This is a genomic window from Alterinioella sp. B-7 (assembly GCF_056857775.1).
The window spans coordinates 581,327-690,119 of sequence record NZ_JBSXNT010000039.1 but is presented as its reverse complement, the minus strand read 5'-3'; the positions used below and the strand labels follow the sequence as shown (position 1 = coordinate 690,119).

The window sequence follows — 108,793 nt, the reverse complement described above, 5'->3', positions numbered from 1 at the left end:
GGACCTGCCGATTGGGGATGGGTGGCTATCGGCGAGGGCATGCCGCCTTGCGACAGCTACGCCGGGTAAGGTGGTTCAATGCGCCGCAGAGGTGACGTTATCCAGAAGCGTGCGGCCACCATCGACGGTGATCAGCTCGCCGGTGACGAACGCCGCCCCGTCCGAGCACAGGAACTGCACCGCACTGGCCACCTCGCGCGCCGATCCGATGCGGCCAAGCGGGGTACATTCCTTGATCTCGGCGCGCAACTCGCGGTTGCCCTTCAGCGTCTCCTTCAGGCTGTGCGACATCAATGATCCGAACGCCACCCCGTTCACCCGGATACGTTTGGGTGCCAGCGCCACGGCCAGGCTGCGCGTCACCTGGTCCAGCGCCGCCGCGCTGACCGAATAGGCCAGAAGATCGGGATGGGTGCGCCGCGCCGCGATCGAGGACAGGTTGACGATCGCCCCGACCGTGCCATCCTCGTTCCCGTCTTCCTCGGCCTGTTCGATCATCCGCTTGGCGACCGACTGGCTGAGCCTGAGCGCGGTATACATGTTCTGCTCCATCAGCACCTTGACGGTGTCGTCCGAAGCATCCAGCGGATCGCTTTCCTTGACCTGCCGGGCGGCGTTGATCAGGATATCGACCCGGTCGAAAGCGTCGATGGTGGCCGAGACCAGGTTGGCCACGGTCAGTTTCTCGCGCAGGTCGCCCGCGAAGAACCGGGCCTGGCCGCGCTCATCCTCGACATTGCCGACCTCATCAGCCAGCCGCGCCTCGTCGCGGTCGGCCAGCATCACATTGGCCCCGCGTTCGATGAAATGGCGCGCGATGGCAAGGCCGACGCCATTGGCGGCACCGGTGATGATCGCGGTCTTGCCTTCGATGGATAGGGACATCTGCGGTCTCTCCCGTTGATCAGGTCCGGCGCGCCGTTTTCGGCTTGCCTGCCTGATAGAGTTTGTAGCCGCCGATCTCGGCCAGCATCTTGCCGGTCCCGAAATGCGCCTTGAGCGTCGCCTCATAAGGCAGGTGGCGGTTGGCCACCATGAAGAACTGGCCCGAGGGTTTCAGCATCCGCGCGGCAGCGGCGATGAAGGCCTGCCCGAGGCCCGGGTCGGCGGCGCGGTCGGTGTGGAAGGGCGGGTTGGACAGGATCGCGTCATAGCGCCGGTTGGGGGTATGGGTGGTCGCATCGTCCCAGATGAGCCTCGCGCGCGGATCGGTGACGTTCCGGCGCACGGCCTCCAGCGCCGACCACTCGGCCTCGATCAGGTCGAGCCTGTCGATGCCCTCCTGCTCCTCCAATACCGAGGCGGCCAGGTAACCCCAGCCGGCCCCCAGATCGGCCACATCCCCCTTGAGTTGCGGCACGAGGGCGGCCAGCAATTCGGACCCTGCATCCGGGCCACCGGGGGAAAACATGCCCGGCGCGGTGATCCAGCGATCCTCGACCAATGCGGGGGCGGCGGCCCATTCGGCGATCTCCTGCGGCACGGTGTCGGGACGGGTCAGCCAGAAGAGCTTGCCATGCGATTTCGACAGCACGCCATCGACCGGCAGCAGTTTGCGCACGGCTTTCAGCACCGATTCGATGCCCTCGGTCTTCTGCCCGTCCACCGCGACGACTCCGCCGGGGGTGACACGGGCCATCGCCTCGGCCACCAGCGACAGGGTCTCGGGTTTCGATTTCACGATCTGGACCAGCGCCGCGCCGTATTGGCCCTCCGCCGCCACGACCGCATCAATGCCGCGTGCCGTCAGCCGCGCATGATCGGGGTAGAAGCCCTGCACCGCCTGCACCGCGCCCAAGCCGCTGAAATCGGCCTCGCCGCGTGCGCGCAAGACAAGGCTGCGCGCCCCATCAGGCCACGCCAGGTCACCGCTATCCAGCGCAAGGGTCCAACGATTTGGGGTCATGAGCGGCCCGAGGAAAAGCGTGCTATTCCTCTTTCTCCATGGTGCATTGCAGGGGATGCTGGTTGCGGCGGGCGAAATCCATCACCTGCGCCACCTTGGTTTCGGCAATCTCGTAGGAAAACACACCGACAACGGCCACGCCCTTCTTGTGGACGGTCAACATGATCTCGACCGCCTGCGAATGGGTGATGCCGAAAAAGCGTTCCAGAACATGCACGACGAACTCCATCGGGGTGTAGTCGTCATTCAGCAGCAGCACCTTGTAAAGCGGCGGACGCTGCGTCTTCGGCTTGGTCTGGGTCAGCACATCGGCACTGTCCCCGGTCTTGGGGGCCTTGGTCATCGCTGTCAGCGGGTGCAGAATCATTACGCCTTCCGGGTGGGATCGCATTGGGGTCGTGGTGATCCCAGTATATAGGCTGCATGCGCTATGGGAAAAGGGGGCGATTTCAGGCCCTGCCCCGGCGGAAAGGATCAAATGCACAGGAAAATCGAAACAATCGGCTTCGATGCGGACGATACGCTGTGGCAGAACGAAACCTTCTTTCACCTGACCCATGATCGCTTCGCGGAGCTTCTGGCCGATTACACCGAACGCGATCACCTGTTGGAGCGCCTGCTGGAGGCCGAGCGCCGCAACCTTGGCCATTACGGGTTCGGCATCAAGGGCTTCATGCTGTCGATGATCGAAACCGCCATCGAGGTGACGGAACAGAAGGTGCCCGCGCGGGTGATTTCGGATATTCTCGACGCAGGGCACGAGATGCTGCGCCACCCCGTCCACCTGCTGCCCCATGCGCAGGAAACGGTCGAGGCACTGGCGGGCACGCATCGGATCGTGCTCATCACCAAGGGCGACCTCCTGGATCAGGAGCGCAAGCTGGCCGCGTCCGGCCTGGGCGAGTTTTTCGACGGGGTCGAGATCGTCAGCCACAAGACGCCCGAGATCTACGCCCGCGCCTTTGCGGATAGCGGCGCGGCGCGCGCCATGATGATCGGCAATTCGATGAAATCCGACGTGGTTCCCGCGCTGGAGGCCGGGGCCTGGGGTATCTACGTGCCGCATGGCCTGACCTGGGCGCTGGAACATGCCGAGACGCCCGAGGATCACCCGAGGTTCCGCGAGATCGCTGATCTGGGCGCGCTGCCCGCGTTGCTGGACGAGATCGAGGGCTGATCGGGGTTGCCGCGACCGCCCCTCAGCTCCTAGGGTTGCGTCAGGGGGGACAACTCATGGCGTTTTCGTTCGACACGCTGGTATCCGACATCCGCCAAGCGGCCAAAGCGCCGGATGCGGAGGCGGCAATCCGCGAGGTGCTGACCGCGGCCGTTGCCGATCCCGCCCCCCTGATCGCCGCGACGCCCGAGGATGGTGAGGACGAGATCCTCTATTTCGAGGATGAAACCCTTTCGATCTGGCGCTGCCGCTTTCACCCGCACGAGGCGATTCCGGCGCATGAGCACAAGCTGAAAGTGCTGATAGCGGGCTATGCGGGCGGCGAGACCTCCGCGCTCTACCGGCGCGGACCGGGCGGGTTGGAGCATATCGAGACCGTCACCGCGCGGGCCGGTGATGTCATCACGCTCGACAGGGACGCGATCCACACCGTCACCACCGAGGGCGGCGCGCCGTCGCTGGCGATCCATGTCTATCTCGGGCCCCTGACCGCGTTGCAGCGCGACCTCTTCGACCCCGAGACAGGCGCAGCGGTGGCCTTCACGATGGAGAGTTTCGAGGCGATGAAGCGGCCCGTCTGAAGGCCCCGATGTCCGTTCCGGCCTCTGACCGGTCGCCTTGCGGGTTGACGTCACGAACCATCGGCGCACCCTGCCCGCAAACTGGCAAGGGAAGGTTGCTGAGATGGACGACGACACCCCCGGATCGGACCCCTGTTTCGCGCATCACCTCGTGGACGGCCATGTGATCGACCCGGAAACCGCGCGCGACGTGGCCACCTTCCGCAAGGCCGAGCGGACCCGGCTCTATGCCCTGCGCAAGGCGATGCCGGTCGAGGATCAGCGCGCGATGGCAGGACAGATCGCGGCACGGCTCGATGCCCTGCTGCCCGATCCGGCGGGCACAACCATCGCCGCCTATTGGCCTATCCGGGGCGAGATCGACCTGCGCGACTGGCTCGCCTCGGCCCATCGGCGCGGCGCGCGGCTGTCGCTGCCGGTGATCGTGCAGAAACATGCGCCGGTCGCGTTCCACCGCTGGCAACCGGGCGCGGCCATGACGCGCGGCGTCTGGAACATCCCCGTCCCGGTCGAGGCGCAACCCGTCACCCCCGATACCGTCATCGTGCCGCTTCTGGGCGTGGACGAGGCGGGCTATCGGCTCGGCAATGGCGGCGGCTATTACGACCGGACCCTGGCGCGCGCACCCGCAGGCACGGTGATCATCGGCGTCGGGCAGCCCTTCGCGGCGATGCGCACGATCTATCCGATGCCCTGGGACATCCCGATGCAGCGGGTGATCCTGGGTGACGGCACGGTGCGCGCATACCCGTAAGACCCCTTCTTTGTTCTTCAAATATCCAGATCGCCCGCGTCAGCGGGCGCGGATCGGCGCAGCCCACAGGCTGCGGCGACACGTCCTCAATTGACTCTGCCATTAATTAACGCATATGTTATATACATGTCTTCGCGCCCCGACCCCTCGCTTGCGACTCAATTCGCCGCCCTTGGCGACCCGACGCGGCTGGCCATCGTCGACCGCCTGATCGCGGACGGCCCGCTGCCTGCAGGCGCGTTGCAGGACGTGGCCGACATCTCCGCCCCTGCCATTTCCCGCCACCTCAAGGTGCTGCGCCAGGCGGGGCTGGTGCAGCAGCGCGTCGATGCGCAACGCCGCATCTACGCGGTGGACCCGGAGGCGATCCGCGCCATCGGCACCTGGACCATCACCCGCAAGGAGTTCTGGCAGGGCAGCCTCGACAGGCTCGCCGTCCTGCTGGACCCGGATAAGGATTGACCGCCATGCCCGATCTCGACCTGACCCGCCATTACGCCGCCCCGCCCGAGGATGTGTTCCGCGCCGTGACCGACCCCGATATGCTGGCGCAATGGTGGGGGCCGGAAGGCGTGCGCGTCGAAAGCGGTGATCTGGATTTCACCCGCACCGGCGCCTGGGGCTCGGTCATGATCAATGGTGAAGGCGGGCGCTACAAGGTGACGGGCCAGGTCACCCATGTCGATCCGCCCCGGTCGGTCGGCTTCACCTGGGCCTGGCATGACGATGAGGACAGGCGCGGCGCGGAAAGCCATGTGACCTTCACGGTCGAGGCGGATGGCGCGGGAGGCACGACCTTCCGGCTGCAACATATGGATCTGCCCGGCGCGGAGGCCGCCGAGAACCACAACCGGGGATGGACCTCATCCCTCAACAAGCTGGACGCGACCCTCGCGCCCTGACCAACCAGGAGGACTACCCCAATGTCGCATTATCTCTTTGTCTATCACGGCGGCTCCATGCCCGAAACCGAGGAAGAAGGCGCGAGGGTCATGGCCGCCTGGGGGGCCTGGATGGAGGGCCTGGGTGCGGCGATCGTCGATGGCGGCGCGCCTGTCGGCATGTCGAAAACCGTCAGCGCAGGCGGCGTGACGGATGACGGCGGATCGAACCCATGTTCGGGCTATACCATTGTCGAGGCCCCGGATCAGGACGCCGCCTGCAAGATGGCCGCGGGCTGCCCGATCAATGACGCGGGCGGGTCGGTCGAGGTGGCGGAAATCCTGCCGATGAGCACCGCTGGCACGCCTGTGACGTGAACGTGTCTTGCGCGTGTGGGCATCGGCCCGCAGGGTCAGCGGAACCTTTCGTTACCCGGACCCGCCCATGCTCGACGCCCGCCTGCTGCCGCTGCAACGCCGCCTGACCCACCCACCGGCGGAATTGCTGCATGGTTTGGGCGTGCGCCCGGACCACATCACGCTGGCGGGTTTCGCTATCGGGATACTGGCCCTGCCCGCGATCTGGGCCGGGTTCTACGGGATCGGCCTTGTGCTGATCCTGATCAACCGCGTGGCGGACGGGCTGGACGGGGCCGTCGCGCGGATGGGCACTCCCACCGATCGCGGGGCCTTCCTCGACATCGCGCTGGATTTCGTCTTCTACGCGGCGGTTCCGCTTGGCTTTGCGCTGGCCGACCCGTCGCGCAACGCGCTGCCCGCCGCCGTTCTGATCTTCAGCTTCGTGGGCACCGGATCGTCCTTCCTTGCTTTTTCGGTCCTGGCCGAGAAACAGCGGCTGACGGCCGAGGACTTCCCCACCAAGGGGCTCTACTATCTCGGCGGGTTGACAGAAGGGTTCGAGACCATCCTCTTTTTCGTCGCCTTCTGCCTGTGGCCGGGGGCGTTCATCTGGCTGGCCTATCTCTTCGCCGCCATGGCGCTGATCACCACCGTCGCGCGCTGGATGATGGGCTGGCAGGTTTTCGCGCCTGAGCCTTAGGCAAGTCCGCGCGAATCTGGCACAGTCGGCGGATGCAAGCGAAACATGTGGAACTGGTGACGGCGATTGCCGAGGCGGGCAGCCTCGGCGCGGCGGCGCTGCGTCTGAACAAATCACAACCGGCGCTGTCCAAGGCGCTGCAGGCCGCCGAGCGCGACCTCGGCTGCCAGATCTTCCATCGCGGCCCGCATGGCGTCGTGCCCACCGTCGAGGGGGAGCGCGTCGTTGACCGCTGCCGCCTGATCGCGCGCGACCTGGCGCTGCTGGACGAGGACATCGCGCAGATGCAGGGCGGGGTTCACGGCACCCTCAATGTCGTTGTCTCGCCCTTCGCCGCCGTCAAGATCCTGCCGCCCGTGCTGACCCGTTTCGCGCGGCGGTTTCCCTCCGTGCAGGTGCAGGTCGTCGGCGGCCATTCCAGCCGCGCCTACCAGATGCTGCGCGCAAGACGGGCCGATTTCGTCATCGGACCGGCCCCCGAGCCCGAGACCACCGTTGGCCTGCGCGCGCGCCACCTGGTCAGCACGTCCATCACCATCGTCACCGGCGAAGGCTCGCGCTACCTGACCCAGACCTCGCCGGAGGCGCTGCAACAGGCGCAATGGCTGCTGATCGGCCCGCGTGAGAGGCGCGCGACCTTCGCCGCCTATTTCGAGGCGCGCGGAATGCAGGCCCCGACGCCGATCCTGTGCTCCGATTCCATCCTGACCATCCTGTCGATGCTGGAAGGGACGGACCTGCTCTGCTCCTTCCCCACGCTGCTGGTGCGCGATGTCGCCCGCAGATGGCAGATCGCCACGCTGGACCTCGACTTCGACTTTCCCGAGATCTCGATCTCGCTGACCTCGGAACTGGCCCGCGTGCCGACCATGGCCGGACTCGCCTTCGAGGATCTGGTGATCGAGGAGGCGGCGCGGCTGGCCGCCCCATAACCAAAGCTCATGTCAGTGAGGATGAACGATTTGTCTGTTATGGTTTCCCTGCGTAACCTGCGCGAAGCGAATTGGGACCGGAAAATCTGTGGGGAGGACGCTCGTTGAACATCCTGTTCATCATGTATGACCAATTGCGGTTCGATTACCTGAGCTGCGCCGGGCATCCGCATCTGCACACGCCCAATTTCGACCGCGTCGCGGCGAAGGGCGTCCGCTTCACCAATGCCTATACCCAATCGCCGGTCTGCGGCCCAAGCCGGATGAGCTTTTACACCGGGCGCTATGCCTCCAGCCACGGCGCGCAGTGGAACGGCTACCCCCTGCGGGTGGGCGAAATGACGCTCGGCGACCACCTGCGCGCGGCGGGGGTGGATACGTGGCTGCTCGGCAAGACCCATATGAAGCCCGACACCGCCGGGATGGCGCGCCTGGGGATTGACCCCGACAGCACTATCGGCAGGCGGCAGGCCGAATGCGGCTTTGACGTCTGGGTGCGCGATGACGGGCTCTGGGGCGAGGGGCCGGACGGGTTCTATGACCCCAAGCCCTCGCCCTATAACGCCTATCTCAAGTCGAAAGGTTATGACGGCAGCAATCCCTGGGCCGATTATGCCAATGCCGGGATTGAAGGCGGGCAGAAGGCCTCGGGCTGGATGTTCATGAATGCCGACAAGCCCGCCAATATCCGCGAGGAGGATAGCGAGACGCCCTGGCTGACCTCGGAAACGCTGGATTTCATGGACAGGACCGACGGCCCCTGGTGCGCGCATGTCAGCTATATCAAGCCGCATTGGCCCTATATCGTGCCCGCGCCCTATCACGACATGTATGGCGCGAACCACGTGCCCGCCGCGTCCCGAGACGCGCGCGAAAGGGATGACCCGCACCCCGTCTACGCCGCCTTCATGTCCAACAAGATTGCCAAGGCGTTCCAGCAAGACGAGGTCCGGCAAAAGGTCATCCCCGCCTATATGGGCCTGATCAAGCAATGCGACGACCAGTTGGGCCGCATCCTCGACCGGCTGGAGAAGACCGGGCAAATGGCCGACACCATGATCGTGCTGACCTCGGATCACGGCGATTACCTGGGCGATCACTGGTTGGGCGAAAAGGACATGTTCCACGATGCCTCGGCCAAGATCCCGATGATCATCTACGACCCGCGGGCCGAGGCCGACACCACCCGCGGCACCACCTGCGACGCGCTGGTCGAGGCGATTGACCTTGTGCCCACCTTCGTCGATGCAGCGGGCGGTGAAGTGGCGGGGCATATCCTCGAGGGGCGCAGCCTGGTCCCGTGGCTGCACGGGCAAGCGCCCGAGAATTGGCGCGAAGTGGTGATCAGCGAATATGACTACTGCCTGACCCAGATGCGCGACGCGGTCGGTGTGTCGAACGCGGATGCACGCCTCTTCATGGTCCATGACGGGCGCTTCAAGCTGATCCATGCCGAAGGCGGCTTTCGCCCGATGCTGTTCGATCTTGAAACCGACCCGGAGGAGTTCCACGATCTCGGCACCTCGCCCGATCACGCTGGAGAGGTTGCCCGCCTCTATCGCCACCTGACCCAATGGGGCCTGCGACTGTCGCAGCGGGTGACGCGCTCGGACGCCGATCTTGACGCCATGCGCGGGGCCTCGGCGCGGCGCGGCGTCCTGCCCTTCCTCAAGGACGGGACCGAAGTGCCCGAGGAACTGACCCGGAAATATCGCGGTCCGGTTGAACAGAATCACCTGAAGGAACCAACCCAATGAGTTTCGGTGCCACCGCCCCGAACGCGCCCGAACGGCGCATCGCGGATATCCTCGCCGTGTTCTTTGCGCTGGTCATCCTGCTCTATGCCGCCGGCGGGCCAATCAGCGATTTCGTGCGCTGGTTCATCGAGGCCACGACCGCCGATTTCGAGGAGCTTTCGCGCCGCGACCAGCGCGTCCTCCTGCGCGAGCACTGGCTCGGCGCTGCCTGGCGCTCGGTCGAGCGCGGGTTCCTGCAACCTACCGGCCTGATCCTGGGTCTGCCGATCCTCTTCGGCCTCGTGATCTCCTCGCTCACCCTGCATGACCGGCCAGGGCTGCGCTGGCTGAACTGGCTGCTCGCCATCGTCTCCATCGTCACGCTGACGCAATGGATCGTTGGCGTTTTCGCCACCGATGCGGGGCTGCTGCCCTCGGCCGATCCGATTGATTTCGTGATCTTCCCGCTAGCCTCCGCTGTCACGCTTTACCTGACCTGGCGCATGTTCGGCGGCTTCATCGCGGCCTTTTGCCTGTTCTGGGTGATCTATCTTTTCGTACGCGGCGACCTGCCCGCATGGATGGGCATCTTGCAAGGCTCGGACGCGCCCTTTGACCAGAACCTGCGCGCGATGGTGCAGAATTTCTGGTCGCAGACCGGCGGCATGTTCGGCCAGCCGATCCAGGTCGTGTCCGGCAACGTGCTGATCTTCATCGTCTTCGGCGCGGTGCTGATGGCGTCGGGCGCGGGCGACCTGCTGATGAAGATCGCCAACCGGCTGACGGGCGGGTTCATCGGCGGGGCGGCCCATGCCTCGGTCGCCTCCTCGGCCCTCTTCGGCACCCTGTCCGGCGCGGCGATTTCCAACGTTGTCTCGACCGGCGTGATGACCATTCCGGTGATCAAGCGCGCGGGCTTCCGGCCCGCCTTTGCCGGCGCGGTCGAGGCTGCGGCCTCGACCGGGGGCCAGATCATGCCCCCCGTGATGGGCGTCGTCGCCTTCTTCGTCGCGGGACAGATCGGGCTGGAATACCGCTATATCGTGGTTGCGGCGATCCTGCCCGCCTTCATGTATTACCTCGGCACCTTCATGGCGGTCTATTTCGAGGCCCGCCGCGCAGGCGTCGGCGCCCTGCCCGCCGATCAGCGTCCGGGCCTGACGGGGCGCGAGTATCGCCAATGCCTGGTCTTCATCATCCCGCTTGGCGTCCTCTCCACCTTCCTCTTCATCCAGCCTTCGGTGCCCAAGGCGGGCTTCTACGGCTTCGTCGCGGCGCTGGTCACGTCGCTGGCGCTTTTCCCCGAGTTCCGCAACCGCTCCAGGCTCTGGCATGCCTTTGCTGATGCGGGGCGGATGTCGGCCTCCATCGTGGTGATCGTGGCGGCGATCGGGTTGATCGTGGGGCTGATCCAGTTGTCGGGCTTTGCCGGGCGGCTGTCGCTTCTTCTGGCGCAACTGGCCGATGGGCCGCTCTTCATCGTGCTGATCGTGGTGGCGCTCGGTTCCATCGTGCTCGGCATGGGGCTGCCGCCGGGGGCGACCTATTTCATCATCGTCATCGCCCTCTCCTCCGGCATCGAGGCCGTGGGCATACCAGAGCTGACCCTGCACCTCTTCGTCGTCTTCTTTGCAGTGATGTCGACGGTGACGCCGCCCGTGGCGCTGGCCGCTTTCGCCGCCGCGCCCATTGCCGGGGCCGATCCGATCAAGACCGGCTTTGCCGCCGCCAAGATCGGGCTGGCCGGGTTCCTGATCCCCTTCGTCTTCGCCTATCACCCGGCGGTCCTCTACAAGTTGCAGGTGCTCTTCGCCTGGTTCGGCTCCGAGGTCTCAAGCTCGGCCACCATGATGGATCCCTATGCGATCTCGTGGTTCGCCTTCTTCTGGATCGTCGCGGCCTTCATCCTGGCGATGTGGCTGCTATCCTCGGCGCTGGCGGGTCATGAGCGGGGGCCGCTCACCCCGCTGGAGCGCGCGCTGCGCGTCGCCGCCGGGCTGGTGATGCTGGCCCCGCAAATGATCTATGCCCTGCCCGCGGCGGGCCTGGGCATCGCGCTGATCCTTTTCCACCGCATCAAGGGGGCCGGGGACGGTTCCCCCCAACCACGCGGCAGCACCGCCGCCTGACATTCAAAACAGGGAGAGACTGACATGAAACATCTGATTACCGGCGCGGCCCTTGCCGCGATGCTTGCCACCGGGGCGGCGCAGGCGCAGGAAACGCTGCGCATGGCCACGATCGCGCCGAGCCTGGGCCAGGCCATCACCATGGCCACCTTCGCCAATATCGTGAATGACAACCTGGAGGGCGTCACCATCGAGGTCGCGGGCGGCGGCGCGGCGACCCTGCACCAGCTGGAGATCGGGCGCGGCAACCTTGAGATGTCGATGACCTCGCCCAACATCTACGACCTGATGGCCGCCGGGGCCGCGATGTATCAGAACGAGGCCGACGCGGCGGAAGCGGCGGAAAATGTCCAGCTTCTGATGTGGTTCCCCTATGGCCAGTATCATTATGCCGTGCGCGGCGACAGCGACATCCAGCTGCTCGATGACATCGAGGGCGCGACGGTCTTCATCGGCCCGCAGGGCGGCGGCGCCTACCATTCGGCGCGGCGCTGGATCGAGGCCTCGACCGGCCTTGTCGTGGGCGAGGATTACGAGGCGATCAGCGCCAACTGGCAAACCGGGTTCCAGGCCTTCCTGGATGGCAGCGTCGAGATGTATGTGAATGGCTGCCTCGATCCGTGCCAGCAATTCCTGCAATTCTCGGAGACCGAAAGCCTGCGCTTCATCCAGCCCGAGATGACCGAAGGCCCCGAGGTCGAGGCCTTCCTGGGCGAATACAGCTTCCTGGAGGAGATCCCGGCAGGTATCTACGAGAACCAGACCAATGACGGCCCGGTGATCTCTCACAACACCTCGGTCGGAATCGCGATCAGCGCCGATCTGGACGAAGAGCTTGTCTACCAGATCACCCGCGCCTTCTGGGAAAACCTAGACCAGGTGACCTCGCAGGCCCCCTGGGCGGCAGCGCTGGATGTAAACTTTGCCGCCGAACAGCGCGGCCAGATGCAACTGCATCCCGGTGCGCGGCGCTACTATGAGGAAGTCGGCGCGTTATAAACTGACAGGCGGCGGGGCACGTCCCCGCCGCTACGCCTGCAACCCCCGGTCGATGGCGCGCGACAGCTTGCCGACAAGTTCGTCGATCTGGGCATCCTCGATGATGAAGGGCGGGGCCAGCAGGATGTGATCGCCCGACTTGCCGTCGACGGTGCCGCCCGCCGGATAGCAGATCAGCCCTTCCTCCATCGCCGCCGATTTCACCTTGAGATGCAGCTTTCGGGCCGGATCGAAGGGCTGCTTGCTGGCCCGATCCTCGACCAGCTCGACACCGCGAAAGAGGCCACGCCCCCGCAGGTCACCGATATGGGGATGCTGACCGAACGCGGCATCCAGGGCTGCGGCAAGCGTTTCGCCCTGCACCTGCACCCGCTCGATCAAGCCCCGGTCTAGGATGGCCGAGACGACCGCATGGGCCGCCGCCGCCGACAGCGGATGCGCGTGATAGGTGTGACCGTGCTGGAAACTGCCCGACCCCTGCGCGATGGCCTCGTAGATCTTCCCCGAACACAACATCGCGCCAATCGGCGCATAGCCCGCGCCAAGCCCCTTGGCGATGGTCACGATATCGGGGCTGACGCCGTCCTGTTCGCAGGCAAAGAGGCTGCCGGTGCGCCCCATGCCGCACATGACCTCATCGAGGATCAGGAGGATCCCGTGCCGGTCGCAGATCTCGCGGATGCGGGGGAAATAGCCGGGAACCGAGGGCACCGCGCCCGCCGTCGCGCCGACCACGGGCTCGGCGATGAAGGCCATGACGGTTTCGGGGCCAAGCCGTTCGATCTCGGCCTCCAACTCATTCGCCGCGCGCTGGCCGTACTCCTCGAGGCTCTCGCCCTCACCGCGTTCGCGGTATTCGAAACAGGGCGCGATATGGCTGGTCTCGACCAGCAGCGGCGCGTATTTCTCGCGCCGCCAGGCATTGCCGCCCGCCGCCAATGCGCCGAGCGTGTTGCCGTGGTAGCTCTGCCTGCGCGCGATGACGCGGTGGCGCTTGCCCTCGCCGATCTCCAGGAAATACTGCCGCGCCAGTTTCAGCGCCGCCTCGATCGCCTCGGAACCGCCCGCCAGCAGGTAGACCTTGTCGATCCCCTCGGGCGCGTTGGCAATGAGCAGATCGGCCAGCGCCTCGGCGGGCTCGGAGGTGAAGAACCCGGTATGGGCGAAGGCCAACTGGTCCAGTTGCGCGTGCATCGCGGCGCGCACATCCGGATCGGAATGGCCCAGGCAGGACACCGCCGCGCCGCCCGATCCGTCCAGATAGGCGCGGCCCTGATCGTCATAGAGGTAACAGCCCTCGCCGCGCACGGCCTTGCGCAGGGGGGCCTTGCCGCGACCGAAAACATGGGTCATCGGACCTAATCCCCCCGAACCACGAAGACGGATTGCCTGGCGTGGCGCACCACCCGCGCGGCGTTGGGGCCAAGCAGGTAGTCGCTGAGCTCCGGCGCGTGCGAGCCCATGACGATGGCGTCCGCGTTCAGCCGGTTCGCCGCCTCGATGATCTGGTCATAGACCCGGCCATGCAGGACATGGGGATGCACCTCGACGCCGTCCGGGACATTGTCCTTGACCCAGGCCGTCAGGGCCTCGCCGACATCGTGCAGGGCGTTTTCCTCGAAGCTCGCATCGAAATAGCTGCCGACCACGGACAGGCCGAAATCGGGCACCACTGTGGTGACATGCAGCACACCGCCCCCCGCCTCGCACAGCATCAGCGCGGCGGGCAGCGCGCGCGACCAGCTTTGATCACTCGACAGGTCGATGGGCAGAAGAACGGTCTTGAACATGGGGCATCCTCCTCAGAAGGCCGGTTTGGTCTGGCGGCGGCGTTGCAGCAGGATCACGATCAAGAGCAGCAGCAGCGCCGGCAGGTAGAAGACCTGCTCCGGCAGCCGGTCGCGCGCCATCTGCACGGCGGAGAGTTGCACCGGATCGTCGGCGTAGAAGTCGAAATCGACCAGCGCCTCGGCGGCTTCGGTGCCGAACATCGGCTCATCCAGCCGCATCGCATCGCCATCGGGGATCAGCAGAAGGCCGGTATTCGACATCCGCGTCGCGGTATCGCCGCCCTCGGCGAAGATCACCAGCGTGGTTTCCGCCGTCTCGCCGGTGTTGAAATCCGGCCCCGCGATCTGCAGGCGGATACGCTCGCCCTCGGGCGCCGCGCCAAGCGCCTCCTCGAACTGGGCGGGCGGCACCTCGATGAACGGATCCTGCACCATGTTCAGCCAGACATTCGGCACGAAGAGGGTGAAGGCCACCAGAAGCAGCGCGGCGCTTTCATAGATCCGCGATCGGGCCAGGAAATAGCCCTGCGTGGCGGCGGCGAAGAGAAGCATCGCAAATGTCGCGACAACGAAGACGAACACCGCCTGCCCCATCCCGGCCCATGTCCCCAGGTCGACGCCATAGAGGATCAGCGTCGGGTTGTAGATGAACAGGAACGGCAGCGCGACGGTGCGCAGGCTATAGAAGAAGGCGGTGAAACCGGTCTTGATCGGATCGCCCCCCGACACGGCGGCGGCGGCGAAACTGGCCAGCCCCACGGGGGGCGTCACATCCGCCATGATGCCGAAATAGAACACGAAGAGGTGCGCGGCGATCAGCGGCACGATCAACCCCTCCTGCGCGCCCAGCGACACCACGACCGAGGCCATCAGCGACGAGACCACGATATAATTCGCCGTGGTCGGCAGGCCCATGCCCAGGATCAGCGAGAAGAGCCCCACCAGCACCAGCATCAGGAAGAGGATGCCAAAGGACAGCTGTTCGACCAGCCCGGCAAGCTCTGTCCCGATGGGCGTGCGGGTGACGGTGGCCACGATGATACCGGCGGCCGCCGTGGCGACGCCGATGCCGATCATGTTGCGCGCACCCGCGATCAGACCGTCGATGAGATCGTTGAAGCCGTTCTTGAACTCGGCCGCGATCTGGCCGCCCTCGCCCCGAAAGAGCGCCTTGAGCGGGCGCTGCGTCAAGATGATCCCGATCATCAGCGCGGTGGCGAAGAAGGCCGAGCGCGCGGGGCTTTGCCGTTCCACCATCAGGAACCAGATCAGCACCACGATAGGCAGGATATAATGCAGGCCGGTGGAATAGATGTCCTTGACCTGCGGCAGCTTGATCTCCTTGGAATTGGGGTCGTCCATCTCGAGGTCGGGCTTGCGCGAGGCGATGGCGACCAGCCAGAGATAGACCGCTAGCAGCACCACCATCATGATCGGCCCGGTCAGGTCCGGCAGCGTGTCGCGCAGCGCGCCGACGCCATAGATCAGCGCGGTGAAGCCGACGCCCGCGACGGCAAATCCGATGAACGCCTTGATGATCATGCCGAGGAAGCTCTTGGCCTCGCCCAGGGCGGGCATGTCCTTTTTCAGGGCCTCCAGATGCACGATATAGACCAGCGCGATATAGCTGATCACGGCGGGGATGAAGGCGTGCTTGATGACCTCGATGTAGGAGATGCCGATGAACTCCACCATCAGGAATGCCGCGGCCCCCATGACGGGCGGCATGATCTGACCATTGACCGAGGAGGCGACCTCGACCGAGCCCGCCTGCTCGGCGGTGAAGCCCACCCGCTTCATCAGCGGAATGGTGAAGGTGCCGGTGGTGACGACATTGGCGATGGAAGAGCCCGAGATCAGCCCGGTCATCGCGCTTCCCACGACGGCGGCCTTGGCCGGTCCGCCGCGCAGGTGGCCGAGGCCCGCGAAGGCCAGCTGGATGAAGTAATTGCCCGCCCCCGCCTTGTCCAGCAGCGAGCCGAAAAGGACGAAGAGGAACACGAAAGCGGTGGAGACCCCAAGCGGGATGCCGAAGACGCCGCCCGTATCCAGCCATTGCGCATTGATCAGCGCGGTGAAGGACAGGCCCTCATGCTCGATCAGGTCGGGCACCAGCCAGCCCTGCCCGAAATAGGCATAGGCCAGGAAGATAGCCCCGACGATGGTCAGCGCGGGGCCAAGCGCGCGGCGGCTGGCCTCCAGGAGGACGACAATACCGACCGCGCCGATGATCACCTGCGTCTGCGTCGGCAGGCCCGAGCGGGCCGTCAGCGCCAGAACGTCGGAGAACCAGAAGACGTAGAACGTGCAAAAGCCACCGATGGCGATCAGGATCCAGTCGGTGATGGGAATGTAGTGGCGCGGAGAGCGCTTGAGCGCCGGATAGGCCAGGAACGCGAGGACGATGGCGAAAAAGAGATGCAGGGGCCGCGTCTGCGTCGAGTTCATCGCCGGCAGGTATTGCGCGAACCAGAGCTGCGGCTGCGCGATCCAGAGCTGAAAGAGCGACCAGACCAGCGCCAGGCCCGAGATCAGCAGCGCGATATTGCGATTGGATGGATCGCGCGCGCCGCTATCGGTGCTGGCGACCAGATCCTGCAATTCCTCGTCGGTGAATTGGCGCCCCTCGCGCCCGTCTTGATCCGTCATCGCGCTGTTCCCCCGAGTGGTGCCAAGAAAGGCTGCCAGTTATTTTTGGCGGTCGGGCACCGTGGGTGGTGCCCGACCGGATCTTGTGCCGGCAGGAAGGCGCCGGGGCGTGAGCGTCACTCGATCAGGCCAGCCTCGCGGTAGTAGCGCTCGGCCCCGGCATGCAGCGGTGCCGACAGGCCGTCATTGGCCATTTCCGCCGGGTCCAGGTTGGCGAATGCGGGATGCAGGCCGCGGAACTGGTCGATATTCTCGAACACCGCGCTGACCACTTCATAGACGACCTCTTCGGGCACATCGGCCGAAGTCACGAAGGTCGCGCCGACGCCGAAGGTCGTCACGTCCTCGTCATTGCCGCGATACATGCCGCCGGGAATGGTGGCGACACGGTAGAAGGGATTTTCCTCGACCAGCGTATTCACCGCATCGCCGGTCACGTTCACCAGCACGGAATCGCAGGCGGTGGTGGCCTCCTGGATCGAGCCGGACGGGTGGCCGACGGTGTAGATCATCGCGTCGATATTGTTGTCGCACAGCGCCTGGCTCTGCTCGGCGGCCTGCAACTCGGCGGCGACGGCGAAGTCATCCATGGTCCAGCCCATCTCGGCCATCAGCACTTCCATCGTGCCGCGCTGACCGGAACCGGGATTGCCCACATTGACGCGCATCCCCCGCAGATCCTCGAAATTCTCGATGCCGGAATCGGCGCGCGCGACAACGGTGAAGGGCTCGGGATGGACCGAGAAGACGGCCCGCAGGTCTTCGAACGCGCCCTGCTCCTCGAACCGCGAGGTGCCGTTATAGGCGTGATACTGCCAGTCGGACTGCGCCACGCCGAACTCAAGCTCGCCGCCGCGAATGGCGTTGATGTTGAAGACCGATCCGCCGGTCGATTCCACACCGCAGCGGATGCCATGCTCGGCCCGGTTGCGGTTGACCATCCGGCAGATCGCGCCGCCGGTCGGGTAATAGACGCCGGTCACACCACCCGTGCCGATGGCGATGAAAGTGTCCTGCGCGGCGACAGCGCCAGCGCCGAAAACCGTCGTGGCCGCGACAAGCGCGCCAACAAAATGCTTGTTCATGATAGTCTCCCTGAGTTTTTCATCCTTGAGCATGGATGCCTCAAGGATGGGGCGAGGACCGGAAGATAGTCAAGTGTTGCGGGAGGAACGGTTCCCGCCGGATTGCGCCGGAAGGGATTTTCCAGCCATGGCTCAGGCGACGGATTTCGATTTGAAACTCATGCGCCAGCCCGTCACCGCCGCCGAAATCGTCTGACAGGATCACACCTGTTCGTCAGGTCTCGACACCCCACCAGCGCAGGGTGTTTGCCAGATGCGCGCGAATTGCGGCAGTCGTCGCCTCAAGGTCGCGCGCCTCGAGGGCCGCGATGATCACAAGATGCTCCTCCATGGCCGAAGTGATCCGATCCGGCAGAAACGGGCGACTGTTCTGGATCACGGCAATCCGGTCACGGTTTTCGTCATAGAGCCGTTCGGCAAGGTTGGAGCCAATCCCCGCCGAGAGCATATCGTGCAGCGAAAGGTCGGTCTCAATGGCGCGCGCCGACAGGCCGGTGACCGTCCGATCCCGTGCAAGGTCGCGCAACGCTTCATGGATCTGGCGCATTTCGTGCAGCGGCATGTCAAAGCCACCCTCGATCAGGTTGCGCGCGCCCTCGCAATCGAAGATCGCGCGCAGTTCCAGGCATTCGCGCGTGATCTGCGGCCCGGCATCCATCACCATCACGCCGCGCTTGGGGATCACATCGACCAACCCGGCCGCCTCGGCGCGCTTCACCGCTTCGCGGACTGCCGCAATCGGCATTTCCAGGCGCTCAACCAGCATCGGCATGGACAGGAAATTGCCGCTCGCCAACCGCCCGTCACGCAGTTGCGCAATCAGGGCCTTGTAGGCCTGGTCCATCATCAGATCCTTGGGCGGGCTTTTCGCGGTCATGTCGGTCTCACTGCTCATACTGTCCAGTATCGGAGAAGAATCAGGGCCTGATCTTCAAATATTTTATGAAAGATTTGTCTAAAAACCTTATGTATCATTTTTTCTAATATAAATGCTAAAATGTTAGATACAATGACAGGCCGCGATTTTCGTTGCGTCATCCACCGCAACACCCCGCGAGCACCATTCCTAGGGAGGGAGACACAATGACCACCACGCACATGGACCACGCTCCGGGCGACGGCGACACGCTGAACCCGGTCACGGCAGAAGAGAAGTCCTGGGGCTGGTTCGCCATCTTCAACGTCTGGGCCAATGACATCCAGTCGTTGTTTGGCTACTCGCTGGTGGCCTCGCTCTTCATCTCCTTCGGCGTCAGCGGCTGGACGGCTTTCACCGCCCTGATCACCGCCAGTCTTTTCGTGATGTTCATGGTCAACCTCTCGGGGGCCGCTGGCGAAAAATACGGGATCCCCTACCCGGTCTTTGCACGCGCCAGCATGGGCACCGCCGGGGCCAAACTGCCTTCGGTCCTCAGGGCCACGGTCGCAGTGTTCTGGTATGGGGTGCAGGTCTATTTCGCCTCCACCGCCGTTGCCCTCCTGATCCACTCGCTCACGGGCACCACCGGCGGGGCCGAATACCTGGGCCTCAGCGCTGTCGATTGGATCTCCTTCGTGATCGTCTGGGCCTTCCACATCTTGATCTTCTGGCGCGGTATGGACTGGGTCGAAACCTTCCTCAACATCGCCGGCCCCTTCGTCTATGCCGTCATGATCGGCCTCGTGATCGTGCTTTGGTTCAAATCCGACGGTCAACTGCTCAGCCAGGCGCGCACCATCTTTGTCAGCGCCGACGCCACCTGGACCACCGAGATCAACGGCTTCATCGCCATTGTCGGCACGATGGTCGCCTATTTCGCTGCCGTGATGATCAACTTCTCGGACTTCTCACGCTATGCCCGTGACAAGGGCACGATGGTCAAGGGCAATTTCGCCGGCCTGCCGCTGAACATGATCCTCTTCTCGGCGCTGGCACTGCTGACCACCGCGGGGGCCGCCGTCGTCTATGGCGAGGCGATCATCAACCCGACCGAGATCGTCGATCGCACCGACAGCGTCCTTCTCGGCGTTATTGCGGCCATCACCTTCTTCGCCGCGACCGTGGGTATCAACCTGGTGGCCAACTTCATCCCCGCCGTGAACGGCATCGCCAACCTGGCACCGTCGAAAATCAGCTTCCGCGCCGCTGGCCTGATCACCTCGGGCTTTGCCCTGGTCATCGGCGGGCTCTGGACGGCCTTCATCAGCAATTTCGGCATCAGCGGCTTCGTCAACACGCTCGGTGCCACGCTGGCCCCGCTCTATGGCATCCTGATCGTGGATTACTACCTGCTGCGCAAGCAGTCGTTGAACCGCGATGCGCTCTACAACATGGACGGTGGCGAATACCACTACCGCAACGGCTGGAACGACAACGCGCTGATCGCATTCGCCATCGCCGCGGTCTTCTCCATCGCAACCGTCTGGGTTCCGGCGCTTGCCCAACTCAGCGGCTATGCCTGGGTCATCGGTGCCGTCCTGGGTGGCGTGATCTACTACATGCGCGGTCGCGCGGCCTGAACACCATCGGTCCTGCACCCGGCTTGACCATGCAGCCATTTGGTCAGGTCGGGTGGCTTTTTCGGACACCCGGACACGAAACAAAAAGGCCCCGCGAAATCGCGGGGCCTTTTCAATCTCATGACGAAACCGCTTACTCAGCGTCTTCCTTGGCCAATTCCGCGCCGGTCTCCTGGTCGACCATCTTCATCGCCAGGCGCACCTTGCCGCGATCGTCGAAGCCGAGCAGCTTGACCCACACTTCCTGACCCTCTTTCAGAACGTCCGAGGGGTGGTTCAGGCGGCGGTTCTCGATCTGGCTGACATGCACCAGCCCGTCGCGCTTGCCGAAGAAGTTCACGAAGGCGCCGAAATCGACGATCTTCACGACCTTGCCCTTGTAGATCTTGCCTTCCTCGGGCTCGGCCACGATCGAATGGATCATGTCATAGGCTTTCTGGATGGCCTCGCCATTGGGCGATGCGATCTTGATGATGCCGTCATCGTTGATGTCGACCTTGGCACCCGACACTTCCACGATCTCGCGGATCACCTTGCCGCCCGAACCGATCACTTCACGGATCTTGTCGGTGGGGATCTGCATGGTCTCGATGCGCGGCGCATGGACCGAGAACGAACCCGCCTCGGTCAGGGCCTTGCCCATCTCGTTCAGGATGTGCAGACGTCCGGCCTTGGCCTGTTCCAGCGCCTTGGACATGATCTCGGGCGTGATGCCCGCAACCTTGATGTCCATCTGGAGCGACGTGATGCCCGCCTCGGTGCCCGCGACCTTGAAATCCATGTCGCCGAGGTGATCCTCGTCGCCCAGGATGTCGGTCAGAACGGCATAGTCACCGTCCTCTTCCAGGATCAGGCCCATCGCCACGCCGGCAACCGGCGATTTCAGCGGCACGCCCGCATCCATCATCGACAGCGACCCGCCGCAGACCGACGCCATCGAGGAGGAGCCGTTCGATTCGGTGATTTCCGACACCAGACGCACGGTATAGGGGAAATCCGTCGCCGCGGGCAGAACCGCCTGCAACGCGCGCCAGGCCAGTTTGCCGTGGCCGATCTCACGCCGACCCGGAGGGCCGACGCGACCCGCTTCGCCGACCGAATAGGGCGGGAAGTTGTAGTGCAGCAGGAAGTTGGATTTGAAGTTGCCATGCAGCGCGTCGATGAACTGCTCATCGTCGCCGGTGCCAAGCGTGGTCACGACCAGGCCCTGCGTCTCGCCACGGGTAAACAGCGCCGAGCCATGCGTGCGCGGCAGAAGGCCGGTTTCGCAGACGATGGGCCGGACCGTGTCCAGCGCGCGGCCGTCGATGCGCTTGCCGGTTTTCACGACGTCGCCGCGCAGGACGGAGGCTTCCAGCTTTTTCAGCGCGGACCCGAGGTTCGGGTCTTCCTGCTGCTCCGCGCTCAGGCTCTCGATGATCGCGGCTTTGGCGTCGGAAACGGCGGTGGTGCGTTCCTGCTTGTCGGTGATCGCGTAGGCGGCGCGGACCTTGTCCTCACCGGCGGCTTTCACGGCCTCGTAAAGCTCCGAGTAATCGGCGGGCTGGAAATCGAACGGCTCTTTCGCGGCGCTTTCGGCGAGGCTGATGATCAGGTCGATGACCGGCTGGATCTGCTCATGCGCGAAGGTCACGGCGCCAAGCATTTCCTCTTCGGTCAGCTCATAGGCCTCGGATTCGACCATCATCACGGCGTTCTTGGTGCCCGCGACGACCAGGTCGAGACGCTGATCGGGGTTGTTGCGCAGGTCGTGCATGTCGTCGACGGTCGGGTTCAGGACGTAATCGCCATCCTCATAGCCCACGCGGCAGCCCGCGATCGGACCCATGAAGGGCGCGCCGGAAATGGTCAGCGCGGCCGAGGCGGCGATCATCGCGACCATGTCGGGATCGTTGACCAGGTCATGGCTCAGCACCGTGCACATCACCAGCACTTCGTTCTTGAAGCCGGGGACGAAGAGCGGGCGGATCGGACGGTCGATCAGGCGCGCGGTCAGCGTCTCCTTCTCGGTCGGACGCGCCTCGCGCTTGAAGAAGCCGCCCGGCACCTTGCCGGCGGCATAGTATTTTTCCTGGTAATGCACCGTCAGCGGGAAAAAGTCCTGACCCGGTTTCGGCTGCTTGGCAAAGGTCACCGCGGCCATGACGCTGGTTTCGCCCAGGGTGGCGATGACGCAGCCATCGGCCTGACGGGCAATCTTGCCGGTTTCCAGTGTCAGCGTCTCTTCGCCCCACTGGATGGATTTCGTTGTCACGTTGAACATGTATCGTTTCCTATCAGGGGGCGCTCCCGGCCTTCCGGGTCCCCCGTGTCTATGGCGGCCCCATTGCCGCCGACCCCAATCCTATCGTGCGACGCCGGGGTCCATCGCGTCACGTCTCAGATTGGGGGGCCTTACACTGGTTTTGACGAATTTGAAAGCGATCTCTTCTTGTTTCACGCGCTCCGGGGTGATCTGACCCATCCCCATGACCTGCCGACCGGAGGAAGAGAGCCCATGACATCGCCCCGAACCCTACTGCTGCACACCGGCGGCACCATCGGCATGGCCCCCTCGCCCGAGGGGCTGCACCCCGCCACCGGTCTCGTTGAACGCGCGCTGGACCGGCTGGAGGCGGGCGGCGCGGTGGACCTCAAGCGGCTGGACCCGCTGATCGACAGCGCCAATGCCACGCCCGAGGACTGGAACCGGCAGAGCGCCGAGATCGCGGCGCACCATGCCGATTACGGCAGTTTCGTCATCACCCACGGCACCGACACGCTGGCCTTCACCGCCTCGGCGCTGGCCATGGCGCTGGAGGGGCTGGACAAGCCGGTGATCCTGACCGGCGCGATGGTGCCGCTGGAACAACCCGGCAGCGATGGCGAAAGGAACCTGGCCGATGCCCTGCGGATCGCGGGCGAAGCCGAACCGGGCGTCTGGATCCAGTTCGCGGGCCAGCTTTTGCGCGGGCCGCGGGCGCGCAAGGTTCACAGCGCGGCGCATGATGCGTTCTCGGGCTGGCCCTCGGAGCGCATGCCGCGCCGGGCGGGGCCAAGGCTGATCCGCCACGCCTTCGGGCGCGCCTCGATCGCCGTGCTGCCGGTCGCGCCGGGCTGCGCGATGCAGGTGATCGAGCATGCCATGAAGGTCTGCGACGGGATCGTGCTGCGCTGTTATGGCAGTGGCACGGTGCCGAACGATCCGGTGCTGGCCGGGGCGCTTGAGGCCGCCGCCGCGCGCGCCATCCCGGTCGTCGCGGTCAGCCAGACCCTGGAGGGGGGCACCACGCTCGGCACCTACGAGGCCGGGGCCATCCTGCTGCGCCACGGCGTCATCGACGGGCGCGACATGACGCTGGAGGCGGCCTACGCCAAGCTGGCGCTGGCCCTTGCGACCTGCCCCGACCTCGCCGCGCAACGCGCCTTTGTCGAGGCACCCCTCTGCGGCGAGTTCGGCCCGACGACCTGATCGCTCAGGCCCCGGTCTCGGTCGGCGGGCCGCGCCGGTTGCCTGGGATCTTCGGCAGCCCGTAAGCCTTGCGCGCCGTCACCAGCCGCAGATCCTCGGGGTCCATCCCCATGCTCAGGATCGTCTTGCGGTCATAGCGCGCCTTGGCGGTGTCGCGGTCATGGGCGGTGCCGAACAGCCGGTCGATCCAGCCCATGCCGATGCTGACGTGATAGGTCGCGTCGTGATCCTGGAAATGATGCGCCAGGTGGCTTTGCGTCACGCGGGTGCCGAACCAGCCCTTGGGCACGTTCAGATGCGCCAGCGTGTGGCAGTATTCATAGAAGGCGAAGGCGCTGACCGAGCCGAAGAAGATCGCCACCACCCCGAACACCAGCGCGCCGCCAAGACCGAGGGCCGGCCACAGGATAACCGTGTGGATCGCCAGCGACAGCAGGCCGAAGCGGACCGGATACCAGTGATCGTCGCCGGTGAAGAACTCCGCATCGCCGGGAAACTCGTGATGGCCGATATGGCTGCGGTAGAGCGCGTTGAACACGCCCTGCTCGGTCGGCGGCGCGCGGTGCAGCAGGAACCGGTGCATGGCATATTCGACGAAGAACTGCATCAGCACACCGTAGGCCACGGCCAGCAGCAACAGCGGGCTGAACCCCAGGATCAGCGTCACAAGACCGCCGATCCAGAACGGCAGCAGGCGTTGCAGACTGCCCATATGGATGAGAACGCGCAGGGTGGGGATCATGTCGGGCCTCCGGGTTACCGCGCGCAGGCTAGGGGCTTGGCGGGCCACCGGGCAAGGAAAACGCGACGTCACCGGAAACGGGAACGGGAGGCGACCGACAGGCCGCCTCCCGCAATTTCAGGTCTTGCGCAGGGTCAGTGCACGAACTTGCGGATCTCGCCCGAGGCCAGGCGTGCGCTGTAGGATTTCAGCTCGACCCGCACCAGCCGCATCAGGAAATAGAGCGCCGTGATGTTGACCACCGCCATCGCGAAGATCGCCGCATCCGAGAAGTCGATCACGGGGCCAAGGCTTGCTGCCGCGCCGATCACGATGAAGATGCAGAAGATCACCTTGAACACAAGCTCCGAGGTCTGGCCCTCGCCAAAGAGGTAGGTCCAGGCCTTCAGCCCGTAATAGGACCACGAGATCATGGTCGAGAAGGCGAAGAGAACCACCGCGATGGCCAGGACGTAAGGGAACCAGCTGATCGCCGAGCCGAACGCCGCCGAAGTCAGCGCCACGCCCGAGGTGTCGCCGATCGTGGCAATCGCCGTGCCGGCCTCGTTCAGGACATAGTTGCCAGTCTCCTGGTCGATGATCAACTGCTGCGAGATGATGATCACCAGCGCCGTCATGGTGCAGATCACGACCGTGTCGATCAGCGGCTCAAGCAGGGACACGAAGCCCTCGGTGATCGGCTCGTTCGTGCGCACCGCCGAGTGGGCGATCGCCGCCGAACCGACGCCCGCCTCGTTCGAGAAGGCCGCCCGCTTGAAACCCTGGATCAGCGCGCCGACAAAGCCGCCCGCGACCCCCAGGCCGGTGAAGGCGCCTGCGAAGATCTGGCCGAACGCCCATCCGATCAGGTTGTAGTTGACCGCCAGGATGACCAGTGACGCACCGACATAGAGGATGCCCATGAAGGGAACCACCTTTTCGGTGACAGTGGCGATGGACTTGATCCCGCCGACGATGACGGCAAAGACCACCGCCGCGAAGATCACGCCGGTAATCCAGCCGGGATAGTCGCCCACGATGCCCGAGATCTGCGCATGCGCCTGGTTGGCCTGGAACATGTTGCCGCCGCCAAGCGCGCCGAGGATGCAGAAGATCGAGAACAGCACCGCCAGCACCTTGCCGCCCGGCAGGCCCAACTCCTTGAAGCCCTTGGACATGTAATACATCGGACCGCCCGACACGGTGCCATCCTCGTATTCGTTGCGGTATTTCACGCCCAATGTGCATTCGGTGAACTTGGACGCCATGCCCAGAAGCCCCGCCAGGATCATCCAGAACGTGGCCCCCGGTCCGCCGATGCCGACGGCCACCGCCACACCGGCGATGTTGCCAAGGCCCACGGTTCCCGACAGCGCCGTTGCCAGCGCCTGGAAATGGCTGACCTCACCGGCATCGTTGGGGTCCGAGTAGTCGCCTTTGACCAACGCGATCGCATGGCTGAAAAAGCGCAGCTGCACAAAGGCGAAATAGAACGTGAAGATTGTCGCAGCGACCACCAGCCACATGACGATCCAGGGGAAATTCGTGCCCGGAAAGGGCGCGAAGATCAGGCTGACGAAGGGGCCGGTGAAGGTCGCGAAGGCCGCGTTGACGCGGTCATCGAGGCTCAGCGCCTCCTGCGCCATCGCGGGCGTGACGGTCGAGGCCAGTGCCGCGAGGGGCAGGCCGAGTTTCTGATAGGTTTTCATGAGTTTTCCCTCCCTCACGTGACGACCGTGACCGGCACGCTGGCTTCCATCACCAGGTTCGCCGTCGCGCTGCCGAAGATCCGTTTCGTGAACCCGCCCTCGGTCGAGCGTGCGACGACGATCTGCGTTGCCCCTTCCTCGACCGCGATCGCGTTCAATGTGTCGGCGACATTGCCGTGGCGCACCATGCCGCTGGCCGACAGGCCCGCCTCGGTCAGGCGTGTCACGGCAGGCGTGACGATCCGTTCCATCGCGGTCGCGATCTCCTCTTCGCGGCGCTTGTGGCGCAGGGCATTCTCCTCGGCCGTCTGGAAGGAATAGGGCGACCATTCGATGACATAGACGACCAGCAATTCACAGCCCCCCACCTGGCAGGCCATCTCCTCGCCATAGGCCAGCGCCCTTTCGCCGGAACTGTGGCCATCAAGGCCAATCAGTAATTTCGTGGACATAATATCAACTCTCCCGTAGCTCCCCCCGCTGTCACCTGTCGGTGCCGGGAAAGACCCCTTTACCCGCGGGCAGAGGCCGACACCGTGACATGGGGAATGGTAGTATTATTGTTCGCGTCTCCCGTTCTCAGTATCAGTCTTTTTCACTAGTAGTTGGGCCTTTATTTCCAGTTTTTTTGGGTTTATTCCCTTTTTGCAGGAAGAAATCAGGACAAATGACCAAATGGCCAGACGCTTGGACGCTATCGACCGCAAGATCCTGGACGAGCTTCAGGAGAACGGGCGCCTGTCCATCGTCGAGCTTGCCAAGCGCATCAACCTGTCGAAAACCCCCTGTTCGGAACGCGTCAGGCGGCTGGAGAAATCCGGCGTGATCAGCCGCTACCGCGCGGTTCTGAACCCCGCGCTGGTCGATATGAAACACGTGACAATCGTGCATATCAGCCTGAACCGGACCAGCGACAGCGCGCTGGACGATTTCAACGCCGCCGTGCGCAGCATCCCCGAAGTGCAGAGCTGCCTGATGATCGCCGGGCAGTTTGACTACATGCTGAAGGTGCGGACCCATGACATCGCCCATTTCCGCGAGGTTCTGGGCGAAAAGATCGGCAAGCTGCCGGGGGTGATGCAAACCCATTCCTTCGCGGTCATGGAAACCGTCAAGGAAAGCGACCTGATCCGCATGAGCCGGGAGGGCTGAGCCCCGGACAGCAAAAAGCCCCGCGACCGGGATCGGTGGCGGGGCGATATTCCTGCTGTCTGGCGGACCCGACCTAGCGGCGGATGCCCAGGCGCTGGATCAGGTCGCGATAGCGCGCCTCGTCCTTGGACTTGGTGTAATCCAGAAGCTTCCGGCGCTGCGCGACCATCTTCAGAAGGCCACGGCGGCCGTGGTTGTCCTTCTTGTGGGTCTTGAAGTGCTCGGTCAGGGTGGTGATGCGGCTGGTGAGGATGGCAACCTGAACCTCGGGCGATCCGGTGTCGCCTTCCTTGGTTGCGAATTCCTTCATCAGCCGGGTCTTTTCTTCGGCGGTAATCGACATCGGGGTCTCCTTATGGGTTGGTGTGAATGGCGCAGGCCGGGATGTCGTCCAGCAAGGCCCGTGGAGAGGTGCCGCCAAGGCAAAACCCCGGCAGACTGCGCGCGTATAGGGGATGTCAGGCGCAAAGGAAAGCCCGAACTTCGCGCGCGCCTGCCCGGTTCGTTAACCAATCGTTTACACAATCCTTGCCGTTTGAAACGAAAGCCGGAAAAATGACCGGGCCGAAACTGGATACCGTTCACCAGTCGGAAACGCCGCCACATTAATTCCTTGGGATGACCTTGCTTGTGTCGGCAAAAAACCCGGCACCGCGCGCAGGGTTTCCGCAACGGATGCGTATAGGCTCAACCCCCGGGGCCTGTCATCGAAACAAGGAAAAGCACATGTTGGCAGCGGGTGGCGTATTGGCTCTCATGCTCGTCGGGTTCATGCTCGAGGGGATTTTTTCGGATGACAGCAGCGAGGAGGCGGGGGCCGCGCCCACGGGTGGCACCACCTCCGGCGAAGGCGGTGAGCCCGAGATCACCGATCTGGGCGACTTCCTGTTCGGCGATGCGGATAGCGACATTGCCGACAGCGACGATACCGACAGCGACGACACCACCATCGGCGATCCCGAGGATGACACCCTCGATCCGTTGCCTGCGCCCGCGCCCATCGGCATGGTCTTTGAAGGCAGCGATGGCGACGACGCGACGGATGGCGGCGACGGCGATGACATCCTGACCGGCGAGGCGGGCGACGATTCCCTCTTCGGCGGGCAAGGCGATGACCTCCTGTCCGGCGGCGCGGATGACGACACGCTGGATGGCGGCGACGGGGCCGATACGCTGCAGGGCGGCGATGGCGATGACTGGCTGATCCTGGGCGCGGGCGACATGGCGACGGGCGGCGACGGGGCCGATACGTTCGAGACCGACCGCGATGGTGGCGACGTGCCCATCGTGACCGATTTCCTGCAAGGCACCGACACGATCCTGATCCGGCACGATGGCGACGTCTCGCCCGAGATCAGCTTCGAGGTCGATAACGACGCGCAGACCACCTCGATCCTGTCCGGCGGCACCCCGATCATGCAGTTGCAGGGCATCACCACCCTGACGATGGACGACATCCAGCTGCGATCCGTCAGCGATACCGACACCGATACCGACACCGATACGACCGGCGACGATACCCCGGCGGGCACGCCCGACGATGACACGCTGGACGGCACCTCGGATGACGACAGCCTCATCGGCACACCCGGCGATGACACCCTGACCGGCGGTCCGGGCGACGACACGCTCGACGGGCTCGACGGCGACGACCTGCTCAATGGCGGCACCGGCGACGACATCCTGCGCGGGCGCAGCGGCATGGATGAACTCTTCGGCCAGCAAGGCGCCGATGCGCTGACTGGCGGGGCGGGCAATGACCTCGTCTCGGGCGGCAGCCAGAATGACGCGGCCTATGGCAATGAGGGCGACGATACCGTCCTGGGCGGCGACGGCAATGATGAGCTTTACGGCGATGAGGGCGACGACACCCTTTCGGGCGGGCAGGGCTATGACCTGCTGCATGGCGGTGACGGCGACGATTCGATGTCCGGCGACAGCGGCAATGACCTGCTCTTCGGCAGCGATGGCGACGACACGGTCGAGGGCGGCGCGGGCAATGACTACCTGCTCGGCGGCTTCGGGGCCGACCAGATGGCGGGCGGCGACGGCGATGACACGCTGGACGGCACCTTTGCGGCGGGCGATACCGAATTCGGCCCCTTTGACGAGGATGTCGCCGACACGCTGGATGGCGGCGCGGGCGACGATCACATCCTGATCGGCGAGAACGACGTTGCCACGGGTGGCGAGGGCTCCGATACCTTCGAATCCGGAGTCTTCGTCGAATCCGATACCGAGGCCGGGCACGTCACCGATTTCGACCCGAGCCAGGACCAGATCCAGGTCACGGTCGATCTTGCGGCCACCCCCAACCCTGTCATCTCCGTGGTTGATTTCACTGATGGCACCGGGGCCGATATCGTGGTCGACGGCACGGTCGTGCTGCACGTGACCGGCGCGCAGGGGCTGGACCCCGCCTCGATCCTGCTGCGCGACCTCGATCTTGACGACGCGGCCGAAAGCGCCTGACACGGGCGCCATGGCAGGATCGGCGCGCTGACCTCGATCCCGGGCGAAATTCCTTACATCCAGCACTTTGTGTTTTTGTCTGATCCAGACCGCATCGAAAGCCGCGTTCGACCGCAGGGAGAGGCCGCGTCTTTCGATGCTAGTCAAACGCAAAGTGCTTTGGAATTTGCCCCCGCCCGGCCCGACCGTCAGCGCGCCTGAAAGAACGGCAGCACGGCCTCCAACACGGCGCCCGGCACCTCCTCCATTGCGAAATGGCCGGTGCAGTGCAATTCCTTTCCCGTCACCTCACCCGCGCACCAGCCCTGCCAGATCGCCAGCGGGTCACCGGTGCGGGCCGGGAACCCGGCGCTGGCCCAGAGGAACAACACAGGCGCGGCGATCTTGTTGCCCGCCAGCCTGTCGGCCTCGTCCAGGGCCCGGTCCATCGTCGCCCCGGCGCGGTAATCGGCGCACATCGCGCCCACCCGCACCGGATCCGCCCCCTGCGCACGATAGGCCGCCAACGCCGCCTCGGAAAACGGCTCCAGCCCACGGCACTGGGTCCAGCTGGCCAATGTCCAGTCGATGAATCCCGGCCCGTCGGCGCAGATCATCCGCTCCGGCAGCGGCGCGGGTTGTGCAAGAAAGCTCCAGTGATACGCCTTCAAGGCCAGGTCCGCGTCCCAGGCGCGCCAGAAATCGCCCGTCGGCACAACTTCGATAATGCCAAGCCGCTCCACCCTGTCAGGATGATCCAGCGCCAGCCGATAGGCCACCCGCGCGCCCCGGTCATGGCCCAGCACATGCGCCCGCTCCAGCCCCAGGAAATCCATCAACCGGGCGATATCGCCCGCCATCGCGCGCTTGGAATAGACGTGGTGATCGGCATCGTCGGCGGGCGCGTCGCTGTCGCCATAGCCGCGCAGGTCGGGGATGATGCAGTGGAAGTCCTTCGCCAGATCGGGGGCGAGTTTCTCCCAGGCCATGTGGTTTTGCGGAAAGCCGTGCAGCAGGATCAGGGGCGCGCCCTCACCGCCCTGATGCACCGACAGGCAGACATCGCCCACCTCGATCAGGCTTTGCGAAAAGCCGGGAATTGCGGACATGTCAGGCCCCTTTCTTGGCCGCAGCTTGCCGCCCCTCCCCCGCCTCGTCAATCGCCCAGACGACCGGCTGCGTCGCATAGGCGATGTAGAGCGGGTGGCGCGGATGGCCCGCCTTGCTCAGCCCCAGGCACCGCACTTCGCGCCCCGCCCCGCGCAGGAGCGCCGCCACCGCGGCCCCCCGGCCCAGATGCTCGCCATGCACGCCCCACCCGGCGATGACGGTATCGGCCCAGGCCACGCCCTCCAGCAGCAACGCGTCATTGCCCGCCCCCACCGGGTCGGCGGCGCGGCGCAGCTGCCTGGGGTCGGTCTCGCGCCAGGCGAAGATGTTCATCACCCGCATCGCGCCATAGCCCAGAACCCGCGCCCGCCGCTCGCAACGCTCGACCGTGGGGTCGTTCTGGCGCTCGGTCGCCCTGGAGGGGTTCAGCATGATGTAAAGCAGGCGCGGGCCAGCCGGGTCCCAGACCCGCGTCAGGGAATAGCGATAGGCCAGGCAGTCGGAATAGACCGCCTCGCTGGCCGCATCGCCTTTCTGGAACGCCTTCGTGATCATGCCCCGCTTGTCAGGCAGGGCAGGCCGAAGCGCAACCCGGCACTCTCGGAATAGCTCGTATCCCTGAACGCTGCCTGAAATCAGGGATTTCACCGCGTTCAGCGATTTGCAGTCTCAGATGAATTCCGAGACGTGCGTCACGCCACCGCGCGGCGGTAGAGGTGCCATGTCGCGTGGCCCAGAACCGGCATCACCAGGATCAGCCCCAGGAAGGCGGGGATCGAGCCAAGCACCAGCCCCACGGCCACGATCAGGCCCCAGGCGGCCACGGTCTTCGGGTTCTCCCGCGTGACCTGCCACGAGGTGGCGACCGCCCGCGGCAGACCCACATTGCGATCAAGAAGCAGCGGAAAGGACACGATGCTGATGGCCAGAACCACGGCGGCAAACGCGGCCCCCACCGGAATCCCGATCAGCATCATCATCCACCCCGCCCCGGTGCCGAAGACATCGCCGATGAAGGCGCTGGCCGAGGCGGGCATCTCCGGCCCCATCGTGGCCAGGTAGACCACAAAAGCGGCCCCCATCCAGCCCAGGAACAGCGTCAGCAGCACAAGCCCCAACAGCACCATGGCCCCGACCGATGGCGCGCTGAAGAGGTGCGCCGCATCGCCCCAGGACGCGGGCGCGCCCATCTCGCGGCGGCGGCTCAATTCATAGAGCCCGATCGCCGCCACCGGCCCGAGCAGGGCAAACCCCGCCATCAGCGGAAAGACGAAGGGCGCAAGGGCGGCGTTGAAGGCGGCCCAGACCAGGGCCAGGCCAATGACGGGATAGAACAGGCACAGGAACATCACATCCGAGCGGAACACCGCGAAATCGTCCATGCCGGCGCGCAGCGCATCGCGGATATCCTGCATCCCGATCTGCTGCACCTTGGGCGGCGTATCGGCCCGGTCGCTGCGCACATGCCCAACCATGTCGGCCAGGTGCGTGCCGGTCCGCCCGAGCGATTGCGCGCTCCATGACAGTGGATTTCCGATTGTTCTGGTCTTGGCCATACTACCCTCCTGTCGCATCCAGACTGATCCGGGAAGATGTGCGGGGGGCGCGGGCGCGGGGGGGCGTCAGGCGCACGCGCAGCATGACACCTTCCATCTGGATTGACCCTAGCACAGATAGAAGCGGCCCGCTGACACATCCGCGCGAGGGCGGTGTGAAGCGTCAGAGGTTGAACACCCGCGAGGGATGCACCTCGCCACCGCGATAGATGCCCACGGCCAGCGGCTGGCCGTCATGGCTGACCCAGACCTCCTCGCCATATTCCGCTGTGCCAAGCACCTGACCGGGATTGCCGTTCTTCAGCCGCGCGGCGCCTGCCGCTGTTGCCCGCATCTCCTCCAGGCCGGCCAGCCCGACCTCGACCGGCAATAGATGCGCGTCCAGCGCGGGGTCTTTCGCAAGCTCCTCGATCAGGGCGAGGCTTATCGCCTCTTCCACGTCGAACGGCCCCGACCAGACCCGGCGCAATTCGCGCACATGGCCAAGACAGCCCAGACCCTCGCCCAGGTCGCGCGCGATGGACCGCACATAGCCGCCCTTGCCGCAGACCATCTCCAGCACCGCGTGATCAGGGTCGGGCCGCTCCAGCAGGGTCAGGCTCTCGACATAGAGATCGCGCGCGGCCAGCTCGATTTCCTCGCCGTCACGGGCCAGCTTGTAGGCGCGTTCGCCGTCGATCTTCACGGCCGAGAACCTGGGCGGCACCTGTTGGATGTCGCCCACGAAACCGGGCAGCGCGGCCTCGATCTCGGCATCCGAGGGGCGCGCGTCACTTGTCTCCAGCACCTCGCCCTCGGCATCGTCGGTATTGGTGGCAGCCCCGAAGCGCACCGTGAACACATAAGCTTTCAAGGCATCGGTGATATAGGGCACCGTCTTGGTCGCCTCGCCCAGCGCCACCGCCAGCACGCCCGTCGCATCGGGGTCCAGCGTGCCGGCATGGCCCGCCTTCTTCGCGTCCAGCGCCCAGCGCACCTTGTTGACCACGGCAGTCGAGGTCGGCCCGGCGGGCTTGTCCACCACCAGCCAGCCGGAAATATCGCGTCCCTTGCGTTTGCGTGCCATCTCAACCCTCGCTCGCGGAAAGACCGCCTGCTAGCCGCCGCCGCCCCCGGCGTCAATGACGGTGCCCAGAATGGGGCCGAGCCAGAAGCCGAAATCGTTGCGCCCATAATCCGGCGCGTAAAGCCGCGACACCCGCCCATCGAGGTAGAGCGCGTTTGCCACCCCCAGATAATCCCGGAAAAACCGCCCGAACTGGTGGAAATTCACCATATCGTTCGAGATCGCGAAATAGGCGCGCGTGCCGGTCGCATCCACCCCAACCCCGTTGCGGATGTTGAGCGAGGTGCTATCGGCCAGGAACCGCGGATGCAGCGCGCCGTCGATAACCAGCATCGGCCCCGATTGCGTCGCATGGCGGCAGGCGGGGGGGTCGGCCGCATAGGCACGGCTCTCGATCACCTGCGCACGGCCCGCCTGAATGCAGAAGACGCCGTTGGGCAGCAACCCGAAATTCCCCGGCCCCGCCGAGGTGACGAGGCCATGCTCCTGCACCCCGTCCTCGATATAGAGGCCGACTGGGGCGCGATCCTCGTGATACATGCCGCCATTGATGGCAAAGCCCAGGCGTTCGCCGGGGCCAAGACTGCTGTCCACCGCGCCGAACTGGCCCAGGATCTCGCCCGCATCGTCGCGCAGAAAGAGGCGCAGATCCTCGCGCGTCAGGTCGACCTCGCACAGCGTGAACCCGGCCCCGTCGAACGTCACATCGGCGCAGGTGACCGCGCCCGCCATCCCCGGCATCAGCCAAACCAGTGCCGCCGCGATCAGCCCGCGCATCCTATTCGTCCAGGTCCTGGCGCACCTTGTCCTGTGCGAACATGGCCCGCGTCGCGTCCAGCTTGTCGAAGGTGTCGTCGATCAGGAACCGCAGGTCAGGCGCGTATTTCAGCGTCATCGCCTTGCCGATGGCGCGGCGCAGCTCATGCTTGTTGCGCTTCAGCGCCTGGATCGCCTCCTCGCGCTTGTCGCCGCCCAGGGGCAGCACATAGGCCGTGGCGATCTTGAGGTCGGGCGAAGTCCGCACCTCGCCCACCGTGATCGACATCGCGTTCAACTCGGGGTCATGGATCTGGCCCTGCATCAGCACGTCCGACAGGGTGCGGCGGATCAGCTCGCCAACGCGCAGTTGACGCTGCGACGGGCCGGGGCCGTCGTGAAACTTGTTCTTTGCCATGGCACGCGCTCCTTTTGCCCCTCCACCTAAGCGATCGCCCCGCCCCTCGCAAGAGAAGCGCTTTGCCACCGGCGGTCCTCTGCGCTATGCCGATTTCAACAGGATCAGGAGGGCCATGGCCATGCAGGGCAGCGTTGGAATTGCGGTAATGGGCGCGTCGGGGCGCATGGGCCGGATGCTGATCGAGGTGATCAACGACAGCGCGGCCGCGCATCTGGTCGCCGTCACCGAACGCCCCGGCCATGACTGGGCGGGCCGCGACCTGGGCGAGGCGATGGGCGGGGCCGCAACCGGCGTGCCGGTCCATGCCGATCCCATCGACGCCATCGTGAACGCGCAGGCGGTGATCGACTTCACCACGCCCGATGCCACGGTGGATCATGCGCTTCTGACCGCACAGGCGCGCTGCGTGCATGTCATCGGCACGACCGGGTTTGCGCAGGAGCATCTGGACAAGCTGGAACACGCCGCCCGCCATGCCACCATCATCCGGGCCGGCAACATGAGCCTTGGCGTCAACCTGCTGGTGCAGATCACCCGCCAGGTCGCCGCGGCCCTGGACGAGGATTTCGACATCGAGGTGATCGAGGCGCATCATCACCACAAGGTCGACGCGCCCTCGGGCACCGCGCTGATGCTGGGTCAGGCCGCCGCCGAAGGGCGCGGCATCGACCTCGACATCGCCTCGGACAGGGGCCGCGACGGCATCACCGGCCCCCGCCAGCGCGGCCATATCGGGTTCTCCAACATCCGCGGCGGCGACATTGTCGGCGAACATGACGTGCTCTTCGCGGGCCAGGGCGAGCGCATTACCCTCAGCCACAAGGCCACGGATCGCTCCGTCTTCGCGCGCGGCGCGCTCAAGGCCGCGCTCTGGGGTCAGGGCAAGGGGCCGGGTCAGTTCGACATGCTGGATGTGCTGGGCCTGTCGCCCACCGGCTGAGAGCGCACCGGAAACACCACGTCATAGGCCCAGTTGAAGACGAAGGCATAGACCAGGAAGAACCCCGCGAAGGCGACATCCATCACCACCGCCTGCCACAGGGTCACGCCCAGATACCAGGCGATGACCGGCGCCAGCACGAGCAATAGCCCAAGCTCGAACAGCACCGAATGCCCGACCCGCATCAGCGGCGTCTTGGCGGTATGGCCCAGCGCCCGCTGCATGGCGTGATCGAAGCCCAGGTTGAAGACATAGTTCCAGATCATCGCCAGCGTCGCCCCGATCACCGATAACACGCCGATATCGTGCAGCGGAAAGCCGAACACCCAGGCGCCCAGCGGCGCGACAAGGATCAGCGCGATGACCTCGAAGCTGATGGCGTGGCGGATGCGGTCTGCGGGGCGGCGCATGGGGATGTCCCTCTCTCATATCCTCGGGTCGTCCCGAAATATTGAGCCCCCCAAAACAGGGGCGGAGGTCGTCCTCGCTTGGCCCCTTTGATATACCGCCGAACGGCCCGCCTTCAACCCGCCAGCAAATCCGCCAGCGCCCCCCGCGCCCGCGTCACATCGGCCAGCGTGTAGCCATCCAGCGCCGCAAAGAACGCCTCGCGCGCCTCGGCGAAGGGTCCGCGCAATCCGCAGGCCGGTTGCAGGATGCAGGTCGAGGAGGTGCCGAAACACTCGACCACCGGATCGTCGCTTTTCAGCGCCCGCACCACCGCGCCGATATTGATCTGCTCGGGCGCGCGCGCCAGGGTCAGGCCACCCGTGCGCCCGCGTTCCGATGCGACGAAGCCCTGCCGGGTCAGCTCCGCCCCCACCTTGGCCAGGTGGTGCTCGGATAACCCGTAAAGCCGCGCGATGGCCGAAACCGGCAACCGCTCGGGCGCGCGCACGGCCAGCACCATCAGGATGCGCAGGGCGTAATCGGTGAACTTGTCCAACTGCATGGGCTAAATTTAGCATTTGCAATGCGTATTTGAAAGCGATAATATTCCGCAAGTGAAATACCGATTATATGGACGCCCGACATGACCCTCGCTGACCTCATCCTCTGGCCCGGCACGAAAATCTGCGAATGGCTGGGGGTAGAGCCGACCTCGGATAGCGGCCTCATCCGCTCGATGTTCAACACCTTCGTCTATCTCATCATCTTCCTGATCATCGCCTGGATTGCCGTGGCATGAGCGCGCTGGCCCGCTTTCCCGTCACGCCCGCGCAGATCGACCGCGTGGTGCAGGTCTTCTACGCCCGCATCCGCGCCCACCCCGATCTCGGCCCGATCTTCGCCGCGCATATCCACGACTGGCCCGCCCATGAGGAGAAGATCGCCCGCTTCTGGCGCAACGCGATCCTGCTGGAAGGGTCCTATGACGGCAACCCGATGCGCACCCACATGGCCGCGGGCAATGTCCGCTCGGATCATTTCCCGGCCTGGCTGGCGGAATTCGACGCCGTCCTGCGGGCGGAACTTTCCCCCGACCTCGCCGCCGCCTGGTCCGCCCTCGCCCATCGCATCGGACAGGGTCTCAGCTTCGGCCTCGATCACTACGGGCGCGGGGTGCCCAACCTGGCAAGCTGACGACCCCTCCGATTCGTGACCGGCCCGAACCTTGACAGACACGCGCCGGACCCTTCGATTATAAGGTGATCGGAGGCCCGAAATGACCCAATCGTCACCGCCCGAAAGCGGCTCACTGCTGCAGCGCATCGGTGCTGCCATCGCCGAAAAGCTGACCCGCCAGAGCCGCGGATACGAGCCCTATACGCCGTCGGATCAGGAGACGCTGCTGGCAACCCTCAAACCCGGCGACATCTTGCTGGTCGAAGGCAACGCGCGGATCTCGGGCGCGATCAAGTATCTCACGCAGTCCACCTGGTCGCACGCCGCAATCTATGTCGGCGACGCCCTGCCCGCGCCTCGGGACGGCGCCGACCGCCCCCGCCTGATCGAGGTCAACGTGGCCGATGGCTGCGTCGCGGTGCCGCTGTCGAAATACGCTTGCTTCAACACCCGCATCTGCCGCCCCGTGGGCCTGACCGAAAGCGAATGCCGCCAGGTGACCGACTTCATGATCGACAAGCTCGGCCTGCGCTACGACCTGCGCAACATCGTCGATCTCATGCGCTATTTCCTGCCCACCCCGCCGGTGCCCGTGCGCTGGCGGCGCCGCATGATCGCGCTTGGCTCGGGCGACCCGACGCGGGCGATCTGTTCCTCGCTCATCGCGCAGGCATTCCAGTCGATCACCTACCCGATCCTGCCCGACGTGGTGCGCCGCGAAGGGATCAGCGATTATGCCGAGCGGGAGATCTACCACATCCGCCACCACTCCCTCTTCGCGCCCCGCGATTTCGACCTGTCGCCCTATTTCCAGATCATCAAGCCGACCCTGACACAGGAATTCGACTTCCGCGCGTTCCCCTGGGGCGAGGCGGAAGATGAGGAGGTGGTGGCAGAGGCGTCTTGAGCCACGGGTGGCCCAATCGGCCCGCGCAGCCACCGAAAACCGCGCCTCTTTCAATTGCCACTGCCTGGAGGAACCCGCCCGCAGCAGGTCCACCCGCGCGACCAGCAAATCACGCCCCCGATCCGCGAGGCAGACGGTGAAAGAATAGCTGGCCCCGCTTGCCCTCATCCGGCGGTAGTTCGGCATGGGCCGATCCTGCCGGAACGCTGGCCAAGGATCGGTTGCCCCCTCACGCGCACAAACAACCGCGTGACCGGCCCTATCCCGGCCCCCCGCGACCGGCTATCCAGACCAGAACCGGAGTCCCGCCCATGCGCATCACGACCCTCCTGCCTGCCGCCCTCCTCCTGGCCCTCGTCTGGGCCACGGACCTCACCGCAATCCTCGGCGCGCATCCCTGGTGGTCGGGCAAGGTGGTGCTGATCGGCGCGGCTCTCGGTCTGGCGCTTGTCTGGCTCGCCAGCCTGCGCATCGCCGCCCTGCCGCTCACCCTCACCTTCCTGGTCGCCACGGGCCTCGCGGGCGCGGCGGCGGTCCTCGGCAAGCGGGCCTTCGTCGCCTCCTTCGGCGACAACGCGCTGGCCGGGCAATTCTGGTTCTTCGGCTGGATCGCCACGATGGCCGCCCTCGCGGCGCTTGTCACCGCCCTCACCCAGCTGATCCGGCAACGCTAGGCACACCCGCCGTATGCACAGGGGGTGCATGGGGGGGTGTACACATATGCACCCCCCTCAATCGGGAGATCTCGGCGTCAGTCTTCCAGCACGAAGGTGATCTTCAGCTTGACCCGGTATTCGCTGATCTTGCCGCCCTCGACGATGACGTTCTGGTCCTGGACCCAGGCCGATTTGATGTTCATGAGCGTGGCGGCGGCGCGCTCGATCCCGTTCTCGACGGCATCGTCGAAACTGCGGCCGGAGGAGGAAATGATCTCGGTAACGCGTGCGACGGACATGGCGGTTCTCCCTTGTTTCATGAGGCTTCAAGGCTAGAAGGACAGCCCCACACGCGCAACTCACCCCGCCTCACATGCGCGCCAAAGCGCTGAAACATGCCGGAAATCGGCGGCGCGCGGGCCTATCTGTTGATCAGACGCGACAGAAACTGAACCGCCCCGCCCGCCCACACGACCCATGATTGCCACGCCAACAAAAGGACCAGACCCATGCGCCCCGCCCCCAAAAGCCACCGCCCAGGCCCCGCCCCCCGCTGCGGCACCGCGGAGGCCCCGGTCCGCCAACCAAGACCCCCCGTCCGCTTTACCGACTGGGCGATGATCTGATCCGCCCGGCCGACCCCCTCACGATGACGGGAAGCGATTCCCCCCACGCATCCTGTTGTCGTTTCAACGGGTTAGTCAGGCAGCGGGCGCGGTTTCCCGTCCTCGTCGATGGCCACGAAAGTGAAGATCGCCTCGGTCACCTTCTCGCGCGCGCCGATGGTGCCGCGCCTGACCCAGGCCTCCACTTCGATCGCCATCGAGGTGCGCCCGACCCGGTTCAGCCGCGTATAGACGCAGAGCACATCGCCCACGGCGACGGGCCGGATGAACTTCATCGCATCAACCGCCACGGTCGTCGCCCGCCCGCGCGAGCGCTCGCGCGACAAGATCCCCGCCGCAATGTCCATCTGGCTCAGCACCCAGCCGCCGAACACGTCCCCATTGCCGTTCACATCCGACGGCATGGCGACCGTGCGCAGGGTCAAGTCGCCCTCGGGGCCGGTTTCCTCTGGCATCCTCGGTCCTTTCCTGTCCACGCCCCGCCGACACTCGCCCGCGCGGGTCGGGATTTCAAGACTGGTCAGCGGGGCGCACCGGCCCTAGCATTGCCCAGGATGACAGGTCGTTACGGAGAAACGTCATGCGCATGATCGCCGCCTTCTGCATGGGGCTTCTGCTTGGGTCGCCCGCCCTTGCCCAATCGGCCGAGGAGGCGGAGCTGGTCGTCGCCATGTTCCGGTCGATGAACCCGCAATCCATCACCCATGACCGCGAGGTCTGCGGCTATATCGTCGAAAGCCCCTCGGGCCGGATCGAGGTCGGCAAGGCCAGTTGGGGCGGCAACGCGTCATGCGGCACGATCCCGCCACCGGACGGGTTTCGGGTGCTGGCCTCGTGGCACACCCATGCCGCCTGGGCCGCGGGCTATGATAACGAAGTGCCGTCGCTGATCGACGTCGAGGGCGACATGTCGCTTGGCATCAACGGCTGGATCGCGACGCCGGGCGGCAGGCTTTGGTATGTCAACGGCCAGACCGGCGAGATGCACCAGTATTGCGGCGCGCAATGCCTGCCTTTCGATCCCGATGCGCAGATGGATACACGCGGCCCCGTCGACAAGCGCTATACGCTGCTGCAGTTGCGCGCACGGTTCGGACAGTAACGATAAAGGCCCCGGCGACGAACCGGGGCCTTTTGCGACTTATTCCGCCGCGTCCAGGTATTCCTCAAGCGGCGGGCAGGTGCAGACCAGGTGGCGGTCGCCATAGGCGTTGTCGACCCGGCCCACGGGCGGCCAGTATTTGTCGACCCGGAACGCACCCGGCGGAAAGCAGCCCTGTTCGCGGCTATAGGGCCGGTCCCAATCACCGATCAGCGCCGCCACAGTGTGGGGGGCATGTTTCAGCGGGTTGTTCTCGGCATCCATCTCGCCCTTCTCAATCGCCGCGATCTCCTCGCGGATCGACAGCATCGCGGCGATGAAACGGTCCAGTTCGGCCTTGGTCTCGGATTCCGTCGGCTCCACCATCAGCGTGCCGGCGACGGGCCAGCTCATCGTGGGCGCGTGGAAGCCGTTGTCGATCAGGCGCTTGGCGATGTCATCGACGGTGACATGGGCGCTGTCGTCGAAGGGGCGGGTATCCAGGATACACTCATGCGCGATACGCCCGTTGCGCCCCTTGAAGAGGACGCCGTAAGCCCCCTCCAGACGCTTGGCGATGTAGTTGGCGTTGAGGATCGCCACCTTGGTCGCCTGGGTCAGCCCCGCGCCGCCCATCAGCAGGATATAGGCCCAAGAAATCGGCAGGATCGAGGCCGAGCCGAGCGGCGCGCCATTGACCGGCCCTTCCTCGCCGCCGGTTTGCGGATGGCCGGGCAGGTGCTTTTCCAGATGCGCCTTGACGCCGATCGGCCCCATGCCGGGACCGCCGCCGCCATGCGGGATGCAGAAGGTCTTGTGCAGGTTCAGGTGGCTGACATCGCCGCCGATATCGCCGGGGCGCACAAGGCCCACCATGGCGTTCATGTTGGCGCCGTCGATATAGACCTGCCCGCCCTGGTCATGGGTGATCTGGCAGACCTCGCGCACGGTCTCCTCGAACACGCCATGGGTCGAGGGATAGGTGATCATGCAGGCGGCCAGGTTATCGCCCGCGGCCTCGGCCTTGGCGCGAAAATCCTCGACGTCGATATCGCCGTTTTCGGCCGATTTCACCACCACGACCTTGAGGCCGACCATCTGCGCCGAGGCCGGGTTGGTGCCATGTGCGGAGACCGGGATCAGGCAGATATTGCGGTGATCCTCGCCATTGGCCTTGTGATAGGCCTGGATCGTCAGAAGCCCCGCATATTCGCCCTGCGCGCCGGAATTGGGTTGCAGGCTCATCGCGTCATAGCCGGTGATCTGGCACAGCTTTTCCGACAGATCGACCGCCATGTCGGCATAGCCCTGCGCCTGTTCTGCGGGCGCGAAGGGGTGCATGTTGGAGAATTCGGGCCAGGTGATCGGCATCATCTCGGCGGCGGCATTGAGCTTCATGGTGCAGGAGCCAAGCGGGATCATCGCCCGGTCGAGCGCAAGGTCGCGGTCGGCCAGGCGGCGCATGTAGCGCATCATCTCGGTTTCCGCCCGGTTGAGGTGAAAGATCGGATGGGTCAGGTAGTCGCTCTGCCGGATCAGGTCATCGGGCACTTGCAGATCCACCCTGTCATCATCCTGGCCGTTCTCGATCCCGAAGGCGCGCAGCAGGCGGTCGAGCGTTGCCGCGCGGGTGGTCTCATCCAGGGACAGCCCGACCTTGGTGGTGCCGACCCTGCGCAGGTTGATCCGCTCCGCCTCGGCGGCCTTCATCACCACGCCCTGCAGCCCCCCGACATCGACGGTGAGCGTGTCGAAGAAATGCTCCGGCTCGACGGTAAAGCCCGCCTCCTGCAAGGCGCGGGCGACGCGGGCGGTCTTGAAATGGATGCGTTCGGCGATGGCGCGCAGGCCCTGCGGCCCGTGGAAGACGGCATAGAAGGACGCCATGTTGGCCAGCAAAGCCTGCGCGGTGCAGACGTTCGATGTGGCCTTTTCGCGCCGGATATGCTGCTCGCGCGTTTGCAGGGACAGGCGGTAGGCCTTGCCGCCCTGCGCATCGACCGAGACACCGACGATCCGCCCCGGCATGTTGCGTTTATAGGCGTCGCGGCAGGCCATATAGGCCGCCGCCGGGCCGCCGAACCCCATCGGCACGCCAAAGCGCTGCGTGGTGCCGACGGCGATATCGGCCCCCATCGCGGCGGGCTCCTTCAGCACGGTCAGGGCCAGCGGGTCGGCGATGACGATGCCGATGCCCTTGTTGTCATGCAGCTTGCCGATCAGATCGCTGAAATCGCGCACATGGCCATAGGTGCCGGGATACTGGAAGATCGCGCCAAAGACCGCCTCGGCGTCGAGGTCGTCGGGGTTGCCGACGATCACCTCGATGCCAAGCGGTGCGGCGCGGGTCTTCATCACGGCGATGTTCTGCGGGTGGCAGTTCTCATCGACGAAAAAGCCCGTGACTTTCGATTTGGAGACCCGCTGCGCCATCGTCATCGCCTCGGCGGCGGCGGTGGATTCGTCCAGCAGCGAGGCATTGGCGATATCGAGGCCGGTCAGGTCCGTCACCATGGTCTGGAAGTTCAGAAGCGCCTCAAGCCGACCCTGGCTGATCTCGGGCTGATAGGGCGTGTAGGCCGTATACCAGGCCGGATTTTCCAGGATGTTGCGCTGGATCGCGGGCGGGCAGACGGTGCCGTAATAGCCCTGCCCGATCATGGTGGTGAAGGGCTGGTTCTTCTTGGCGACCTGGCGCATGTACCACAAGAGTTCCCGCTCGCTCATCGGCTCGCCAGTATCCAGCGGCGTATCCTGACGCAGCGATTTCGGCACGGTCTGGTCAATGAGTTCATCCAGATCCTTCACCCCCAGAACCTCGCACATCTCGGCCATTTCAGCCTTGGAGGGGCCGATATGGCGCAGGTTGGCGAAGTCGTGCGGTTTGTAGTCGGACGGTGTGAAGGGCATGGAATGCTCCGGAATCAGGCAGGTTGAGGGGGCGGCGTGGCACCACGCGAAAGGTGCCACGCGATATAGCGTTGGACGATGGCGTCCGGGCCGGTCAGGAAACCCATGACCTGCCGCCGGAAGGACCAGGATTTCATCTCGGCGGGGAGGCGCGACAGCCAGTGACGATTATCAGCGGTGCCGGGTTCCTCGCGGCCCGTCAGGCGGTAGCCGCGCGGCATGTTGAGCTGACCGAAGACCCAGAGCAGGTATTTGAAATGGGCCCACCGGCTGAACTCGGCATCGAACCCGTCGACATGAACGCGCAGGCGGCACCGGGCGGCGTCTCCGGCCTCGGCCAAGGCTTCGGCCATCGCGCGGTCGGCCTCGGTCTCCCATCGGCCCTCGCCCTCCGGCAGGTTACTGAACATACCGTATGTCGCGCGCGAGGGCGGCAGGTCGTGCTTGCCGAAGCGCACACCGTCGATCCATGCCACCGCCCGCTTCACCGCATCAGCCGATCATCTGCTTGTACTCGGCCTCGTCCATGTACTCATCCATCTGGGACAGGTCGGAGGGCCGCATCTTGAAGAACCAGGCATCGCCCATGGCGTGTTCGTTGACCATGCCGGGATTGTCGGTCAGGGCTTCGTTCACCTCGACGATCTCGCCATCGAGCGGGGCCATGATGTCGGACGCCGCCTTGACCGACTCGATCACCACGATGTCGTCATCCTTGGCCACCTCGTCGCCAGCTTCGGGCAGCTCGACAAAGACCACGTCGCCCAGTTGCGTGGCGGCATGTTCGGTGATGCCGACGACGACCAGATCGTCCTCGACGCGCAGCCATTCATGTTCTTCGGTGAATTTCATGTGCAACTTCTCCCAGTTGGTTTTTCAGCGTTTGTAATCGGGTTTGTGGAACGGCAGGTCGGCCTGCGCAACCGGCAGCCGCTTGCCGCGCACCTCGCCATAAAGCGTGGCGTCGGCGGGGATGGTATTGTCGATAAGCCCCATGGCGATCGGCGCACCGACCGAGGGGCCGAACCCGCCAGACGTGACCATGCCGATCTCCGAGCCGCCCTCGGCCTCGGCATAGAGCGGCACACCGGCGCGCATCGGCGCGCGGCCTTCCGGGCGGAGCCCTACGCGGCGGCGGGGCGCGCCGGTCTCCATCTCGTCAAGGATACGCTCGGCGCCGGGAAACCCGCCCTCGCGGTCGCCGCCCTTGCGCCGGACCTTGTTGATCGCCCAGGACATGCTGGCCTCGATGGGCGAGATATCCTCGTCCAGGTCCTGCCCGTAAAGCGGCATTCCCGCCTCCAGCCGCAGGCTGTCGCGCGCACCCAATCCGATGGGGGAGACCTCCTCCATCTCCAGCAGTTCGCGCGCGAAGGTATCGGCGACATCGGCGGGCACCGAGATCTCGAACCCGTCCTCGCCGGTATAGCCCGAACGGCTGATCCACAGCTCGGACCCGGCCCAATCGGTCTGCACCACATCCATGAATTTCATCGAAGTCACACCGGGCACCAGCCGCGCCATGGCGGTTTCGGCCTGCGGACCCTGCAACGCCAGAAGGGCGCGGTCGGTCACCTCCTCGACCCCGTCGATATGCGCCTTGAGATGCGCGATGTCGTGCTCCTTGCGGGACGCGTTGACCACCAGGAACAGATCGTCCCGCCGCCGCGCGATCATCAGGTCATCCAGCACGCCGCCGTTCGGCGCGGTGAAGAGGCCGTAGCGCTGGCGGCAGCATTTCAGCCCCTGCACATCCACCGGCACCAACCCCTCAAGCGCCGCATCGGCGTCCAGCGGCAACAGCACCTGGCCCATATGGCTGACATCGAACAGCCCCGCCTTTTCGCGCGTATGCAGGTGTTCGGCCATCACGCCCGCGGGATACTGCACCGCCATTTCATAGCCCGCGAAGGGCACGAACTTGCCGCCAAGCTCGGCGTGCAACTCGTGTAGCGGCAGTCTCTTCAGGTCGCCCATGGCGGTCCCCCCGATCAAAATGTCACCGGGGAATCGCCCGGCATCGCAAACCCCCGCGCGTGCCTCGCGCGAAACCCGATGCCCCCTCTGTCCTTTCGCCTGAGATCGTTATCCCTTCGGCGGGTGCGATGCACCACTCTCCAGAGTTGTCCTCATGTCCGGCCAGGTCCTGCAGCCTGAGAGTTTACCGGGGCGGTTGCTCCTTCGGCACCGGCTGTTACCCCGGATTCTCCCTGATCGAACGTGGTGGAGAATACCAACCTTTGCCGGTTCGGCAAGAGGGTTGCTATGCAGGGCGCGCACAGGCATGGTCCGCGCATGTCCGATCCTTTTTTCTTTGGCTATGGCAGCCTCGTGAACCGCGCCACCCACACCTATCCGCAGGTCGAACGCGCCCGCGTCAGGGGGTGGGCCCGCCAGTGGAAGCGCACCCGGCTGCGGCCCGTCGCCTTCCTGACCGCCGTGGAAGCCGATGGCGAGGATATCGACGGCCTTATCGCCGCCGTGCCGGGGGCCGATTGGGCGGCGCTGGATGAACGCGAATGGGCCTATCGGCGCAATCCGGTGGCCGAGATCTTCCACGACCCCGCCGACCGACCGCCGCTGTCCGACATCCAGATCTACCGCACCGTGATCGAGGAAGACGACAGCCCCGATGCGCGCCATCCGGTCCTGCTGAGCTATATCGACGTGGTCGTGCAGGGCTATCTGCGCGAGTTCGGCCCCGCCGGGGCGGAGCGTTTCTTTGCCACCACGCATGGCTGGGACACGGTGGTGCTGGATGACCGCGCCGCGCCGATCTACCCGCGCCACCAGAGCCTGACCGAGGATGAGATGCGCGTGGTCGACCGCCACCTCTCGGGGCTGGCCGAGGTGATCTGCGACACTGCCCTGCGCGAGGAAATCCGCCAGCACCGCCCGCCGCAGGAACCGGCGTCGGAACAGCGCATGACCCCCGGTGATGCACGGGCGGGATTGGCGACCGGTTAACGCCGATTGTGGAACATCTGCAGCAGCCGGGCCTGCCGGGTGAACGGGGCAGGCTCGCCCGGTGCGTCATGGCGGGCGATGACGCGCAGCGCCAGCGCCGCCGACAGCAGCCCGAACAGCACGCCGCCAAGCGCCTGTCCGATCAGCACCCCCGGCGCGCCGAGCCAGGCCGCGAAGAGGATGACGAAGGGAATGGTCCCCGCCGTGTGCCGCCCCCAGTTCAGCCCGGTGGAATAGAGCGGTCGACCGAGATTGTTGAACGCCGCGTTCGACACGAAGAGCATCCCGTTGAAATACCACGCCAGCGCCAGCGGCCCACAGAAGAGGAAGATCAGGTCACGCGCCACCCCGTCCAGTTGGAACAGGTCCGCGATGACCCCGCGCAGCAGAAAGAGGATGGTCGAGATCGCAACGACCACGATGGCGGTGAAGATCAACCCGTCGCGGTAGGCGCGGCTGACGCGGTCGAACCGCTCGGCCCCGTAATTCTGCCCGATGATCGGCCCGATAGCCCCCGACAGCGCGAAGATCACCCCGAAGGAAACCGGGATCAGCCGTGCGACCACCGCCATGCCCGCCACCGCGTCCTCACCGAATTCTGCCATGGCGCGGGTGACATAGGCTTGCCCGATGGGCGTGGCCAATTGCGTCAGGATCGCGGGCAGCGCGAGGGTCAGGATCGGGGCCAGGTCGGCGCGCAGATCATCCCGCGTGGGCCGGGTCAATCCGCCGTAATGGCGCAGGATCGGGATCAGGGCGGCGACACCAATGGCCACCCGCGCGGCAAAGCTGGCGATGGCCGCGCCGGTCAGTTCCAGGTCCAGCCCGAAGATAAGGATCGGGTCCAGCACCGCGTTGACGACACCGCCCGTGATCGTCGCCATCATCGCCGTGCGCGCGGCCCCATGGGCGCGCAGGATCGCGCCGCCGACCATGCCCACCAGCATCATCGGCAGGCTCGGGATCACGATCTGCAAGAACCCGATGGCCAGGTCCTGCGTCTCGCCCGTCGCCCCCAGAAGCGCCGTCAGAGGGGCCAGCGACAGCCAGACGGCCAGCGCGAAGAGCGAGCCGAAAGCCACCCCGTAAAGCAGCGATGTCGTCGCCCTGCGCCGCGCGAGATCGTCATCGCCCGACCCAAGCGCGCGCGCCACCAGCGCGCCCGTCGCAATCGCCATGCCGATGCCGAAAGACGAGGTGAAAAAGAGGATCGCACCCGCATATCCAACCGCCGCCGCAAGCTCCGCCTTGCCGAGCATCGCGATGAACAGCATGTCCACCAGGTCGACCACGAACACCGCCATCAGCCCGACGGACGAGGTCAGCGCCATCACGGTGATGTGGCGGAAGAGGCTGCCGGACAGGAATTTCGCACGGTTGGTCACCCCGACTGCGTAGCAGAACCGGCCCCTGACGTCCCTGCGATTTCCGCGCGCTGGCGCACAATGCTATGAGCAACCCCCGATCTCTGCGATACTCTTCCGGACACGGGGGATGGATCAATGACACATGCAACCGGGGGATGCCTCTGCGGCGCGCTGCGCTACGAGGTGGAAGGATCGCCCGACTGGGTCACGATCTGTTTTTGCAGGTTCTGCCAGCGCGCCACCGGATCGCATCAGATGACGGAACCGATCTTCCATATCGACCGGTTCCGCATCACCTCGGGCAAGCCAAGGGTCTACACGCATATCTCGGGCGGCAGCGGTCGGGAGGTCTATGTTCATTTCTGCGATACCTGCGGAACCAAGACGCATCTGACCTTCGATCGCTGGCCCGACCGGCTCGGGGTCTATGCCGGCACGTTCGACGATCCCGGCTGGTTCGAGCTTTCGCCGGAGACAGCCAAGTTCATCTTTCTGGACGAGGCACCGCGCGGCACGCTGGTGCCGCCGGGCTACAAGACATACGGCCAGCACGCCGCCACCGCAGATGGCACGCCATTGGACCCGATGATCCTGTCGGAGGTGCGGCATGTGGGGCGGGACTGATGCCCGATTTTCCATCCCCGTTTTCAAACAAGGAGATTTTCCATGACCCAACGGATTTTGCAAAGGGGCCTATGGACCCTCGGGCTCGCGACCGTCCCCCTATCCGCGCTGGCCGAACGCCGGAGCACCGAGATCGAGGCGCTGAACGAGATCGAGGCACTGCTCAGCTGCAACATGCTTGCCGATCAGGCAGGGGCCACCGGACGCGGGGCGGTCGAGAATGTCGATTATTTCCGCTGGTCCTGCACCTATGACGTGCCACCCCGGCGGGAGATCAGCGTCGAGGTGATGCCGCTTCTGCATGAGGCGCAGGCCCGCCCGGTCTGCCGCAGTGCCGCCAGTAATCGCAACGGGCGCTGGACCGGCGAATGGGTAGGCAATGGGGCGCTGGCCGCCGGACGCTGCATCATCAGCGTGCCCGCGAATTGAACCGTTGCGGCATGGCATAGGGCGGGGGTCGCCCCGCCACTCGCCACCTCCTAGAGAGCGGGCTTCTTCTGAAGCAGCGGCATGACATCGCTCATTTCCGGCCCGCGCTCCAGCCCCGTCACAGCCTTGCGCAATGGCATGAACAAGCCTTTGCCCTTGCGCCCCGTCGCCTCCTTCACGGCCCCGGTCCAGGCGCCCCAGGTCTCGGCGGTATAGGGCGGGTCGGGCAAGAGCGCGAAAGCCTCGGCCACGAATTCCCGATCCTCCTCGTCCACCACGGGCGTGGCGCCATCGCGGAACAGGTGCCACCAGCCCGCGATGTCGTTGCGCGTGGTGATGTTGGCGCGGGCGACGGTCCAGAAGGTCTCGGCCAGATCCTCCGGCACGCCGATCTCCGCGATCTGATCGGCGACCTGTTCCAGCGGCAGCGTATGCAGATACCGCGCCGTGATCGGGTAGAGGTCGTTCACGTCGAACTTGGTCGGGGCCGCGCCGAAATGGTCCAGATCGAACCCCTCGGCCAGCTCATCCAGATCGGAACAGAGCTCGATCGGCTGCGACGATCCGAGCCGCGCCATGTGGCTGAGCAGCGCCATCGGCTCCACCCCTGCCTCGCGCAGATCGGCCAGCGCCAGCGTGCCGAGGCGCTTCGACAGCGCCTCGCCCTGCGGACCCGTCAACAGCGAGTGATGCGCGAAGGAGGGCGGAGCAAACCCCAACGCTTCCATGATCTGGATCTGCGTCGCGGTGTTGGTGACGTGATCGGACCCGCGCACCACATGGGTCACGCCCATATCGGTATCATCGACAACAGACGCGATGGTATAAAGCACCTGCCCGTCCTGCCGGATCAGCACCGGGTCGGACACGCTGGCCGCATCAATCGACAGATCGCCCAGGATGCCGTCGGTCCACTCGATCCGCTCCTGTTTCAGCTTGAAGCGCCAGACGCCCTGCCCGCGCTCGGCGCGCAACCGGTCCTTTTCCTCCTCGCTCAGCTTCAGCGCCGCGCGGTCATAGACCGGGGGCTGCCCCATGTTGAGCTGTTTCTTGCGCTTGAGGTCCAGTTCCGTGGGCGTCTCGAACGCCTCGTAGAACCGGTCCTTGGCGCGCAATTCATCGGCGGCGGCGGCGTAGCGGTCCAGCCGCTCCGACTGACGCTCCAGCCGGTCCCAGGTCAGGCCGAGCCACTCCAGGTCGCGCTGGATCCCGTCCGCGAAAGCCCGGGTCGAGCGTTCCGGGTCGGTATCGTCGAGCCGCAGGATGAATGTGCCGCCCGCCTTGCGCGAAATCAGGTAGTTGAACAGCGCCGTGCGCAGGTTTCCGACATGCAGGCGGCCGGTGGGGGACGGGGCGAAACGGGTGACGGTCATGGCGCGGATATCCTTATCTCTCGGGGCGATCCTGTTTCACAGAGCCGCGCCATTGTCCAGTTTCGCGCCGACCTCGCGGCATTTTGAGCGACAGGCGGGGCGCTTCCGGTTACCCTGCAAGGGCCAAGCCAAGGGGAGATTTGAGATGACCGATGTAACCCGCCGCCGCCTGATGGGGGCCGCCGCCGCCCTGCCGCTCGTCGGCCTCGCCACACCGCTCATGGCCGAGGCGCCGCCGCTTGGCCCCTCCTTCGCGCGGCACCGGCGGTTCATGCTTGGCAGTTTCGAAGTGACGACGATCCTGGCCGGCACCAACATGCGGCCCGATCCGCAGGAGATTTTCGGACTGAACGTGCCCGAAGAAGAGTTCGAGGAGGTCAGCCGGGCGCATTTTCTCTCGACCGATGAAAGCCGGTTCTGGTTCACGCCCACGGTGGTCAATACCGGCTCGCAGGTGATCCTCTTCGACACCGGCCTCAACCCCGGCGGCATTACCGGCGCGCTGATGGAGGCGGGGTACGAGGCCGACCAGGTCGACACCGTGGTGATCACCCATATGCATGGCGACCATATCGGCGGGCTGATGGATCTCGGCGCGGCGACCTTTCCCAACGCGGCCTATGTCACGGGCCAGGTAGAATACGACCACTGGGCCGGGGCGGGCAATGACGGGTTCAATAGCAAGGTGCGCCCGCTGGCCGACCGGATGAGCTTCCTCGCCCCCGGTCAGGATGTGGCGGGCGGCATCACCAGCGTCGGGGCCTACGGCCACACGCCTGGGCATATGGGATACCACATCGAAAGCGACGGTGCGCGACTGGTGCTCTTTGCCGATCTGGCCAATCACCCGGTCTGGTCCCTCGCCCATCCCGATTGGGAGGTGCGTTTTGACATGGACAAGGAAGCCGCCGCCGCCAGCCGCCGCGAGGTGCTGGACATGATCGCCACCGACCGCATCCCCGCCATCGGCTATCACATGCCCTTCCCCGCATTGGGCTTTGTCGATCGCGCGGGTGACGGGTTCGCCTGGGTGCCGGAAAGCGGGCAGTTGATGGGGTGACCGGCTTGGTGTCTGATGGGCGCCATGAGTGACTGGACCAATACCCTGCCCCCCGGCCTGGAGGCTTTCGACGACATGGCGCGCGCCGTCCGCGATGCCCTGCCCGCCCCCTATGCCGCCCGCGCGCGCGAGGTTGCGCTGCGCGTCGAGGATTTCGCCAGCGACGAGATGCTGGACGCGCTGGAGATGGAGAGCCCCTATGACCTGACCGGCCTCTACGAGGGCATCCCGCTGACCGAGAAATCGGTGATGGACCAGCCGCATGGGCCGGATGTCATCTGGCTCTTCCGCCGCCCGATCCTGGAGGAATGGGCCGATCGCGGCGATATCGGCCTCGGCGCGCTGATCGCGCATGTCTATGTGCATGAACTTGCCCATCACATGGGCTGGTCCGACGCCGATATCGCCACAATCGACCGCTGGTGGGAGTAGAGCTTGACCCAGGGACAGCCCGACGCCACGCTGGCGGTCATGCTGCTCCGGATCCTCGCGTTTCTAGTCATCGTCGCATCCCCTGCCCTGCATCCGCCTCAACGCAATGCGTCGGATCGGTGAAATTTGGAATATGGAGCTGTTGCCCGACGGCTATCGGGGCCAGAGCAGGACGACCCTTGTCTTTTGCCCGACCCACGCCGCGCCGGTGCGGCTGGTTCGGGTGGAGACCGACCCGGTGCTGCTCTGGACCTCCTACCCGTACGGCGCGCTGCTGGAACGCGATCCGGCCTCGCGCAACGTCGTCTATGGCGGTCAATGGAGCGAGGGCACTTTGGACCTGGGCATCACCCCTGCCGGTCGGCTCGTCCTGACCGGAACGGAACCCCGCCCGATAGAGTGCTTCATCGACGATCTGAACTGGCTGCGCTAGGTCGGTTCCACCGGCCAGTGCCTGGCCAGATCGCGCAGACCCGCGCGGATCAACTCGGCCAGCACGTCCGTGTCGATATCCGCCAGCTTGTTGACATAGAGGCAGGCGCGCCCGGTCTTGTGCTTGCCGAGTCGATCCAGAAGGCCTTGAAACTCGCCATATCCCGGCATGATGTAGATCGAGAGGCTGGATTTGCGCGGAGAAAACCCGGTGGCCAGGAACCCCCCCTCGCGCCCCGACTTGTAGGTGAAGTGGTAGCGGCCATAGCCGATGATGCTGTCGCCCCACATGACCGGGTTGAACCCCGTCACCGCGCGAAACAGAGCATCCAGCGCCTGCGCATCGGCGCGCCGGACGGGATGCTCGACGCCCGCCAGGAACCCGGCGACGGAGTGCTCCGTCGGTTGGGTCTTGTTCTCACGCGGGCGCATGACGCGGCCCTCCTGCCGCGCCATGATAGCATTTCGATGGCTCCCGCGCCTAAGGGTAGCTGACGACCTCGATCTCGACCCCGTCCGGCCCGTCGAAATAGAACCGCACACCCGGCTCGTAATCGCCGTGGCTGTGGGGCGAGAAGCCAGCCTTGCGCACCCGCGCCTCGACCGCCGCGATATCCGGAACGACTACGCCGATATGATTGAGCCCGCCCGGCGTCGAATAGCTGTTCGTGGCCGGCGTCACACCGCCCCGGCTGTAGAGCGCGATATAGGAAGCGTCGGCACCGACATGGATCGAATAGCCATCCGATTTCGCATCGCTCTGCCAGCGGATGCGCCAGTCGAAGAGATCGCAGAGCAGGTCGGCGAAGGCTTGCGGGTCGGTGACGGTGATATTGGCATGTTCGAGGAAGGCCTGGGTCATGGTGTGGGTCCTTGATTCGGGTGTCATGGGTGTGGTCTAATTCCTCAAGCTCACTTTAGCTCAAGAGGTTTCTTCATGCGCAGGCCAAACGACATGCTGCCCATTGGCCGGATCGCCGAACGCACCGGCATGGCCGTCTCGGCGATCCGCTACTACGAGACCGAGGGGCTGGTGCATCCGATCCGCACGGAGGCGGGGCAGAGGCAGTTCCGGCGCTCGGACATAAGGCGGCTCAGCTTCGTGAAGATCGCGCAGGAATTGGGGTTCACGCTGGCCGAGATCCGGGGCGAGATGGCGAAGCTGCCCGAAGGCCGCACGCCGACCAAGGCGGATTGGGAGAAGATCAGCCGCATGTTTCGCGAGCGTCTGGATGCGCGGATCGCGGAGTTGCAGCGGACGCGGGACAAGCTGGATGGCTGTATCGGCTGCGGGTGTCTGAGCCTGAAGAGCTGTGCGCTCTACAACCCGGATGATGCGGCAGGCGCACGCGGGGCGGGGCCGAGGAACATCATCGAGGGCGGGTGAGATTGGCCTCGGATTGCCTGCGGCAATCCGACCCGCCGGGGCGCTGCCCGTCGTCATTGTCGCTCGGACCAATGGCGCAACAACGACGACCCCGAGGTATTTTTGGCAAAATGAAAGATGCGGGGAGCGGGTCTAACTCCCGTCCCGCCACCTGTTCACGATCGGATAACGGCGGTCCAGCCAGAAGGCCTTTTCGCTGAGCCGCGCGCCCGGCGCGCTCTGAAAGCGCTTGTATTCCGAGATGTAGAGCAGGTGTTCCACCTTCTTCACAATGGCGCGGTCATGGCCCATGGCGACGACATCGGCGACCGAAGCCTCCTTGTCGATCAGCATTTCCAGGATCTCGTCGAGCACCTCGTAGGGCGGCAGGCTGTCGCTGTCCTTCTGGTCTGCGCGCAACTCGGCCGTGGGGGGCTTGTCGATGACGCGGGGCGGGATGACCTCGCCCGCCGGAGCCCGCATCCAGGGGCGGTGATTGGCGTTGCGCCAGCGGCAGGACTGGAACACGCGAGTCTTGTACATGTCCTTGATCGGGTTGTAGCCGCCCGCCATGTCGCCGTAGATCGTGGCATAGCCGACGGCGACCTCGGACTTGTTGCCGGTGGTCAGCAGCATCGCGCCGAACTTGTTGCTGAGAGCCATCAGGATGACGCCGCGCAGGCGGGACTGGATGTTTTCCTCGGTCAGACCGGGCTCCGTGCCCGCGAAGAGCGGCGCCAGCGCCTCGGTCATCGCGGCGCGGGCGCCCGAGATGGGAAGGGTATCCAGCCGACAGCCGAGATTGCCCGCGACCTCCGCCGCGTCATCGAGGCTTTCCTGCGAGGTGTATTCCGAGGGCATCATCACGCAATGCACGTTCCGAGGCCCGAGCGCATCGGCGGCGATGGTCGCGACGATGGCCGAATCGATTCCGCCCGACAGGCCGAGCAGCACCTGGCTGAACCCGGTCTTGGCGACGTAGTCGCGCACCGATTCGACCATGGCGCGGTAATCGGATTCCCATGTATCGGGCAGGACGACCCTTTCGCCCTCGACAGCGCGCCAGCCCGCGTCGGTGCGGGTGAAATCGACATGGGTGATCGCCTCGTCGAAGGCGGGCATCTGATGGGTCAGCACACCGCCGGGATTGAGCACGAAGCTCGCCCCGTCGAAGACCTGGTCATCCTGCCCGCCGACAAGGTTGAGATAGACCAGCGGCAGCCCGGTCTCGATTACGCGGGCCACCGTCACCGCCTGGCGGATATTCATCTTGCCGCGATGATAGGGCGAGCCGTTCGGCATCAACAGGATTTCCGCGCCGCTTTCCTCCAGCGTCTCGGTCACATCCTCGAACCAGCCATCCTCGCAGACCGGCACCCCGATGCGCAGCGGCCCGACCGAGACCGGCCCCTGCGGCGTGCCCGCGTGGTAGTAGCGCTTTTCGTCGAAGACCTTGTAATTCGGCAGATGCTGCTTGAGCACGCGGGCGGTGATCTTGCCGCCTTGCAGGATGAAATAGGCGTTGAAGGGCTTGTCGGGGCCGGGCCAGGGGCCGCCGATACCGATCGCGGGGCCGTCTGCACAATCCGCCGCCAGACGTTCCAGAACCCGTTGCACATCCGCCGCGAAGGCCGGTTTGCGCACCAGATCCTGCAACTGGTATCCGGTGATGAACATCTCGGGGAAGGCGACCATGTCGGCCCCGGCCAGCTTCGCCTCCTGCCAGGCGGCGCGCACGCGGCCGGCGTTGTCTTCCAGCGCGCCTACGGTGGCGTTGAGTTGCGCCAGCGTGAGGCGGAACGTGTCGGACATCTGGGCCTCCTCGGGCTCTGCTCAGGGCACTGCTCGGGCCCGGTTCTAGCAGATCACCGCCTGCCGCCAAGCCACCTTTGGCAAAAGAGATTGCGACGATACCGCCCCTCCACTAGGTTAAGGCCCGGGCCGAACAACAATTTCTCCGAAGGAGACATCAGGTGAGCCAATCAGGTGCAGGCACGCTGCGGCGGGTCATTTCGATCATCCCCCTCATGGTGATGCTGGCGGGGTCCGCATGGGCGCAGGACTCCGGCGAGATCGAGATCCACCAATATGAAGGCGGCGGCATCTACGAGGGCACCTTCCGGGGCGGCGTGCAGCATGGCACCGGCACCTACCGGCTGCCCAATGGCTATGAATATACCGGCGAATGGGTCGATGGCGAGATCCGGGGCCAGGGCCGCGCGGTGTTCCCAGATGGCTCGATCTACGAGGGCAGCTTTGCCGCCGGTCGGCCCGAAGGCTTCGGCATGATCACCTTCGCAGATGGCTCCACCTATGAGGGCGAATGGTCCGAGGGGCGGATCAACGGCACGGGCCTCGCGCTCTATGCCAATGGGGTGCGCTACGAGGGCAGCTTCCGCAACGCGCTGCATCACGGGCAAGGCACGATGGACAGCCCCAATGGCTACCGCTACCAGGGCGCCTGGGTCGACGGGCGCAAGCAGGGCCAGGGCACGATCACCTATCCCGATGGTGCGGTCTATACCGGCAATTTCGAGAATGACCAGCGATCCGGCCAGGGCCGCCTGGAGATGCCGGATGGCGTGATCTACGAAGGCGCCTGGGAAAACGGCCAGATCAACGGCCATGGCACGCTGACGCAGCCCAATGGAGACGTCTATGAGGGCCAGCTTGTCAACGGTCAGCGCCAGGGATCGGGGATCGTGCGCTACGCCAATGGCGACCGCTACGAGGGCCAGTTCGCCAATGACCGCCGCCATGGCCAGGGCGAGTTCCGCGGCGCGGATGGCTACTATTACCAGGGCCAGTGGGTCGACGGTCGGATCGAGGGCGAAGGCCGCGTGACCTATCCCGACGGCTCGGTCTACGAGGGCACCTTCCGCAACGACCTCGCGCATGGGCGCGGCACCATCACCTATGAGGACGGATCGACCTATGAGGGCGACTGGGTCGAGGGTGTGATCCAGGGCTTCGGTGTCGCGCGCTATACCAACGGGCTGGTCTATGAGGGCCAGTTCCTCAATGCCCGCCAGCATGGCCAGGGCGTGATGACCAACGCCAATCCCGACTACGACCCGGAAGAAGCTGCCGCCGCCGAGGCCGCGGGGGAGGAGTATGACGAGCCCGAATTCCTCTATCGCTACGAGGGGGCCTGGGCCGACGGGCTGCGCCACGGATCGGGCATCGCGACCTATGCCGATGGCACTGTCTATGACGGTGAATTCAACGCCGGTCAGCGCGATGGCGAGGGCACGCTGACCATGCCCGACGGCTTCACCTATAGCGGCGAATGGGAAGACGGAGAGATCAACGGCATGGGCCGCGCGACCTATGCCAATGGCGATGTCTACCAGGGCCTCTTCGTGAACGGCACGCGGCAGGGTTCCGGCACGATGACCTATGCCGCGACCGATGGCGAGGAAAGCCGGGTCGTGCAGGGCGAATGGGAAGACGGGCGGCTGGTGGAGACCACGGAAGAGACCACGGAAGAGGGTGGTGAAGGGACCGCGACGGAGTGATCCGTCAAGATTAAGGGGCTTGACCGATCCGGTCGAGCATCCACGCCCGGTGATCCTGACCGCCATAGAAGACCGCAAGCACATCGACACGGCGCGCGCTGTCATTCGTGATGAAATAGAGAATTGCGCGGGTCTTGGTGACCCAACGCAATCCGTCCATGATTTCAGGCCAGAGCGTGCCTTGGTGCGGGGCTTGTCCAAGCGCGTCGATCGCGTCTTCCACGTCGATCAGGCGGGCGACGGCGCGATTGAATGCCTCCTGTGCTCCGTCTCCCAGATCTCGGTAGCTGTCTAGAAGGTGATCGAAGAGATGGTCGAGGTCCTGTCGGCTGGCGACCGACCGCCTGACCTCATAGCCCATGCTTGAGGCGCTTCTGCTCGATCATCTCCCGCGTTGCTGCTCGCGCCGTTTCCGCATGCTCGAATGCGCCCCCGCGCCGGTCTTCGAAGAAGGCCCGCAAAGCGGCGATCTCGGCCTCCTCGCGCTCTGTCTTGGCGCGCAACAGTTCGAGCCCCTGCTGCACGACCGCGCTGGCACTGGCATAGCGTCCTTGCGCGACGAGCGATTTCACGAACGCAACCTGGTTTTCCGACATTGAAACAGACGCCTTGACCGACATGAGACCTCCCGCATTGCTCGTACTACTCAGTAGCATATACTTCGGTGGATTGCGAGACTATCAAACCACCTCCCCCGCATCCATCCGCTCAAGGAAATCCTCGGCCTCGGCCAAGACCGTCTCGCGTTTTTCCGCGTCCATCCGCTCCCATGTCCGGTACATCTGCGCCATGCGGGGGTTGTCCTCGAACCGCGCGCGGTGCCTCATCAGGAAATGCCAGTAGAGCAGGTTGAACGGGCACGCCCCCTCGCCGGTCTTGACGGTCACGCCATAGGCGCAGCTTTTGCAGTAATCCGACATCTTCGCGATGTAGTTGCCGCTTGAGACATACGGTTTCGACGCGATGATACCGCCATCGGCAAACTGGCTCATACCGATGGTATTCGGCGCCTCGACCCATTCATAGGCGTCGGCATAGACCTCCAGATACCATTCATGCACCTGCCCCGGATCGACGCCCGCCAGCAGGGCGAAATTGCCGGTGACCATCAGGCGCTGGATGTGGTGGGCATAGGCCGCGCGCCTGGTCGCATCGACGCATTCCCTGAGGCAGCGCATCTCGGTCTCCCCACCCCAGTAGAGCGCGGGCAGCTTGCGGGTGTGATCCAGCGCGTTGCGGGACGTATAGTCGGGGCCTTCCAGGAAATAGATGCCACGGACATATTCGCGCCAACCGATGATCTGGCGGATGAATCCCTCGGCGGCATTGATCGGCACATCGCCCGCCTGCCACGCCGCCTCGACCCGGCGGCAGACCTCCAGCGGGTCCAGCAGGCCGACATTCATGTAGGGCGACAGCAGCGAGTGGAAGAGGAGATCCTGCCCCCTGACCATCGCATCCTGGTAATCGCCAAAGCAGGGCAGGGCATGGGCGATGAAATGATCCAGCGCCTTTTCCGCCTCTTCCGGATCGGTGGCAAAGCGGAACGGGCGCAGCTTGCCGAAATTCTCGGAGAACCGCGCCTCGACGAGGTCCAGCACCTGCCTGACCACCCCATCCGGCTCGAACCGGGGCGGCTCGGGCCCTTCCAGCCCCTTGGGTGGCGACTTGCGGTTGTCGCTGTCGAAATTCCACGCGCCCCCCGCCGGATCGTCACCTTCCATCAGCAGGCCCGTCTTCTTCCGCATCTCGCGGTAGAAATACTCCATGCGCAGCGATTTGCGGCCCTCGGCCCAATCCTCAAATTCCTTATGCGAGCAGATGAACCGGTCATCTTGCTGGATATGCAGCGTCAGGGGGTGATCGCGCAGCGCCTCGATCAGCCGCCATTCGCCGGGCTCGGTGGCCAGCACCTCCTTGGCGCCATGTTCCTCGGCCCGGCGCAGAAGCTCTCCGCCGATAGAGCCCGCGTTGTCTTCATCGTCCAGCCGCGTGTAGCAGACCCGCCATCCGTCCTCCTGCAATCGCGCGGCGAACTTGCGCATTGCAGAGAGGACAAAGGCGATCTTCTTGGGGTGATGCGCGACATATCCGGTTTCCGCCGCGACCTCGACCATCACCACGATGTCGCGGTCCATGTCGGCGGCTTTCAACGCCGCGATAGAGGGCGTCAACTGGTCCCCCAGGACCAGCACCAGGCGGGGCGCTACCATGGCACCGGTTTTCCGGCCCAATCGAAGAAGCCGCCACTGTCCTCAGGCGTCAGCCCGTCCATGACCGACAACAGGTTCTGCGCCGCCGCCTCCGGTTCCACCGCCGGGTGGCGGCCCAGGTATTTGCGGGTGAATTCGGTGCGCACGGTGCCGGGATGCAGCGCCACGCAAGCGGCCCCCTTATGCGTGCGCGCCAGTTCGATCGAGGCCACGCGGACAACCTGGTTCACCGCCGATTTCGCGGCCCGGTAGCTGACCCACCCGCCAAGCCGGTTGTCCCCGATGGACCCCACCCGCGCCGACAGCACCGCCAAAACCGAGCGCCCGTCGCGCGGCATCAGGGGCATGGCGTGCTTGATCGCCAGCGCCGGACCGATGGTATTCAACCGAAACTGCGCCGCCATCGCCTCAGGGTCCAGCGCGCGCAGGGTCTTCTCGGGCTCGGCGCCGTCGATCTCCAACGCGCCTGTGGCCACGATGATGCGGTCGAAGGGGCCATCCAGCGCCCCCAGATGCTGCGCCACGCTGGCCTCGTCGGTGATGTCGAACCCGTCGCCGGAGCGTGAGAGGCCAACGACCTCGCCCATGCCTTGCAGCCGCGCCACCAGCGCCGATCCGATCCCGCCAGATGCGCCGAGTATCAAGCTTCTCTCTGTCATGACGCTCCATCTAAGGCGCAAGCCACGCGGGTCAAATTTCCCCTTTTCATCCCGGTCCTGCCCGGTAATACTGCCGCCCATGACGACGCGCACCCATATCCCGGCCCCTTCCCGCCTGCCCGGCGGCGCGGCCCTGTGTGCGCTTCTTCTCCTTAGCCGCCTCTGAGCGTGCCTTTCGGCGCGACCGCTCAGGGGGGAACCAGCGCCGAGATTCACACCAGATACCCAGGCTAAGACCAAGGACAGACTCCATGACATCCGACAAGAACCGAGTGGTGATTTTCGACACCACCCTGCGCGACGGCGAACAGAGCCCCGGCGCCACCATGAGCCATGCCGAGAAGCTGGAGATCGCGGCCCTGCTCGACGAAATGGGCGTCGATATCATCGAGGCCGGGTTCCCGATCGCCTCGGAAGGGGATTTCGCAGCCGTCAGCGAGATCGCGAAAAACGCGAAAAACGCCGTCATCTGCGGGCTGGCGCGGGCCAATTTTAAGGATATCGACCGCTGTTGGGAGGCCGTGAAACACGCGAAATATCCGCGCATCCACACCTTCATCGGCACCTCGCCCCTTCACCGCGACATGCACGACCTGGACCAGGACGCGATGGCGCAAAGGGTGCATGATTGCGTCACCCATGCCCGCAACCTGTGCGACAATGTGCAATGGTCCTCGATGGATGCGACGCGCACGGAATGGGAGTTCCTCAAGCGCACCGTCGATATCGCCATCAAGGCGGGTGCCACCACGATCAACATCCCCGATACCGTGGGCTACACCGCCCCGGTCGAAAGCGCCGACCTGATCCGCCGCCTGATCGCCGAGGTGGAGGGCGCGGGGGATGTGGTCTTTGCCACCCATTGCCACAACGATCTGGGCATGGCGACAGCCAACTCCCTCGCCGCCGTCGAGGGCGGCGCACGCCAGATCGAATGCACCATCAACGGGTTGGGCGAGCGCGCCGGCAACACCGCACTGGAAGAGGTCGTGATGGCCATGAAGGTGCGCAACGACATCATGCCCTGGCAGACCGGCATCGACACCACCAAGATCATGCATATCAGCCGCCGAGTCTCGACCGTCTCGGGCTTCAACGTGCAGCCCAACAAGGCCATCGTCGGCAAGAACGCCTTCGCGCATGAAAGCGGCATCCACCAGGACGGGATGCTGAAGAACGCCGAAACCTTCGAGATCATGCGCCCCGCCGATGTGGGCCTGTCCGAGACCAATATCGTCATGGGCAAGCATTCGGGGCGGGCAGCACTGCGCTCGAAGCTGAAGAACCTGGGCTATGATCTGGGGGAAAACCAGCTCAACGACGTGTTCGTGCGCTACAAGGCGCTGGCCGACCGCAAGAAGGAGGTCTTCGACGAGGATCTGATCGCACTGGTCACCGATGCGGGCGCCGATGGCGAGGGGCACCTGGAGGTCAGGTTCCTGCGCGTCATCTGCGGCACCGAGGCCCCGCAATCGGCCGACATCACCCTGCGCGTGGGCGATACGGACCATCAGGCGACGGCGCAAGGCGACGGACCCGTCGATGCCGCCTTCAACGCGGTCAAGGCGATCTTCCCGAATGATGCGGTGCTGCAACTCTACCAGGTCAGCGCCGTGACCGAGGGCATGGACGCGCAGGCCACCGTGACCGTGCGGATCGAGGAGGCCGGCATGATCGCCACCGGGCAATCCGCCGATACCGATACCGTGGTGGCCAGCGCACGCGCCTATGTCAATGCGCTCAACCGGCTGGTCATGCGGCGCGGCAAGACGGGCGGCGGGGATGTCAGGGAAATCTCCTACAAGGATGCGGGCGAGTGACCTGATCGGGGGGCCGGACGGCCCCCCACCTCACCTGATATTGGCGCTCCAGGTGCCGCTGCCCGAACAAAAAGCGCTGCCGCTGCCGCGATAGGGAATGCCGTTGGTCACGTCGCGCGGATACCAGGTGCCCGACAGGCTGCATCCGGGCAGGCTGCCCGACACGGTGTTCACCGACAGCGCGGTTCCGGCCATCCCGACCGTGGCGGTGCCTTCCCACCGCGATGTCGTGTTCCAGATGTAATAGTTCCACATGCTGTCCGCCGCGCAGGTCAGTCGGCGCAGTTCGAACCCGTAGATGCCGCTTGGCAGGTCGATCCGCCCCTGCCAGTTCGACCCGCGATTGTCGCAATTCTGTGCGGCGGCGGGTGTGGCCAGGGTCAGACCCAGGCAGAGCATCGAGATTGTTGCAATATATTTGAGCATTATTGGTCTCCTTCCCCAATGTGGTCGAACAGTCGAAAAGACGAGGAACGCGCCGCCGAGGCGGGGCGGCGAAACGCCACTTTATAAGGTTAACATAAGATCGCCAGACGCACAAAAACCGGCGCGGACCAGGGTTGATAGGCCGCGCCGTGCGTGATAGCGCAAGCGCCAGTTCCGGTCCCGGCAAGATCACGCCACCCCCGCCACTGTCGGCCCTTTACGTAATCCGGCAAGGGGCGCTATATGCAGATCGGTTTGGGCGTGTGAGTCTCTTGCGCGCCTTTTTGATTTCGACAGCAGGATCGCCCCCCTTATGGTTTTTGGATTTGGCAGCCTCTTCTCCGCCGATATTGCGATCGACCTCGGCACCGCGAACACGCTTGTCTATGTGAAAGGCAAGGGTGTGGTTCTGAACGAACCCTCGGTCGTGGCCTATCAGATCAAGGACGGCGTCAAGAAGGCGCTGGCCTTCGGCGAGGATGCCAAGCTGATGCTCGGGCGCACGCCGGGCAGCATCCAGGCGATCCGGCCGATGCGCGACGGCGTGATCGCGGATTTCGACGTGGCCGAAGAGATGATCAAGCACTTCATCCGCAAGGTCCACAAGCGCACCACCTTCACCAAGCCCAAGATCATCGTCTGCGTGCCGCATGGCGCAACCCCGGTGGAAAAGCGCGCGATTCGGCAATCGGTGCTATCGGCGGGCGCGCGCAAGGCGGGGCTGATCGCCGAACCCATCGCGGCGGCCATCGGGGCGGGCATGCCGATAACCGATCCGACCGGGTCGATGGTGGTCGATATCGGCGGCGGCACCACCGAAGTTGCGGTATTGTCGCTGGCAGACATCGTCTATGCCCGCTCGGTCCGGGTCGGCGGCGACCGCATGGATGAGGCGATCATCGCCTATCTGCGCCGCCAGCAGAACCTGCTCATTGGCGAAGCAACGGCGGAACGCATCAAGACCTCGATCGGCACCGCGCGGATGCCCGATGACGGGCGCGGCTCCTCGATGATGATCCGGGGGCGCGACCTGCTGAACGGCGTACCCAAGGAAACCGAGATCAGCCAGGCCCAGGTGGCCGAGGCGCTGTCCGAACCGGTGCAGCAGATCTGCGAGGCGGTGATGAGCGCGCTGGAGGCCACACCCCCCGACCTCGCCGCCGATATCGTCGATCGGGGTGTCATGCTGACAGGCGGCGGCGCGCTGTTGGGCGAGCTTGACCTGGCACTGCGCGAACAGACCGGGCTGGCCATCTCGGTCGCCGATGAAAGCCTGAATTGTGTTGCGCTTGGCACCGGCAAGGCGCTGGAATACGAGGATCTTCTGCGCCACGCGATCGACTACGACAGCTGACCGTCGCGCAGGCGCGACCCTGACGTATAGGACGACATGGCCCGAGACCGCCAGGATAACAGCCATTCCCGCCCCGTCCGGCGCCTGTTGCTGACGGTTCTGCTGCTCTGCCTTGCGGTGCTGGTCCTGCTTTGGCGCATCGACAACCCGCGGGCCGAACGGCTGCGCTCGGCGGTGACCGACCGGATCGTGCCGAACCTGGAATGGGTCATGGCCCCGGTCACGGCCTTCGGACGTATGATGGATGATTTCCAAAGCTATTCAAGGCTCTACGAACAGAACGCCGAGCTTCGGCGCGAGCTTCAGCAGATGCGCACCTGGCGCGAGGCGGCATTGCAGCTGGAACAGGAGAACGCCCGCCTGCTGGACCTCAACCGGGTGCAGCTGGACCCCGAGCTGACCTTCGTGACCGGCGTGGTGCTGGCCGATAGCGGCTCGCCGTTCCGGCGCTCGGTGCTGCTGAACGTGGGCGCGCGGGACGGCATCATCGACGGGTGGGCCACGATGGACGGGCTTGGCGTGGTGGGGCGCATTTCGGGCGTGGGCGAGAACACCTCGCGCGTCATCCTGCTGACCGATTCGAACAGCCGCATCCCGGTCACCGTCCTGCCCTCGGGCCAGCGCGCGCTGCTGATGGGCGACAATACCGGCGTGCCGCTGCTGGAGTTTCTGGAAGCCCCCGAGGACATCACCGCCAGCGACAGCGTCGTGACCTCGGGCGATGGCGGCGTGTTCCCCCCCGACCTCCTGGTCGGTCACGTCGTGGTGGATCGCGAAGGGCGGCTGCGGGTGCGTCCCTCGGCCGATTTCTCGCGCCTCAACTTCCTGCGCGTGATGCGCAGCCACCCCGGCACCGCCCTGTCCGATCCCGGCGGCATGATCGGCCCGCCCTGGCCGCTGATGCCCGAGGAAACAGAGGCGGACGCGCCCCCCCCCGCCGAGGAGGTGCCGACCGATGGCTAGCACCCCTTCGCCCCGCCGCCTCTGGACCTGGCGCAGCCTCTATATCGGCCTGGGGCTCGGCGTCATATTCTTCCGCATCCTGCCGCTGGAAACCGGCACGCCCGGCTTGCCCGGCCCCGATATCATCCTGGGCGTGACCCTGGCCTGGGTGGTGCGCCAGCCCGCCGCCGTGCCCCTCTGGGCGATCGTGTTCCTGTTCCTCCTGTCCGATTTCCTGCTGCAACGCCCGTTGGGTCTGTGGACCCTGCTGGCGCTGCTTGGCTCCGAGGCGCTGCGCAACCGCCGCGCGGGCCTGGCCGAAGCGCCGTTCCTGGTCGAGATGGCCATGGTCTCGGGCATCGTTCTGATGATGATCGTCGCCGAACGCGTGATCCTGTGGGTGCTGATGACCGACCAGCCGAGCCTTGGCCTTGTGCTGATGGAGGGGCTTGCCACGATTGTGATCTACCCCCTAGTGGTCCTTGTCTCGAAATTCCTGCTGAGAATGGATAAGCTGCCGCTGGTCGACCTGGAAGCCGGACTCAGAGGATGAAACGCAGTCAGAAGGAAATCGAGGACAGTGCCCGCAAGGTGGGCCGCCGCAGCCTGATCATGGGCGGCGCGATGCTGGCCACGGGCGCGGTGTTGGCGGCGCGGATGCGCTACCTTCAGGTCGAGCGGGCCAGCGATTTCCGCCTGCTGGCCGAGGAAAACCGCATCAACATCCAGCTTCTGTCGCCCGCCCGCGGGCTGATCTATGACCGGTACGGGCGGCTCGTGGCGGCCAATGAACAGAATTACCGCGTCGTCATGGTGCGCGAAAACGCCGATGACGTGGACGAGGTGCTTGAGCGTCTGTCGCGGCTGGTCAACCTGGATATGGGCGCGATGGCCCGCGCCCGCGACGAGATGATGTCCCGCGCGCCCTTTGTTCCCGTCACCATCGCCGACCGGCTCAGCTGGGAGGAATTTTCCTCGGTCGCCGTCAACGCGCCCTCCCTGCCCGGCATCACGCCGGAAGTGGGCCTCAGCCGCGTCTATCCGCTCGGCCAGGATTTCGCGCATATCACCGGCTATGTCGGCCCGGTCTCGGATTACTACCTGCAATCGAGCGGCGACACCGACCCGGTCCTGCAAATTCCCGATTTCCAGGTCGGGCGCTATGCCGCCGAGGCGCAACTGGAACAGGATCTGCGCGGCGAGGCCGGAACCCGCCGCGTCGAGGTCAACGCGGCGGGCCGCATCATGCGCGAGCTGGACCGCGACCCCGCAACCCCCGGCGATGACGTGCAGCTGACCGTCGATGCGGGGTTGCAGAACTTTGCCCAGGCACGAATGGCCGGTGAAAGCGCCTCGGCTGTGGTGATGGAGGTGGAAACCGGCGAGATCATCGCCATGGCGTCGTCGCCCTCCTTCGATCCCAACCTCTTCGTGCGCGGCATCTCGGTGGCCGATTACAACACGCTGACCGAAGACCCCTACCGCCCGCTGGCCAGCAAGCCGGTGCAGGGCACCTACCCGCCCGGATCGACCTTCAAGATGATGACCGCGCTTGCCGGTCTGGAAATGGGCCTGATCGACCCCGAAGAGCTGATCAACTGCATCGGCTATATCGAGCTCGGCACCCGCAGGTTCCATTGCTGGAAGCGCAGCGGCCACGGTCGGATGGACATGAATAACGGCCTCGCGCAATCCTGCGATGTCTATTATTACGAGCTGTCGCAGCGGGTCGGGATCGACGCGATCGCAGCCATGTCGCGCCGCTTCGGCCTTGGCGAGCACCATGAACTTCCCCTGTCGGCCGTCTCCGAGGGGCTGATTCCCACCCGCGACTGGAAACGCGCCAATCGCGGCGCGGACTGGGTGGTTGGCGACACCCTGAACGCGACCATCGGGCAGGGCTTTGTGCTGGCCTCGCCGCTGCAGCTTGCCATCATGACCAGCCGCCTGGCCACGGGCCGGATGATCCGCCCCAGCCTGGTGCGCACCGTCAATGGCGTTTCCGCCCGGATGGATGATGGCGGCGATCTGGGCCTCGACCCCGCCAATCTCGAGATTGTGCGCCGCGGCATGTGGTCCGTCAACAACGCCCCGCGCGGCACCGCCTACCGGATGCGGTCCGAGGCCGAGGGCTTCGAGATCGCGGGCAAGTCCGGGACCAGCCAGGTCCGCAACATCACCATGGCCGAACGCGCAACCGGGGTTCTCGGCGATGACGAACTGCCCTGGAACAGGCGCGATCACGCCCTCTTCGTCGCCTATGCGCCCGCGGACAACCCGCGCTACGCCGTCAGCGTCGTGGTGGAACATGGCGGCAGCGGCTCCGGCGTGGCCGCGCCGATTGCCCGCGACATCCTTCTGCGCGCCCATTTTGGCGAGATGCCGCCGCTGTCGGCCTACCCGGTCAATCAGCGCCGCGGTATCGAGGAAATGCAGGACCAGCTGGACCTGCGCTCCTTCGAGACACCCGAGGAAACCGGGCGCGTGCAGACATGAGTTTTCTCGAATACACCCAGAAATCCACGCCCTCGGGCCTGCACAAGGTCCTGTATCTCAACTGGGCGCTGATCGTCTTGATTGTCACCGTCTCCTGCATCGGCTTCCTGATGCTCTATTCGGTCGCCGGCGGCTCCATGCGGCCCTGGGTCACGCCGCAGCTTCAGCGCTTTGTCCTCGGATTTGCCGTCCTCCTCGTCGTTGCCTTCATCCCGATCTGGTTCTGGCGCAACATGTCGGGCCTGGCCTATGGGGTCTCGGTCCTGCTGCTTCTGCTGGTCGAGGTCATGGGCTCCATCGGCATGGGCGCGCAGCGCTGGATCGACCTCGGCTTCATGCGCCTGCAACCCTCCGAGCTGACGAAGATCACCTTGGTGATGCTGCTGGCCGCCTATTACGACTGGCTCGACCCGCGCAAGTCGTCGCGCCCCCTCTTCGTGCTGATCCCGGTGGTGCTGATCCTGGTGCCCACCTACCTGACGCTGCGCCAGCCCGATCTGGGCACCGCGATCCTGCTTCTCGTTGGCGGCGCGTCGGTGATGTTCCTCGCGGGCGTCCATTGGGCCTATTTCGCCGCCGTGATCGGGGCGGGCGTTGGGCTGGTCACGGCTGTGTTCTATTCCCGCGGCACGCCCTGGCAGCTGTTGGAGGACTACCAGTATCGCCGCATCGACACGTTCCTGGACCCCACCACCGATCCGCTCGGAGCGGGCTACAACATCACGCAGAGCCAGATCGCGCTCGGCTCGGGCGGCTGGACCGGGCGCGGCTTCATGCAGGGCACCCAGTCCAGCCTCAATTTCCTGCCCGAGAAGCACACCGATTTCATCTTCACCACCCTGGCCGAGGAGTTCGGCTTCGTGGGCGCCATCACCCTGCTCGGCCTCTATGCGCTGATCGTGCTCTTCTGCGTCATCACCGGGCTCAAGACCAAGGACCGCTACGCATCGCTGGTCACGCTCGGCATCGCCGTCACCTTCTTCCTTTATTTCGCGATCAACATGGCGATGGTGATGGGGCTTGCCCCCGTGGTCGGCGTGCCGCTGCCGCTGGTCAGCTATGGCGGGTCTGCGATGCTTGTGCTTCTGGTGGCCTTCGGGCTGGTGCAATCGGCCCATATCCACCGCCCCCGCTGATCGGAGGGACCGCTGCCTTGCCCAATATCCTCTTCGCCGCCGCCCCGGACCAATGGGACGACTACGCCCCGCACCTGCGCCGCACCCTTGACCAGGCGGGCCTCAAGACGGCCCGCGTCGGCCCGGACATCCCCGCGGCCGATGTCGATTACATCGTCTATTCCCCCAACAGCCCGGTGCAGGATTTCTCCAGGTTTCCCCGCCTCAAGGCCGTGCTCAGCCTCTGGGCCGGGGTCGAGACCATCGTGGACAATGCGACCCTCAAGGTGCCGCTCACGCGCATGGCCGATGCCGGTCTGCGGGAAGGCATGGTGGAATGGGTCACCGGCCATGTGCTGCGCCATCACCTGGGTCTGGACACCCACATCACCGATCAATCCGGCACCTGGCGGCCCGACGCCCCGCCGCTCGCGCGCCATCGCACGGTCGCGGTCCTTGGCCTCGGCGAACTTGGCGCGGCTTGCGCCAGGATGCTGGCGACGCTCAACTTCAACGTCACGGGCTGGAGCCGCAGCCCCAAATCCCTGCCGGAGATCACCTGTCACCATGGGGCCGAGGGGCTCGACACCTGCCTCGCCAGCGCCGAAATCGCGGTGCTGCTCCTGCCCGACACGCCCGAGACGGAAAACACCCTGAATACGCGCACGCTGGCGCTGATGCCCAGGGGCGCGGTGATCGTCAATCCGGGCCGGGGCACGCTGATTGACGATGACGCGCTCCTTGCCACGCTCGACGCGGGGCAGATCGGCCACGCCACGCTCGACGTCTTCCGCACCGAACCGCTGCCCAAGGACCACCGCTACTGGGCCCATCCCAATGTCACGGTCACCCCGCATATCGCGTCGGAAACCCGCCCCGACACCGCGTCCGAGTTGATCGCCGAAAACATCGCCCGGGCCGAGGCGGACGAGCCCCTGCGCCATGTCGTGGATCGCAACCTCGGCTACTGACGCCTCCGCCCTGTCATCTTCTTGGCAAAAATACTCAAATCCGACGCGTCCAACCCGCGCCACGTCCCGGCAGATCCACAGACCTCCCCCCCGCCCATGGCAATGCGGCGCAAGGAGGGCTCCCGAAGGGGGCCTGACGCGCGCCGCCCGCCGCTCAGCGCAACCTTGGAGGCTTCGACGGGTCCATCCCCGGCGCGGAACCCGGCACCGATGCGGTCCGCACCTGGGGCAGGTCAAACCGCAACCCGACGCGGGCCAGCCGCGCGCAGACCGGGTCGGCGGCGCGGAAGAAGGCCACGTCCAGCACGCCCGCCTCGATGCCGGAAAACCGCAACGCCTCGCCCACGGCCTGCGCCAGCGCGGGTTCCGCCCCGGGCACCGCATCGACCAGCGCCAGCATGTGCGAGGCCCGCCCGCCGCGATAGGTCACGCCCGCCAGATAGGCCAGTTTCGCCAATCCGCCCGCCTGCGCCAGCTTGGTATCCAGCGCCTCGATCAGCCGGTCGGGCAGGCCGGTGGGGCGCGACACCTCTTCCGGCACTTCCGTCACCTCCTCGGGCGCGGGGCCGAGCGTCTCCGCCAGCCAGCCGACCGCCGCCTCCGGGATCAGGATCGCCGAGGGCGCGCCGAGATTGACCGCCAGCCCCATGCCCTGCCCCGCCAGCAGCCCGGCGATATTGCGCCCCGACAGCGCCGCGTAAGGCGCGATGCGCCCTGAGAACGCCGCCAGCCGCGCCTCGCGATCGAATACCAGCACATATGTGCCGCCATCCACCGGGAAGACCTGCGGCGCGATCTCGTCATCCGTGGCCTCCTCCGCCAGCAACACGAACAGCTCGCCATCGGCCAGCCGCTCGTAAAAGCGCATCCGCGCGGCCTCATCCTCGGGCGCGGCCTGCATCAAGGCATGGGCGCGGTCCAGCGGGGTTGTCTCGTCATCCATCACAGAACCTCTTGCAGGCGGGCGCGCAGGGCGGGGACAAGCTCCGCCTCGAACCAGGGATGTTTCTTCAGCCATGCGGTATTGCGCCAGGACGGGTGCGGCAAGGGGAAGAGGTCGGGCGCATGGTCGCGCCAGGCCGCGACCCGGTCGGTCACGCTCATGCGTCCCGGCAAGTGCCAGTTCTGGGCATAGGCCCCGACAAGCAGCGTGACCCGCAGGTCGGGTAGATGCTCCAGCACGTTCGCGCGCCAGGTCTTCGCGCAAATGGCGGGCGGCGGCAGGTCCGAGCCTTTCGCGTCATAGCCCGGAAAACAGAAGGCCATCGGCAGGATCGCGACGCGGGACCGGTCGTAGAACGTCGCTTCCTCCACCCTCATCCAGTCGCGCAGACGGTCGCCCGAGGGATCGGTGAAGGGCCGCCCCGAGGCATGGACCCGCGCGCCGGGGGCCTGCCCCGCCACCAGAACCCGCGCGGTCGGCGACGCCCAGAAGACCGGGCGCGGCGCATGGCCCGTCTCGGTCGCCGCAAATCGGTCGGCGCAGAGGCGGCAGGCCGCAATGTCCCTGGCAAGTGTGTCAAAGGTCATGAGGCCATCTGACCGCAGCCATGCAGGAATGAAAACCCGCTGGACAACACTTCTTTATTTCTATAAATATAGAATCATGGAAATGACGCAATATCCCCCCGCCCTCACCTTTGCCGCGACGGCCTTTGCCGCGCTCGGCTCGGAACACCGCCTTGCCATCCTGCGCCGCCTCGTCCGCGCGGGGCCGGAGGGCCTTCCGATGGGCGAGCTTGGCGAAAGCGTCGGCATCACCGGCTCGGTCCTGACCCATCACCTGAAACAGCTTGTCAGCGCCGGTCTGGTGCTGCAACGCCGCGACGGGCGCCGCATTCTCTGCGCCGTCGATTACGACCAGATTCACGCGGTCTCGGATTTCCTGCTGCACGAATGTTGCCAGGATCAGGACAGCCACGTTAGCGCGGTGCCTCATGACTGACCTGTCCCAATCCGCCGCGCCCCTGCGGCGGCCGTTCGCGCGCATCGACAAGGTGCTGCTGACCTGCGTGGGCATCGCGATTGCGCTCCTGCTGCTCGACCGCGCCGCGTTCTGGCCCTCGATCACCGAGGCCGCCACCAGCCTCGCCCAGACCGGCCCCTTCATCCTCTTCGCCGTCGCCGCCATCGGCGTGATGCGCGCGACCGGCTCCGAGCGGCTGATGGAAGGCGCGTTCGAGGGCCGCGAGACGCGCATGATCGTGCTTGGCGCGCTGGCAGGCGGGTTGTCGCCCTTCTGCTCCTGCGAGGTGATCCCCTTCATCGCCGCGCTTCTGGCCGCCGGGGCACCGCTTTCGGCCGTCATGGCCTTCTGGCTGGCCTCGCCCCTGATGGATCCGGCCATGTTCGCGATCACGGCGGGCGCGCTCGGCACCGACTTCGCCATTGCCAAGACCATCGGCGCCGTCGCCATCGGCCTGATGGGCGGCTTTGCCATGATGGCCCTCTCCGGCACGGCATTGCTGGCCAATCCGCTGAAGGCGCGGACGCCGTCCGGCTGCGGCTCCTGCTGCGGCGGCGAGGCGGCCAGGCCGACCCTGAAATGGGCCTTCTGGCAGGACGCGCCGCGCCGCCGTGTCTTTGCCGAGGCCGCATGGGCCAACCTGCTGTTCCTCGGCAAATGGCTCTTGCTGGCCTACCTGTTACAGGCGCTTCTGATACGCTACATCCCCGCCGAGTGGATCGGAACCACGCTTGGCGGCGACGGTATCGGCCCGATCCTGCTTGGTGCGCTCCTCGGAGCTCCGGCCTATCTGAACGGCTATGCCGCGGTGCCGCTGATCGAGGGGCTGGTCGCCCAAGGCATGAGCCAGGGGGCCGCCATGTCCTTCGTCATCGCGGGCGGGGTCAGCAGCATCCCTGCCGCCGTGGCGGTCTGGGCACTGGTGAAACCCAAGATCTTCCTGTCCTACCTGGGTCTGGCCATCACGGGGGCGATCCTGGCGGGACTGACCTGGGGCGCGATTGCCTGACCTGAAAAAAGGCTTCTACGGATAAACCCGAACAATCCGGCGAATTCGTCCGAATAACAAGGCATTGCCCATCAACCGGGCAATGCCTCCCCCAACAGCCGGACAAAAAGTTGCATTGTCCCGCCCCGCCCCATCCGGTATCTGATCTCGAAGGAAAAATGCGGAGGGGCCACATGTATCGCGTCTGGAATTTTGTCACCAATTATTCGCTGTTTCTGATCGGCGGCGCGATTATTGCCCTGATCTGGGCCAACCTGAACCCGGACAGTTACCACTATTTCGTCGATTACGCCATCGTCGACGATTTCTTCATCGGCTACCTGCATGAGGACGAGAACGGCAATCTGATACGCACCCTGACGCTGCATTACCTGGTCAATGACGTGCTCATGGCGCTGTTCTTCGCCATCGCCGCGAAAGAGGTGTGGGAGGCCGTGATCCTCAAGAACGGCTCCCTGCGCGGCAAGAAGGCCGCGACGCCGCTTTTCGCCACCGCGGGCGGCATGTTCGGCCCGATCGCCGTCTATCTGGGCCTCGCCGCCGTCATGGGATCCGAGACCTACAGCGCCGTGGCCAACGGGTGGGCGATCCCCACCGCCACGGACATCGCCTTTTCCTACCTCGTGGGCCGCATGGTCTTTGGCGCGGGCCACCCGGCAGTGCGCTTCCTGCTGCTCTTGGCGATTGCCGATGACGCGGCGGGCCTTCTGATCCTGGCCATTTTCTATCCCTCAGCCGAGCTTGCGCCGGAATGGCTGCTGCTCAGCCTCGGGGCCTCGGTCGGTGCCTTCATCCTGTTCAACTGGCTGCCCCGCCGGCTGGACAAGGGCGACCAGCTGCGCACGCGGTCGACCTTCGTGCGCAAGACCTTCAGCTTCTGGCCCTATGCCGTCGCGGGCTGCCTGTCCTGGTATGGCTTCCAGGAAAGCGGGCTGCACCCGGCGCTTGGCCTTCTGCCCATCGTCCCCGCCATCCCCCATGCCGACCGCGCCTTCGGCTTCTTCGCCGATGCCGAGCGTCACCTGCATGACCTGCTGAACCAGATGGAACATGCACTGAAATACCCGGTCGAGATCATCCTGGGCCTTTTCGGCCTGCTCAACGCCGGGGTGGAGTTCTCGTCCATGGGCCCCGCGACCTGGCTGGTTCTGGCCGGTCTGATCATCGGCAAGCCCATCGGTATCCTCCTCTTCGGCTGGGTCGCGGCGAAACCGCTTGGCCTGGGTATCCCCGAGGGGATGCGCATCATCGACCTTGTGGTGATCGGCTTTGTCGCCGCCATCGGCTTTACCGTCTCGCTCTTCGTGGCCTCGGTCGCGTTCGATGCCGGGCCGGTGCAGGACGCCGCCAAGATGGGCGCGCTGTTCAGCTTCTTCGCCGCCGTGCTGTCCTTCATCGCGGGCAAGGTGCTGATGGTCGAGAAGCAGGAGAACTGAGGCGTCGGCGCCTCACCGCATACCGGCCCCGGCGACTCCTTCGCCGGGGCCGTTCATTTATGGGACAAATGTGCCGATTTGCCGCCCCGTGACCACGATGGCGCTAGGAAATTGCGCCGATACTGGACATAATCGCGCCCAATTGATGCGATACATCACATGTTCATAAGCTCTGCGCTAAGAAAGACAGGGCACGGATGTGGCAGCAGCATAGGGCAACGGATGCTCGAATTTCGGAACGTCTCCAAGTCCTTCTGGACGGGCACGCAGCGCAAGGTGATCCTTGATCGCGCCTCGTTCCGCGTGGAGATCGGGCAATCGCTTGGCATCCTGGCCCCCAACGGCACCGGCAAGACGACCGTGATCAACATGATGGCGGGGCTCGAAAAGCCCGATGAGGGCGAGATCGTGCGCAACTGCCGCATCTCCTTCCCGCTCGGCTTCATGGGCGGCGTGATCAGCAAACTGTCGGCCACCGAAAACGCCCGCTATATCGCGCAGCTCTACGGGCTGGACCCCGACTATATCGAGGCGTTCTGCCGCTGGCTCTGTGACCTTGAGGAATATTTCGACCGCCCCCTCGGCACCTACAGTTCCGGCATGAAGGCGCGGTTCCAGTTCTCGCTGATGCTGGCGCTGGAGTTCGACATCTACCTGATCGACGAGGGGATGCCGCGCACCACGGATGCCGAGTTCAACCGCAAGGCGGGCAGCATCCTGGCCGACCGGCTGACCACATCCACCGTGATCATCGTGTCGCACCAGGCAAAGACGCTGGAGAAATTCGCCAACAAGGCCGCCGTCCTGAAGGATGGCCAGTTCTACCAGTTCGACACGCTCGAAGAGGCAAAGAGGCTCTATGACTATGAAACCCAAGGGTAAGAAGTTCCGCATCCGGCGCACCGGCGCGGCACCCGGATCGGCGGCCTCCCCCGCGGGGGCCACAGACGGGGACGCGCAGGACAGCGAGGACGGCTTCGGCGGCGGGGCCTTTCCGGGCGCGGCCGCGGCCCAGGACCAACAACCGCCCCGCACCCTCTCGATCGAGGAGGAGCTTGCCGCCATCCGCCAGGAAGGGCTGACCGGGCGGCAATTGCGCATGGCCCGGCGCACGGCGCAGAAACACGGGCTGCAACCGGCCTCGGATTTCGATGCGGTGCGCCTGTTGCGGCGTCAGGGCATCGACCCGTTCGAACGCTCCAACATGCTGGAACTGGTGGTCAATGAGGGTCAGAAAAGCGCGCAGGCGCGCCTGCCCGCCACGGTACGCCACCCCTCCTCGCAGGTGCCCGCCACGGCCCCCGCCGGACCGCCCCCCACGATAGACGAGGCGACGCGCGCGCAGGAGATCCTGCGGATGCAGCGCGACATCGCCGCCCGCCGCCGCAAGCGCCTGATCCTTCTGGCGGCCCGGCTTCTGGTCTTCGTCCTGCTGCCGACCGCCGGCGTCGGGTATTACTTCTACAACGTGGCCACACCCTTCTACGCCGCCAATTCCGAGTTCCAGATCCAGAAGGCCGAAGCCTCCAGCCCCGCCGGCGGCCTCGCGGGCCTCTTCGGCGGCACGACCTTCGCCACGGTCCAGGATTCCATCGCGGTGCAGAGCTTCCTTGAAAGCCGCGAGGCGATGCAGCTGGTCGATGAGGAACTGGGCCTGCGGGACCATTTCTCCTCCCCCGATATCGACCCGCTGAACCGCCTGGCCCCCGACGCCACCGAGGAAGACCTCTACGATCTCTATTCGCGCAACCTGACCATCGGCTACGACCCGACCGAGGGGCTGATCCGGATGGAGGTGGTCTCGGCCGATCCCGAGCTGTCCGAACGCTTCTCGCAGGCCCTGATCCGCCATGCCGAGTCTCGCGTCGACCAGATGGCGCAACGCCTGCGCGGCGACCAGATGGCGGGCGCGCGCGAAAGCTACGAGGAAGCCGAGGCCAACATGATGGCGGCGCAACAACGTGTCGTCGCGCTTCAGGAACAATCCGGCGTGCTCAGCTCCGAGGCCGAGGTCGGCGCGCTGTTCAACCAGATCTCCACCTTCGAGATCCAGGCGCAACAGGAACGCCTGCGCCTCGCTGAACTGCAATCGGTCTCGCGCCCGAACCAGGCCCAGGTCGAGGTGGCGGAACGCAATATCCAGCGGCTCGAGGCCCTGATCGCCGAATTGCGCGCCTCGATGACCGACGGGCAGTCCGATGATGCCTCGCTGGCGCAGATCTCCGCGCAACTGGTGGTGGCGCAGGCCGACCTCCAAACCCGGCAGTTGATGCTGGCGCAGGCGTTGCAGGCGCTGGAGGCGTCGCGGCTCGAGGCCAGCCGCCAGTCGCTCTACCTGACCGTCAGCGTCAATCCCGTCGCCACGGATGAGGCAGCCTATCCCCGCAAGCTGGAGAACACCCTGCTTGCCTTCCTGGTCTTTTCTGGCATTTACCTGATGGTGTCGATGACGGCATCCATCCTTCGTGAACAGGTTTCTGCGTGACGATATGAAACAAGTCGAGATCGGGAAGATCGTTGTTGGCAACGATCGCCCCCTGACCCTCATCGCGGGCCCCTGCCAGTTGGAAACCCGCGACCACGCCCACATGATCGCCGGCCGCATGGCCGAGATCTGCGACCGGGCGGGCGCGCAATATGTCTTCAAGGCCAGCTTCGACAAGGCCAACCGCACCAGCCTGAAGGGCAAGCGCGGCACCGGCATCGCGGAAGGGCTGGAGATATTGCAAAGCGTCAGGGACAGCTTCGGCTGCCCGGTCCTGACCGATATCCATACCGAGGCACAATGCGCCGAGGTCGCGCAAGTGGCCGACATCCTGCAAATCCCCGCCTTCCTGTGCCGCCAGACCGACCTGTTGCTGGCCGCGGGCCAGACGGGCGCGGTGATCAACGTCAAGAAGGGGCAGTTCCTGGCGCCCTGGGACATGCCCAATGTGGTGGCCAAGATCGAAAGCACCGGCAACACCCGCATCCTGCTGACCGAGCGCGGCACGTCTTTCGGCTACAACACCCTTGTGGCCGACATGCGCGCGCTGCCGCAGATGATGCAGACCGGCTACCCGGTGGTGATGGACGCCACCCATTCGGTGCAGCAACCCGGCGGGCAAGGCGGATCGTCGGGCGGTCAGCGTGAATTTGCCCCGGTCATGGCGCGCGCCGCCGTCAGCCTCGGCATCGGGGCGGTCTTCATCGAGACGCACGAAGACCCGGACACCGCCCCCTCGGACGGCCCCAACATGATCCCGCTCGACCGGATGGAGGCGCTGGTGCAGGGCCTGATGCAGTTCGACCATCTCGCCAAGGCCGACCCGATCCGAATCTGACGGCGCAATCCGCACTTTTCCGCGAGGGTCGAAGCCCCTAGGATCACCGGCATATTTCCAAATTGCCGGTGATTTTCCATGCGCCTCATTCTTCTGCTCGCCCTCCTTGCCCTGCCCCTGCCCGCGCTGGCGCAGGACGCCGCCCAACCCGAGGGCACGATCTCGGTCGAGAACTCGTTGGAGGAGGACGCCGCCATCGCGGTGCGCATCCGCGAGATCATTCGCCAGCTCGACGGCTATGACGACGTCACCGTCTATGTCGCCAACGGCATCGTCACCCTGCGCGGCACCACGCTGGACGCGGCCACGGCCTCCGCGCTGAACGGGCTGGTCTCGCGGGTCGAAGGCGTCGTCGCGATCGAGAACGAGGTCGAGGAGACCACCGATGTCGTCGAACGCCTGACCCCTGCGGTGGAACGCCTGCGGGCGCGCACCATGCAATTCATCTCCTTCCTGCCGCTGATGCTGATCGCTGTCGTGGCGGGCCTTCTGGTGATGTGGTTCGGCTTCTTCATCGCACGCCGCAAGAACCCCTGGGACCGCATGGCCCCCAATGCCTTCATCGCCGATATCTACCGCCAGATCACCCGGCTCTTCTTTGTCGTCATGGGGGTGGTTCTGGCGCTGGACCTTCTCAACCTCACGGCCCTTCTGTCCACCATTCTGGGCGCCGCCGGGATCGTCGGCCTCGCCATCGGCTTTGCGGTGCGCGACACGGTGGAAAACTTCATCGCCTCGATCATGCTGTCGATGCGCCAGCCCTTCCGCCCCAAGGACCTGGTCGAGATCGAAGGCGATACCGGCCATGTCATCCGCCTGACCAGCCGCGCCACGATCCTGCTGTCGCCCGATGGCAACCACATCCGCATTCCCAACGCGACGGTGTTCAAGGCGCGGATCGTGAATTTCACCCGCAATGACGAACGCCGCTTCACCTTCACCCTCGGCATCGACGCCAATGCCGACCCCGCCGAGGCGCAGAACATCATCCTGGCCGCATTGGCCGAGCTTCCCTTCCTGCTGACCACCCCCGGCCCCTCCACCTGGGTCGAGGAGGTCGGCGACAGCAATATCACCATCACCGCGGCGGCCTGGGTCAAGCAGCATGAAACCGGCCTCTTCATGGCCCGTGGCGAGGCGATCCGCCTGGCCAAGGCAAGGCTGGAGGAGGCCGGGATCACCCTGCCCGAGCCGACCTACCGCCTGATCACCCAACCCGCCGAGACCGCCAAGCCAGCGCCCGCCCCCGAGGCCGCCCCAGCGGTGGCCCTGCCCGTGCGCGACGAGGAAACCCAAGAGCTGGAACGCATCGTCGACGCCGAACGCGCCGACACGCAGCACAAGGATCTGCTGGCGCATGAAGCCCCGCAGGAATAGCCGCGGGCGCGGGGCATTTTTTGACCGAAAGGTCTTGATCCCCCGCCCCAGCTTGCGTAACTAGCGCTGCACAGTTGGGGTGTAGCCAAGCGGTAAGGCATCGGTTTTTGGTACCGTGTATCGTAGGTTCGAATCCTACCACCCCAGCCAGCCACTCTCCTGATTCCAGACCGTGCAGAGTGTCCCTCACATAGTGGCGTTTTTTCAAACGGATGTGTGGATAGCGTTCTGGCGCAGACCGGGACCGGGCCTCGAACAGGGCCCGATATCGCCGGAAGTATCGTCCAGCGTCTCCTCGACAATCCGCGGCTCCTCGATGATGATCCGGGGGCGCGACCTGCTGGATGCGGCGCTTCGATTCACTCTCTGTTTCGGCAATATCTGAGAACGTTTCACCGGCCCTGATCCGCGCGAACCAGGCATGGGCCTTTGAGGTGCTTCCCAATTCGTGGTCGATGCCCGGATTTTCTGAGCTTCATTCTGCTCCTGCGGATGTGGTCTCATACATGCCGGATGACGGAGGAGTCCGAGGCGGTCTGGCCAAACCTCGGCGATGTCAGCTTCGTCTCGACCCTGTCCAGGCAAGGTCAAACCCCGCTTGCTCGACAGCGCGATTTGATCCGCGACGCCGGCAAGACCTGCGACCAGAACAAGGCCGCTTCTTCGAGCCGAAGCGCGAGCGTCATCTGCACCAAAGAGAACCGCAAAAGCCTCACCGGCCTGTCGGGCCGAGCCCGGTTGGCGGGCCGTCTCCGACCCGTTCTCCTGTCGGTCGCGACCACGTGCTGCAGGGTCGGATCGAAGCGAGTCATCTGTATCGAGATTTTGAATGAAGCCTATTCAGTAATTAAAGTTTACTTTGATTTTCGTGGGGGCGAATGTCCTGACAGCCACTGGCCAGCCATCTGAAAGGGGATCTCAACCCATGGAAGTCTCGTTCGCCAAGGAAATCGAGAAGTTGAAGCTCGGGGATGGCGAGACCTTCGAGGGTGAGGGGATCCTGGCCGTTACCAAGGCGCTTCTGCAGTCCGGTGTCTCCTATATCGGGGGCTATCAGGGCGCGCCTGTGTCCCATCTGATCGACGTCATGGTGCAGGCCGCGCCGCAGATGGCCGAACTGGGCGTGCACGTGGAGCCCTGCACGAACGAAGCCTCTGCCGCGGCCATGCTAGGCGCGTCGATCATGTATCCGGTGCGCGGCGCTGTGACCTGGAAATCCATCGTCGGCACCAATGTGGCGGCGGATGCGCTGTCGAACCTTGCCTCACCCGGTGTGATGGGCGGCACCTTGATCGTGGTGGGGGAGGATTTCGGCGAAGGCTCCTCTGTCATCCAGGAACGCACGCACGCTTTCGCGATGAAATCCACCCTGTGCCTGATGGATCCGCGCCCGAACCTGACCAGTATCGTCAATGCGGTGGAGACGTCGTTCGAACTGTCCGAGGCGTCCAACACCCCGGTCATGATGGAACTGCGCATCCGCGCCTGCCACGTGCAGGGCAGTTTCCAGGCCAAGGATAATGTGGCGGCCGACATCTCGATGACGCAGCTCCTGGCCGAACCTGCGCCGCATGTCTACGAACAGCTTGCCCACCCGCCCGCGACCTTCGGGCACGAGCGCAAGAAAAGCGGCGAACGGATGCAGGCCGCGCGGGATTTCATTCGCGATCGCGGCTTGAACGAGCTGTTCGAGGGCCGGATGCACAAGGATGTGGGCCTGATCGTCCAGGGCGGTCTCTACAACGCGTTGATGCGCGCCCTGGAGGAGCTTGGACTTGCCGATGCGGCGGGCAATTGCGACCTGCCGATCATGGCGCTGAATGTCGTCTATCCGCTGGTCCCCGACGAGATCACCGCCTTCGTGGAAGGCAAGCGCGCAGTGATGGTGCTGGAAGAGGGCCAGCCGGAGTTCATCGAGAACGAGATCGGCACGATCCTGCGCCGAGCGGGCTGTGACGTGACACTTGCGGGCAAGGACATCATGCCATTGGCAGGCGAATATTCCGCGCCGGTCCTGCTGGAGGGGGTGGGTGCCTTTCTGCGCCGACATTTGCCGTCGCTTGGCAATGTCCTGGGGGAGCAGGACTATGACGCAGAGGTGCAGGGCCTGAAGGAACAGGCCGCCAGGCTGCTTGGTGCCCCCGTGCCGCCGCGTCCGCCGGGGTTCTGCACCGGATGCCCGGAACGGCCTTTCTTCTCGGCCTTGAAACTGACCGAGCGCGAGATCGGCAAGGTGCATTACTCCGCCGATATCGGCTGCCATGCCTTCGCAACGTTCGCGCCCTTCAACTTCGGCAACTCGATCCTTGGCTACGGGATGAGTCTCGCCTCGAACGCCTCTGTCGCGTCCTTTCAGAAAAAGCCGCCGCTTGCGGTCATGGGCGATGGCGGTTTCTGGCATAACGGATTGCTGTCGGGGGTGGCGTCGCGGCTGCTCAATGGTGGTGACGGTGTCCTGGTGATCATGAAGAACGGCTATACCTCGGCCACCGGCACGCAGGAGGTCATCTCCTCCCCCGATCCGGCGCTGAAGCTGAAAGCGGCCGAGAAAAGCGCGACCCATGGCGAAACCACCATCGAGGATGCGCTGAAAGGCGTTGGTGTGAAGTGGCAGCGCACAGTGCACACCTATGGCGTGGCCAAGATGCGGGACACGTTGCTGGAGGCGTTCCGGTCCCCGTTCAAGGGGCTCAAGGTCATCGTGGCCGAGGGAGAATGTCAGCTCGAAAGACAACGCCGCATCAAACCCATCCGCGCCAAGGCGCTGGCGGCGGGCGAGCGTGTGGCGCGTGACCGGTTCGGGATCGATGAGGATACCTGCACCGGCGATCATTCCTGCATCCGCCTGTCCGGGTGCCCGACCCTGACGGTCAAACCGGCCTCGGACCCGCTGAAGACCGACCCGGTGGCCCATGTCACCAATGGCTGTGTCGGTTGTGGATTATGTGGCGAGGTCGCCCATGCGGCGACGCTCTGCCCATCTTTCTGGAAGGCCACGATCATATCGAACCCGACCTGGTGGGACAGGGCCAAGGCGCGCTTCAGCGCGACCCTGGCCCGAGGGACAGTGGCATGAGCGATGTGGTGCGCATTCTGGTCGCCGCGCTCGGCGGCGAAGGCGGCGGGGTTCTGACCAGTTGGATCGTGGCCGCCGCGCGGGCGGCTGGCAAGGAGGTGCAGGCGACTTCGGTGCCCGGCGTGGCGCAACGCACGGGATCGACCAGCTACTACATCGAGATCGCGGAACCGGGGCAGGGGGCGGTGTTCAGCCTCGTGCCACTGCCCGCGCGTGTCGATGTGGTGCTGGCCAGCGAAATGGTGGAAGCCGCCCGTTGCATGGCAGGCGGTTTCGTGTCGCCCGACCTGACCACGCTGATCGCCTCGACCAACCGGGTCTATTCAACTGCCGAGAAGATCAAGTTGGGCGATGGCCGTTATTCGGAAGACAAAATGCGCGAGGCGGCCCAGGCCATGGCCAGGACCGCGCATCTGCTGGATCTAGACGCCCTGGCGACCGCAAACCGCACCTTCATCTCTGCGACCATGTTTGGGGCGTTGATGGGGGCCGACGTTTTGCCATGGAGTGATGAGGTATCGCTCTCCGTCATCGGCGGCAACCCGGCCTCGATCGATGGGGCGCGTGCGGCGGCCGAGGCGGTCCGAAACCCGATGCACGCGCCGGACGCGACTGCCGCTGCACCTGCCGCGATGCATCTCGAAGGGTTGCCGCCCGAGGTGCAGACCATTGTGGGCCACGGACATGACCGGACCGTCGATTTTCAGGATGCGGCTTATGGCCAGGACTACCTCACCCATGTCGCGGGGCTGGCCGCTGTCACGGATATGGCGGATCACCGCGCTGTCTATGCCCTGTCCGAGGCCGCCCGCCGACTGGCCCTGTGGATGGCTTACGAGGATGTGGCTCGCGTGGCGGATCTCAAGACCCGGCCCGAACGGTTTGCGCGCATCCGCGACGAGGCAGAGGTGACGCCCGATCAGGTGCTGTGGGTGACGGAATACCTCAAACCCCGCGCCGAGGAGGTTGCCGACATCCTGCCCGTGGGTCTGGGGGCCTGGGTCATGCGGCGGGTTGCTCGGGGCAGGGGGCTGCCCTTTACCGGGCGGGGCGTCCATATCCGCTCGAACGGAGTCTTTGGCTATCGCCTGTTGCGCCTTGTGGCGGGAATGGGCCGCTGGCGCCGCCGCTCGTTCAGGTTCCGCGCCGAGATGGAAGACATCGCGCAATGGCTTGAAGCTATGAGGACCGCGCTTGGCCGGGATGCCGGGTTTGCCTCAGCGCTGGCGGAACTGCCGCGCGTGCTGAAAGGCTATTCCGACACGCAACAGCGCGGCAAGGCGGCCTATTCGAAGATCATGCACGGCATTGTCCTGCCCGCGATCGCCGCGGGCCAAGAGGCGCAAACCGCCCAGACCCTGCGCCATGCCGTTGCAGCGGCCCTGGCCGACGAAGATCACGCGGCGCTCGATGCCATCTTGTCCGGGGCTGAGGCCCCCGATCCGCGCATCCCCAATCTGCGGAGCGCCTGACCATGCTGACCAGCCGACGGACTGTCTTGATTGAATGGGGCGATTGCGACCCCGCTGATATCGTTTTCTACCCCAACTATTTCCGCTGGTTCGATGCCTCGACCGCCGCGCATTTCAGGTCGGCGGGATTGCCGAAGCCGAAACTGGTGACCGATTACAATGTCGTCGGCTTCCCGATGGTCGATACCCGGGCGCGGTTCCTTGTCCCGTCGCGCTATGGCGACGAGGTTGTGATCGAAACCCGGATCGCCGCCTTTGGCCGGTCGAGCTTCGAGGTCGAACACAGACTGATGCGGGGCGACGTGCTGGCCGTCGAAGGCTTCGAAAAACGGGTTCTGGTGGCGAAATCGGCGGATGGCGCGGGGCTGAAATCCGTGCCGGTGCCCGAGGATATCCGGGCGCTGTTCACCGGGGACGACACATGAGGTTCGTGGTTCTGGGAGCCGGGGCCATGGGGTCCGTCTTTGGCGCACGGTTGCACTTGGGCGGAGCCGAGGTCACGCTGCTCGATGTGAACGAGGCCCATATCGCGGCTGTGCGCGAAACCGGCCTCAGCGTGGCGCTGGATGAAGGCACCCAGGTGCTGGACATCCCGATCATGCGGCCCGAGGTGTTCGAGGACCCTGCCGATCTGATCCTGCTCTTCACCAAGATCTTCCACACCGATGCGGCGCTGCAAACGATCCGGCGGCATCTGAACAGTACCCCGGTGCTTAGCCTGCAAAACGGCATTGGCAACGTGGAGCGGATAGCCCGACATCTGCCGATGGAGCGGATACTCATCGGTATGACGATGACGCCCGCAGAATTCATCGCCCCCGGCAAGGTCGCGTCGTACGGGCCAGCGACCACGCAATTCCATGCTGCCGATGGCCAGCACCGCCAGCTGCTGGACGACATCGCCGCAGCCATGCGGGCCGGTGGCATCGACGCGGCGATCGACCCCGATATTCAGGCCGCGATCTGGGAAAAGGCCGCCTTCAACTGCGCCATGAACGGGCTCTGCGCCCTCTCGAACGCGACGCCAGGGGCCATCGGTGCCTCCGAGGCGGGCCGAACCCTGGCCTTCGAGGTTGCCGACGAAGCCGTCTCGGTGGCGCGGGCCAGCGGTGTCGCGGCCGACCCGGACAAGGTCAGGGCGCTGATGCGTCACGCTTTCGCGCAACACCTGTTTCACGAGGCCTCGATGCTCCAGGACCGCAAGGCCGGACGCCGCACCGAGATAGACGCGCTGAACGGGGCCGTTTCCGAGACGGCGGCGCGGCTTGGCATCGCCACACCGGCCAACAACACGATTGCGCGTCTCGTGCGCCTGTTCGAGGACGCGAAAGACTGGATGACGCATCACCAATCCAAGGCATGACGCAGAAAAGGCTTGCCATGAGAGGGGGGCGCGTCTTCGATGACTGTAACCGACGAACCAAAAAGGGGAGGAGACCCACATGAACTATCTTGCACTGACAGGCACCCTTGCCGGCGCGCTGTCGCTGGCAACGGCCGCCTCGGCCCAGGAATACACATTCCGCCTGCACCATCTGCTGAGCGCACAGGCCCCTGCCCATACCCAGATGCTGGTGCCTTGGGCCGAGCGGATCGAGGAAATGTCCGAAGGTCGCGTCGAGATCGAGATCTTTCCGGCCATGACCCTCGGCGGTGCCCCGCCCGAACTGATCAGCCAGGTCCGTGACGGCGTGGTCGATCTGATCTGGACGGTCAACGGCTACACGCCGGGTCTGTTCCCGCGCACCGAGGTGTTCGAACTGCCCTTCGTCTACGTGAACGATCCGGTCGCGGCAAACCTTGCGATGTACGACATGTTCGAGGAGTACCTGGCCGAGGAATACCAGGGCGTCGAGGTCATGTTCCTGCATGTCCACGCGGGCCAGGGCATTCACATGGTCGAAACAGAAACCCGCAGCCCGGCCGATTTCGAGGGCCTGCGGATGCGTATCCCGACCCGCACCGGATCGTGGATCATCGAGGCGCTCGGCGCGACCCCGGTGGCGATGCCGGTGCCGGACCTGCCGCAGGCGCTGCAAACCGGTGTCGTCGATGGGGCCTTCATCCCGTGGGAGATCATCCCGCCGCTGCGGATCCAGGAGCAGACCGAGTTCCAGATCGAAGGCTACGACATGGCCCGTTTCGGTACCACCACCTTCCAGGTGTCGATGAACGCCGATCGCTGGAACGGATTGCCCGAGGACATCCAGGCCATTTTCCGCGAAGCGTCCAACCGCGAATGGTGGGGGCAGGTCGGTGAGATCTGGCGCAACTCGGACAATTTCGGGATCAACATGGCGGTCGAGGCGGGCAATACCCACGTCGTCCTCAGCGAGGATGAGACCGAGGCCTTCCGTGTGGCGCTGGAGCCGGTGGTCGATCGCTGGATCGAGGAAGTATCCGGCATGGGCATCGACGGCGAAGCCCTTGTAGAAGCCGCACGTGAGGCGATCGCGGCGAACGCTTCGGACATGTGATGGAGGCTCCCGTCCTTGATACGCGCCGCACCGGCTGGACCGGTGCGGCGGAGCGGCTCATCAATTTCTGGTCGCTCATGGGCGGAGTCATGGTGGTGGCGGTTGTCCTGATGAACGTCTGGGCGGTCGTCGCTTCCATCCTCGGGATTCCGTTCGCGGGTGATTTCGAGCTGACCCAGATGGGCATCGCCATCGCGGCCTTCGCCTTCCTGCCCTATTGCCAGATAACCGGAGGCAACGTTACCGCCGACATCTTTACGGCGCGCGCCTCGCAGTTCTGGGTCTCGGTATTCGCGCTTGCGGCCTCGATCGTCGCACTGCTTTTCGGCCTCTTGCTGCTCTATTCCATGTATGGCGGCATGCTCAGCCAGCGTCAGTACAACTACACCACCGCGATCTTGCAGATACCGATCTGGTGGGCCTATCTGCCCTGCCTGTTTTCGCTGGTCCTACTGGCCGTGGCCTCCCTCATCACCCTCTTGGACAACCTCGGCAAGACCGTCCGGGGCGGAACCTGATCCATCATGCTTGATCCAATTACCCTGGGGCTGATCAGCCTTGCCATCCTGATTCTGCTGATCGCGCTCAGGATGCCGATTGCCTATTCCATGATCCTGGTTGGCGGCGTCGGCACCGTCATCATGAACGGCCCCTTTACGGTCCTGAACCAGCTCAAAACGCTGGCCTTTGGCTCGTTCTCGAATTACGGGCTGTCTGTGGTGCCGATGTTCGTGCTAATGGGCGCGATTGCCAGCCGCTCGGGCTTGTCCAAGGCCCTGTTTCGCGGGGCCAACGCCTGGCTGGGATGGGCGCCGGGCGGCACCGCGATGGCGGCCATCGCGGGCTGCGCGGGGTTCGGCGCGGTGTCGGGATCTTCGCTGGCCACCGCTTCGACCATGGGGCGCATCGCGCTGCCGGAACTCAAGCGCTTCAACTACTCCGGTGCGCTTGCGACGGGCTCGCTGGCGGCGGGCGGCGTGCTTGGCATTCTCATTCCGCCCTCGGTCGTGCTGATCATCTACGCGGTGATCGTCGAGGCCAACATCGTGACCATGTTCATGGCGGCGATGATCCCCGGTTTCCTCGCCGTGCTGTTCTTCATGCTGACCATCCTGATCTACGTGATGATCAAGCCCGAGGCGGGCCCCAAGGGCGGTGCCGCCGACCGGGCCGAGTTCATCGCCGCGACCATCGGTTTGCTGCCGGTCTTCCTGATCTTCGGCATCGTGCTTGGCGGTATCTATCTGGGCTTCTACAATCCGACCCCGGGTGCGGCCATCGGCGTGTTCCTGGTGGCAATCTACGGGCTGGCCATGCGCAGCCTGACCTGGGAAGGCACCATCGGCAGCCTCAAGGAAACCGCCGGCACCACAGGCATGATCTACCTGATCTTGCTCGGGGCCGAACTGATGAAGATCTTCATGTCGCGCATCCGGATGCCGCAGGCCACCGCCGAATGGATCTCGACCTCTGGGTTGGAGCCGATGACGGTCCTGATCTTGCTGCTGGTCGCGCTGATCCTTCTGGGCTGCCTGATGGACTCTCTGTCGATGATCCTTCTGGTCATCCCGTTTTTCTGGCCGGTGCTGGTCGAACTCAATGGCGGGCTCTACGCTTTCGGCCCAGACACCGGTTTCGGGATGAGCACGGAGGATCTGAAGGTCTGGTTCGGGATACTCGCGCTCATCGTCGTGGAACTGGGGCTGATCACGCCGCCTGTGGGGATGAATGTCTTCGTCATCTCGGCGTTGGCGCGCGACACGCCAATGATGGACACGTTCAAGGGCGTGTTGCCGTTCTTCGGCGCCGAGCTTGTCCGCGTCGTGGTGCTGATCATGTTCCCGGTACTGACCTTGTGGCTGCCAAGCGTGATGTGACGCGGCCCCCGCCCCATATCAAAGGGGCGGGATATGGGCTTTCACTTCCCGCGCGATGAGGTCGCGCAGCCAGATATGCATCGTCGAGCGATGGGTGCGTGTGGTCCAGACCAGGTCGATCTCGAACGGAGACGGGCAGGGGCAGTCACGGATGCACAGCCCGCCACATTCCGCCCGGGCCACGCGCATCGGCAGGGTGGTCATCAGGTCGGTTCCCTTCAGAACACCGCCGATCCCCGCCGGACTCGGCACGTTGAGGATCTGGTTGAGGCTGAGCCCGAGGTCGTCCAGCGCCTTGAGATACCCCGACCTCCAGCCCCCCGCATAAAGCACAACGGCATGATTGGCGGCGATGTAGCTGTCCAGCGTCAGCGGCGCAGCGGCCAGCGGGTTCTCAGGATCCATCACGCAGACGTAATGTTCCGTCAACAGGTTGCGACAGAAGAATTCCGGCGTGTCGGGCTTGAGCGGCCCGATCAGCAGATCGGCCTCGGAGCGCTTGAGTTGCAGATGGCCTTGCGAGATCGACGGAATGGTCTCAATCCGCATGCGCGGCGCGGCGCGGCGCAGGGCGCGGATGAGAGGCGGCAGGATGATCTGCCGTTCGTAGAAGTTGCACGCAATGGTGACCTTGGCCGAGGTCCGTTCCGGATCGAACTCCGCCGGCTCGGCGATCTCGCCTATTTCGGCCAGCGCCCGCGTTGCGAACTCGTGCAGTGTAGCGCAGCGCTCGGTGGCAACGACGCTGCCGCCCTGACGGTAGAAAAGGGGGTCATCGAAGGCCCGGCGCAACTTTTTGATCGTATAGCTGACAACCGACTGATTGATCCCCAACTGCGCCGCCGCCTCGGAAAAGGACCGCAGGTCATGAACCAGCCGCAAGATGTTCAGCGCCGCGAAATCCACCCGTCCGGTGTCGGTCTTTGCCATGGGGGTGCCTCCTTAAAATCTGTTTCCCAGATACGTATCATCTATCGGATCAGTTTGTCAGATGTATCGCCAGTATGTAATCCTGAGGAAAGCTGCGAAATTGAGGATGGATCCAATGCCCCTGGCCCCGGTCGATAACGACGTCACCATCGCGGAACTCACGCGTGCGCCTTACCCGATCTATCAGCGCCTGCGCGCGGAGACGCCGGTTCTGGACGTGTCTGCGGTAGGACGGATCCTGCTGACCAAGGCAACCGATACGCGCGCAGTGAAGGATGACCCCGAAACCTGGAGCTCGAACGACCCGAACACTCCGATGGAGCGCGCCTTCCAGGCCCATACCCTGATGCGCAAGGACGGGGCGGCGCATCTGCGCGAACGCAACGCGATGATGCCGACCTTCTCGGCGAAGAATATCAAGACCCATTGGGTGCCGGCCTATGAGAAAATCGCCTCGGAATATCTCGACCGGCTGCCGAAAGACGAGATAGTCGATCTGTTCCCGGCTTTGGCGGGGCCGGTTGCGGCGAACATCCTGTCGGTGATCCTGGGCATTCCCGAGGCCGGCGACGACGACATGCAGGAATGGTCGCAGGCCCTGATCGACGGGGCCGGGAATTTCGGATGGGAGGATGCCCCGTTCAAACGTGTCGACCTCGCGCATGTCCAGATGAACAAGCTGATGGAGGACAAACGCGACGCCCTGATCGCCGAGCCTGACCAATCCGCCTTGTCGATCATGCTGAATGCCGAGGATCCGATCGAGTGGAGTCAGATGGTGGCGAACGTCAAGATCGCCATCGGCGGCGGCATCAACGAGCCGCGCGACGCGCTGCTGACCATCCTCTACGGGCTGTTGTCGGACCCCGAGCAGCTGAACTGGGTCAAGGAAAACGAAAAATGGAGCGATGCCTTCGAAGAGGGCGTGCGGTGGGTCGCCCCGATCCAGGTGTCCTCGCGCCGGGCCACGCGCGATGCGCAGATCCGCGGCATCGACATCCCCGAGGGCCGCGTGGTGATGACGGTCCAGGCCTCGGCCAATCACGATGAGGATGTGTTCGAGGACGGGCACCTCTTCAACGTCTTCCGCGACCGCAAACCGCATCAGAGCTTCGGTGCCGGGCCGCATCACTGCATGGGGACGCATATCTCGCGGATGATGGTCGGCAAGATCATGTTGCCCATGATCTTCGAGCGCTTCCCGAACATGTCACTGGTGCCCGATGAGGACCCCAACTGGTTCGGGTTCGGCTTTCGGGGCCCCTTGCGTCTTCCTGTGCGGCTGAGCTGACGGGCAGCGCCGAACGGGCCCGCACTTCTTTGAACACGCGCCTCGGCTGATGCGGTCTCACTGGCGTTTCGGACCGAACCGGAAGGCAACCTGCCAGCTGGATTTGGCCTTTGAACCGACGTGGGGCTGGGACAGGGCGAAGGCGCCGAGGTATTCGCCCGCGGCCATGCGCGGCAAGGAGGCGTCCTTCTTGTCATCGGGCAGCGATTTCAGCGAGCCGATCAGCGCGTTGCCCCGGGCGATCAGGCTGGCCACGGGCACCCAGCCGCGGGCCAACTCTGCGGCGACGACGCAGTATTCCAACGCCCCTGAGGGGCGACATATCTCTGCGACGCGATGGTCCATGGCGGCCCCTACCCGGCCTCGACCAATTTCGGGGCCACGTCGGTCGCCACCCTCTCGATCCGCCGCTGGCTGCGCCCGGTCTGCTACCAGAACCTGCCCGAGGCGATCTTGCCTGAAGACCTGGGGGGCTGACCACCTCACGGCCACCCGGCGCGCATCATGTTGCCGGGTTCTGGTCCTGGGTTTCGGCGCCGATCCCGGCAAAATCCAGCATATCCTGCGCCGCCTCGCCGATCGCCAGGTCAAGCAGCGTCTCGCCATGGTCGGGGCGGGCAAGTTCCGACCATGATCCGACACGGCCACAGGGAAATTGCGCCCGGTGCTCGTCCGGCGGGCCGTGGCGGTCGCCCGCATGGGCGGCGCGGAACGCCGAGTCCAGCGGCTCCGGGGCGGGCATGTGGGCGCGCTCGATCCGGCGGTGGCGGGCCATGGTGATGGCGATCTCCGACGGGGTCGCGTGCATCCCCTCCCACTCGCCGTAGAGCGATTGCCGCCGCGCGTTGGTGGCCTCGTAATCCCACCAGGACCGGATGCGCATCAACAGGGGCGCCTCCCCCGCCAGCGCCTTCAGCGGCGCAAGATTGGCCCCATGGGCATTGACCACGTAGAGGCGGCGAAAGCCGTGGGTGGCCAGCGCCGCGATGATATCGGAGACGAGGGCCGTGAAACTCGCCTCCGAGACCGAGATCGTGCCGGGGAACCCCATGTTGAAGGGGGCGGGCGTGTAGGGCACCGGCGGCAGCATGATCGCGCCCGCCCGCGCGCTCGCGCCCTCGGCCACGGCGGTTGCGCATAGGGCATCCGTGCCGATCAGACCGATGGGCCCGTGCTGTTCGGTCGAACCCACCGGCAGCACCGCGTCGTCGCGCGTGGCCAGGTAGGTCTCGACCTCTTCCCAACTCATCTGTTGCAGGATCATGCACCCTCCATCTTCTGCGTCACCCACCCGGCCAGGGTCCGGCGGTAGGTCTCCAGCACCTCGGCACTCTTGGGCGTGGGCGGCGGCCCCGTCTCCGGCAAGTCCAGCCCGAGGCCGAGCGCGCCCTCCAGCGCCTCCAGCACCGCGCGAACGGCCCAGTAGCCGCAATCGGGCAGGCCCGGTGTCGCAGTGCCGGAAAGATACCGACCACCGTCTGCCCCCCGCGCCACCATGTCCAGCGGGCGGGTCAGCGCCTGCCTGGCCGCCTCCGGCACCGGCAGCCGCGCGCCCACGAAAGGGAACAGCGCCCGCGCCGCCGGTTCAAGCCGCGTGTCGATCTGGCGCGACAGCGCGCGCGCCCGCGCCCGCATCCGCGCGCCTTGCGGCATTAACGGCCGTCCGGCGCCGATCTCATCGAGGTATTCGATGATGGCGTCGGATTCGGTCAGCACGAAATCGCCCTCGATCAGGGCCGGAACCGTGCCTTGCGGAACGAACCTGCGATAGGCCGCGCTGGTATAGCCATCCGGCGGCGGCGTCTCGGGCAGCGCCAGCCCCTTCAGGGCCAGCGCCAGCCGCAGCTTGCAGCAATAGACGCTGAGGGCCGTGCCGTAGAGAACCCGGTCAGTCGCGGCCATGCACGCCCAACCCCATCCGGCGTTCCATGACCCGCACGCCCCAGGAGACCAGCAGGATCAGCACCAGGTATTCCATCACCAGGAAGGTGTAGATCTCCAGCGGGCGAAACTCGGTCAGCGTCAGCTCGTTCGCGCGACGCGTCAGTTCCTGGAACCCGATCACCGAGACCAGCGAGGACATCTTGAGGACATAGACATACTGGTTGCCAAGCGCGGGCAGCACCGCGCGAACGACCTGCGGCAGGATCACCAGGCGCATCGTCGTCCAGGGCTTCAGCCCCAGGCTGCGGGCGGCCTCGCCCTGGCCCACCTTGATCGACTGCAACCCCGAGCGGAAAATCTCCGAGGTGAAGGCGCTGTCCGAAATCGCCAGGCACACAAGGCCGGTCATGAAGACGCCAAGCTGCAATCCGGTCAACGCCGGAAGCCCGTAATAGACCCAGAGGATCATTACCAGAAGAGGGATCGAGCGGAAGAACTCGACATAGACCCGGCTGGCCCGCTTGACCCATCGCCGTTTCGAGATGCCCATCAGCGCCACCAGAAGCCCGATGATCAGCGAGATCAGCATGGCCAGCGTCGAGATCGAGATCGTCGCCCAGAACCCTTTCAGCAGAAAGGACAGGTTGGCCTGCCCGCGCGAATCCGAAGGCGACAGGATATACCAGGCAAAGGTGTATCCCCCGCCCGATCCGACCGAACACCCCGCGAGCAAGGTCAGCACCCCGGCAAGGAGCGCCGGCAACCGCCAGCGCCCCGCGGCTTCGCGTGAAGCTTTGCTCATGCCAGGCTCAGCTCTGGCCCAACCATCTTTGGTCAAGCTCGGCAAAGAAGCCTTCCGTCCGCTTCAGAGTGACCCAGGTGTTCATGAAGTTCAGCCAGACCTGGTCATCCTGCGCCACGACATAGGCAAAGGGCCTGCGGTTGCGCATCTCGGATCCGGGCACCAGAATGCGCAGCTCGGGGAACCGCGTGACCAGCGTGCCGCCCTCCACATTCGAGGTGATGGTGACATCAGCGCGCCCCGAAAGCACCTCCTGGAAACCGGTCGCGGGCGTCTGCACCGCCTGGATATCGGCCAGGGGGAAATGGGCGCGGGCCTGTTCCTCGAACACCGTCCCCATCGAGACCGCGACCCGCACGCCGGGCTGGTTGATGGCCTCCCAGGTGCCGTATTGATCGGCGCTGCCCGCCATGGACAGCGGAACGGTGCCCGCCTCGGTATAGGGCGTGGTGAAGGCCGCGACGCGGGCGCGCGACATGTTCACCGAGGCGCCCGAGAAGATGTCGTAGCGATCCGCCGCGATGCCCGCCGTGATCGTGGCCCATTCGGCGACGACCCATTCGATCTCGACGCCTAGGTCGGCGGCAAGCTGGGTCATCGCCTCGATGTCATAGCCGACGCGGGTGTTGGACCCCGGATCGCGGAACGACATCGGGTTAAAATCCCCCGTGGTGCCGATGCGGATGGTGCCACGGTCCAGGATCCGCGCCAGGCGCGAATCGGAAACCTGCGCCTCGGCCGGGGTTCCGCTGGCCAGAACCATGCCTCCGGTTCCCAGTGCTGCGGCGACGAAAATGTCTCTTCTGTTCATGATCTATTTCCCTGTTTTTCGAGTGTGTTTGCCATGGCCCGCCCGGGGTGCGCCGACCGGTCTTTTCCGGTCTCTCCGGCCCATGCGGCGTGAAAAGACCCTTCTGTGTCGTGATCGCGGGCACCGCGCCGGTGTGGTCCGGTCCGGGGCATCGGCAAACGCGCTGATGCCCACGGACCCCTCCGCACCGGAAGGGGTGCCGCAGCACGGCGGCTGCACACCTGATCCCAGGCCCCTCGTTCGCGCGGGTCCCATTGGCTTCATGCCCTCAAGCTTGTTGCATCACGCTGAATAATGTTGCGCTAGATGCAACTCTCGGTCAATAGGAAAGATGTCATCGACGCGCGCGTGCCTATCGTGATCCCGCGTCTGGCCCTGCGCAGCATCGCACCGCGCGGGCCGCCGCACGGCCACCCCTTGCATGACCGCGCCCATATCTCATACTCAGGGGCATCGGATCGGGACGCGGATTGCCTCGGCCCGCAACAACTCGAACATCGGACAGGGCCCATCCATGGAAGACGCATCGAAACCCCCGCTCCTGGCCGTCCTGATCGACGCGGACAATGTCTCGGCCAAATATGCCGAAGCGATGTTCGACGAGATCGCGTCGCTCGGCGAGGCCAGCATCCGCCGCATCTACGGCGATTTCTCGGGGGGCGGGGCGCAGGGCTGGACCAAGGACAAGCTGGCATCGCTGGCCATCGTTCCGCATCAGCAATTCGCCAACACCACCGGCAAGAATGCCAGCGACATCGCGCTGGTCATCGACGCGATGGACATTCTCCATTCGGGCCGCTTCGCCGGGTTCGTGCTGATCTCGTCCGACAGCGATTTCACCCGCCTCGCCAGCCGCATCCGCGAACAGGGGGTGGATGTGTTCGGCATCGGGATGCGCAAGACGCCCGCCGCCTTCGTGAAGGCCTGCAAGCGGTTCATCTACGTCGAGAACCTCATCTCGGAGCCGTCGAAATCCAAGCCGAAACCCAAGCCGCAGAAGGAGGACGCATCCGACCTCGCCCCGGCCCCACTGGAAGATCCGACCAAGCTGGTGACGCGTGCGATGGATGCGATCGACCAGGATGACGAATGGTTCACGCTTGGCCAGATCGGCCAGTATATCTCGGCCGCGACCCCGGATTTCGACACCCGCAGCTATGGCAAGCGCAAGCTGAGCGACCTGATCTCGTCGCTGAAAGTGTTCGAGACCAAACGCGGCGAGGGCAACCAGATCCTCGTCCGCAGGCTGGACTGACCTGCGCCGACGATCACGGTCCTGCGCGGGGCGTTGCGCCAACTGTCGGTCTTATCGCCTTGCGCAGGCGTCAGCGGGTCTGCGCGACCGGGTCCGGCGCGATTCCCCCCGTGGCGGGGCCCGCCTCCGGGCCAGACCCGCGCCGCCAGCCCCACCGCCAGCGCCGCGACCAGGGCCAGCACCAGCAGCGTGCCGGGCAACCCGATCAGCGGCCCCAGCCACCCCGCCGCCGGATAGGCCAGCAGCCAGCAGGCATGGCTCAGCGCGAATTGCGCGGTAAAGAGCGCGGGGCGATCCTCGGGCCCCGCCGAGCGCTTGAGCAGCCGCCCCGACGGCGTCATGACGCCCGCATTCAGCGCCCCCAGCACGCCCCAGGTGGCCAGCATCAAGGGCCAGCCCCCGACGCCCGCCAGAAGCGCCAGCCCATAGGCCGCCCCGACCCCGGCCAGCCCCGCCGCCGCCGCCAGCATCACGCGTCTGTCGCGGGTCACGCGCAAAAGGCGCGGCAGGCTCAGCGCGACCGCCATCGACCCCGCGCCGAAGGCCGCCATCGCCAGTGCCACGTCACGCTCGGCCCCGTCGAACCGGCCCCGCACCAGCACCACGGTATCGACCAGCACGAAGGCGATCACCGCCGACAGCGCCATGTTCAGCGCCAGCAATCCCCGCAGGCGCGGCGTCGCAAGGTAGAGCCGCGTGCCGCGCGTCAGCCGGTCCAGGAACGGGCGCGGCGGGACGCGGCCCTGCGCCGGCAGCCCGGTGCGCAGGATCAGCCAACCGGAGACAAGAAAGCCCAGCGCCGTGCCCGCGAAGAGGGAATTGTAGCTCACCACCAAGAGCAGCAGACCGGCCAGCGTCGGGCTCAGCAGGTTCTCGATGTCATAGGCCAGGCGGCTCAGCGACAGGGCGTTGGTGTAATCCTCCTCGTCGCTCAACACATCCGGGATCACCGCCTGGAATGTCGGCGTGAAGCTCGCCGAGGCGATTTGCAGGACAAAGATCAACAGGTAGATCTGCCAGACCGCGCTCACGAAGGGCAGCAGCAGCGCCACGCCTGCGCGTACCAGGTCGGCCCCGATCAGCACCGCCTTGCGCGGCAGCGTGACGAAAAGGGCGGCGGCCAGCGGCGCGATGCCCACATAGGCCACCATCTTGATGGTCAGCGCCGTGCCCAGAACCGTGCCCGCGCGGTCGCCCGCAAGGTCATAGGCCAAGAGCGCCAGCGCCACGGTCAAGAGGCCCGTGCCCATCAACGCGACCACCTGTGCCGCGAAGAGGCGGGCAAAGACCGGGTGGCGCAGGATCCTCAGCATGACCGCCCCGATGCGCCGGGGGGTGTACAGGGAGTGCATCGGGGGGTGTACGCAGGGTGACTGCCCATTTCGGGCCTCACCGGACCTTGAGGACGATCTTGCCGATATGGGTCGACCGCTCCATCAGCGCATGCGCCTTGGCGGCCTCCTCCAGCGCAAATTCCGAATCCATCACCGGCCCGATCTTGCCCGCATCCAGCCAGGGCCAGACATGTTTGCGCAGCTCCGCGGCAATCGCGGCCTTGGCCTCATTGCTCTGCGGGCGCAGGGTCGATCCGGTCATGGTCAGGCGCTTGGTCATCAGCACGGCAAAGTTCACCTCGGCCACCGGGGCTTGCAGGAAAGCGATCTGCACCAGCCGCCCGTCATTGGCCAAAGTCTTGAAATTGCGTGCGATATAGTCGCCGCCGACCATGTCCAGGATCAGGTCCGCGCCGCCTTCCTCGCGCATCACCTCGACGAAATCCTCCTCGCGGTAGTTGATCGCCCGCTCCGCGCCAAGCTCCACGCAGGCGGCGCATTTCTCTTCCGTTCCGGCGGTGACGAAGACCCGCGCGCCCAGTTCCCGCGCGATCTGGATCGCCGTGGTGCCGATGCCCGACGATCCGCCATGGATCAGGAACCGCTCGCCCGCCGTCAGACGCCCGCGCATCACGACATTCGACCAGACGGTAAAGAAGGTTTCACAAAGCGCCGCCGCCCGATCCATCGCCATGCCCTCCGGCACCGGCAACGCATGATCCGCCTGCGTCAGCGCGTATTCCGCATAGCCGCCACCGGGCAGCAGCGCCGTGACCTTGTCGCCAACCGCGCAGCCCGTGACGCCGGGCCCGACCGCCGCGATGGTGCCCGCCGCCTCCAGCCCCGGCAGGGGCGAGGCTTCGGGCGGGGGCGCGTATTTGCCCGCACGTTGCAACGCGTCGGGCCGGTTCACGCCCGCATACTCCACCGCGATCAGGATCTGGCCCGCGCCCGGTTCCGGCACCTTGACGCGGGTTTCGCGCAGCACCTCTGGCCCGCCGGGTTCGGCAATCTCGATCGCGCGCATCTCACTGGGTAAGCTCATCACCATGTCCTTCTCGTTCAATCCCGGCGCCACGATCCCGGCATATCCGTCGGGGTTGTCGGCGCCTTGACCCGACTCATCAGCCAGTTCGGGCCTGCCATCAGCGGGGCCAACAGCTTGCTGTCGCGCATCTGCGCCTTCAGTTTCTCGATCTGCATCACATCACCGATGCGCCGGTCAAGAAACCCCCATGTCGCCATATGACCCTCGCTGCTGTCGCCGAGCCAGAACAGGACCGTGGCGGAATAGACGCCCGACAGCGTCATCCGTTTGGTGTACCAGTTGATATCGTCGCTACTGTCACCAATCGCGGTCCAGATCGCGTCCGAGGTCTCCCACAACGCCCGCGCGCCATCGGCGGCATGGATCGGCAGCGCAAAGAGCGTGGTGCCACGCCGCACGGCCTCCTTCCGGCCCTCCATCAGGTCCAGTCGCAGCCGCACCGCATGGGTGATCTTGTCGCGAATCTTCATCGCGTCCAGATCCTCACGTTCCAGACGCGCGACCATCTCGGCATCGCCGCGCCGGTGAAAGGCCAGCGCCAGATCGACCGCGCCGCGCGGATAAATCGCCCGCACCGCACCCGGATCGGCCCCGGTATCCTCGATCGCGGCGGCCAATGTGGCCTCTGACCAGCCGTCGAACGGGACATGGTCAAGTGCGGCCTCCAGCACGGTTTCCTTCAGGTCGGACATCGCGCACCTCCTCTCGTGGTCTTGCTGGACATATAGGCCACCCTTTGCTATAGCGCCACTTCCTGCAAATTCTTGCAACTCCAACTTAGAAAGGTGGTGAAAACCACATGCAGGTTAGCGTTCGTGACAACAACGTCGATCAGGCGCTTCGTGCCCTGAAGAAAAAGCTGCAGCGTGAGGGTGTTTTTCGTGAGATGAAGCTCAAGCAGCATTACGAGAAACCGTCCGAGAAAAAAGCGCGTGAGAAGGCCGAAGCAATTCGCCGTGCTCGCAAGCTGGCTCGGAAAAAAGCGCAGCGCGAAGGGCTTCTTTAAGTCGCTTCAGGTTGTGACCACATAAGTGGATCGGCTTTCGCGTTCGAGCGCGAAGCGTGAGAGGCAGAGAAAGCCGATCCGAGATCAACCTGAACGGCCTGAAGTCGTTCAAGCTTTACGAACCGGATCCGGGGGCGACCCCGGCCAAAGACTTCCCCCGCGCCGCCCGGCTCGGGGGTTTTCTTTTTTCAGGGCCCCGCTTTGCGCAAGGTATTTCAGCGCGGGATGCAACCTTTCCGCGACCGGGCGAGTTGTCCCGCCATCGCAGCCCCTGAAAGCGGAGACAAGACATGCACGGAATCATCTACCTCGTCGGCCTCGTCGTCGTGATCATGGCGATCCTGTCCTTCCTCGGCCTCGGATGAGCCGCCGAAGTTTGATGATTTCCCCCACAGGATGGCAAGCAAAACAGTCCTGAATGCAACCAATTGGTCCATCAGCGAGTTGACTTCGCGAGACACCGCCGCAGCCCGGAAAGGTATCGCGGCAACGCAGCCTGGACCCAAAGGAGCATCGTCATGAACCGCATCATCTACATCGTCGGCCTGATCGTCATCGTGCTGGCCATCTTGTCCTTCATCGGCCTGGCCTGATCCGACACAGCCCGAAACGCGACATGAAAAAAGCCCCTGGGAGGCGTCCCGGGGGCTTTTTTCATGTCATAGTGCCTGATGGTTCAGCTTCCGCCTGCCGCCGCAATCTCGGCGGCACGTTCGATCCGCAATTCCATCGCCGCCTGACGCGCCAGGATCTCGCGGTTGTTGTCGCTGTCATCGTCATAGATGCGACTGGTGCGCACGCCGGGGATCTGCTCGAACGCGTCCATCGCATTGCGCGGGAAATAGGTTGTCCGCATGGTCTCGAACCCCGGCACCTGTTGCAGGATTCGGGTGATCGAAATGGTGCATTGCGCCTTTGGCACGGCCCCGTATTCCTGCACCAACCGGCTAAGCTGCGCGGCAACCTCGGGCGAGACATCAAGCTCCTGCACCACGACGTGATAGGTCTCACGCGCGTGGTAATCCAGGTAGAAGTCCAGCAATTGCGGGCTCATGCCGAATATGACATCGTTGCGCTCGGGCGCTGCGGGGTGACGCCAGGTGCCCGCGGGATCGAAGAGCAGCCGCTGCTCCCCGTCGATCATCAGCGCCAGGTGCCCGCCCGCGCCGGAGCGGTTCGAGATCATCGTGTAAAGCGTGATCGACGTATTCTCGGGCGGCACGTAACGGGCACGGGCGACGGCCTCATCGGGGGCCCAGACCGGTTCCGCACCGCAGGCCGCGAGACCCAGAACAAGCCCCAGGGCCAGGAACGCGCGCCGCACGATCATTGGAAGAACACCGCGAGGATCACCAGCACCACGATGCAGGTGATGATCGCATTGGTCAGGAACTTGACGAAGCCGTCAAAGGTCGCCTCATGATCCTGAATGTCCATTTCGCCGTGCTTGTGTTCGGTGTCAGCCATGGTCCCGCTATCGCATCCCGCTTGCAATGATTGCTGTTTGATCCCGAATTAGCCGATTTTCCTGCCCGTGTCACGATGCACAATGCGCCGCGGCGCGCGATTGTGACCTGTTTGCGCGGCCGATCTCCAACAGCGGCGGGCAGTGGTCGCACAGTTCCGGAGCGCGGATCACCTCGAATCGCGCCACCGCCACGCCGTCGCCCCGCCAGCATGCAATCGGCAAAGCGCCCCCCCCGTGTTCTCTTGGACCGCCGGGTGATGCGCGGCGGGATCGCGCGGGATCGACCCCGCGCATTGCCCGCATCACGCGTCGCCGTCTTCCAAGTCGGCGGCCAAGCGGAACCCGATGCGCTGCGCGGGCTGGTCCGGCACCTGTTTGGGCAGGGCGCGCAGGGTCACGCTGAGTTGGCTGACATGCTGGATCAGCTGCGATTTGATCCCCGCCGGATCGGCCCCGTAGAAGGTGATGATATCGGGCGCGAAAAATCCCATCCCCTCGATCCGCATCACCCCCGCATCGGACCCGGTGAACCCCATCGCGACCTCATGCTCGGCATCCAGTTGGTCCTCGAAATTCTTGATGTAGAGGATGATCCGCTCATAGGCCCATTCGGCGGGCGATTTCTCCTCGACCGGCTTTTCCTTGAGCTTCTTGGGCAGCGGCTGCTGTTCGGCGGTCTTGGGCGCGCCGGGGTCGCAATGCACGGCACCGGCATCGGGCAGGACGGCGGCCTCCATCGCCTCGGCGGAGGTTAGAATATCCTTGTCCATCGCGTCACGCCTTTCGTTGCCAGGCCCAGGCCCCATCCCCCCGTTTCTCGCGCGTGACCTCGCCCAAGGCAAGCAGGTGGTTCAGATGCGCCACCGATTCGACCAGCGCCAGCCCATAGGTTCCGGCGTCGATCCTGCGCTTGAACAGCGGTGCAAAGCACTCGGCGGCGGTGCGGGGCCGGTCCAGATGTTCACGAAGACGTGACAACGCGCCGTGGTGGTTCTCGATCAATTGCCGCAGCCGGTCCGGCAGGCCGGTGAAGGGCAGCTTGTGCCCCGGGAGGACCAGGTGATCGGCCTTCGCGTAATGCGCCAGGTGGGTGCAGCTTTCGATCCACTCGGTCACCGGGTCGGCGGCGGGCTCGGTCGCGTAGACACCCAGGTTGGGCGAGATCGAGGGCAAAAGCTGATCGCCGCCCAAGACCAGCGCCTCCTCGCGGCACCAGAGCGTCGCGTGTTCCGGTGCGTGGCCATGGCCGATGCGCACATCCCAGTGCCGTCCGCCGATCTCGACCACATCACCCTCGCGGATACGGTTGAAGCCAAGCGGCAGGGGGGCCACGATATCGGCGAAGTTGAAAGGGCGTTCGCTGGCGCGTTTCTCCAGCGTTGCGGCATCCATCCCCGCCGCGCGCCAGAAGGCCAGCGTCTCGGGCGTCGGCGCTTCCTGCACGTCCAGCACCAGCATCCGCGCCGTCAGCCAGGCGGTGCGGGTGGTGATCAGCTCGGCCCCCCGCGCCATGAACCAGCCCGCAAGCCCGACATGATCGGGGTGATGATGCGTGACGATCACGCGCGTCACGGGCAGCCCCCGCATCGGACCCGCCAGCAGGGTTTCCCAGATCGCGCGGGTCTTGCTTGTGTCAAAGCCGGTATCGACCACGGCCCACCCCGCCCCGTCGCGGATCGCGTAGACATTCACATGATCCAGCGCCATCGGCAGCGGCAGGCGCATCCAGAGGATGCCGTCGGCAACCTCTCTCGCATCACCTTCCTCCGGCGCCGAATCGAACGGGTATCGGATCACGCCGACAGCTCTTCGGCGCTGAGCGCATAGAGGTCATCAGCCCCGGCAGCCGCCTGCGCCAGCAACGAATGCGCCTCGGGCAGCAGCCGGTTCAGGAACACCCGCGCTAGTTTCAGGCGCGCCTCGTCGGCCAGTGCCGCGCGCAGGTGGAAATGCCCGCCCAGGACACGCGCCACCGCCATCAGGTAGGGTACGGCCCCGGCAAAGCGGTCATTCATCTCCATCGCCACCAGCTTTTCCGTCGCCTCGCGCAGCGCGCCGGAGGCAGCCAAGAGGCGCGCGCCCTCGGCCCCGGCATCCTTCGCGGTCTGGTCCACCTCATCGAGCAGCGCGAACATCGCCGCGCCGCCATCCATCATCTTGCGCGCGACAAGGTCCATCGCCTGGATGCCGTTGGTGCCCTCGTAGATCGCGGTGACCCGCACATCGCGCAGGTATTGCGCCGCCCCGGTTTCCTCGATGAAGCCCATGCCGCCATGCACCTGGATGCCCATTTGCGCCACCTTGATGCCGGTCTCGGTGCCGTAGGCCTTGGTCACCGGCGTCAGAAGGGCGGCGCGCGCATCCCATGCCGCATCACCCGTGGCACTGGCCATGTCGATCGCGGCGGCGTTGGCCAGCGCAATGGCGCGCGCGGCGAAGATCTCGGCCTTCATCTCAGAGAGCATCCGGCGCACATCCGCATGGTCCAGGATCGTCCCGGTGCCGCCCTCGACCGGGCTGCGGCCCTGCTTGCGCTCCAGCGCGTAATCCAGCGCCTGCTGATAGGCGGCCTCGGCCTGGCACAGCCCCTGCACGCCGACGCCAAGCCGTGCGTTGTTCATCATCGTGAACATCGCCGCCATGCCGCCATGCGGCTTGCCCACCAGCCAGCCCGTCGCGCCGTCATATTGCATCACCGCCGTGGGCGAGCCGTGCAGGCCCATCTTGTGCTCCAGGCTGACCACCTTCAGATCATTCGCCTTGCCGGGCTTGCCGTCTGCGTCGGGGATGTATTTCGGCACCAGGAACAGGCTGATCCCCTTGGTCCCCAGCGCCCCATCGGGCAGCCGCGCCAGCACCAGGTGGCAGACATTCTCGGTGAAATCATTGTCGCCCCAGGAGATATAGATCTTCTGCCCCGACACCGCGTAGGTGCCGTCGCCATTCTCCTCGGCCTTGGCGCGCAGCGCCCCCACATCCGAGCCCGCCTGAGGCTCGGTCAGGTTCATCGTGCCGCACCATTCGCCGGAGGTCAGCCTGGGCAGGTAGAGCGCCTTCAGGTCGTCGCTGGCGTGATGCTCCAGCGCCTCGATCTGGCCCTGCGTCATCAGGGGGTTCAGTTGCAGCGACAGGCAGGCCGAACCGATCATCTCGTTCACCGCCGTGGTCAGCACCATCGGCAGCCCGAGCCCGCCATAGTCCGGGTCCGCCGACATGCCGATATAGCCGCCCTCGGCAATCGCGCGGTAGCCATCGGCAAATCCGGGGCTGGTGCGCACGACGCCGTTTTCCAGGTGCGCCGGATGCAGGTCGCCGCCACGGTTGAGCGGGGCCAGAACCTCATCGGCCAGCCTGCCCGCCTCGGTCAGGATCGCACTGACCATATCGGGGGTCGCCTCGGCGAAGCGCTCGGTCCCGGCGACGCGGGGCAGACCCACGACATGCTCCATCAGAAAGGTGAATTCGGATACCGGCGCGGTATAGGGCATGGTCTCTCCTCCTTGGCAGCGACGCTCGGGCGCGCTATGGGCCATGCTTGCGGATATGACACCCGCCTGACCTCGATCAACAGAAACGTAACGTCGCGGATGGCCCCATACCAGACCCAAACCCTGCGCCCGGATGCAGAGGGCATCGACCGCGCCGCCGCTTGGCTCGCAGATGGCCAGCTTGTCGCGCTGCCGACCGAGACCGTCTATGGCCTGGCCGGTGACGCCACCAGCGACCTCGCCTGCGCGCGGATCTTCGAGGCCAAGGGCCGCCCCCGCTTCAACCCGCTGATCGTGCATCTGCCCTCGCTTGAGACGGCCCGCAAGATCGCCGCGTTTCCCGGCGACGCGGAGGCGCTGGCCTGCGCCTTCTGGCCCGGCCCCCTGACGCTTGTGCTGCCGCTCAAACCCGGCCATGGCCTCTCGCCGCTGGTCACCGGCGGGCTGGAGACCGTGGCGCTGCGGGTGCCGGAACATGGCGTCATGCAGGCGGTGCTGGCCAAGCTCGGCGGACCGGTCGCCGCCCCTTCCGCCAACCCCTCGGGCCGCATCTCGCCGACCACCGCCGCGCATGTCCTTGCCGGTCTATCCGGCCGCATCGCAGCCCTGCTCGATGCCGGACCTTGCACCGTCGGCGTCGAATCCACCATCCTGGCCCCCGGCCCCGAGAGAACGCGCCTCCTGCGCGAGGGTGGCCTGCCACGCGAGGCGGTGGAGCCCCTGACCGGCCCGCTCGTTCCCGACACCACCCCCGGAACGGTGCAGGCCCCCGGTCAACTGGGCAGCCACTACGCCCCCGCCGCGGCCCTGGTGCTGAACTCCGACCTTTCCGATCCCCATGCGATCCGCATCGGGTTCGGCCCTGCCGAAGCTGACCTGACCCTCAGCCGCACCGGCGACCTGGTCGAGGCCGCAGCCAGCCTCTTCCGCACCCTGCACGAGGCCGACGCGCTGGCCACGGCCCGCAATCTCCCGATCCACATCGCGCCGATCCCCGACAGGGGCCTCGGCCGCGCCATCAACGACCGCCTGAGACGCGCCGCCGCGCCGCGGTCCTGACCGACACTCTTCTTCTTTGTTCCGAAAATATCCCAGGGGGTTTGGGGGAAGATCCCCCAAGCGGTCGGGCGAGGGCTCCCGCCAGGGGGCCCGAGCCCGATCGCCCCGCCCCGGTCGCCGCGGGGATCACGCCCTCCCGGCATCCCCCGACAGCATCAGCGGCGACACCCCCAGAAGGGCCAGCGCGCCCTCCCACTTGGCATCCCAATCGGTGCCGAAGACCAGCCCCGCATTGGCCTCGCAAGTCAGCCAGCCATTGCGCCCGATCTCGGCCTCCAGCTGCCCCGCGCCCCACCCGGCATAGCCAAGCGCCATGACGGCGCGTTTCGGCCCGCCGCCATGCGCCAGGTCTTCCAGCACGTCCAGCGTCGCGGTCATCGCAAAGCCGCCCGGCACCTTCATCGTGGTGGCGTCGCTGCCATACTCCTCGGAATGCAGCACGAAGCCGCGCCCGGTCTCGACCGGGCCGCCGAAGAGGATGGGGATATCGGGCGGGCGCACCGCCTCGATCCCCAATTGTCCGATCATTTCGGCAAAGTTCAGCTCGAGCACCGGCTTGTTGATGATCAGCCCCATCGCGCCCTTGTCGGAATGCTCGCACAGAAACACGACGGAATCCGCAAATCGCGGGTCGCCCATCCCCGGCATCGCGATCAGCATCTGACCGGTGAAATTCGTGCTCATGGCCTCTCCGGTATCTTCTTGCCCTTTAGAATGTGCGCAAACCCGCGCCCTTGCAAGGCGTGGCCCGGTGCCGGCGGGGCGTCATTTCGCCAAAACGTGACTTTCCTTTGCTCGCCGAAGGGTCTGACCGGTTTCCATGGCCTTCGCCCGCGCCTTCTTTCGGTCCTCGTCGCGGGGCCTCTTTCCCTGACCGCACTGCCCGTCACGGCCCAATATGGGGCCGCAGGCTGGCCGGATGGGGTGGACCCAGGGCCGATCCCGGGATCACCGTCCCGCGCAATCGCAGCGCCGTGGGTATCCGGGGGTAGCCCAACCGCGCAGACCGTCCGCGTCGACGCGGATGAAGAAAGCCTGCGTCGACGCAGGCTCCGCCCCGTCTCACGCGCGGCGCAAGCCAGATACGCCATGCGCCAGCAGCCCGACCAGCCAGGCGCCAAGGCAGATCGTGGCCGCGCCCGCGCCAAAGCCAATCACCGCCCCGGCTATCCCCTCGGGCAAGGCCCCCTCCAGCGGCCCGAGCGCGGCCCCCGTCATCAGCACCGACCCGACAGTGGCCGCAAAGAGTGCCGCCACCGCGAGCACCGCCAGCCCCAGACCGGCCAACATCCAGGGCGCCCGCGCGCCCGCGCGCAACCCGCGCCGGAACGCCAGCACCTGGCGGCCGATATCGGCCTGCATCGCCAGGATCGACGGCACCACCAGGAGCACGATCACCAGCCCGAAGGCCAGCCCATAGACCAGCGTGATCACCGTGGGTTTGAGGAACTGCGCCTGGCTGGAGCGCTCGAACAGCAGCGGCGCCAGCCCCAGGACCGTGGTCAACGTCGTCAGCAGGACAGGCCGCAGCCGGTCGGTCGCCGCGTCGATGATCGCCGGCACCAGCCCGCGCGTCTCGGCATAATCGTCCACCGTCGTCACCAGCACGATGGAATCGTTGATGATGATCCCGGTCATCCCGATCAGCCCCACCACCGTGAACATGCTCAAGGGCACGTCCCAGGCATTGTGCCCGTAGATCGTGCCGACCAGCCCGAAGGGGATGATCGCCATCACCACCAGCGGCCGGGTCCAGCTTGCGAAGATCCAGGCCAGCACCAGGTAGATGCCGATGAGGCACAGCGCGAAGCCGACCGCCGCGTCGGTGAGAAATTCCCCCTCCTGCTCGGCCAGGCCCGCCAGCCGGTAGTTCACGCCGAAATCGGCCTCGACCTGCGGCAGGATGACCTCGCGCAATTCCTCCATGATTTCCTCGGCGCGGGCCGGGTCGTCCTCGGAGATGTCGCCGGTGACCGAGACCAGGCGCAGCCCGTTCTCGCGCTGGATGGTGGAAAAGCCGCTGCGCGAGGTGACCGAGACGAGATCGGCCAGCGGCACGTATTCGCCCGAGCTTGACCTGAGCAGCGTCCGGTCCAGGAAATCGGCGGTCAGTTCGGCCTCGGGCAGCTCCACCCGGATCGTCGCGGTGCGCACGCCCGAGGGGAAGGTCGCCGCCTCGATCCCGTTGAGCCGGTTGCGCAGCACCCGCCCGAGCGACCCGATATCGAAGCCAAGCGCCTGCCCCTGCGGGGTCAGTTCCAGCACCAGTTCCTCGCGGTCATAGGCCAGGCTGTCCTCCAGTGCCGAGACCTCCGGAAAGGCGCCAAGCGCGGTCTGGATCGCCAGCGCCGCATCCTTCAGGATCTGCGTATCGGCCCCGAAAAGCTGCACGTCCAGCGTGTCGCCCCCCGGCCCGCCGCGATGGCCCCGGAAACTGACCGCCTCGGCCAGCGGATGGTTCTGCACCTCGTCCTGCAGGTCCGAAACGAACTGGAAACTGGAATAGGGCCGCAGGTCGGCGTCGATCAGCTCGATCGCGATGGAGCCCAACAGATCGCCATCCTTGTTATCCGCCGCCGCCAGACCCCGCCCGGTGGTGCCGCCGATCTCGGCCAGCACATAGGAGAGCGGCGACAGCCCGTATTCCTCCTCGTAGCGCGCCGCCACGGCCAGCGTTGCGCGCTGCATCTCGCGCATCATGGCCAGGCTGTCGGCGCGGTCCGCCCCTTCCAGCATGGCGAAATTGCCCGAGACGCTGCTCTGCTCCGGCGCGTTGAAAAAGCGCCAGGTGACATCGCCGCGCACGAAGACCGCGACCTGCCCCGCCAGCACCAGGATGACCCCCGCCAGAACCGGGTAGCGCGCCCAGATCACCACCCGCATCGCATTGCGGAAGACCCGGTCGCGGAACCAGCCAAAGCCGATATTGACCATGCGGCTCGGCCAGTCATACCAATGCCGTTTCGCGGTATGGGCCAGCGCGTGGGCCATGTGGTTGGGCAGGATCAGGAAACATTCCACCAGGCTCGCGATCAGCACCACGATCACGGTGAAGGGGATATCGGCGATCAATTCGCCGAACCGCCCGCCCACGGCGACCAGCCCGGCAAAGGCCAGCACCGTGGTGATGGTGGCGGAAAACACCGGCGCCGCCATGCGCCGCGCCGCGTTCTCCGCCGCCACGATGGGGGATTCGCCCAATCGTCGGGCCCGGAAATCGGCGTGTTCGCCAACCACGATGGCATCATCCACGACGATGCCTAGCGTGATGATCAGCGCGAACAGCGAGATCATGTTGATCGTCAGCCCGGCCAGGTACATCAGCGAAATGGCCGCCAGCATCGCCACCGGGATACCCGCCGCCACCCAGAAGGCGATGCGCGCGTTGAGGAAGAGGAAGAGCAGCAGCACCACCAGCCCCAACCCCATCAACCCGTTATCCAGCAGCAGGTCGAGCCGCCCCTGGATATAGTCGGCCCGCGTCCGGATCAGGTCCAGCGTGACACCGTCGGGCAGGGTCAGCTGCATCGCTTCGGCCACGGCCTCGACCTGTTCCTGGATGCCGATCGCGTCGCCCCGGTCCGAGCGGTCCACCCGGATCGAGATGGCCGGATCCTCGCCCACGAAATAGGCCCTGTCCCGGTCGATGCCGGTTTCCGTGACGCTGGCCACATCGCCGATGGTCAGCGCCGATCCGTCATCGTTGTTGCGCAAGACGATGCCTGCGATATCGACCGCGCTGCGCCGCGCCACGCCGGTGCGCACGCGGGCATTGGCCCCGGTCACGTCGCCCGCCGGTGCGGTATCGACCTCGGCGGCAATCGCCTGTGCAATCGCGGCCATGGAGACGTCATGCCGGATCAGCATGACGGAGGGCACCTCGACCATGATCTGCGGCGCGGCGACCCCCCGGATCGTGGTGCGCGTGACACCCTGATCGAAAAGGCGCGCGACAAATTCATCGGCGAAGCGGCCCAACTGGTCGACGCCCACCGGCCCGGTGATCACCACATCCGTCACCCGGTCACGCCAGGCCCCGCGCGTGACCCGTGGTTCTTCGGCGTCCTCGGGCAGGGTGTTCACCGCATCGACCGCGACCTGGATGTCATCGGTGGCGCGGCCCATGTCCCATCCCGGCTCGAACTCCAGCCGGATGCTGGCGCTGCCCTCGCGGCTGGTGGCGCTGCTCTCGGTCACGCCCTCCACCGACAGCAGCGCAGGCTCCAGCACAGCGACGATGGCCGCGTCCACATCCTCGGCCCCGGCCCCGTCCCAGGCCACGTTGACGCGGATGCTGTCGACGACCACATCGGGAAAGAACTGCGCCCGCATGCGCGGGAAAGTGGCCAGCCCCGCGACGATCAGCACCACCAGCAGCAGGTTCGCCGCCGTGGCGTGGCGGGTAAAATAGGACAGCACGCCGCCCGCTTTGTCAGGCAGCCGCCTCATCCGCCCATCCGGCTTTCGATCCGGGTGATCATGCGGGTGGGCACCTCGGGTTCATTCAGTTGCAACAGCATCCTGGCCTTCACGTCCTCGGGGATGAAGGCGTTGCCCTCGACAAAGGCAATGAGGCGCGCGCGGCGATCGGGGTCCAGCGCGATGGTCTCGGGCGTCTCGGGCGCGGCCTCGGCCTGGCCGGGGCGCAGCGGATCGACGCGGATGCCCGCCCCCAGAACCGGGGATCGCGCGGTGACGACCTCGGCGCCGTAGAGCGGCGGCGCGCGGATGATGACATTGTCCCCCTGGCGGCGCAGAAGCGTGACCTGCGCCTCCTCCAGCCGGTCCTCCTCGCCCAGAACCAGCACGCGGTTCTCGGCATCCAGCGCGGTGGCGGGGATGATGGCGACATCGCGCAGTTCCGGCTCCTGCAAGGCCACGGTCACGAAATCGCCGACCCGAAAGCCGCGCGTCTCCTGCAATTCGGCATAGAGCAGGCGCCCCGATTGCCCTTCCTCCACCGCGCCGCTTTCGCGGGTCAGGCGGGCGGGCGCGGTCACATCCATGCCAAGCACATCCAGCAGCACGGTCACATCGGCGCGCGGCAGGCTTCCGTCGGCATCCAGCAGGCGGGCATATTGCGCGGTCGAAACGCGGAAGGCGACCTCCAGCGCGTCGGCGTCAATCAGCCGCGCGACCTGTTCATTGCGGTTGACCAACCGGCCCTGCACCACCGCGACATCGGCCAGAACGCCGGCAAACTCGGCGCGCAGCTCGGTTTCCGCCAGCACGCGTTCCGCTTCGGCCAGGCTGATCTCGCGCCGCTCCACAAGGGTGCCGGTCTGGTCCAGCCGCGCCTCGGCCTGCGCCAGCGCCTGACGGCGGCTGAGCACCGCCTGACCGGCACTTGCGGCGGCCAGTTCGGCGGTCTCCAGCGACGCGGCCGAGCCGACGCCACGCTCGACCAGGTCACGCTGACGCTCCATCGCGCGGTCGCGCAGTTCGGCCTGACGTTGCGCGGCGGCCACGTCCTCGCGTGCCAGGATGACGGCGGCCTCGGCCTCGGCCAGGTTGCCCTCTGCCTCGCGCAGATCGGCGGCGGCCACATCGCGGGCCGAGATGGCAAGGGCGGGGTCGATGCGC

Annotated in this window: 114 protein-coding genes, 1 tRNA gene, 1 pseudogene and 2 riboswitches (2 of these 118 cut by a window edge); of the genes and pseudogenes, 60 read left to right on the top strand and 56 right to left on the bottom strand. The window is 65.4% G+C overall.

Annotated elements, in window-relative coordinates; all coding sequences use genetic code 11:
* On the top strand, positions 1–69 hold the end of the coding sequence (locus AC13C7_RS18405) for a DUF4453 domain-containing protein (protein ID WP_172320052.1). Its footprint begins 522 nt before the window's first position; only the last 69 of its 591 coding nucleotides appear in the window; its start codon lies beyond the left edge, outside the window; the stop codon is at positions 67–69.
* Between the two features lie 6 nt (positions 70–75).
* Here AC13C7_RS18405 and AC13C7_RS18400 read toward each other — a convergent pair whose 3' ends face one another.
* From AC13C7_RS18400 to clpS, 3 genes are read right to left on the bottom strand one after another with little or no spacing between them, the layout of a single operon-like run.
* Positions 76–885 carry an SDR family NAD(P)-dependent oxidoreductase gene (locus AC13C7_RS18400; RefSeq protein WP_172320053.1) on the bottom strand — a complete coding sequence of 270 codons (810 nt, stop codon included), beginning with the start codon at positions 883–885 and terminating at the stop codon, positions 76–78.
* A 19-nt stretch (positions 886–904) separates the two neighbouring features.
* Complete coding sequence (locus AC13C7_RS18395; protein WP_482868317.1) at positions 905–1,906, bottom strand: class I SAM-dependent methyltransferase; 1,002 nt, start codon at positions 1,904–1,906, stop codon at positions 905–907.
* A gap of 22 nt (positions 1,907–1,928) precedes the next feature.
* Positions 1,929–2,249 carry an ATP-dependent Clp protease adapter ClpS gene (gene clpS, locus AC13C7_RS18390; RefSeq protein ID WP_172320055.1) on the bottom strand — a complete coding sequence of 107 codons (321 nt, stop codon included), beginning with the start codon at positions 2,247–2,249 and terminating at the stop codon, positions 1,929–1,931.
* Positions 2,250–2,384: 135 nt separating this feature from the next.
* On the opposite strand from clpS, the gene AC13C7_RS18385 reads away from it, so the two are divergent.
* The 11 genes from AC13C7_RS18385 (at position 2,385) to AC13C7_RS18335 (ending at position 12,155) form a co-directional block, all read left to right on the top strand.
* Positions 2,385–3,083: an HAD family hydrolase gene (locus tag AC13C7_RS18385; protein WP_446170699.1), complete on the top strand. Its 699-nt coding sequence runs from the start codon at positions 2,385–2,387 to the stop codon at positions 3,081–3,083.
* Between the two features lie 56 nt (positions 3,084–3,139).
* Positions 3,140–3,664: a hypothetical protein gene (locus tag AC13C7_RS18380; RefSeq protein WP_474887481.1), complete on the top strand. Its 525-nt coding sequence runs from the start codon at positions 3,140–3,142 to the stop codon at positions 3,662–3,664.
* Between the two features lie 103 nt (positions 3,665–3,767).
* Complete coding sequence (locus tag AC13C7_RS18375) at positions 3,768–4,418, top strand: 5-formyltetrahydrofolate cyclo-ligase (RefSeq protein ID WP_446122224.1); 651 nt, start codon at positions 3,768–3,770, stop codon at positions 4,416–4,418.
* 126 nt (positions 4,419–4,544) lie between these two features.
* Positions 4,545–4,880: an ArsR/SmtB family transcription factor gene (locus tag AC13C7_RS18370; protein ID WP_446122225.1), complete on the top strand. Its 336-nt coding sequence runs from the start codon at positions 4,545–4,547 to the stop codon at positions 4,878–4,880.
* Positions 4,881–4,885: 5 nt separating this feature from the next.
* Entirely contained in the window at positions 4,886–5,320 is a 435-nt protein-coding gene (locus AC13C7_RS18365; protein WP_482868316.1) for an SRPBCC family protein, read from the top strand.
* Between the two features lie 21 nt (positions 5,321–5,341).
* Positions 5,342–5,677, top strand: coding sequence for a YciI family protein (locus AC13C7_RS18360; protein WP_446169498.1), 336 nt, complete (start codon positions 5,342–5,344; stop codon positions 5,675–5,677).
* Positions 5,678–5,744: 67 nt separating this feature from the next.
* Complete coding sequence (locus AC13C7_RS18355) at positions 5,745–6,359, top strand: CDP-alcohol phosphatidyltransferase family protein (RefSeq protein WP_446122228.1); 615 nt, start codon at positions 5,745–5,747, stop codon at positions 6,357–6,359.
* Positions 6,360–6,391: 32 nt separating this feature from the next.
* Complete coding sequence (locus tag AC13C7_RS18350; protein WP_446122229.1) at positions 6,392–7,291, top strand: LysR family transcriptional regulator; 900 nt, start codon at positions 6,392–6,394, stop codon at positions 7,289–7,291.
* Between the two features lie 104 nt (positions 7,292–7,395).
* Positions 7,396–9,048 (top strand): sulfatase-like hydrolase/transferase, encoded by a 1,653-nt coding sequence (locus AC13C7_RS18345; protein WP_482868315.1) that lies wholly within the window; start codon positions 7,396–7,398, stop codon positions 9,046–9,048.
* Positions 9,045–11,156, top strand: a complete 2,112-nt coding sequence (locus tag AC13C7_RS18340) for a TRAP transporter permease (RefSeq protein WP_482868314.1) — start codon at positions 9,045–9,047, stop codon at positions 11,154–11,156. Before AC13C7_RS18345 ends, AC13C7_RS18340 begins: the two co-directional genes overlap by 4 nt.
* A gap of 24 nt (positions 11,157–11,180) precedes the next feature.
* Entirely contained in the window at positions 11,181–12,155 is a 975-nt protein-coding gene (locus AC13C7_RS18335; protein ID WP_482868313.1) for a TAXI family TRAP transporter solute-binding subunit, read from the top strand.
* Positions 12,156–12,185: 30 nt separating this feature from the next.
* On the opposite strand, the gene AC13C7_RS18330 is transcribed toward AC13C7_RS18335, so the two are convergent.
* The 4 genes from AC13C7_RS18330 to AC13C7_RS18315 form a co-directional block, all read right to left on the bottom strand.
* Positions 12,186–13,508, bottom strand: coding sequence for an aspartate aminotransferase family protein (locus AC13C7_RS18330; RefSeq protein ID WP_482868312.1), 1,323 nt, complete (start codon positions 13,506–13,508; stop codon positions 12,186–12,188).
* Positions 13,509–13,513: 5 nt separating this feature from the next.
* Positions 13,514–13,945: a universal stress protein gene (locus AC13C7_RS18325; RefSeq protein ID WP_172320068.1), complete on the bottom strand. Its 432-nt coding sequence runs from the start codon at positions 13,943–13,945 to the stop codon at positions 13,514–13,516.
* A 12-nt stretch (positions 13,946–13,957) separates the two neighbouring features.
* Complete coding sequence (locus AC13C7_RS18320; protein ID WP_482868311.1) at positions 13,958–16,594, bottom strand: TRAP transporter permease; 2,637 nt, start codon at positions 16,592–16,594, stop codon at positions 13,958–13,960.
* Between the two features lie 116 nt (positions 16,595–16,710).
* Positions 16,711–17,679: a TAXI family TRAP transporter solute-binding subunit gene (locus AC13C7_RS18315; RefSeq protein ID WP_446169504.1), complete on the bottom strand. Its 969-nt coding sequence runs from the start codon at positions 17,677–17,679 to the stop codon at positions 16,711–16,713.
* Between AC13C7_RS18315 and AC13C7_RS18310 the strand changes: the two genes are divergently transcribed.
* Positions 17,678–17,875 carry a hypothetical protein gene (locus tag AC13C7_RS18310; RefSeq protein WP_482868310.1) on the top strand — a complete coding sequence of 66 codons (198 nt, stop codon included), beginning with the start codon at positions 17,678–17,680 and terminating at the stop codon, positions 17,873–17,875. The genes AC13C7_RS18315 and AC13C7_RS18310 overlap by 2 nt on opposite strands.
* A gap of 18 nt (positions 17,876–17,893) precedes the next feature.
* On the opposite strand, the gene AC13C7_RS18305 is transcribed toward AC13C7_RS18310, so the two are convergent.
* Positions 17,894–18,574: a GntR family transcriptional regulator gene (locus AC13C7_RS18305; RefSeq protein ID WP_446122237.1), complete on the bottom strand. Its 681-nt coding sequence runs from the start codon at positions 18,572–18,574 to the stop codon at positions 17,894–17,896.
* Positions 18,575–18,762: 188 nt separating this feature from the next.
* Between AC13C7_RS18305 and AC13C7_RS18300 the strand changes: the two genes are divergently transcribed.
* Positions 18,763–20,178 carry an NCS1 family nucleobase:cation symporter-1 gene (locus AC13C7_RS18300; RefSeq protein ID WP_172320072.1) on the top strand — a complete coding sequence of 472 codons (1,416 nt, stop codon included), beginning with the start codon at positions 18,763–18,765 and terminating at the stop codon, positions 20,176–20,178.
* A gap of 133 nt (positions 20,179–20,311) precedes the next feature.
* On the opposite strand, the gene pnp is transcribed toward AC13C7_RS18300, so the two are convergent.
* Positions 20,312–22,441 carry a polyribonucleotide nucleotidyltransferase gene (gene pnp, locus AC13C7_RS18295; RefSeq protein ID WP_172320073.1) on the bottom strand — a complete coding sequence of 710 codons (2,130 nt, stop codon included), beginning with the start codon at positions 22,439–22,441 and terminating at the stop codon, positions 20,312–20,314.
* Between the two features lie 234 nt (positions 22,442–22,675).
* Between pnp and AC13C7_RS18290 the strand changes: the two genes are divergently transcribed.
* On the top strand, positions 22,676–23,629 hold the full coding sequence (locus tag AC13C7_RS18290) for an asparaginase (protein WP_482868309.1): 954 nt from the start codon (positions 22,676–22,678) through the stop codon (positions 23,627–23,629).
* 4 nt (positions 23,630–23,633) lie between these two features.
* On the opposite strand, the gene AC13C7_RS18285 is transcribed toward AC13C7_RS18290, so the two are convergent.
* The 3 genes from AC13C7_RS18285 to AC13C7_RS18275 form a co-directional block, all read right to left on the bottom strand.
* Positions 23,634–24,371 carry a sterol desaturase family protein gene (locus AC13C7_RS18285; RefSeq protein ID WP_172320075.1) on the bottom strand — a complete coding sequence of 246 codons (738 nt, stop codon included), beginning with the start codon at positions 24,369–24,371 and terminating at the stop codon, positions 23,634–23,636.
* Between the two features lie 134 nt (positions 24,372–24,505).
* Complete coding sequence (locus AC13C7_RS18280) at positions 24,506–26,059, bottom strand: alanine/glycine:cation symporter family protein (RefSeq protein WP_446122241.1); 1,554 nt, start codon at positions 26,057–26,059, stop codon at positions 24,506–24,508.
* Between the two features lie 14 nt (positions 26,060–26,073).
* Complete coding sequence (locus tag AC13C7_RS18275; protein WP_172320077.1) at positions 26,074–26,511, bottom strand: universal stress protein; 438 nt, start codon at positions 26,509–26,511, stop codon at positions 26,074–26,076.
* Positions 26,512–26,734: 223 nt separating this feature from the next.
* On the opposite strand from AC13C7_RS18275, the gene AC13C7_RS18270 reads away from it, so the two are divergent.
* Entirely contained in the window at positions 26,735–27,211 is a 477-nt protein-coding gene (locus AC13C7_RS18270; protein ID WP_172320078.1) for an Lrp/AsnC ligand binding domain-containing protein, read from the top strand.
* A 73-nt stretch (positions 27,212–27,284) separates the two neighbouring features.
* Here the strand turns inward: AC13C7_RS18270 and rpsO are convergent, their stop codons facing one another.
* A complete protein-coding gene (gene rpsO, locus AC13C7_RS18265; RefSeq protein WP_172320079.1) occupies positions 27,285–27,554 on the bottom strand; it encodes a 30S ribosomal protein S15 in 270 nt (89 codons plus the stop codon).
* A gap of 383 nt (positions 27,555–27,937) precedes the next feature.
* Here rpsO and AC13C7_RS18260 point away from each other — a divergent pair, with 383 nt between their 5' ends.
* Positions 27,938–29,683, top strand: a complete 1,746-nt coding sequence (locus AC13C7_RS18260) for a calcium-binding protein (protein ID WP_482868308.1) — start codon at positions 27,938–27,940, stop codon at positions 29,681–29,683.
* 188 nt (positions 29,684–29,871) lie between these two features.
* On the opposite strand, the gene AC13C7_RS18255 is transcribed toward AC13C7_RS18260, so the two are convergent.
* The 6 genes from AC13C7_RS18255 to rbfA form a co-directional block, all read right to left on the bottom strand.
* Complete coding sequence (locus AC13C7_RS18255; protein ID WP_446122244.1) at positions 29,872–30,771, bottom strand: alpha/beta fold hydrolase; 900 nt, start codon at positions 30,769–30,771, stop codon at positions 29,872–29,874.
* A gap of 1 nt (position 30,772) precedes the next feature.
* On the bottom strand, positions 30,773–31,327 hold the full coding sequence (locus tag AC13C7_RS18250) for a DUF1643 domain-containing protein (RefSeq protein WP_482868307.1): 555 nt from the start codon (positions 31,325–31,327) through the stop codon (positions 30,773–30,775).
* Positions 31,328–31,464: 137 nt separating this feature from the next.
* Positions 31,465–32,328 carry a DUF2189 domain-containing protein gene (locus tag AC13C7_RS18245; protein WP_172320083.1) on the bottom strand — a complete coding sequence of 288 codons (864 nt, stop codon included), beginning with the start codon at positions 32,326–32,328 and terminating at the stop codon, positions 31,465–31,467.
* Positions 32,329–32,491: 163 nt separating this feature from the next.
* Positions 32,492–33,394 carry a tRNA pseudouridine(55) synthase TruB gene (gene truB, locus AC13C7_RS18240; RefSeq protein WP_482868306.1) on the bottom strand — a complete coding sequence of 301 codons (903 nt, stop codon included), beginning with the start codon at positions 33,392–33,394 and terminating at the stop codon, positions 32,492–32,494.
* 30 nt (positions 33,395–33,424) lie between these two features.
* Positions 33,425–34,171: a phosphodiester glycosidase family protein gene (locus tag AC13C7_RS18235; RefSeq protein ID WP_474887458.1), complete on the bottom strand. Its 747-nt coding sequence runs from the start codon at positions 34,169–34,171 to the stop codon at positions 33,425–33,427.
* A 1-nt stretch (position 34,172) separates the two neighbouring features.
* On the bottom strand, positions 34,173–34,568 hold the full coding sequence (gene rbfA / locus AC13C7_RS18230) for a 30S ribosome-binding factor RbfA (protein WP_172320086.1): 396 nt from the start codon (positions 34,566–34,568) through the stop codon (positions 34,173–34,175).
* 121 nt (positions 34,569–34,689) lie between these two features.
* Between rbfA and dapB the strand changes: the two genes are divergently transcribed.
* Entirely contained in the window at positions 34,690–35,511 is an 822-nt protein-coding gene (gene dapB, locus AC13C7_RS18225) for a 4-hydroxy-tetrahydrodipicolinate reductase (protein WP_172320087.1), read from the top strand.
* Here the strand turns inward: dapB and AC13C7_RS18220 are convergent.
* Both AC13C7_RS18220 and AC13C7_RS18215 read right to left on the bottom strand, forming a co-directional pair.
* The gene (locus AC13C7_RS18220) at positions 35,466–35,921 is read right to left on the bottom strand and encodes a PACE efflux transporter (RefSeq protein WP_172320088.1); all 456 of its coding nucleotides are present in this window, start codon (positions 35,919–35,921) and stop codon (positions 35,466–35,468) included. The two genes, dapB and AC13C7_RS18220, sit on opposite strands and share 46 nt — an antisense overlap.
* Before the next feature lie 113 nt (positions 35,922–36,034).
* Positions 36,035–36,463 carry an RrF2 family transcriptional regulator gene (locus AC13C7_RS18215; RefSeq protein WP_172320089.1) on the bottom strand — a complete coding sequence of 143 codons (429 nt, stop codon included), beginning with the start codon at positions 36,461–36,463 and terminating at the stop codon, positions 36,035–36,037.
* Between the two features lie 81 nt (positions 36,464–36,544).
* Here AC13C7_RS18215 and AC13C7_RS18210 point away from each other — a divergent pair, with 81 nt between their 5' ends.
* From AC13C7_RS18210 to AC13C7_RS18195, 4 genes are all read left to right on the top strand, one after another.
* Positions 36,545–36,700 carry a hypothetical protein gene (locus AC13C7_RS18210; RefSeq protein ID WP_172320090.1) on the top strand — a complete coding sequence of 52 codons (156 nt, stop codon included), beginning with the start codon at positions 36,545–36,547 and terminating at the stop codon, positions 36,698–36,700.
* Positions 36,697–37,095: a group III truncated hemoglobin gene (locus tag AC13C7_RS18205; protein WP_482868305.1), complete on the top strand. Its 399-nt coding sequence runs from the start codon at positions 36,697–36,699 to the stop codon at positions 37,093–37,095. Before AC13C7_RS18210 ends, AC13C7_RS18205 begins: the two co-directional genes overlap by 4 nt.
* 82 nt (positions 37,096–37,177) lie before the next feature.
* Positions 37,178–37,984, top strand: a complete 807-nt coding sequence (locus AC13C7_RS18200) for a YiiX/YebB-like N1pC/P60 family cysteine hydrolase (RefSeq protein ID WP_446122251.1) — start codon at positions 37,178–37,180, stop codon at positions 37,982–37,984.
* Positions 37,985–38,295: 311 nt separating this feature from the next.
* A complete protein-coding gene (locus AC13C7_RS18195; protein WP_482868304.1) occupies positions 38,296–38,658 on the top strand; it encodes a hypothetical protein in 363 nt (120 codons plus the stop codon).
* Positions 38,659–38,735: 77 nt separating this feature from the next.
* Here the strand turns inward: AC13C7_RS18195 and AC13C7_RS18190 are convergent, their stop codons facing one another.
* Complete coding sequence (locus AC13C7_RS18190; RefSeq protein ID WP_482868303.1) at positions 38,736–38,939, bottom strand: dodecin family protein; 204 nt, start codon at positions 38,937–38,939, stop codon at positions 38,736–38,738.
* A gap of 398 nt (positions 38,940–39,337) precedes the next feature.
* The gene (yciA, locus tag AC13C7_RS18185; RefSeq protein WP_446118843.1) at positions 39,338–39,721 is read right to left on the bottom strand and encodes an acyl-CoA thioester hydrolase YciA; all 384 of its coding nucleotides are present in this window, start codon (positions 39,719–39,721) and stop codon (positions 39,338–39,340) included.
* A gap of 125 nt (positions 39,722–39,846) precedes the next feature.
* Here yciA and AC13C7_RS18180 point away from each other — a divergent pair, with 125 nt between their 5' ends.
* Positions 39,847–40,368 (top strand): DUF4329 domain-containing protein, encoded by a 522-nt coding sequence (locus AC13C7_RS18180; protein WP_172320096.1) that lies wholly within the window; start codon positions 39,847–39,849, stop codon positions 40,366–40,368.
* Positions 40,369–40,407: 39 nt separating this feature from the next.
* On the opposite strand, the gene gcvP is transcribed toward AC13C7_RS18180, so the two are convergent.
* The 4 genes from gcvP to gcvT are packed head-to-tail and all read right to left on the bottom strand — an operon-like array spanning position 40,408 to position 45,234.
* Complete coding sequence (gene gcvP, locus AC13C7_RS18175; protein WP_482868302.1) at positions 40,408–43,257, bottom strand: aminomethyl-transferring glycine dehydrogenase; 2,850 nt, start codon at positions 43,255–43,257, stop codon at positions 40,408–40,410.
* Positions 43,258–43,271: 14 nt separating this feature from the next.
* Positions 43,272–43,733, bottom strand: coding sequence for a hypothetical protein (locus AC13C7_RS18170; RefSeq protein ID WP_482868301.1), 462 nt, complete (start codon positions 43,731–43,733; stop codon positions 43,272–43,274).
* Positions 43,734–43,749: 16 nt separating this feature from the next.
* Positions 43,750–44,109, bottom strand: coding sequence for a glycine cleavage system protein GcvH (gcvH, locus tag AC13C7_RS18165; protein WP_172320099.1), 360 nt, complete (start codon positions 44,107–44,109; stop codon positions 43,750–43,752).
* A gap of 24 nt (positions 44,110–44,133) precedes the next feature.
* Complete coding sequence (gene gcvT / locus AC13C7_RS18160) at positions 44,134–45,234, bottom strand: glycine cleavage system aminomethyltransferase GcvT (protein ID WP_172320100.1); 1,101 nt, start codon at positions 45,232–45,234, stop codon at positions 44,134–44,136.
* A 77-nt stretch (positions 45,235–45,311) separates the two neighbouring features.
* Positions 45,312–45,388, bottom strand: a riboswitch (glycine riboswitch).
* Positions 45,389–45,479, bottom strand: a riboswitch (glycine riboswitch).
* Between the two features lie 73 nt (positions 45,480–45,552).
* Between gcvT and AC13C7_RS18155 the strand changes: the two genes are divergently transcribed.
* Complete coding sequence (locus tag AC13C7_RS18155) at positions 45,553–46,224, top strand: gamma-glutamylcyclotransferase family protein (RefSeq protein ID WP_235952691.1); 672 nt, start codon at positions 45,553–45,555, stop codon at positions 46,222–46,224.
* Here AC13C7_RS18155 and AC13C7_RS18150 read toward each other — a convergent pair.
* Positions 46,221–47,555: an MATE family efflux transporter gene (locus AC13C7_RS18150; protein ID WP_482868448.1), complete on the bottom strand. Its 1,335-nt coding sequence runs from the start codon at positions 47,553–47,555 to the stop codon at positions 46,221–46,223. The two genes, AC13C7_RS18155 and AC13C7_RS18150, sit on opposite strands and share 4 nt — an antisense overlap.
* A gap of 171 nt (positions 47,556–47,726) precedes the next feature.
* On the opposite strand from AC13C7_RS18150, the gene AC13C7_RS18145 reads away from it, so the two are divergent.
* Both AC13C7_RS18145 and AC13C7_RS18140 read left to right on the top strand, forming a co-directional pair.
* Positions 47,727–48,215 carry a GFA family protein gene (locus tag AC13C7_RS18145; protein ID WP_482868300.1) on the top strand — a complete coding sequence of 163 codons (489 nt, stop codon included), beginning with the start codon at positions 47,727–47,729 and terminating at the stop codon, positions 48,213–48,215.
* Positions 48,216–48,257: 42 nt separating this feature from the next.
* Positions 48,258–48,644: a hypothetical protein gene (locus tag AC13C7_RS18140; protein ID WP_482868299.1), complete on the top strand. Its 387-nt coding sequence runs from the start codon at positions 48,258–48,260 to the stop codon at positions 48,642–48,644.
* A gap of 50 nt (positions 48,645–48,694) precedes the next feature.
* Here the strand turns inward: AC13C7_RS18140 and gltX are convergent, their stop codons facing one another.
* Entirely contained in the window at positions 48,695–50,017 is a 1,323-nt protein-coding gene (gene gltX / locus AC13C7_RS18135) for a glutamate--tRNA ligase (protein ID WP_172320103.1), read from the bottom strand.
* Between the two features lie 145 nt (positions 50,018–50,162).
* Here gltX and AC13C7_RS18130 point away from each other — a divergent pair, with 145 nt between their 5' ends.
* From AC13C7_RS18130 to AC13C7_RS18120, 3 genes are all read left to right on the top strand, one after another.
* Positions 50,163–51,077: an MBL fold metallo-hydrolase gene (locus AC13C7_RS18130; RefSeq protein ID WP_172320104.1), complete on the top strand. Its 915-nt coding sequence runs from the start codon at positions 50,163–50,165 to the stop codon at positions 51,075–51,077.
* A gap of 24 nt (positions 51,078–51,101) precedes the next feature.
* On the top strand, positions 51,102–51,509 hold the full coding sequence (locus tag AC13C7_RS18125; protein WP_172320105.1) for a metallopeptidase family protein: 408 nt from the start codon (positions 51,102–51,104) through the stop codon (positions 51,507–51,509).
* A gap of 133 nt (positions 51,510–51,642) precedes the next feature.
* Positions 51,643–51,942, top strand: coding sequence for a hypothetical protein (locus AC13C7_RS18120; protein ID WP_482868298.1), 300 nt, complete (start codon positions 51,643–51,645; stop codon positions 51,940–51,942).
* Here AC13C7_RS18120 and AC13C7_RS18115 read toward each other — a convergent pair.
* Together AC13C7_RS18115 and AC13C7_RS18110 are read right to left on the bottom strand one after the other, a co-directional pair.
* The gene (locus AC13C7_RS18115) at positions 51,939–52,373 is read right to left on the bottom strand and encodes a DUF1801 domain-containing protein (protein ID WP_482868297.1); all 435 of its coding nucleotides are present in this window, start codon (positions 52,371–52,373) and stop codon (positions 51,939–51,941) included. The genes AC13C7_RS18120 and AC13C7_RS18115 overlap by 4 nt on opposite strands.
* Positions 52,374–52,422: 49 nt before the next feature.
* Positions 52,423–52,803: a VOC family protein gene (locus AC13C7_RS18110; protein ID WP_482868296.1), complete on the bottom strand. Its 381-nt coding sequence runs from the start codon at positions 52,801–52,803 to the stop codon at positions 52,423–52,425.
* 75 nt (positions 52,804–52,878) lie between these two features.
* On the opposite strand from AC13C7_RS18110, the gene soxR reads away from it, so the two are divergent.
* The gene (gene soxR, locus AC13C7_RS18105) at positions 52,879–53,328 is read left to right on the top strand and encodes a redox-sensitive transcriptional activator SoxR (RefSeq protein WP_482868295.1); all 450 of its coding nucleotides are present in this window, start codon (positions 52,879–52,881) and stop codon (positions 53,326–53,328) included.
* A gap of 132 nt (positions 53,329–53,460) precedes the next feature.
* Here soxR and AC13C7_RS18100 read toward each other — a convergent pair whose 3' ends face one another.
* Entirely contained in the window at positions 53,461–55,119 is a 1,659-nt protein-coding gene (locus AC13C7_RS18100; protein WP_482868294.1) for an NAD+ synthase, read from the bottom strand.
* Between the two features lie 215 nt (positions 55,120–55,334).
* On the opposite strand from AC13C7_RS18100, the gene AC13C7_RS18095 reads away from it, so the two are divergent.
* Complete coding sequence (locus tag AC13C7_RS18095) at positions 55,335–56,825, top strand: MORN repeat-containing protein (RefSeq protein WP_446170447.1); 1,491 nt, start codon at positions 55,335–55,337, stop codon at positions 56,823–56,825.
* 10 nt (positions 56,826–56,835) lie between these two features.
* Here AC13C7_RS18095 and AC13C7_RS18090 read toward each other — a convergent pair whose 3' ends face one another.
* From AC13C7_RS18090 to AC13C7_RS18075, 4 genes are read right to left on the bottom strand one after another with little or no spacing between them, the layout of a single operon-like run.
* Positions 56,836–57,186, bottom strand: a complete 351-nt coding sequence (locus AC13C7_RS18090) for a type II toxin-antitoxin system RelE/ParE family toxin (RefSeq protein ID WP_482868293.1) — start codon at positions 57,184–57,186, stop codon at positions 56,836–56,838.
* Positions 57,176–57,445, bottom strand: a complete 270-nt coding sequence (locus AC13C7_RS18085) for a ribbon-helix-helix domain-containing protein (RefSeq protein ID WP_482868292.1) — start codon at positions 57,443–57,445, stop codon at positions 57,176–57,178. Before AC13C7_RS18085 ends, AC13C7_RS18090 begins: the two co-directional genes overlap by 11 nt.
* Positions 57,446–57,505: 60 nt before the next feature.
* Positions 57,506–59,038 (bottom strand): cryptochrome/photolyase family protein, encoded by a 1,533-nt coding sequence (locus AC13C7_RS18080; RefSeq protein ID WP_482868291.1) that lies wholly within the window; start codon positions 59,036–59,038, stop codon positions 57,506–57,508.
* A complete protein-coding gene (locus AC13C7_RS18075; RefSeq protein WP_482868290.1) occupies positions 59,032–59,697 on the bottom strand; it encodes an SDR family NAD(P)-dependent oxidoreductase in 666 nt (221 codons plus the stop codon). The genes AC13C7_RS18080 and AC13C7_RS18075 overlap by 7 nt, the downstream gene beginning before the upstream one ends.
* Before the next feature lie 251 nt (positions 59,698–59,948).
* Between AC13C7_RS18075 and AC13C7_RS18070 the strand changes: the two genes are divergently transcribed.
* A complete protein-coding gene (locus AC13C7_RS18070; protein ID WP_446170156.1) occupies positions 59,949–61,517 on the top strand; it encodes a 2-isopropylmalate synthase in 1,569 nt (522 codons plus the stop codon).
* Positions 61,518–61,547: 30 nt separating this feature from the next.
* On the opposite strand, the gene AC13C7_RS18065 is transcribed toward AC13C7_RS18070, so the two are convergent.
* Positions 61,548–61,943 (bottom strand): hypothetical protein, encoded by a 396-nt coding sequence (locus tag AC13C7_RS18065; RefSeq protein WP_446118804.1) that lies wholly within the window; start codon positions 61,941–61,943, stop codon positions 61,548–61,550.
* Between the two features lie 313 nt (positions 61,944–62,256).
* On the opposite strand from AC13C7_RS18065, the gene AC13C7_RS18060 reads away from it, so the two are divergent.
* The 6 genes from AC13C7_RS18060 to AC13C7_RS18035 are packed head-to-tail and all read left to right on the top strand — an operon-like array spanning position 62,257 to position 68,821.
* Positions 62,257–63,297 carry a rod shape-determining protein gene (locus AC13C7_RS18060; protein ID WP_172317968.1) on the top strand — a complete coding sequence of 347 codons (1,041 nt, stop codon included), beginning with the start codon at positions 62,257–62,259 and terminating at the stop codon, positions 63,295–63,297.
* A gap of 36 nt (positions 63,298–63,333) precedes the next feature.
* Complete coding sequence (mreC, locus tag AC13C7_RS18055; protein WP_172317970.1) at positions 63,334–64,260, top strand: rod shape-determining protein MreC; 927 nt, start codon at positions 63,334–63,336, stop codon at positions 64,258–64,260.
* Positions 64,253–64,792 (top strand): rod shape-determining protein MreD, encoded by a 540-nt coding sequence (locus AC13C7_RS18050; RefSeq protein WP_172317972.1) that lies wholly within the window; start codon positions 64,253–64,255, stop codon positions 64,790–64,792. The genes mreC and AC13C7_RS18050 overlap by 8 nt, the downstream gene beginning before the upstream one ends.
* Entirely contained in the window at positions 64,789–66,735 is a 1,947-nt protein-coding gene (gene mrdA, locus AC13C7_RS18045) for a penicillin-binding protein 2 (RefSeq protein ID WP_482868289.1), read from the top strand. The genes AC13C7_RS18050 and mrdA overlap by 4 nt, the downstream gene beginning before the upstream one ends.
* On the top strand, positions 66,732–67,871 hold the full coding sequence (gene rodA / locus AC13C7_RS18040) for a rod shape-determining protein RodA (RefSeq protein WP_482868288.1): 1,140 nt from the start codon (positions 66,732–66,734) through the stop codon (positions 67,869–67,871). The genes mrdA and rodA overlap by 4 nt, the downstream gene beginning before the upstream one ends.
* Positions 67,872–67,888: 17 nt before the next feature.
* On the top strand, positions 67,889–68,821 hold the full coding sequence (locus AC13C7_RS18035; protein WP_482868287.1) for a 2-hydroxyacid dehydrogenase: 933 nt from the start codon (positions 67,889–67,891) through the stop codon (positions 68,819–68,821).
* A gap of 154 nt (positions 68,822–68,975) precedes the next feature.
* On the opposite strand, the gene AC13C7_RS18030 is transcribed toward AC13C7_RS18035, so the two are convergent.
* Together AC13C7_RS18030 and AC13C7_RS18025 are read right to left on the bottom strand one after the other, a co-directional pair.
* Positions 68,976–69,764, bottom strand: a complete 789-nt coding sequence (locus tag AC13C7_RS18030) for an SseB family protein (RefSeq protein ID WP_482868286.1) — start codon at positions 69,762–69,764, stop codon at positions 68,976–68,978.
* The gene (locus tag AC13C7_RS18025; protein ID WP_482868285.1) at positions 69,764–70,351 is read right to left on the bottom strand and encodes a uracil-DNA glycosylase family protein; all 588 of its coding nucleotides are present in this window, start codon (positions 70,349–70,351) and stop codon (positions 69,764–69,766) included. Before AC13C7_RS18025 ends, AC13C7_RS18030 begins: the two co-directional genes overlap by 1 nt.
* Positions 70,352–70,427: 76 nt before the next feature.
* Between AC13C7_RS18025 and AC13C7_RS18020 the strand changes: the two genes are divergently transcribed.
* The 16 genes from AC13C7_RS18020 to AC13C7_RS17945 all read left to right on the top strand — a co-directional run bounded on the left by AC13C7_RS18020 (position 70,428) and on the right by AC13C7_RS17945 (position 86,834).
* The gene (locus tag AC13C7_RS18020) at positions 70,428–70,766 is read left to right on the top strand and encodes an ArsR/SmtB family transcription factor (protein ID WP_482868284.1); all 339 of its coding nucleotides are present in this window, start codon (positions 70,428–70,430) and stop codon (positions 70,764–70,766) included.
* Positions 70,759–71,796 (top strand): permease, encoded by a 1,038-nt coding sequence (locus tag AC13C7_RS18015; RefSeq protein ID WP_172317986.1) that lies wholly within the window; start codon positions 70,759–70,761, stop codon positions 71,794–71,796. The genes AC13C7_RS18020 and AC13C7_RS18015 overlap by 8 nt, the downstream gene beginning before the upstream one ends.
* Positions 71,797–71,969: 173 nt before the next feature.
* Positions 71,970–73,232 (top strand): Na+/H+ antiporter NhaA, encoded by a 1,263-nt coding sequence (locus AC13C7_RS18010; protein ID WP_482868283.1) that lies wholly within the window; start codon positions 71,970–71,972, stop codon positions 73,230–73,232.
* 222 nt (positions 73,233–73,454) lie between these two features.
* Complete coding sequence (locus AC13C7_RS18005; protein WP_172317990.1) at positions 73,455–74,114, top strand: ABC transporter ATP-binding protein; 660 nt, start codon at positions 73,455–73,457, stop codon at positions 74,112–74,114.
* On the top strand, positions 74,092–75,717 hold the full coding sequence (locus AC13C7_RS18000) for a KpsE/RkpR family capsule polysaccharide export protein (RefSeq protein WP_482868282.1): 1,626 nt from the start codon (positions 74,092–74,094) through the stop codon (positions 75,715–75,717). The genes AC13C7_RS18005 and AC13C7_RS18000 overlap by 23 nt, the downstream gene beginning before the upstream one ends.
* 4 nt (positions 75,718–75,721) lie before the next feature.
* Positions 75,722–76,555 (top strand): 3-deoxy-8-phosphooctulonate synthase, encoded by an 834-nt coding sequence (gene kdsA / locus AC13C7_RS17995; RefSeq protein WP_482868447.1) that lies wholly within the window; start codon positions 75,722–75,724, stop codon positions 76,553–76,555.
* Between the two features lie 78 nt (positions 76,556–76,633).
* Positions 76,634–77,932 carry a mechanosensitive ion channel domain-containing protein gene (locus tag AC13C7_RS17990; RefSeq protein WP_446119923.1) on the top strand — a complete coding sequence of 433 codons (1,299 nt, stop codon included), beginning with the start codon at positions 76,634–76,636 and terminating at the stop codon, positions 77,930–77,932.
* 75 nt (positions 77,933–78,007) lie between these two features.
* Positions 78,008–78,082 (top strand) — tRNA-Gln (locus AC13C7_RS17985).
* Between the two features lie 363 nt (positions 78,083–78,445).
* Positions 78,446–78,841 carry a hypothetical protein gene (locus AC13C7_RS17980; RefSeq protein WP_482868281.1) on the top strand — a complete coding sequence of 132 codons (396 nt, stop codon included), beginning with the start codon at positions 78,446–78,448 and terminating at the stop codon, positions 78,839–78,841.
* 16 nt (positions 78,842–78,857) lie between these two features.
* Entirely contained in the window at positions 78,858–81,008 is a 2,151-nt protein-coding gene (locus tag AC13C7_RS17975) for a thiamine pyrophosphate-dependent enzyme (protein WP_172317998.1), read from the top strand.
* Positions 81,005–82,480 (top strand): indolepyruvate oxidoreductase subunit beta family protein, encoded by a 1,476-nt coding sequence (locus tag AC13C7_RS17970; RefSeq protein WP_482868280.1) that lies wholly within the window; start codon positions 81,005–81,007, stop codon positions 82,478–82,480. The genes AC13C7_RS17975 and AC13C7_RS17970 overlap by 4 nt, the downstream gene beginning before the upstream one ends.
* Positions 82,481–82,482: 2 nt before the next feature.
* A complete protein-coding gene (locus AC13C7_RS17965) occupies positions 82,483–82,905 on the top strand; it encodes an acyl-CoA thioesterase (RefSeq protein ID WP_482868279.1) in 423 nt (140 codons plus the stop codon).
* Positions 82,902–83,843, top strand: a complete 942-nt coding sequence (locus tag AC13C7_RS17960; RefSeq protein ID WP_482868278.1) for a ketopantoate reductase family protein — start codon at positions 82,902–82,904, stop codon at positions 83,841–83,843. The genes AC13C7_RS17965 and AC13C7_RS17960 overlap by 4 nt, the downstream gene beginning before the upstream one ends.
* A gap of 79 nt (positions 83,844–83,922) precedes the next feature.
* The gene (locus tag AC13C7_RS17955) at positions 83,923–84,957 is read left to right on the top strand and encodes a TRAP transporter substrate-binding protein (RefSeq protein ID WP_446121091.1); all 1,035 of its coding nucleotides are present in this window, start codon (positions 83,923–83,925) and stop codon (positions 84,955–84,957) included.
* On the top strand, positions 84,957–85,475 hold the full coding sequence (locus AC13C7_RS17950; RefSeq protein ID WP_172318008.1) for a TRAP transporter small permease: 519 nt from the start codon (positions 84,957–84,959) through the stop codon (positions 85,473–85,475). Before AC13C7_RS17955 ends, AC13C7_RS17950 begins: the two co-directional genes overlap by 1 nt.
* Before the next feature lie 6 nt (positions 85,476–85,481).
* The gene (locus AC13C7_RS17945; protein WP_446121095.1) at positions 85,482–86,834 is read left to right on the top strand and encodes a TRAP transporter large permease; all 1,353 of its coding nucleotides are present in this window, start codon (positions 85,482–85,484) and stop codon (positions 86,832–86,834) included.
* 18 nt (positions 86,835–86,852) lie between these two features.
* Here AC13C7_RS17945 and AC13C7_RS17940 read toward each other — a convergent pair whose 3' ends face one another.
* Entirely contained in the window at positions 86,853–87,764 is a 912-nt protein-coding gene (locus AC13C7_RS17940) for a LysR family transcriptional regulator (protein WP_446121097.1), read from the bottom strand.
* A gap of 115 nt (positions 87,765–87,879) precedes the next feature.
* On the opposite strand from AC13C7_RS17940, the gene AC13C7_RS17935 reads away from it, so the two are divergent.
* Complete coding sequence (locus tag AC13C7_RS17935; protein ID WP_446121099.1) at positions 87,880–89,055, top strand: cytochrome P450; 1,176 nt, start codon at positions 87,880–87,882, stop codon at positions 89,053–89,055.
* Positions 89,056–89,112: 57 nt separating this feature from the next.
* Here AC13C7_RS17935 and AC13C7_RS17930 read toward each other — a convergent pair whose 3' ends face one another.
* On the bottom strand, positions 89,113–89,400 hold the full coding sequence (locus AC13C7_RS17930; RefSeq protein ID WP_482868277.1) for a hypothetical protein: 288 nt from the start codon (positions 89,398–89,400) through the stop codon (positions 89,113–89,115).
* Between AC13C7_RS17930 and AC13C7_RS17925 the strand changes: the two are divergent.
* Positions 89,380–89,532: pseudogene (locus AC13C7_RS17925) on the top strand (aldehyde dehydrogenase (NADP(+))); the annotation flags it as partial. The gene AC13C7_RS17930 and the pseudogene AC13C7_RS17925 overlap by 21 nt on opposite strands.
* A gap of 25 nt (positions 89,533–89,557) precedes the next feature.
* Here the strand turns inward: AC13C7_RS17925 and AC13C7_RS17920 are convergent.
* Genes AC13C7_RS17920 through AC13C7_RS17905 form a run of 4 tightly spaced genes read right to left on the bottom strand, consistent with a single transcriptional unit; the run spans position 89,558 to position 92,552 of the window.
* Positions 89,558–90,319 carry a creatininase family protein gene (locus AC13C7_RS17920; RefSeq protein WP_482868276.1) on the bottom strand — a complete coding sequence of 254 codons (762 nt, stop codon included), beginning with the start codon at positions 90,317–90,319 and terminating at the stop codon, positions 89,558–89,560.
* Positions 90,316–90,957, bottom strand: a complete 642-nt coding sequence (locus AC13C7_RS17915) for a glutathione S-transferase family protein (protein WP_482868275.1) — start codon at positions 90,955–90,957, stop codon at positions 90,316–90,318. Before AC13C7_RS17915 ends, AC13C7_RS17920 begins: the two co-directional genes overlap by 4 nt.
* Positions 90,944–91,741: an amino acid ABC transporter permease gene (locus AC13C7_RS17910; protein WP_172318024.1), complete on the bottom strand. Its 798-nt coding sequence runs from the start codon at positions 91,739–91,741 to the stop codon at positions 90,944–90,946. The genes AC13C7_RS17915 and AC13C7_RS17910 overlap by 14 nt, the downstream gene beginning before the upstream one ends.
* A 7-nt stretch (positions 91,742–91,748) precedes the next feature.
* Positions 91,749–92,552 (bottom strand): transporter substrate-binding domain-containing protein, encoded by an 804-nt coding sequence (locus AC13C7_RS17905; RefSeq protein WP_214647411.1) that lies wholly within the window; start codon positions 92,550–92,552, stop codon positions 91,749–91,751.
* Between the two features lie 514 nt (positions 92,553–93,066).
* Between AC13C7_RS17905 and AC13C7_RS17900 the strand changes: the two genes are divergently transcribed.
* Positions 93,067–93,807 (top strand): NYN domain-containing protein, encoded by a 741-nt coding sequence (locus AC13C7_RS17900; protein WP_172318026.1) that lies wholly within the window; start codon positions 93,067–93,069, stop codon positions 93,805–93,807.
* Here the strand turns inward: AC13C7_RS17900 and AC13C7_RS17895 are convergent.
* From AC13C7_RS17895 to AC13C7_RS17885, 3 genes are all read right to left on the bottom strand, one after another.
* Complete coding sequence (locus AC13C7_RS17895; protein WP_482868274.1) at positions 93,708–95,120, bottom strand: MFS transporter; 1,413 nt, start codon at positions 95,118–95,120, stop codon at positions 93,708–93,710. The genes AC13C7_RS17900 and AC13C7_RS17895 overlap by 100 nt on opposite strands.
* Before the next feature lie 76 nt (positions 95,121–95,196).
* Positions 95,197–96,186, bottom strand: coding sequence for an NAD(P)H-quinone oxidoreductase (locus AC13C7_RS17890; RefSeq protein ID WP_482868273.1), 990 nt, complete (start codon positions 96,184–96,186; stop codon positions 95,197–95,199).
* Positions 96,187–96,203: 17 nt separating this feature from the next.
* Entirely contained in the window at positions 96,204–96,881 is a 678-nt protein-coding gene (locus AC13C7_RS17885; RefSeq protein ID WP_482868272.1) for a COQ9 family protein, read from the bottom strand.
* 107 nt (positions 96,882–96,988) lie between these two features.
* Between AC13C7_RS17885 and rpsU the strand changes: the two genes are divergently transcribed.
* The gene (rpsU, locus tag AC13C7_RS17880) at positions 96,989–97,195 is read left to right on the top strand and encodes a 30S ribosomal protein S21 (protein ID WP_025310998.1); all 207 of its coding nucleotides are present in this window, start codon (positions 96,989–96,991) and stop codon (positions 97,193–97,195) included.
* A 428-nt stretch (positions 97,196–97,623) separates the two neighbouring features.
* Positions 97,624–97,788, top strand: a complete 165-nt coding sequence (locus AC13C7_RS17875) for a hypothetical protein (protein ID WP_482868271.1) — start codon at positions 97,624–97,626, stop codon at positions 97,786–97,788.
* A gap of 83 nt (positions 97,789–97,871) precedes the next feature.
* On the opposite strand, the gene AC13C7_RS17870 is transcribed toward AC13C7_RS17875, so the two are convergent.
* The 5 genes from AC13C7_RS17870 to AC13C7_RS17850 all read right to left on the bottom strand — a co-directional run bounded on the left by AC13C7_RS17870 (position 97,872) and on the right by AC13C7_RS17850 (position 102,151).
* Positions 97,872–98,525, bottom strand: a complete 654-nt coding sequence (locus tag AC13C7_RS17870; protein ID WP_235952610.1) for a hypothetical protein — start codon at positions 98,523–98,525, stop codon at positions 97,872–97,874.
* Positions 98,522–98,662: an aa3-type cytochrome c oxidase subunit IV gene (locus AC13C7_RS17865; RefSeq protein ID WP_172318032.1), complete on the bottom strand. Its 141-nt coding sequence runs from the start codon at positions 98,660–98,662 to the stop codon at positions 98,522–98,524. The genes AC13C7_RS17870 and AC13C7_RS17865 overlap by 4 nt, the downstream gene beginning before the upstream one ends.
* A 303-nt stretch (positions 98,663–98,965) precedes the next feature.
* Positions 98,966–99,433 (bottom strand): DUF6173 family protein, encoded by a 468-nt coding sequence (locus AC13C7_RS17860; RefSeq protein WP_446121116.1) that lies wholly within the window; start codon positions 99,431–99,433, stop codon positions 98,966–98,968.
* 4 nt (positions 99,434–99,437) lie between these two features.
* Positions 99,438–100,457, bottom strand: a complete 1,020-nt coding sequence (locus tag AC13C7_RS17855; RefSeq protein WP_482868446.1) for an MBL fold metallo-hydrolase — start codon at positions 100,455–100,457, stop codon at positions 99,438–99,440.
* Positions 100,457–102,151 carry an acyl-CoA dehydrogenase gene (locus tag AC13C7_RS17850; protein WP_482868270.1) on the bottom strand — a complete coding sequence of 565 codons (1,695 nt, stop codon included), beginning with the start codon at positions 102,149–102,151 and terminating at the stop codon, positions 100,457–100,459. Before AC13C7_RS17850 ends, AC13C7_RS17855 begins: the two co-directional genes overlap by 1 nt.
* A 99-nt stretch (positions 102,152–102,250) precedes the next feature.
* Between AC13C7_RS17850 and AC13C7_RS17845 the strand changes: the two genes are divergently transcribed.
* Positions 102,251–103,210 (top strand): L-threonylcarbamoyladenylate synthase, encoded by a 960-nt coding sequence (locus tag AC13C7_RS17845; RefSeq protein WP_482868269.1) that lies wholly within the window; start codon positions 102,251–102,253, stop codon positions 103,208–103,210.
* Positions 103,211–103,336: 126 nt separating this feature from the next.
* Here the strand turns inward: AC13C7_RS17845 and AC13C7_RS17840 are convergent, their stop codons facing one another.
* The 3 genes from AC13C7_RS17840 to AC13C7_RS17830 all read right to left on the bottom strand — a co-directional run.
* Positions 103,337–103,894, bottom strand: a complete 558-nt coding sequence (locus AC13C7_RS17840; RefSeq protein ID WP_172318042.1) for a YqgE/AlgH family protein — start codon at positions 103,892–103,894, stop codon at positions 103,337–103,339.
* A 378-nt stretch (positions 103,895–104,272) separates the two neighbouring features.
* Positions 104,273–107,659: an efflux RND transporter permease subunit gene (locus AC13C7_RS17835; protein ID WP_482868268.1), complete on the bottom strand. Its 3,387-nt coding sequence runs from the start codon at positions 107,657–107,659 to the stop codon at positions 104,273–104,275.
* Positions 107,656–108,793: the 3' portion of an efflux RND transporter periplasmic adaptor subunit gene (locus AC13C7_RS17830; protein WP_172318046.1), read on the bottom strand. The gene runs 323 nt beyond the window's last position; the window shows 1,138 of its 1,461 coding nt (coding positions 324–1,461); the start codon falls outside the window, past its right edge; its stop codon occupies positions 107,656–107,658. Before AC13C7_RS17830 ends, AC13C7_RS17835 begins: the two co-directional genes overlap by 4 nt.

Excerpts from the sequence above, each read along its gene's own strand:
- AC13C7_RS17960 (WP_482868278.1), top strand. The coding sequence starts at position 82,902 with ATGAGGTTCGTGGTTCTGGGAGCCGGGGCCATGGGGTCCGTCTTTGGC.
- AC13C7_RS18190 (WP_482868303.1), bottom strand. The coding sequence starts at position 38,939 with ATGTCCGTCGCACGCGTTACCGAGATCATTTCCTCCTCCGGCCGCAGT.
- AC13C7_RS18120 (WP_482868298.1), top strand. The coding sequence starts at position 51,643 with ATGGAGCTGTTGCCCGACGGCTATCGGGGCCAGAGCAGGACGACCCTT.
- AC13C7_RS18155 (WP_235952691.1), top strand. The coding sequence starts at position 45,553 with ATGTCCGATCCTTTTTTCTTTGGCTATGGCAGCCTCGTGAACCGCGCC.
- AC13C7_RS18030 (WP_482868286.1), bottom strand. The coding sequence starts at position 69,764 with ATGGATGACGAGACAACCCCGCTGGACCGCGCCCATGCCTTGATGCAG.
- AC13C7_RS18085 (WP_482868292.1), bottom strand. The coding sequence starts at position 57,445 with ATGTCGGTCAAGGCGTCTGTTTCAATGTCGGAAAACCAGGTTGCGTTC.
- mreC (WP_172317970.1), top strand. The coding sequence starts at position 63,334 with ATGGCCCGAGACCGCCAGGATAACAGCCATTCCCGCCCCGTCCGGCGC.
- rpsO (WP_172320079.1), bottom strand. The coding sequence starts at position 27,554 with ATGTCGATTACCGCCGAAGAAAAGACCCGGCTGATGAAGGAATTCGCA.
- AC13C7_RS17840 (WP_172318042.1), bottom strand. The coding sequence starts at position 103,894 with ATGAGCACGAATTTCACCGGTCAGATGCTGATCGCGATGCCGGGGATG.
- AC13C7_RS18215 (WP_172320089.1), bottom strand. The coding sequence starts at position 36,463 with ATGCAGTTGGACAAGTTCACCGATTACGCCCTGCGCATCCTGATGGTG.
- AC13C7_RS18015 (WP_172317986.1), top strand. The coding sequence starts at position 70,759 with ATGACTGACCTGTCCCAATCCGCCGCGCCCCTGCGGCGGCCGTTCGCG.
- gcvH (WP_172320099.1), bottom strand. The coding sequence starts at position 44,109 with ATGAAATTCACCGAAGAACATGAATGGCTGCGCGTCGAGGACGATCTG.
- AC13C7_RS18320 (WP_482868311.1), bottom strand. The coding sequence starts at position 16,594 with ATGACGGATCAAGACGGGCGCGAGGGGCGCCAATTCACCGACGAGGAA.
- AC13C7_RS18330 (WP_482868312.1), bottom strand. The coding sequence starts at position 13,508 with ATGACCCATGTTTTCGGTCGCGGCAAGGCCCCCCTGCGCAAGGCCGTG.
- AC13C7_RS17860 (WP_446121116.1), bottom strand. The coding sequence starts at position 99,433 with ATGGACAAGGATATTCTAACCTCCGCCGAGGCGATGGAGGCCGCCGTC.
- AC13C7_RS18200 (WP_446122251.1), top strand. The coding sequence starts at position 37,178 with ATGACCCAATCGTCACCGCCCGAAAGCGGCTCACTGCTGCAGCGCATC.
- AC13C7_RS18080 (WP_482868291.1), bottom strand. The coding sequence starts at position 59,038 with ATGGTAGCGCCCCGCCTGGTGCTGGTCCTGGGGGACCAGTTGACGCCC.
- AC13C7_RS18100 (WP_482868294.1), bottom strand. The coding sequence starts at position 55,119 with ATGTCCGACACGTTCCGCCTCACGCTGGCGCAACTCAACGCCACCGTA.
- AC13C7_RS18280 (WP_446122241.1), bottom strand. The coding sequence starts at position 26,059 with ATGAAAACCTATCAGAAACTCGGCCTGCCCCTCGCGGCACTGGCCTCG.
- AC13C7_RS18360 (WP_446169498.1), top strand. The coding sequence starts at position 5,342 with ATGTCGCATTATCTCTTTGTCTATCACGGCGGCTCCATGCCCGAAACC.
- AC13C7_RS18020 (WP_482868284.1), top strand. The coding sequence starts at position 70,428 with ATGGAAATGACGCAATATCCCCCCGCCCTCACCTTTGCCGCGACGGCC.
- AC13C7_RS17845 (WP_482868269.1), top strand. The coding sequence starts at position 102,251 with ATGGCCCCATACCAGACCCAAACCCTGCGCCCGGATGCAGAGGGCATC.
- AC13C7_RS17930 (WP_482868277.1), bottom strand. The coding sequence starts at position 89,400 with ATGGACCATCGCGTCGCAGAGATATGTCGCCCCTCAGGGGCGTTGGAA.
- AC13C7_RS17920 (WP_482868276.1), bottom strand. The coding sequence starts at position 90,319 with ATGATCCTGCAACAGATGAGTTGGGAAGAGGTCGAGACCTACCTGGCC.
- AC13C7_RS18205 (WP_482868305.1), top strand. The coding sequence starts at position 36,697 with ATGAGCGCGCTGGCCCGCTTTCCCGTCACGCCCGCGCAGATCGACCGC.
- AC13C7_RS18375 (WP_446122224.1), top strand. The coding sequence starts at position 3,768 with ATGGACGACGACACCCCCGGATCGGACCCCTGTTTCGCGCATCACCTC.
- AC13C7_RS18070 (WP_446170156.1), top strand. The coding sequence starts at position 59,949 with ATGACATCCGACAAGAACCGAGTGGTGATTTTCGACACCACCCTGCGC.
- AC13C7_RS17850 (WP_482868270.1), bottom strand. The coding sequence starts at position 102,151 with ATGCCCTATACCGCGCCGGTATCCGAATTCACCTTTCTGATGGAGCAT.
- rpsU (WP_025310998.1), top strand. The coding sequence starts at position 96,989 with ATGCAGGTTAGCGTTCGTGACAACAACGTCGATCAGGCGCTTCGTGCC.
- AC13C7_RS18365 (WP_482868316.1), top strand. The coding sequence starts at position 4,886 with ATGCCCGATCTCGACCTGACCCGCCATTACGCCGCCCCGCCCGAGGAT.
- mrdA (WP_482868289.1), top strand. The coding sequence starts at position 64,789 with ATGAAACGCAGTCAGAAGGAAATCGAGGACAGTGCCCGCAAGGTGGGC.
- AC13C7_RS18255 (WP_446122244.1), bottom strand. The coding sequence starts at position 30,771 with ATGTCCGCAATTCCCGGCTTTTCGCAAAGCCTGATCGAGGTGGGCGAT.
- AC13C7_RS17910 (WP_172318024.1), bottom strand. The coding sequence starts at position 91,741 with ATGAGCAAAGCTTCACGCGAAGCCGCGGGGCGCTGGCGGTTGCCGGCG.
- AC13C7_RS18115 (WP_482868297.1), bottom strand. The coding sequence starts at position 52,373 with ATGCGCCCGCGTGAGAACAAGACCCAACCGACGGAGCACTCCGTCGCC.
- clpS (WP_172320055.1), bottom strand. The coding sequence starts at position 2,249 with ATGACCAAGGCCCCCAAGACCGGGGACAGTGCCGATGTGCTGACCCAG.
- rbfA (WP_172320086.1), bottom strand. The coding sequence starts at position 34,568 with ATGGCAAAGAACAAGTTTCACGACGGCCCCGGCCCGTCGCAGCGTCAA.
- AC13C7_RS17905 (WP_214647411.1), bottom strand. The coding sequence starts at position 92,552 with ATGAACAGAAGAGACATTTTCGTCGCCGCAGCACTGGGAACCGGAGGC.
- AC13C7_RS18005 (WP_172317990.1), top strand. The coding sequence starts at position 73,455 with ATGCTCGAATTTCGGAACGTCTCCAAGTCCTTCTGGACGGGCACGCAG.
- AC13C7_RS17835 (WP_482868268.1), bottom strand. The coding sequence starts at position 107,659 with ATGAGGCGGCTGCCTGACAAAGCGGGCGGCGTGCTGTCCTATTTTACC.
- AC13C7_RS17935 (WP_446121099.1), top strand. The coding sequence starts at position 87,880 with ATGCCCCTGGCCCCGGTCGATAACGACGTCACCATCGCGGAACTCACG.
- AC13C7_RS17865 (WP_172318032.1), bottom strand. The coding sequence starts at position 98,662 with ATGGCTGACACCGAACACAAGCACGGCGAAATGGACATTCAGGATCAT.
- AC13C7_RS18125 (WP_172320105.1), top strand. The coding sequence starts at position 51,102 with ATGAGTGACTGGACCAATACCCTGCCCCCCGGCCTGGAGGCTTTCGAC.
- gcvT (WP_172320100.1), bottom strand. The coding sequence starts at position 45,234 with ATGGGCGACCTGAAGAGACTGCCGCTACACGAGTTGCACGCCGAGCTT.
- AC13C7_RS18130 (WP_172320104.1), top strand. The coding sequence starts at position 50,163 with ATGACCGATGTAACCCGCCGCCGCCTGATGGGGGCCGCCGCCGCCCTG.
- AC13C7_RS18395 (WP_482868317.1), bottom strand. The coding sequence starts at position 1,906 with ATGACCCCAAATCGTTGGACCCTTGCGCTGGATAGCGGTGACCTGGCG.
- kdsA (WP_482868447.1), top strand. The coding sequence starts at position 75,722 with ATGAAACAAGTCGAGATCGGGAAGATCGTTGTTGGCAACGATCGCCCC.
- AC13C7_RS17945 (WP_446121095.1), top strand. The coding sequence starts at position 85,482 with ATGCTTGATCCAATTACCCTGGGGCTGATCAGCCTTGCCATCCTGATT.
- AC13C7_RS17870 (WP_235952610.1), bottom strand. The coding sequence starts at position 98,525 with ATGATCGTGCGGCGCGCGTTCCTGGCCCTGGGGCTTGTTCTGGGTCTC.
- AC13C7_RS18325 (WP_172320068.1), bottom strand. The coding sequence starts at position 13,945 with ATGTTCAAGACCGTTCTTCTGCCCATCGACCTGTCGAGTGATCAAAGC.
- AC13C7_RS18370 (WP_446122225.1), top strand. The coding sequence starts at position 4,545 with ATGTCTTCGCGCCCCGACCCCTCGCTTGCGACTCAATTCGCCGCCCTT.
- AC13C7_RS18245 (WP_172320083.1), bottom strand. The coding sequence starts at position 32,328 with ATGGCCAAGACCAGAACAATCGGAAATCCACTGTCATGGAGCGCGCAA.
- AC13C7_RS18380 (WP_474887481.1), top strand. The coding sequence starts at position 3,140 with ATGGCGTTTTCGTTCGACACGCTGGTATCCGACATCCGCCAAGCGGCC.
- yciA (WP_446118843.1), bottom strand. The coding sequence starts at position 39,721 with ATGCCAGAGGAAACCGGCCCCGAGGGCGACTTGACCCTGCGCACGGTC.
- AC13C7_RS18145 (WP_482868300.1), top strand. The coding sequence starts at position 47,727 with ATGACACATGCAACCGGGGGATGCCTCTGCGGCGCGCTGCGCTACGAG.
- AC13C7_RS17900 (WP_172318026.1), top strand. The coding sequence starts at position 93,067 with ATGGAAGACGCATCGAAACCCCCGCTCCTGGCCGTCCTGATCGACGCG.
- truB (WP_482868306.1), bottom strand. The coding sequence starts at position 33,394 with ATGGCACGCAAACGCAAGGGACGCGATATTTCCGGCTGGCTGGTGGTG.
- AC13C7_RS17950 (WP_172318008.1), top strand. The coding sequence starts at position 84,957 with ATGGAGGCTCCCGTCCTTGATACGCGCCGCACCGGCTGGACCGGTGCG.
- AC13C7_RS18285 (WP_172320075.1), bottom strand. The coding sequence starts at position 24,371 with ATGATCCCCACCCTGCGCGTTCTCATCCATATGGGCAGTCTGCAACGC.
- soxR (WP_482868295.1), top strand. The coding sequence starts at position 52,879 with ATGCGCAGGCCAAACGACATGCTGCCCATTGGCCGGATCGCCGAACGC.
- AC13C7_RS18270 (WP_172320078.1), top strand. The coding sequence starts at position 26,735 with ATGGCCAGACGCTTGGACGCTATCGACCGCAAGATCCTGGACGAGCTT.
- AC13C7_RS18110 (WP_482868296.1), bottom strand. The coding sequence starts at position 52,803 with ATGACCCAGGCCTTCCTCGAACATGCCAATATCACCGTCACCGACCCG.
- AC13C7_RS17895 (WP_482868274.1), bottom strand. The coding sequence starts at position 95,120 with ATGCTGAGGATCCTGCGCCACCCGGTCTTTGCCCGCCTCTTCGCGGCA.
- AC13C7_RS18400 (WP_172320053.1), bottom strand. The coding sequence starts at position 885 with ATGTCCCTATCCATCGAAGGCAAGACCGCGATCATCACCGGTGCCGCC.
- AC13C7_RS18000 (WP_482868282.1), top strand. The coding sequence starts at position 74,092 with ATGACTATGAAACCCAAGGGTAAGAAGTTCCGCATCCGGCGCACCGGC.
- AC13C7_RS18060 (WP_172317968.1), top strand. The coding sequence starts at position 62,257 with ATGGTTTTTGGATTTGGCAGCCTCTTCTCCGCCGATATTGCGATCGAC.
- AC13C7_RS18250 (WP_482868307.1), bottom strand. The coding sequence starts at position 31,327 with ATGATCACGAAGGCGTTCCAGAAAGGCGATGCGGCCAGCGAGGCGGTC.
- AC13C7_RS17885 (WP_482868272.1), bottom strand. The coding sequence starts at position 96,881 with ATGTCCGACCTGAAGGAAACCGTGCTGGAGGCCGCACTTGACCATGTC.
- AC13C7_RS18385 (WP_446170699.1), top strand. The coding sequence starts at position 2,385 with ATGCACAGGAAAATCGAAACAATCGGCTTCGATGCGGACGATACGCTG.
- AC13C7_RS18075 (WP_482868290.1), bottom strand. The coding sequence starts at position 59,697 with ATGACAGAGAGAAGCTTGATACTCGGCGCATCTGGCGGGATCGGATCG.
- AC13C7_RS17940 (WP_446121097.1), bottom strand. The coding sequence starts at position 87,764 with ATGGCAAAGACCGACACCGGACGGGTGGATTTCGCGGCGCTGAACATC.
- AC13C7_RS18275 (WP_172320077.1), bottom strand. The coding sequence starts at position 26,511 with ATGTCCACGAAATTACTGATTGGCCTTGATGGCCACAGTTCCGGCGAA.
- AC13C7_RS18195 (WP_482868304.1), top strand. The coding sequence starts at position 38,296 with ATGCGCATCACGACCCTCCTGCCTGCCGCCCTCCTCCTGGCCCTCGTC.
- AC13C7_RS17915 (WP_482868275.1), bottom strand. The coding sequence starts at position 90,957 with ATGGCCGCGACTGACCGGGTTCTCTACGGCACGGCCCTCAGCGTCTAT.
- AC13C7_RS17955 (WP_446121091.1), top strand. The coding sequence starts at position 83,923 with ATGAACTATCTTGCACTGACAGGCACCCTTGCCGGCGCGCTGTCGCTG.
- AC13C7_RS17890 (WP_482868273.1), bottom strand. The coding sequence starts at position 96,186 with ATGAGCTTACCCAGTGAGATGCGCGCGATCGAGATTGCCGAACCCGGC.
- AC13C7_RS17975 (WP_172317998.1), top strand. The coding sequence starts at position 78,858 with ATGGAAGTCTCGTTCGCCAAGGAAATCGAGAAGTTGAAGCTCGGGGAT.
- AC13C7_RS18095 (WP_446170447.1), top strand. The coding sequence starts at position 55,335 with ATGGTGATGCTGGCGGGGTCCGCATGGGCGCAGGACTCCGGCGAGATC.
- AC13C7_RS18210 (WP_172320090.1), top strand. The coding sequence starts at position 36,545 with ATGACCCTCGCTGACCTCATCCTCTGGCCCGGCACGAAAATCTGCGAA.
- AC13C7_RS18010 (WP_482868283.1), top strand. The coding sequence starts at position 71,970 with ATGTATCGCGTCTGGAATTTTGTCACCAATTATTCGCTGTTTCTGATC.
- rodA (WP_482868288.1), top strand. The coding sequence starts at position 66,732 with ATGAGTTTTCTCGAATACACCCAGAAATCCACGCCCTCGGGCCTGCAC.
- AC13C7_RS18305 (WP_446122237.1), bottom strand. The coding sequence starts at position 18,574 with ATGAGCAGTGAGACCGACATGACCGCGAAAAGCCCGCCCAAGGATCTG.
- AC13C7_RS18340 (WP_482868314.1), top strand. The coding sequence starts at position 9,045 with ATGAGTTTCGGTGCCACCGCCCCGAACGCGCCCGAACGGCGCATCGCG.
- AC13C7_RS17965 (WP_482868279.1), top strand. The coding sequence starts at position 82,483 with ATGCTGACCAGCCGACGGACTGTCTTGATTGAATGGGGCGATTGCGAC.
- AC13C7_RS18220 (WP_172320088.1), bottom strand. The coding sequence starts at position 35,921 with ATGCGCCGCCCCGCAGACCGCATCCGCCACGCCATCAGCTTCGAGGTC.
- gltX (WP_172320103.1), bottom strand. The coding sequence starts at position 50,017 with ATGACCGTCACCCGTTTCGCCCCGTCCCCCACCGGCCGCCTGCATGTC.
- AC13C7_RS18140 (WP_482868299.1), top strand. The coding sequence starts at position 48,258 with ATGACCCAACGGATTTTGCAAAGGGGCCTATGGACCCTCGGGCTCGCG.
- pnp (WP_172320073.1), bottom strand. The coding sequence starts at position 22,441 with ATGTTCAACGTGACAACGAAATCCATCCAGTGGGGCGAAGAGACGCTG.
- dapB (WP_172320087.1), top strand. The coding sequence starts at position 34,690 with ATGCAGGGCAGCGTTGGAATTGCGGTAATGGGCGCGTCGGGGCGCATG.
- AC13C7_RS17990 (WP_446119923.1), top strand. The coding sequence starts at position 76,634 with ATGCGCCTCATTCTTCTGCTCGCCCTCCTTGCCCTGCCCCTGCCCGCG.
- AC13C7_RS18315 (WP_446169504.1), bottom strand. The coding sequence starts at position 17,679 with ATGAACAAGCATTTTGTTGGCGCGCTTGTCGCGGCCACGACGGTTTTC.
- AC13C7_RS18050 (WP_172317972.1), top strand. The coding sequence starts at position 64,253 with ATGGCTAGCACCCCTTCGCCCCGCCGCCTCTGGACCTGGCGCAGCCTC.
- AC13C7_RS18180 (WP_172320096.1), top strand. The coding sequence starts at position 39,847 with ATGCGCATGATCGCCGCCTTCTGCATGGGGCTTCTGCTTGGGTCGCCC.
- AC13C7_RS18090 (WP_482868293.1), bottom strand. The coding sequence starts at position 57,186 with ATGGGCTATGAGGTCAGGCGGTCGGTCGCCAGCCGACAGGACCTCGAC.
- AC13C7_RS18350 (WP_446122229.1), top strand. The coding sequence starts at position 6,392 with ATGCAAGCGAAACATGTGGAACTGGTGACGGCGATTGCCGAGGCGGGC.
- AC13C7_RS18150 (WP_482868448.1), bottom strand. The coding sequence starts at position 47,555 with ATGGCGCTGACCTCGTCCGTCGGGCTGATGGCGGTGTTCGTGGTCGAC.
- gcvP (WP_482868302.1), bottom strand. The coding sequence starts at position 43,257 with ATGCCCTTCACACCGTCCGACTACAAACCGCACGACTTCGCCAACCTG.
- AC13C7_RS18355 (WP_446122228.1), top strand. The coding sequence starts at position 5,745 with ATGCTCGACGCCCGCCTGCTGCCGCTGCAACGCCGCCTGACCCACCCA.
- AC13C7_RS18290 (WP_482868309.1), top strand. The coding sequence starts at position 22,676 with ATGACATCGCCCCGAACCCTACTGCTGCACACCGGCGGCACCATCGGC.
- AC13C7_RS18335 (WP_482868313.1), top strand. The coding sequence starts at position 11,181 with ATGAAACATCTGATTACCGGCGCGGCCCTTGCCGCGATGCTTGCCACC.
- AC13C7_RS18065 (WP_446118804.1), bottom strand. The coding sequence starts at position 61,943 with ATGCTCAAATATATTGCAACAATCTCGATGCTCTGCCTGGGTCTGACC.
- AC13C7_RS18310 (WP_482868310.1), top strand. The coding sequence starts at position 17,678 with ATGATAGTCTCCCTGAGTTTTTCATCCTTGAGCATGGATGCCTCAAGG.
- AC13C7_RS18235 (WP_474887458.1), bottom strand. The coding sequence starts at position 34,171 with ATGCGCGGGCTGATCGCGGCGGCACTGGTTTGGCTGATGCCGGGGATG.
- AC13C7_RS17980 (WP_482868281.1), top strand. The coding sequence starts at position 78,446 with ATGACGGAGGAGTCCGAGGCGGTCTGGCCAAACCTCGGCGATGTCAGC.
- AC13C7_RS18300 (WP_172320072.1), top strand. The coding sequence starts at position 18,763 with ATGACCACCACGCACATGGACCACGCTCCGGGCGACGGCGACACGCTG.
- AC13C7_RS18260 (WP_482868308.1), top strand. The coding sequence starts at position 27,938 with ATGTTGGCAGCGGGTGGCGTATTGGCTCTCATGCTCGTCGGGTTCATG.
- AC13C7_RS17970 (WP_482868280.1), top strand. The coding sequence starts at position 81,005 with ATGAGCGATGTGGTGCGCATTCTGGTCGCCGCGCTCGGCGGCGAAGGC.
- AC13C7_RS18025 (WP_482868285.1), bottom strand. The coding sequence starts at position 70,351 with ATGACCTTTGACACACTTGCCAGGGACATTGCGGCCTGCCGCCTCTGC.